This is a genomic window from Sphaerochaeta halotolerans (genome assembly GCF_003429665.1).
In the GTDB taxonomy this organism is placed as follows: domain Bacteria; phylum Spirochaetota; class Spirochaetia; order Sphaerochaetales; family Sphaerochaetaceae; genus Sphaerochaeta; species Sphaerochaeta halotolerans.
In genome coordinates this window covers 1-115,343 of sequence record NZ_QUWK01000001.1, presented here as the reverse complement: position 1 = coordinate 115,343, position 115,343 = coordinate 1, and the positions used below count along the sequence as shown (strand labels likewise).

Genomic DNA, 115,343 nt, shown 5'->3' with positions numbered 1-115,343 from the left:
GCGGCGTAGTGATACTTCCTTGGGCTTTGCCCTATGTGGTCAACGGTATCATGTGGAAATGGATATTCGATGCGAACTATGGAGCATTCAATGCTTTCCTTTCACAAATAGGCTTCTTGGAAACATATAGAATCTGGTTGGGAGAACCGATTTCAGCATTTGCGATTGTAGTGTTCGCGAATATTTGGAAAGAAACACCGGTAGCGGTCATTCTTGTTATCGCCGCTCTGCAGTCGATTCCACATGAATTGTATGAAGCCGCTTCCATCGACGGTGCAAGAAGTTTCAGGAAGTTTAGAAGTATAACCTTTCCGATGCTCAAACCGATTATCACAACCTTGGTTATTATCAAGACAATCTGGGCGCTAAAAGAGTTTGACTTGATTTATATCATCACGAAAGGTGGCCCGGCGAACAGCACGAATATGTTCTCATATTATATTTATCAGAACACATTCAAATTTCTGAATTTCGGATACGGTTCAGCATTAGCATATCTTCTTACATTATTAACAATTATTCTGGCCTATTTCTATATGAGAAGTCTCAAGGTGGGTATCGATGTCGAAAGTTGAGAAAGTACTTGTCCGTAAAGTCTTTTCGATCTATTTGAGTGAGGAAAGTGATGGTTGCAATGAAAATGAATAGGAAGTTTCGACAAAGCTTTGTATATATTGGAGTTCTTATTGTACTGGCAAGTATTGTCGTGCCATTCTTATGGTTGGTCATCAGCAGTGTCTCCACAAGAATACAATTGACAACTGTGCCGCTGAAGTGGGTTCCCGAGGTTCTGAATCTCAAGAACTATCAGGAAATGCTGGTTGCAGAGACTGGTGTCAACGCCTCATTGAAGATTGGATTGCGAAATAGTGTGGTAGTAGCTGTTTCGGCAACTCTGTTTTGTCTATTCGCAGGATCGCTGGCTGCTTATGCCTTCACAAGATTGCGGTTCAGAGGAAAGAATGTTCTTTTTTCCTTTATCCTGTTATCCCAAGTCATGCCCATGATTGTTCTGATCATTCCCATTTACATCATCATGAATCGATTAGGTCTGTTGAATACGCTTCTCTCATTGGTGCTTGCCGATTGTGCGTTCGTTCTGCCTCTGGTCATTTGGTTGATGCGAAGCTACTTTTCTTCTATTCCATGGAGTCTGGAAGAAATGGCAAGGATTGATGGATGTTCTCGGTTCGGTACGATTTTCAGGATTATACTTCCACTTTCAAAACCAGGATTGGCTGCAAGTGGAATCTTTGCGTTCATCATTGCCTGGAATGAATTCTTCTCAGCCTTGATTCTCAGTTCCACGACCAGATCGAAAACCATCAGTGTGGTGATCAGTGAATACTCGAGTAAGGTTGGTGTTGATTATGTAGCTATGGCTGCTGCCGGTGTCGTTGCCAGCATTCCTCCGGTTTTACTAGCCATAGTATTTCAAAGATATATTGTGCAAGGACTAACTGCCGGATCAGTTAAGGGTTGACGGCGGTTATTCAAATAACAACCCGTGAGGGAAGGAGAAGGTTTATGAAAAGGTTTACGTTTTTGTTAGTTGCTCTTGTTCTTATAGGAGGCCTGGTATTTGCCGCAGGTTCTTCAGAGCAGGAAAAAGAGAAGATTACTGTAATCATGCCAAGGCATGAAATGGACTTGGATGGTCTTTGGGAAAAACAGACCCGAGAGTTCGAGGAAGAGACAGGTATCCAGGTCGAATTCATACAAATGTCTTGGGATGAAGTTCAGACCAAGGTGATGATTGACCTGTCAGCGGGTGGCTCTACCTATGATGTCATTGAATTTGATAATGGTTGGGTTGAAAAATTCGTTGCGACCGGATGGTTGGAACCATTGAATTCGTATGGAACCGATGAGTATTTCGACAGCCTCTTGCCAGGAATTCTTAATACGTTCACCGTAGATGGCGATATTCTCGGAGTTGGTTGGAACAACGATACCAGATTCTTCTTCTACAATAGGGAGATGTTGGATAAAGCCGGTATCAAAGAGGCTCCCAAAACTTGGGCCGAGGTGGTTGAACAGTCATCCAAGTTGAAATCCGCTGGAATTTCCGAGTATCCGATGGCAGAATACTGGAATCAAGAATGGGCATTGGCCAACTCTATTGCATTCTATCTATATAGTTTTGGTGCAAACTACTTCGATGAAGACGGGAATATCACGATAAACGACGCAGAAGGGATCGAGACCCTCCAGTTCATGCTCGATATACTGAAGGAATACAAGATCGTCAATCCTTCGAGTATTACCCTTTCGCAAGAAGCAGCGGCGGATTTGTTCTATAGAGGTTCTTCCGCATTCTTCTTCCAAGGTCCACCAAGCACCTATAGTTATGCGAATGATCCTTCAATGTCGTCCGTGGTCGGCCAAGTTGAAGTCGCGTCTTGGTTGCCTGGAAAGACAACCGATGTCCAAGCTACATTGACCCTGCCTGAGGCGTTTGCCATTCCGAAGACCAGTGAGAATAAAAATGCTGCTTGGAAGTACATCGAGTATATGATTTCCGCTGAGAAGGACAAGGAACGATCACTGCAAATCGGTAGCTTACCTATGTTCTCCGATGCTTATGAAGATCCCGAATTGTTGGCAAAATATCCGCACTGGATCCAGTTCGGCGCACAGTCTGAAGTTGCCCGGGCGCTTCCTTTGGTTTCGTGGTATGATGAACTTGTGGAAAAGACCATTGTTGTTGTACAGCAGATGTTCCAGGGGAGCAGAACCCCGGCGGAAGCTGCCGACGAGATTGCAAAGTTCTTAGAGGGTAGAGAGTATAACGGGAAGACCTTGAAGTAAGGTTTGCCGGTTACAGATTCAGCAATATCGAAGTGGCATGGTTCCCGCAAGAAACTAGGCCACTTTTGACTAGTCAACCATGAATAGGAGTTCGGGGATGTCTCAAGACGTATTGTTTGTTGGAGATGCTAATCTAGATTTGCTTCTTTCTGATTTGGAGAACGGATTGCAGGAAGACAAAGAGGTCTTTTGTGATGAGTGTGAATGGACTCTCGGAGGCTCTTGCACACTTACAGCAGCTGCATTTGCCCGTCTTGGCGGCTCTTGCGATTTCTGCGGACTACTTGGTGATGATACGAATGGTGGAACAGTGAGGGACGCCTTGGCCGAGGCAGGGGTAGGAGTGGACCTCCTTCGTATGGATCCACATAAAAAAACAGGTCTGACAGTAAATATCATCCAAGGGAGAAATCGAACCCAAATAACCTATCCAGGTTCATTGTTGGACGTCGATGAGACGGATACAATCTTGAAAACCATGGGAAAATATCGTCATATTCATTTTTCAGGTATATATGGGACCAAAAAATTCCTTCCAAGAATTGAAGAAATTCTTTTACATGCAAAAAGGAATCATCTTACCGTTTCGCTCGATACACAATGGGATGCAACCGAGAGATGGGATTATATCGAGAGATGGTTGCCACATGTCGATTGGCTGCTGATCAATGAAGACGAAGCCAGGTCGATTGCTTCGAGACTGGGTGCACATGGAGAGGTCTTGAAATCGGTTGACCATGTTTGGAACTTTCTTCTTTCAAAAACACCTTCACCGATAATAAAGATGGGAAAGAAAGGTGCTTTTGCGAGAGGGCGAATCTACCCTCCTTGTGATGTGGAATCGATAACAGATACGACAGGTGCTGGAGACAGCCTTGCAGCCACATTCCTATATGCCGTATTAGTTGCAAATTACGATTTCGATGGAGCTATGACACTATCTCAAGCTGGAGGAGCCCTTGCGTGTACGTTTACCGGGGGATATTCCTCAAAATTCACTCTCCCAGCTGTTGAGAAACTGAAGGATGCAGGAACTAAGTCCAGCTAACCAGAACAAGTACTGGTTTCTAAAGCAGGTTTCACTATTTTGACGATTGCAAAGTAAGAAGTGACTCTATGAACATAATGATATTACATGAGAATCAAATCACACCGATAATGGATATGAGGATCAAACATAACCTCTGTCTCTGCTTTCCCCATCAAACAGATTACTTCTCCCGTTCCCGGGGATGGAACGATGTTCCCTCCGATATCACTGTTGTGGGGATGGACAATGATGATCCGATAGCCCATCTTGGTGTAGCGATTCGCTCGATTCAGGTTGATGGTAATGATTATAGGATCTTCGGTTTGCAGAACGTGTATGTTGTTCCTTCCCACCGTGGAAAACACTTGGTGGATGTGTTGTTCACCGAACTGTTGGAGTATCTGAAAGGAGTGGATTTGAATTTTGGACTCCTGTTCGCTAGAACAAAGGTTGAACATGTCTATACTCGATTGGGATGGAAAAGGATGGGTGATGTTTCGTTGAAGGTCAAGTATGGTTCCGGGGAGGTTCAACAACGGAAGTTTATCCACGACCACCTCTATTTTTACCCGTTTACAAAAACTGGACCACCCGAAGGCCCATATTATCTCAATGGTCCTGATTGGTAGATAAGTACTTTGCTGCGAAACGTAGAAAATTGACACTGCTATTTAACAACGTATTATATTTTTTGCATATATGCATTGAAGCAAACCAAGTATGATGCAAACCGATTCCTTCGACTCGGAAGATGGTGATGCACCCTGTCTGTGCATTCGATTGGTACTGTACATACCTTGCAAATTGTTGCTTGCAATTTTTTATGATGTTGATGATACTTTTCGTAATCGAGGTACAAGTGAAGATATTCATAATCAGGCACTTTGAAAGTGAAGCGAATGTCCAGCACATCTTGGCAGGAAGAAAGGATTATCCCCTGAGTCCTAGAGGTGCCGAAGATGCGAAGAACGTCGCTTCCCGCTTTCTTCGAGAATATAGACCTCAAATTGTCTATTGTTCACCACTGATTCGAGCCTTGCAATCCACGATCCCATTCGTAATCTCAAAAGGAACCCCAATCATTGTCGATGAGCGGTTGGTTGAACATGACATCGGGGTATTTGCGGGAAGAACATATAGCGATGTGGAATCCGATCCACGCTATGAGAATAACAGAACGAAACGATGGGAATGGCGTCCTCCATTAGGAGAAACCTATGAAGAGATTGCAGCTCGGGTAGAATCATTCTTCTCAGCTTTATCCGTTGACGGTTCCGATTGTCTTATCGTAACCCATGCTGTGACCATGCGGATTATTCGGGGTTTGCTTGAAAATACGTTTCCTGAATATCCCGAGCATATTCCAAAAAATGGAGAGATGTGGGAAGTTGACTTTAGAGGAGTCGAAAATAGCCATGTCATCGCAACACATCTGTTCGACGACGTCGACTACAGAAACAACCGGGTTTGATCCACCTGTTCCTTCAATCATCATGTTAATCGATAATCATCAAACAGCCTGCCGGTTGGCAGGCTGAATGATTGATGTCTTTAGACAGTTGAGTACGCGAAGCGTACGAAACATAAAACCACCCGCTATGCAAGTGCGGAAACGGTTTGTTATACAAAGGCTCTGTTTTCGAAGAATGTTGTTAGACAGTTAACAGCGGGTAATCCCCAATAAAGTGTGGTTACAATCATGGCCACTCGTGTTATACTTGAGACACAACCACCCTTAGGGAGGCGTGATTTGATTACACGTGATTTTCGCATTTCAGTTCGTACAAGGACTGAAATTGATTTTTTTCCAGCGTTATTTCCGTCAGATGCCGACCTTGGAGATCTCTATAAGCAGGCAACTGAACTCGCCTACCTTTACAACACAAAAGTAAAAGCAAAGGGAGGAAATGACTGGGTTTCTCCGGCAAAACTCCATGCTTCGGCCGTCTTGCACCTACTCTATCAGAGTGTTCTTTCCCATTACCTAAGCTACAATGAACCTGATTTCTTTACCCGCTTGGTCACATTAGTCAACAAGAACCATGCTGCCCAGGAAGTACTTGCTTTTTACATGAAGGAGTTTCCTTCCCCCCTCTTGGTCGAACAAGGTCTGCCACTGGATTACTTCTACGAGGAGTCTCTTAGGGGCTATTTTATTCATCAAGTCATGCAGGAAAATCCTGCACTTATGAAGGCAAGTAAGCCATTCCTTGCCCCAGAAGGGCTCTCTTTCCCCAAGGCCGCCCAAGCTGTCACTGCCTTAATGGGAGGATATACCCTTTCCAGTGCATCAATGACCAATAGTGACGATGATATCTTCTCCTTCCTTACTCGGCCGGCAAAACTCTATCCTGATTCCTTGATCAATCAAATCTCCTACATCATCGAGGCATGGGGGGAACTGATTCCCCAAGGTCTGAAGGAATTACTCTTGAAAGCCATGGATGTGGTAAAGGAAGAAGAAAAGCCTCACTTCGCTGGAGATGGAGGAACTCCGGTTATGGTCGTACCGGACTACACACTCTTTGATCAGGAGTATGAGGCATTCACTGCTGACCGAAATTGGATGCCCAATGTCATCATGTTAGCAAAATCCACCCTCGTATGGCTTGACCAACTGACCAAAGAGTATGAATACCCCATCGACACCTTGGACAAAATCCCTGACCGAGAACTTGATCTGATCGCAAGCAGGGGCTTTACCGCTCTCTGGCTTATTGGACTGTGGGAAAGGAGTACTGCCAGCAAGAAAATCAAGAACCTTTGTGGAAATCCCGATGCAGAAGCTTCAGCGTATTCATTGAAAAATTATGAGATTGCACAGGCCATCGGAGGATGGCCTGCCTTGGACAACCTGCGTCAACGGTGTGCAAGTCGAGGGATTCGACTCGCCAGTGATATGGTTCCCAACCATTGTGGTATCGATGGTGACTGGGTTTTTGAACATAGCGACTACTTTGTCCAGCAGAGTTATCCGCCATTCCCCTCTTACACCTATGATGGTCCAAACCTTTCTCCGAACCCCGATATTGAGATCAAGCTTGAAGACCACTACTACGATCGTAGTGATGCTGCAGTGGCCTTCAGAAGAAGGGATCTGAGAAACGGGGAAACAACATACATCTTCCATGGCAATGATGGTACTTCGATGCCATGGAACGATACTGCCCAGTTGGATTTTCTCAACCCGGTAACCCGTGAGGCTGTATATCAACAGATTAAGCATGTTGCAAGCAACTTCCCCATCATCCGCTTCGATGCTGCAATGACTTTGGCAAAGAAACACATCCAACGACTCTGGTACCCGAAACCGGGGCACGGAGGCGATATTGCAGGACGAGCTCAGTATGGCATGGATGAAGCTGAATTCAACCGCAGAATCCCCCAGGAGTTTTGGAGAGAAGTGGTGGACAGGATCAATGAAGAGCTTCCCGACACGTTGTTGCTTGCAGAAGCATTCTGGATGATGGAAGGATACTTTGTCCGCACACTGGGAATGCACCGTGTGTACAACAGTGCATTCATGAATATGCTCAAGAATCAAGAAAACCAGAAGTACCGCGAGACCATAAAGAATACGCTCAATTTTGACCCTGAGATTCTCAAACGGTTCGTGAACTTCATGAACAATCCTGATGAAGAGACTGCAATCACCCAGTTTGGAGATGGAGACAAATACTTTGGAGTCTGTACCCTGCTTGTAACCATGCCGGGACTTCCCATGTTTGGGCATGGACAGGTTGAGGGATACCGGGAAAAGTACGGGATGGAGTACCGTCGTGCATATTGGAATGAAAAACCCAACCAATATTTAATTGAAGAACACCATAAGAGAATTTTCCCGCTCCTGAAGAAACGCTACCTTTTCAGTTGTGTTGATTATTTCCAACTGTTCGATCTCTATCGAGATGGGAACGTGCAACAGTCAGCATTCTGCTATGTGAATGGAACAGAACATGAGCGGGTCATGGTTCAGTACAACAACCAGTATGAAGCAGTGGAAGGTTGGATTAAGGCATCTGCCCCCAAAGTAAGAAAAACAAATGGTGAGAAACATTTTGAAGAAGTCAGCCTTGCTGAAGCCCTGAATCTGACAGTGGGAGGAAGACGGTACGTTATCACTGATTCATTCACCGATGGGCTTACCTACATGAAACCCTCCTTGAAAGTCTTTGATGAAGGATGCTTTGTCCACCTCCGTGGTTTCGAAACAAAGGTATACCTCAACATACGGGAAGTAGAAGACTCTGATGGAGTCTACTCCGCCCTGTATGAACAGAGGGGAGACTCAGGTATTGCAAACTTTGACCAGGAGATTCTTGCCTTACGGCTCAAACCAGTCTACAAGGCAATGGACCATTTACTCTCTCCCTCCTTCTTCAAACAAATCAAACGAATTTTGAGTGGAACTGCAACCAGCAAGACAGAACGTACCCTTATTCTTTTGCTTGCAGAAGCCTATACACACCTCACTGCAGTGGTGGAAAATCTACACCCTGAAGCAAGAAAGTCCCTGCCTTCCCTTCCTAAGGAAATTAGCCCAAGTTCTATGCTTGAAGAAATCCAGAGAATATGTACGCTCTTCAGCAGTGAAGAGAGTAGACTCTTTTTGCAGGGGACCATGATTCTTGATGAGATGGAATCTGTAATGGCTGCCGCACTTTTCCTGAAGCCATTCCTCAGCGAAAAGGCAACGGTGAGTGATGCAATGATTGCAAGTGACAAGCTATTGCTCTCCCGTTTCTTCTCCAAACAATTGTGTGAAGCTGGTTTTGAACATGAACTTGCGAGAAAGGCTTGCCATAGCGCAGCTATCCTTGCAGCCAGTGCAAACATGATTGACGATGAAGCCGATGACCCAAAACAGATTCTGTCCACACTGCTTGAAGACCCTTCTCTCAGAGCATACGCCCAGATAAACGAACACCAAGGGGTGACATGGTACACAAAGGAGGCAATGCAAGAGATCATCTATCTTTCCGCTCTCTCCCTTGCAATTCACAAGAAAATCCCTAATGCACAGGAGTATGTAAGAACCTTGATGGATGCAGAGACGGAAGCACTCTATAAACTTGATCGGCTTTTAGGGTAATCCTTATAGTTTGATTGACTTGCCAGAGTTGTTAAGATACTCTTGGAAACTATGAAGACGTGGATTAGTTATTTAGCTGCAACAGCCTTGGCGCTGGCTGCAACCCTTTTATTCGGGGATTCGACTGTTTTTCAGCAGCTGATGTACACCATTACTGCCCTATTGGTACAGCTGGGTGGTTTTGTCTTGATTCCCTTGGTATTTTTTGGATTTTCTTCGGGAATAGCTTCCTTGAGAAAGGATAGCAAAGGATTTGTCTTCAGTCGGACAACCATCCTCTGGAGTCTATTCTCCACACTGTTGCTCGCCCTCTCTGGGGCACTTGTGTTCAGGGTATTCCCCACCTACTTCCCTGCAAGTAGCAGTGCGGGCACTGATGCAACCTCACTTACAGCCATTGCCCCCCAGTCATTGTCTACGCTTTTTGAATCCTTGCTTCCCATCAATCCGTTCTATACATTGGCAAGTGCTGAAAGTTTCCTGCTTCCAGTAATCATCATTGCGTTGGTCTTCGGATACTTCTTAAAACCTAACGTTGAGGTGATTCGTCCCGCCTATGTGACAATGAACTCCTTGAGTGAGACAATGTTCCGTCTTTCTCGTACCTTTGCAATCTTGGGCCATATTTTTGTATTCTTCAGCGCATCCTACTGGTTCAGCCACCTACAACAAGAGGGAACCATCTTTGTTGCAGGAAGGTTCCTTTTGATGCTTCTCGGTTCCACGTTTGCAGTGCTTTTGTTGGTACTTCCGTTGCTTTTTGCCATAGCCACTCGTTTTAAGGTGAACCCCTACCAAGTGCTCTACCGGATGCTTGCTCCAGCGTTAGCGGCGTTGTTTACCGGAAGCATCTTCTTTTCCAGTCCCATCAGCATTCCACTTTCCAGACATAACCTCGGATGCCAGAAACGAGTTAGTGCAACAGCCTTCCCCCTTTATACCTTAATTGGCAGGGGGGGGTCAGCTATGATTGCAACCTTGAGCATCCTCAGCTTGTTGTATGCTGCAACAGCAGCGATGCCATCAGACAAGGTCATTCTCATAGTTGCACTTTCAAGTGCCATGTTCTCCTTTGCCAGCCCCTTATATCTCGGTTATGAAGTTTTTTTCATTTCCATCATAGCCTTGCAATTCCTGAAAATTGACCTCTATGGTGCGGAGATGACCTTGATTGCCCTCATGCCGATACTCAACGGGCTGGGGATACTCATTGACTCCTACATTGCTGCCTTTGGGGCAACATATACCTGTCACAGGATGGGGGTACTGCTTGAGAGTGCCTACCGGGATATCCAGTAAGACACCATGGGAAAGAATCTACGCTTCATATTTCTGGGAATTCAAACAGTAATTACCCTGTTGCTCTCAATTGCAATTATCCATGCGATGGTGAGCTCATTACAACTGCAACAGGGCATCTGGTCCACAGCTCAATCACATCTACTGCCATCCTTGATCCATCTCTGGGTTACCGTAATTGCCGCACTGTTGCTCTGTTTTTTCTATAGGGCAAACATTGGGGCTGAGGCACTGGTTCTTCCTTTATTGCTTCTAACGATCAGCCTGGGCAATGTAAAAATCCTACCAGCGTATCAGACTCTCACGCAGATTTTCATCATCAGAGCGAGGACTATTTCTGTTATCTACCACTTTTCACTGCTGTTTTCTTCATTCTTATTTCTTGCCTCTGGGATTTTCCAGCAGACCATCAATCCAACCAAGCTTTGGCAGTACTCCTTTTTTGGTGCCGCCAGTGCCTTGATGCTCTCCATCCTTGTACCGGTATCAGTCAACAGTCCCTCTTATCTTTGGGAGGCAAAGGTAACGAACAGCCTATTTTTGGGAATCTGCGTGCTGATCAATGTACTGGCAGTGGCCACATTTCTGATTGCCATGTTCGAGGAACATTTCAGCAGACAGAATTTTTCACGCTGTCTGGCTTTTATCTTGATGATCATAGGAAACGCCATGGTAACCATAAGCCAGAACACCTTGTATAACTTCCTCGGTCTCTTGCTCTATGTTGCTGGGACAAGTACCCTGATCCTGGTTACCAGAACGTACCACATCTGGACGTAGATTTAGCTAAACAACGGTGTTATTCCCTCTTGCTTAACCAAAACTTCCATCTCCTTATCGCTTGGCTTCCTGATCGGCTCCTGCGCAGCCTTGAGAATATGGGGCAGTATATGGATATCACCGGTACTGTTCAGGAAGACCTGCTCATTGGAAAGAACCCAGTGTACAGCCTTTCGGATGGAAGCCTCATCGGTAAGAGGATCATACCAAGTAGCATAGAGCTTCTCCTTGTCTCCAAGTTCTCCCCTCGCAAGGCTCTTGATGGTCTGCACAGCAATACTCCTCTCCTTGCATACATGGAAGAGCTTTTCAGCTTGCTCCCGATACAACGAATTCTGCATCATGGAGTAGTTGTAGGGCAGAAGAACTGAATCAAAATCATAGACTTCCAGACTCTTCAGGTGTGCTGAAGGAGCCCCAACACCGTGTCCGGTTACTCCAATGAAACGAACCAATCCCTGTTCCTTTGCTTCGATGGCAGCTTCCAAAGCTCCTCCCTCACCCATCGCGGTTTCCCACTCATCCGGTTCTACAAGGTAGTGAAGTTGCCATAGATCAAGGTGATCGGTCTGGAGGCGCTTAAGGGTCTGTTTCAACTCCTCCAGTGCCTCTTCCTTGGTACGCTTGTTTGTTTTTGAAGCGAGGAAGAACGAGGATCGATGTTTTTTCATCCAAGGGCCTATTCGTAGCTCAGCCTCACCATAACTCCTTGCGGTATCGATATGGTTGATCCCATTATCGAGCAGGAGAGCCAACGTCTCATCAGCTTCCTTTTGGCTCACTTCCCCAAAAGCAGCAGCCCCAAAAAGCACCCTACTAGAGGTATGGCCGGTTTTCCCGAATGCTTTGTATTCCATCGTTTCCTCCTTCTAAAAACACAACAGGGGCATGAAGCCCCTGTTTCATCAGAGCGTAGAACTCATCATTTTACCGTTATAATACTTGGATCGTATTCGCTTGGAGACTCAAAGTCGAGCAGATTCATGCAGGTTGCTGCAATACTGCTTATTCCGAGTCCACTCTTGAGCTCAGTCTCATACTCTCCCTGATAGTTGCTGTCACAGATGATGCATGGTACAGGGTTGAGCGAGTGACTGGTCTTTGCCTGAGGGTCACCATTCTCCTTGTACTTCACACTACCATCCTTGGCATGCTCAAACATATCATCAGCATTCCCATGGTCTGCGGTGATTACCATCACGCCACCTGCTTCCATGACCGCCTTGTATATTCTACCAATCTGCAGATCAAGCCCTTCCATCGAGCAAACAACAGCTTGGTAGTTACCGGTATGACCCACCATATCTCCATTGGGGAAATTCAGCTTGATGAAATCCCAATCACCGTTTTCAACCTCTTTGATGACACGGTCAGCAATTTCTGCACACTTCATCCAGGGACGTTCCTCAAAGGGGACGATGTCACTAAGAATCTCTACATACTCTTCAAGGGATGCGTCAAATTTCCCACTCCTGTTTCCATTGAAGAAGTAGGTTATATGCCCGAACTTCTGGGTCTCACTGATGGAGAACTGTTTCACCTTTGAGGCACAGAGATACTCAGCAAGTGTTTTATCAATTGCCGGGGGTGTTACCAAGAACTGTGCGGGTACATGCAAGTCACCATCATACTCCATCATACCGGCATACTCGATATCGGGACGACGCTTGCGATCAAATTCGGTGAGCTCTTCGGCCTCAAAAGCCTTGGTAATCTCAAGAGCACGGTCACCTCGGAAGTTGAAGAGAATGACACTGTCCCCATCTTCAATGGTACCTACCGGTTTTCCGTCCTTTGCAATTACGAAAGGAGGCAGGTCCTGGTCAATTGCCTTTGACTCTTCACGAAGTGTTACAATAGCCTCATGAGCGCTGTCAAACATTCTTCCTTCACCCAATACATGGGTTTCCCAGCCCTTCTTGACCATATTCCAGTTTGCGTTATACCGGTCCATAGTAATGACCATTCTACCACCACCACTGGCAATCTTTGCATCGAATCCTTCATCATTGAGGCCAGAGAGGAACTCCTCAAATGGATCGAAGTATTCAAGGGCACTGAGCTCTCCAACATCCCGTCCATCAAGTAGTGCATGTACACGAACCTTGGAGACCCCTTCCTTTTTTGCCTGGACAATCATTGCCTTGAGGTTGTCGATATGGGAGTGTACATTCCCATCGCTCAGCAAACCAATAAAGTGGAGAGTTGACTGCTTCTCTTTTGCATTATTGATCAACTTCTTCCACGTAGTGCCTTCATACATCGCACCTGTAGAGATGGAAGCATTGACCAGCTTCGCCCCTTGGGCAAAAACCCTTCCACAACCCATGGCATTGTGACCAACCTCACTATTACCCATATCATCGTCTGAGGGGAGCCCCACTGCAGTGCCGTGAGCCTTGAGTTTGGTCCAGGGGTAAGCCTTGTACAGCTTGTTCAGGGTTCCGGTACGTGAGGATGCCACTGCATCCCCTTCTTTGTATTTTCCAAATCCTACGCCATCCATGATGACCAATACAACAGGACCTTTCCGAGAAATTTTTCCCATTTTTTTCAATGCATCAACCATTATATAAAACTCCTTGTAATTCCATTTCGTGTGCTGGCTAAAGAGGTTTTGTTGCACCCCGTAGATACTCCAGCGCTTCCTCATCAACCAGATGCTCCAGTTCTTCATAGACCCAGTGATGATATGCATCCACCATAGCTATCTCTTGGGCTGAAAGCAGGTTCTTGTCTATCAATCTGCGTTCAAACGGACAAATGGTCAAGACCTCAAAGCTCAAGAATTGCCCGAATTCCGTTTTCACATCCTCTCTAACGGCAACAATGTTCTCAATCCGGATCCCATGCCGACCTTCTTTGTACAGGCCTGGTTCATCACTGACCACCATACCTTTCTTCAATGAAACGGGAAGAGGCTTTGGGCTGATGGAGTGAGGGCCTTCGTGAACGTTGAGACGGAACCCAATACCATGACCAGTACCATGGAAGTAACTCATCCCCTGTTGCCAAAGGAACTGCCGAGCCAATGCATCCAATTGGTATCCACATGTTCCCTCAGGAAAACGTGCAGAAGCGATGGCAAGATTTCCTTTCAATACCAGCGTATAGTCCCTGATCTGCTCATCAGTGGGTTCCCCGAAGAGAATTGTGCGGGTTACATCGGTCATCCCAAAGGTATACATCCCTCCGGTGTCGAGAACCAACAAACCATTTCCTTCAACCGTCAGATTACTCTCCTCTGTTGCACTGTAGTGACATATTGCACCATGCTCTGCCCAGCCACTGATAGGAGAGAAAGATTCTCCAATGCAATCAGGATTACGCATTCTCTGTTCCTTGAGTAGGTTTGAGATAGCAATTTCAGTATAGGTTCCTTGCTTAGTATCGAGACGGGAGAGGAAATTGACCAAGGCTACTCCATCCAGCAGGTGCGCTTTCCGCATCCCTTCCATTTCTGTGTCATTCTTGCAAGCCTTCAATTCAGTGGTGAAATCAAGGCCAGTGACTGTTTTTATCCCCCCGAAGGTCTCTGCAATGAGAAGATTGGTCTTTTCTGGATTGAAGTACAGAACATCCCTCTCTTTCAAAACACGCTTGAGTGTTGAGACCACATCCTGGTAGGGAAGAATGGTGAAATCCTGGGAAACATCGTTACTCAGGGCATCAGTAAATCTTCCTGGATTGGTAAAAAGCCATGCATCCGTCTTGCCAATTACAAGATAGGCAAGGAACACAGGATTGTAAGGAACATCATCACCCCTAAGATTGGTTATCCACGCAATATCATCCAAGGAAGAAATTACCGTATAGGAGGCCCCTTGCTGCACCATGGCATAGCGGACCATGGCAAGTTTTTGACTGCGGGAGAATCCGGCAATATCATCAGGAAGCGAGCTCACCGGCTTTGCAGGGACTTCACTCCTGTCCTGCCAAATCTGTTCCAGCATGTCATCAAAAGGAACCAAATCCAAGTCTTCCTTGAAGGCTTTCTGCAAGTCCTGCTCTCCTTTTACCGTCAACGTCGCCTTGTCGATTCCTATCCTACTTCCTTTCTGCAGATGCTCCTTTAAATAAGCACTGGGATCAGGATAGGAGGGGGTGTCAATCTTCATCATCTGGAAACAGGTTCCCTCAATCTGCTGCCCTGCCTGGATGAAGTAGCGTGAATCGACCCATAGCAAGGCATCTTCCTGAGTGATGAGAACTGTTCCTGCACTCCCAGTGAAACCACTGATCCAAGCTCGGCTCTTCCATCTATCACAGACATATTCGCTTTGATGGGGATCGGTTCCATTGATAATCCACCCATCAAGGTTATTGTTAGACATTAGGGAACGGAGTTTTCCAACCCGTTCATCAATTACTGACATGCTTGACTCCTTCACGCCGTTTCAGAAAAACAGCGAAGATACCTGCTGAAACAATCATGGCCAGACAGAAGAGCTGACCCAAGGAAAAATTGAAAAAGGATTGGAACAAGGCAATATTGTCCGAATTACTGCCAAGGGCGATGATGTAGCCAAGGTTCTCATCAGGAGCCCTAAAGTATTCAATGAAGAATCGAACAAAACCATATCCTGCCGTATACCAGACCAAGCCAAATCCTGAAGGATGTTGCTTTCGTCTCGGCCTGATTACAAACCAAAGGAAAAGGAACAGCAATATCCCTTCAAACAAAGCTTCATAAAGCTGACTCGGATGCCTGGGAAGATTGACCATAGCTCCACTTTGATACCTGATGCCTACTTGGTCGGCTATTGTTCGCACCCATGCATAGTTGGTGGAAAAGGATGGTGCATCAGGAAAAATCATTGCCCAAGGTTTGGTAGAAACCCTGCCAAAGAGTTCTCCATTGATAAAATTACCCAAACGTCCAAAGGTATACCCGAGCGGAGCTGCATAGGCGACCGTATCGGCAATGGAAAAAAAGGATAGCTTGTATCGCCTACTGTAAATCCATCCTCCGATGATAGCCCCTACCAAGCCTCCATGGTAACTCATTCCAGGGAGACCAATAAATCTTCCACCCCTAAAAGGCCAGAATATCATCCAAGGGTGGGTCCAGTAATAGAAGGAGCCATCATAGAAGAGAACACTGAATAAGCGTGCTCCAAGGATCAAACCAACTACACAATACAATACAAGATTCAGTGTTTGGTCAGCATCAATGGCTATTTCACCCTTTCTTGCCTGTACACGGATCATCAGATAAGCAACACTAAAGGCTACCACGTACATCAGACCATACCATCTGAGAGGCAGACCGGGTATGATTTCCGGTGAAATCCAACTGGGAAATTCGATGAATAAGGTCATGAGGCAAGTGTAATGTGCAATACTAGTGTGGTCAATACTCAACAACCTAGCCGATTTCCTTCCAATGCTGTATATTCAGTATATGAAAAGCAAAAATACCCGTAGGCTCAGCCTAAGTCTCATAGTATTGTTGATGATTCTTCCCCTCTTTGCAGGGGGCTCGGTGGAACAGGTTCTTGCTTCTCCGCTGTCGGGTGGCTATACCTCCCAGGGATCAACGGTAGACCAAATCTCAATCGATATGGCCTCCTTGGAGCGGTTATACCGCTATGTGGATTCCATTTATATCGATGAAGTCGACAAAGAGAAAATGTTCAATGACCTTGCTACAGCGCTGGTCGCCAGTCTCGATGACCCCTATTCTTTCTACGTACCACCTTCTGAGGCGAAACAGTACCAGGAAGAGACAGTAGGAGTGTATGGAGGAATCGGGACCTATCTCAATAAACCAGTTCCTGAAAACAAGGATCCTGGTGATCCATCCACCTATATGATCACCATCGTCTCTCCGTTCCCAGGTTCTCCTGCCCAACGGGCTGGTTTGCGTGCTGGAGATTTGATCAGTCATATTGAAGGGGAAGCGGTAGATGAGTTGACCAGTTATGAAGCAAGTATGCTTCTTCGGGGTGAACCCAATACCACTGTCACCATTACCGTCTATAGGAATGGAACTTCCTTCGACATTACCCTGGTACGGGAGATGATTACTACCCCGACCGTGGATAGCGGTGTACTGGAAGGTGACATTGGGTATATCATTCTCTATGAATTTACTCCCCAAACCGGGAAACAACTTCTCGAACATGTTAAGAAGCTCATGGAAGAGGACATCGTTGGACTCATCATTGATGAGCGCAATAATGGAGGAGGAGCGGTTGATGGAACCATGCAAGCAGCAAATATTTTCCTGGAAGAAGGGAAGACGTTGGTTACCATCCAAGGAAAGAAGGGAACAAAAAGGGATCAACGGTATATCTCCAGTGGAGACCCAGAGGTTCCTTTGGATCTTCCTATCGTCATCCTGACAAACAAAGGATCAGCATCCTCTGCAGAAATTTTTGCTGCGGCAATGAAGGACAACAATCGGGCAACCTTGATCGGTACAAAAACCTTTGGAAAGGGTGTCGTACAGGATGTATTCCAATTCGGAGATGGATTTGCCCAGGTAACCACTGCACACTACTACACCCCCAACGGGGAGAATATCCACAAGAAGGGTATCGAGCCCGATATACTGGTGGAGGATGTAGAACTCAGTGAGGAAGAAATCCCACTCTTTGAAGCGCTGATGACAGAAAATGTCCTCTCCTCCTATGTCCAGAAGTACCCAGAGCCGACAGATGAACATATCAGGGCATTTGCCGAACAGTACAAGGAAAGAGGAATCAATGAGGAAATTCTGCTTTTGCTGATCAGAAACGAGTATCTCTCCAAGATGCCCTATGAAGATCGTCCTATTGCAGACCCCATATTTGATAGGCAATTAAGACGAGCCATTGAATTTATTAGGAATGGATCGTGAGGCAGTATATCCTTCCAAAAACCTTCAAAGGGGAATCCTCTCTGGTACTCAAAGGAAAAGAGAGCCAGTACCTGAGCAAGGTGCTTCGACTCAAGGAAGGGCAACACATTCTTGGTCGTGACCAAGAGGGAAAGGCCTATCAACTCACAGTTGATAGAATAAGCAACCGTGAATGTACGCTCTCCTGCCAACAGGTAGAAGAAGATGCATCGGTCCAAACAACCGATGCACTTCCTTCCTATACTGGTCCCTATCCAAATTTGACGCTTATGCAGTGTCTCTGCAAAGGGAAAAAGGAAGAACAGATTGTTCGCCAAGCAACAGAAATTGGAACCAGAGAGATTGTACTTATTCAAAGTAGATATTGTGTGCCAGATCTATCAGGGAAACGTGAAAAAGCTTTGGACAACCGCTTCCAACGGCTGGATCGACAAGTCAAAGAGGCTTTGCAGCAGAGTGGCTCTCCAGTCCCCACTGAAATTGTTCCAAAGGTTATTGCACTGACAGAAATCCCAAAGTGGTGGAACAACCGTGGCCTTGCACTGTTCTTCCATCAGAGCAAGCGTCAAGAAACCCAGAAAACGCTTCATGAACTCATTGAAGAGATACCCATAGAAACCCCAATTGCCTTACTTGTCGGCCCAGAAGGTGGATTGAGCGAAGAGGAGTGCATATTCCTTGAGGATGCTGGATTTCATCCAGTACTCTTAAGGACCAATATTCTCCGTAGCGAAACTGCAGGAATGTATGCACTTTCGGCAATTCAGACCATTATGACAGAGAAGAAAAACTACTGAACCGGTACACCTCTCAAAAAGAGAGTAGAGCACGATTCTCACAGCTTTCATAGTATACCAAGGAATACACGAATCCAACCTTGTTGCCTCTCCCTCTGCTGTCTCGGGTATTCCTATGATTATATATTGGGGAGTCTCAACATGTCTCTGTTCATCATCTCTTCGGATTGGCGATTCAAAGAGCAGTTTAAACATCATTTCAACCAGAGTTTTCTTCATGAATTCACTATTTCCCATAAACTTTTGGAAGCACTGGATACCAGCTCTGTAAAACCAGAGCTGGTCATCATCGACGAACGAATGAGCAAGGGAACCCAACGTTCAATCCTTGAACAACTTACCTATCAGAAGTGTAAAATCCCGATTCTGCTCTTTTCCAGCGATGAAACCCAAATAGACAAGCAATTCTGTAAGAACCTTATTCTTCATGTAGTACAAAGGAATGGTATGGATTTTGATTCCCTCTTTTCCTATTTAGATCGTTTTCTCGGAGAAACAGAGGGAAGAGAACCAAAAAAAACCTATGTCCCTTGTGGGCTGATCGGTAACAGCAATCGTATGCAAAATCTCAGAACAGACCTCTACCGTTATGCAAAACAGAATTGTTCGATTCACCTCTATGGGGAAACAGGAACAGGAAAGGAACTTGCGGCAACGTATATTCATCGCCTCTCTTACCCACATCGGAACATGATTTCGGTCAACTGTTCACTTCTCTCCAGCTCGTTGGGAAACTCAATGTTCTTTGGCCACGCAAAAGGGGCCTTTACAGATGGGAAAACGGAGCTCCCGGGATTGGTCCACGAAGCTAACCAATCGACACTATTCCTGGATGAAGTGGAGAACCTCTCTCTTTCTTTCCAAGCCTACATGCTCAGACTCCTGGAAAATGGGCAGTACCGGCGTTTGGGAGATACACAGTTGCATACCTCGCGATTCCGCCTCATCACTGCTTCCAATGAAGACCTCGTATCGCTGATGCAAGCGAACCGGGTCCGCAAGGACTTCTTTTATCGTATCAACGATGTGAGTATCACCTTACCACCACTGAGAGAGCATCTAGAGGACATTCCTCAGCTTTGTGAACACTTTCTGCTTCGCTGCAAATCCAAGAAACAGGTGGATGACAAAGGGCTGGAACTACTGAAGAGTTATCATTGGCCTGGAAATGTACGCCAGCTCTTCTCCACCATCAGACGATGCATGATCAACAGTGTAGAAGAGCCGGCCATAGTGGTTAGGCATGATGATATTTATGTGAGTTGACGAAAAGAACTCCTACCACAGGAAGTACCGCTTTCCATACTGAACAAGATTTTATCCTGAAAACAGATTTGCATTGGGCAAAACACATCAACACATATTTCAACCTAAGTAACCTTTGAAGGTGAGTTACTGCACCAAAACGCAACGTGCAAAGGTTGTGGATACCTTGTTGACAACTCGTCTATTTGTCATAAATCCAACCTCTTTACTAAACAATAAGAAGTGCATTAAACCTATATAAAAATACGATGAAATCTATTTGGTAAACTTATGTTTTATTTATTATAATGTAAATAGTTATCATATTCTTTGGTACTATATAAAAACCATTGTTTCTTATTAGAAATCTGTCTTAACTGCACCCACTTGCAACCTGGGTATCACTTGCTTGTGGATAACTTGTGGATAACTTCTGGACAAGTGAGTGAACTCCAGTAAAAACAGGGAGTTACACATCCCGCTCGATGGCCAGACCCAATGCTTGGAGCTTGCCACACAAATTTTCATAACCGCGTTCAATTTGATAGATATTCTGGATTACACTGACCCCTTTTGCACATGCAGCGGCAATGACAAGCGCCATTCCAGCTCGCACATCGGGACTGGAAAGTTCTGAACCTAGAAGTTGGCTGGGACCATTGACTACTGCTCGATGCGGGTCACAGAGAATAATATCCGCGCCCATTCTGATCAACCAATCAACGAAGAACATCCTCGACTCAAACATCTTCTCATGGATAAGAATAGAACCTTCCATCTGGGTGGCACAGACCGTGATGATACTCAACAGGTCGGCAGGGAATCCAGGCCAAGGGGCGTCATCAATCTTTGCTGTATGACCTCCTACTTCCTTTGCAAGAATCCGTTTCTGGTTTTTCGGCACAAGGATGGATGAAGGACCATCGGCAACGAAGGAGATTCCAATTCGTTCAAAACCCAAACGAATCATTCTCAGTTGCTCAGGGTCGACACCCTTGAGCAGCAACTGACCTCCAGTAGCACCAGCAAGGCCGATATAAGAACCGGCTTCCATGTAATCTGCGGTAAGACGAAATTCACAGCCATGGAGTTTCTTCTTACCGGTGACATAGAGACGGTTGGAACCAATTCCCTCAATATGGCACCCCATGCTGTTGAGCATTCGACAAAGATCCTGTACATGGGGCTCACTCGCTGCATTGCTGATGATGCTCTCGCCTTCGGCGAGCGAAGAAGCCATGATGACATTCTCAGTAGCCGTGACGGAAGCTTCATCAAGGAAGATATCATTTGCCTTCAATCTGCTTCCCTCGGATTTGATATGGATCTCCCCTTCTTCATTGATCAGGCAAGAAGCTCCTAAGGCCGAAAGACCAATGAAGTGGGTATCAAGTCTACGAAGCCCGATAACATCCCCTCCTGGAGGAGTCAAACGAACTTCATTGATTGTAGCCAGCAATGGTCCTAAAAGAAGAATGGACCCCCTGACCGATTGAACAAGCTTCTTCTTGAGATTCCCGTTCCTGCCTCCGCTCATGATGGTGTAGGTGTTTGCATCCTCTTTGACAACCTTGGAACCAAGGTTTTCCAAAAGCTTGATCATAACCTGAACATCCTCGATATCAGGGACGTTCAATAATCGAACAGGGTCATCAGTCAGCAAAGTGGCAGCAAGACACGGTAGTGCACCATTCTTGTTTCCACTGATTTGCACCTCCCCGCTTGCAGGATTCCCCCCGGTTATCCGATATGCTCCCATTGTTGCCTCCTCGTCCATCCTACCCTTGGCTCAATAGTTTCGCAAGCTTCTTGTTGAATACAGATGGAAAGCAATGGTAGAATGGCTGTACATGAAAGAGCGTGAGCACATAATCTATGGCATTGGGAATCCCCTCATCGACATCATCGTCAGTGTTGAGGAAAATGACATAACTGCACTTGGAATCCATAAGGGTACCATGGCTTTGATTGGCCCACAGAGAATGGAAGAGCTTATGCTCCTCTCAAAGGAACGCAAAACAACCTACAGCTGTGGAGGTTCCTGCCCCAATACCATCATTGCTCTTGCCTCCCTGGGAGTTACTACAACCTTGGCAGGGAAAATTGGCAATGATGAGAATGGACGTATGTATCAACAACGCCTCAAGGAGCTTGGGGTTGGAGATCAACTTGTTACAACCGACAAGGAAATGACTGGTTCCACTGTTATCCTCATCACACCAGATAGTGAACGGAGTATGAACACCTTTCTAGGAGCGAACCGGCTCTATGAGATGTCTGATGTAGATGAAAAAACCGTAGCAGAAGCATCCTTCTTTCACTTTACTGGCTATATGTGGGATACAAAAAGCCAGCAAGGGGCCATTAAAAAAGCATTGGGCATTGCAAAAGCCAACAATACAGTTGTCTCTTTTGATCTAGCAGATCCCTTCGCCGTTGGACGCTATCGAGAACCGTTCCTTAACCTTATTGAGCAAGATTGTGATATTGTTTTTGCAAACCGTGAAGAAGCAAGAATCCTCTTTGACAACTATGACCCCTATGAGTGCTGCCGCTCCATGGGTAAGCTCTGTAGGACAGCCATTGTTAAGAATGGGAAAAAAGGCTCCTACGTCTGCCATGAAGGGAAGATTATAAATATCCCAGTCAAGGGACCAGTAGTCCCTACTGACACCACAGGAGCTGGAGACGTATATGCTGCAGGTTTTCTCTATGGACTGTACCATGGCTACTCAACCAGGAATTCAGGTACGATAGCATCCATCCTTGCTGGGGAGATTATCACCCAGCGTGGTGCCCAGTTCAGCAAGGAAAAAGCAAAAGAACTCAGAGATCTCTTTGCTTCAGGAGATTGGAAAACGCTGTAACATCGGTTTTGCCAGCGTCAGCATCCCTACCGCCCCCACAAGAGCAGAAACCTTCCAGAAGAACGCAATACCTCCCAAGAGAAATAGTGATGCGGCAAATACATTTGTCAAAACTCCACCAGCCTGCAAGCTGAATGAGGAGAGGCTGATCATACTTGTCCTTACCCTATCCTCTGCCACCTTGTTCAATACATAGGTTCCTATCACTGAAAGTACTCCAAGCAGGAGATAGATTAGGGAGAACACACCCAAAAACCATAGGATGTTTGTGCTCATGGAGAGCAGTACCTGAAGCATATAGACAAGGATAAAGAGTATACAATAGATGCCTATAGGGCTCTTATGACGTACTATTTTCTTCCCAATTACCGATCCAAGGATACTGATTGAGAAAATGATGGCTGTCGTCACCCCCAGTATCCAAAGCATGGAATCATTCAGGAGCAATGCTTTGAGATACGGCTGCCAATAGCTCTCAAGGGAGGCCAGCAGCATCCCTTGCAGAAGTACACTCGCACTGTAAAATACAAGAAATGGAGAGGAGCGTAAAACAGAAGCAAACAAACGAAACTGTTCCCCATATGAGCTACGCTTTATATCCTGGGCTACCTCTTCCTTGATGGATAAGGTCACAAGTACCATAGATCCAACCAACAACACCATACGTACAAGAAGCAGTGGTTGGGTGAGGGAGGGACCATCTTTACCAAAGGTAAGCAGCCACCCTCCCAGTAGGGCCCCTACACTGAGGGAAATTCCTGAATTGATCTCCAAAGCATACACAAGGTCCTCGAGCTTGCCTCCTGCTTTCTGCCCATCCTCAATATATTTTGCATCGAGACTCCCACTTCCAAAAGCTCTTCCAAGACCGGTAAGCAAGAATCCCAAACCAAGCAGGTAAAGGGAGTCAAATAAAGTACAAATGGTTCCCACCAAAGAGAAGGCAAGCCCAAGGAGAAAACTTGCTTTCCTTCCCCAGGTATCGGCAAATACACCACTTGGAACCTCGGCCACCATTACAGCTATCGAGTACATGACCATGATCACGGCCAAATACTCAAGTGGATATCCCTTGCTTATTATAATCAGACTCATTGCAGGCAGGGTCACTCCTAACGCAAGATAGGAAGCAGACAGACTGGCTAGATAGGGGGCAGGATGAAAGGTACTGCTAAGCATGGTAGGCCATCAGCGAGAAAACAAAAAGCTCAGTCCCGTCCTCTTTCTTCTCCTTCTCATCTATAAACGCTCTGATAAGCTTATAAAGCTCATCAGCCTCCGGTTTACTGAGGTGTATTACCCCGGAAAGCTGGTCTGCTTGGAAATGACCATTTTCATCAGTAAATGATTGCGCCTTCTTGTAAAAGTCATCATGGATTTGCTTGGCAATCACACCACAAACAAGCTTTCTTTTCTCCTCGGCGAGGGAGCTGAAACTTACCGTTACCAAACGCTTTCGATAATAGGTAGCGGTAATACCGTGGATCAATTCAGTGTGATCAACCTCGACTACCTGCAACTCCATCAAACGAGATACATGATGTTTTGCACTGGAGGGGGTCATCCCGAGTGCATCACTGAGCATCTTGGCTGTCATCGGTCCCTGTACGCTCAACGCATGTAAAATCTGCTGCCGTTTGGGATGCATGTAGATTTCCAACTGTTTTCCATCTTGTATATAAAGCATCTTCATAACAATATATATATCATAACAATTAGTGTTATGTAAATCTCTGATATTATCTTGTAAAAAACCGTGGTTCTTGGTATTATCTGTAGTGACGTCGATTTGTCAGCCTCCCGGCTTGCGGGCGTCAATAAAGAAACTTGCTAAAAGGGGAGCGTATCAATCCATTCGAGTTGAGTTCCCCCTTCCGCAGTTCCATAAGGAAGGGTGTAGTATGTTAACACACGGTTCACACATTTTCACTTCAGAATCAGTCAGTGAGGGACATCCGGACAAGGTCTGCGACCAGATTTCCGATGCCATTTTGGATGCTTGTCTTGCCCAGGATCCACAGAGCAGAGTTGCTTGTGAAGTCTTTGCAACTACGGACAGGGTCGTGGTAGGAGGAGAACTCTCCACCAAGGCAACTATCGACATCGAACAAATTGTCCGATCTACAGTAAAGGAAATTGGATATACCGATAAAGGATTCGGCTTTGACTATCATACCCTTACAGTGATGGATTTCACCAATACCCAGTCACCAGACATATCCATGGGAGTTAGCGCAGAGACTTCATTGTACGGTCAACAGGGTGCAGGAGACCAGGGCATGATGTTCGGGTATGCCTGTAATGAAACAGAGTGTCTTATGCCAGCTCCAATTTATTGGGCACATCAACTCCTGGAGAGAGCAAGCATGCTCAGAAAAAGCGGGGAAGCCCCCTTCTTGAGACCCGATGCAAAGAGTCAAGTTTCTCTGCTGTACCAAGAGGGGAAACCGGTGCATATCGACTCGGTGGTCATCAGTCATCAACATACAGAACAGGCACGACGTGATACATTGATCCCATACCTCACCAAGGAAGTCATTGAAGCGGTTCTTATGCCTACAGGTCTATTGAATGAGAAGACCAAGATGTACATAAACCCAACAGGGAGATTTGTCACAGGAGGCCCTGCAGGGGACACTGGATTAACAGGTAGGAAAATCATTGTCGATACCTATGGCGGCATGGGCCGCCATGGGGGGGGAGCCTTTAGTGGAAAGGATCCCTCCAAGGTTGACCGCAGCGGTGCCTACATGGCTCGCTACGTTGCAAAGAACCTGGTGGCAAATGGCTTATGCACAACCTGTGAGGTCCAACTCTCCTATGCAATTGGAGTTCCTTATCCCATCAGTGTCTATGTCGATACCTTTGGAACTGGAACAGAGGACGATGAACAGTTGGAAAAACTGGTGCGGGAGAAGTTTGACCTCACTCCTGCAGGCATCATAAAGACCTTGGATCTAAAAAGGCCTATCTACCAGAAGACCATGAACTATGGACACTTTGGCAAGAGTGACCTTCCCTGGGAACAGATTATCTCACTCGCTTGAGATTCGGCTGCAAGAGGAGCAATCTCTCTTGCAAGCCAACAACCTCCCGCTCACCAAGAGCGGGTAGGTTGATCCTCTCTTCATCCTTCTGCCTGTAATCCTTCGGTGTACGATAGAAGGTAAGTACCCAACGGTTTACTTCAGGCAGCATGGTAGCAATCTCAAACAAATCAGCTTCCCCCAAGGTTGGAGCCAAAGTGGTTCTTACCTCCCATCGAAAGGCAGGATGCGTCCCTTGATACTCCTGAAGCAAAGACACACAGCGTTGTACATTTTTTGGGTCGGCCCCTTTTCCTGCAATTTCCCGATACCTTGCCCATGGCGCTTTCACATCCAGCGCAACGTAGTCGAGCAGTCCTGCTTCCAACAATTCCAAAAGCACTTTAGGCCGACTCCCATTGGTATCCAGCTTGGTAAAAAACCCCAGGTCTTTTGCCAAGAGAAAGTATTGGGCGAGCTCACCATGCAAGGTAGGCTCACCACCACTGATGACAACTGCTTGTAGAAAACCAACCCGTTTCTTCAAGAAACTTTCTATCTCTTGATAGCCAATACTCCCATTCTGATGAGCAATCAAGGAACGGTTATGACAATAAAAGCAGTCATAGTTACATCCTTGGGTAAAGAGAACACAGCTCAACATCCCTGGATAGTCCAGGAATGAAGAGCCTTCAACACCACTGACAATCATGACACCTTTACCGTATACGACTTTCTCTGACGATGCTCCTCTTGCTTTCCAGGATGGAAATCCTCCTTGGGCCTGAGATACCCAACCACCCTGGTCCATACCTCGGTCTTTTCCCCGCAGTAGGGACAGAATTCGACCTCACCATCAAGATATCCATGGTTCTTGCAGGTAGAAAAGGTTGGGGTAAGGGAGACATAGGGAAGTTTGTAACGGGTACATACATTCCTCACTAACTGCTTGGCAAGCTTTGGGTCCTCTATTCTCTGGGCAAGATAGAGGTGCAGGACCGTTCCTCCTGTGTATTGGCACTGCAGGGCGTCCTGCTTCTCCAACGTCTCATAGAGGTCGTCTGTATATCCTACTGGGAGCTGCGAGGAATTGGTGTAGTATGCAACCTTCTCGCCTGCGGTGATGATATCGCCAAATGCTCTCTTATCGAGGTTAGCCAATCGATAACTGGCTCCCTCGGCAGGAGTCGCTTCAAGGTTGTAGAAGTTTCCGGTCTCCTCCTGAAAGCCTTGAATGCTCTCTCGCAAGGAAGTGAGTACCTGCAGGGCAAAGGACTGCCCTTTCTCGGTTGTCAGGGATCCTTCCTTGCCGAATAGATTGAGACATGCCTCTTCCATTCCCACGATACCGATGGTACTGAAGTGGTTTGCCCAATAACGTCCATTACGTTGCTTTACCGCTTCCAACGAACATTGACTGAATGGATACATCCCACGTTCCGTTTGTTTCTCGATAACGTTCCTCTTGATCTCAAGACTCTCCTTTGCAAGCTTGGAAAGACCATGGAGTGCAGAGATGAATTCTTGTTCATCTTGGCTCTCATAGGCAAGCCGGGGAAGATTCAGTGTCACCACACCAATTGAGCCAGTAAGTGGATTGGAACCAAAAAGCCCTCCTCCCCGTTTCTTGAGCTCAGAGGTATCGAGTCTGAGTCGGCAACACATTGAAAGTGCATCCTCAGGAGAGAGGTCACTGTTCACATAATTGGAGAAGTAGGGAATCCCGTATTTGGCTGTCATCGCAAAGATGGAATCCACAACCTTCGATTCCCAAGGAAATTGCTTGGTCACATTGTAGGTAGGGATTGGGAATGTGAAGACCCTGCCAGAGGCATCACCTTCCTCCATCACTTCACAGAAGGCGAGGTTGATCAGATCCATCTCTTTTTGGAATTCTCCATAGGTCTCTTTCTGTGCGACCCCTCCCCGGATGACCGGAACATCCTGCAAACTGGAGGGAACGGTTATATCAAAAGTAAGATTGGAGAAGGGGCATTGAAAGCCTACGCGGGTAGGGACATTGAGATTGAAAATGAACTCCTGCATAGCTTGCTTTACCTCCATAAAGGTGAGTCCATCATATCTAATGAAGGGAGCACAATATGTATCGAAGGAAGACCAAGCCTGCGCTCCTGCACACTCACCTTGAAAGGTGAAGGTTGCATTTACTACCTGTCCCAAGAGCGCCCGAAAATGTTTTGCCGGGTTACTGGAAACTTTCCCGTCAACACCTCCAAAGCCTGAGGCAAGGAGTTGACGAAGGTCCCACCCACAACAGTACGGTCCAAAAAAGCCAAGGTCATGCAGATGCAGAGCTCCCCTCTGGTGTGCACCACGAATTGTCTCTGGATAGATTTCATGCAACCAGTACTGTTCGGTAAATCGTTCTCGGATGTAGTTGTTCATACCATTGACCGAACGACGGGTATTGGCATTCTCCTTGACTCTCCAGGTTGTATCATCAAGATACGCACTGAACATATCATTGGTTGCCTTGATCAAGGCTTTGCCCTCTCTCACCCGTTCCCTGTCCTTACGGTACAGTATGTAGGCTTTTGCCGTTGCTTGATAGGCATGTTCCATCAAGGTTTCTTCAACAAGGTCCTGGATGTGTTCCACCCCAACCTTTTCCATCTCCTTGACCTTGGACAAAACGAGGGTGGCTACCTTTTTGGCATCCACATTTTGTCCTGCAGCATTGGCTGCTTTTTCGATTGCATCGATGATTTTCTGAACCTCGCAGAGAACCACCTGCCCGTCTCGTTTTACCACTTGCTGTTGCATGGTTTCCTCCTGGCGGAGACAAGACGTAAAAAGAGGGTGCTCTAAAGCACACGCCTTATGTCATGCTCCGTGACGGCGTGTCTGTACAGGCAAGGTCTTCTGGCTTAGGTTCTTCATCCCAGGCTCCTTCCCAGATTTCTCCAGTGGACCTTGCCCGGAACTCCCCATCACAGCGGCGGGACCGCGTAGGCTTCTACACCTAACTTCCCTTTTCCTATACACACAAGATATAGTGTTTTGTGCCATACGGCACACCAGCAATAGTATTTCTGTTCTACTTATATGTCAAGCACTAAAAAGCGGGAACCGTGATTGGCTCCCGCTGTTGGATCAGTTTCTCTCGTTCGAGATTCGGATTTGTTTATACAGTCCGTCTCCTTCACTCTTGGTTTCCACACCACCAAAATCATTGAGTGCAGTATGGACAAGCCTTCGCTCATACGGATTCATCGGTTCAAGCAACTTGCTCCTACCACTCTTCCGCACCTGTTCAGCCGTCTTGAAAGCCATTCTGATCAATTGCTCCTCATGCCGCATGCGATAGTTCTCACTATCGACGATGACCTTCATGTCAGGGTCAAGCTGCCCAGCATAGACATTGGCAATAAGTTGAATGGCATCCAGATTCTTCCCTTTTCTCCCGATGATGATGTTTGAGTTGTTACTCTCAATATTCAGTCCAAGCTTGCGTTCCTTTCTAAACCCGATGGATACGCTGCCTTCATAGCCCATCTTTTCCAAAATAGTGGCTACAAATGCAAGCAACTTATCTTCAAGTTCACTGTTGATAGGCTGTTCCAGTTCTCTTTCATCATCCTCAAATGTATCCGGTTCCAGATTGCTTCCATCGTCAAAATGAATCCTGATCTTTACATTACTCTTCTTGAACAGTCCTTTCCTGACCGGTTCAACGATTTCCACATCGAAATCTTCACGCTCAATATGCAGTTCCTCAATTGCTTTTGCAATAGCTTCCTGCTCAGTACGTCCTTCGAATTCTTTCATCATATGTTACTCCGTTCGGGGGAAGCTCCCCCGCAGTTGAATTTCTATTTATGTCCCTTTCCCTTTGCCCTAGGGAATTGGGGCACGTTGTTTTGCGCTTCTTCGGCTGCTTCTTGCTGCTTCTTCTTGTTGGTATACAGCTGCTGGACGATGGATAGTGCATTCATCACTGACCAGTAGAGAATCAAACCAGAAGGTGCATTATACAGCACAAAGAAGAACATCAACGGCATTCCATAGGTCATGAATTTCATCATGCCCTGCTGACTACCTGCAGTTGAGGCGTTCTGGGTAATTTTCATTGAGTAAATCATACTTACCGTATAGAAAATAGGCAGCAAGTGCAGTTCATTGCCGAGGAACGGCAGGTTGAACGGTAAACTGGCAACCATATCAGGACGGCTCAAGTCGGGAATCCATCCCGGGATGAACATCGCCCCACGAAGCTCAAAGTGCTTGTTGAGCAATCCGTAGAAGGCGATAAGGATGGGGAACTGCAACAACATGGGAAGACATCCACCCATTGGGTTGATCTTCTCTTTCTTGTACATGGCAGCCATCTCTTCGTTCTGCTTGGTTGGATTGTCAGGGTACTTTTCCTTGATCTCCTGCATTTTTGGAGAGAGGGATGCCATCTTTGCAGTAGATTCCATGCCTTTCTTGGTAATCGGGTACAGTGCCAGCTTAAGAAGGAAGGTCAGAATGATAATACCGATACCATAGTTTGGGATTATCTTGTAGAGCAGGTTCAAGATGGTCTTCAGGATTGTCTCCAACCATCCAAGCCACGAACTGCTGTCCAGTGCTGCTTCAAGTTGCAAACCGGAAACACCAAAGCTATTCAAGGAGGCATCGTTGTAGATAACCATATCTCTCTTGAGCTGTGGACCTGCATAGAACCTGAAGGTATCGGTCTGGGCTGCACTCTTGATGGTTGGCCTGCTCAGGTAGATGCTTGACTGCAATGGAATGCCTTCGCCAGAAACTTCACTCAAGCTGACCATGTAATTGGTAGCATCAGGAATTGCAATCAGGGAGAAATACTTACCAACAAGAGCAACCCAGGAGAGTGGCTTGGTTGTTGTGTATGCACCATTGCTCAACTTGACCTGATCCTTCTTGGAAGATCCATCTTCCTTGATGTAAAAACGACGATAGTTGTAGTTGTTATCAAGGGAAGTGAAAGAAGGTCCAATCTGTGGCTCAAAAGCGAGTGTATATGCAAAATTCTCAAATGAGAGTGGAATCGCTTTATTTTCGCTGTTTCTGGTCTCTACATCAATTTCAAAAAGGTAATCCTCTTCACCAAATGTGTAGGTCTTGGTTATGGTAAATGGTGCTCCAGGAGTCTTTCCATCTTCCTCGAGGAGGGCAAACTCCTGAGTGAATTGCACTTGGTTTCCAATGATCTGATAGCGGAAGTTTGCATCAATGGGATTGGTCTTGTCATTTCCTGCATATAGCAAGAAAGCATCATTGGAGGTTGCATCCTTGAACAAGAGTTCGACTGGTTCTCCGTTATCTAGGTGGTCTTTCAATTTGAAGGAGGCAATCGATGCACCATTGGGGTTGAATTCAATCAAGAAATAGTTTGTTTCAAACGTGAATGGAGTACTGTTGCCTTTATTGCCAACTGCAACCAGTGAACCTGGTAGGTTGCTGTCCCACGCTATATTTGCTGAGACTTGACTCGATTGGGCTGGTGCCAAATAGGTGGTATCACCAGTGGTGGTCCTTGAGGTTTCAACACGTTCAGTGGTAGGCACCATTTCTGGTACAGGCGGCGCAAAGAAGGTGGCTTGAATGGTCATCCCTAGGGTAATGACCAATACGGATAGAACAATGGCTAGAATGGTATTTTTGTCCATATCTGCTCCTGATAGGGGGGATGTTTAGAGAAGAAAATAATCACAGGAAAGATAGGACAGAACAACAGAATGAGGAGTGTTATGAAAGCGTTTTAAGACTGGTAAAACACCCCAGCCTTATCGCAGAGAGAGAGTATTTGTTCCTTCTGGAATGCATAATCATGAACCTTTCCTGGATAGACAACAAATGCAAAATCGTAACCGGGGATCATCCTGGGTTTTTCTGTACGCCAAATTTCCTTGATTTGTCTACGGATCCTGTTTCTTTGGACAGCATTACCGTAATGACGGACCGGAATTACCACAATCCTATCAACATCTAGTTGGTTCTGACTTACAATAAGTTTCAATCCATGGCAGGGAAAATGCCTGCCAGTCTTGAATATTCGATCAATCTCCGGTTTACGTTTTACAATTTCTTTTTTAGAAAGGCTTCTTCTCATCACATACTGACAGTTTGTGTCTGCCTTTGGCTCTTCTGCGGGCCAAAACCAGGCGACCGCCCTTTGTTGCCATACGAGCCCTAAAACCAAACTTCCTGTTTCTCTTCACTCTACTGGGCTGGTAGGTTCTTTTTCCTTTGTAACTCATGAGATAATCTCCAATTTTTACATCGCTTTACGCGGATAGTTTCTACTTAATTCAGAGGATACTCCCCCGAGTGGTGCAGTATATAGACTGCTTGTATTTCCGTCAAGTAACTAAGAGCTTAGCATCTGAATGCTCTTGATGCCAAGAGATGGATATTTCTTTGCAAGCAGAGAAAGTATCCTTTTTTGTTGCATCATGGTAATCTGGGCCCAAGAAGGATGGTCAGCTTTCAAAACTAAGGTTGTGTGCTTTATTTCCACAATTTTCACATGGGGATATAAACGATTTCCGATAATCTTCTGCCATTCAAATCCAACTGCCGCTTTTGGATCATCCGGGCGGATATCAAGCCTGCGCAAGACATAATCCAGCACAGCTTTTGCTTCCAGTGGTTCTCCATCCTTGCACAGTCTCGTTTTCTTATCCTTCATTGCTGATAAATCTTCCCTGGTCGACAGTATACACCAATGCGTTCTCATCTGCCAGAGAGGAGAAATAGAGTTCTTCAGGCAGAAAGGTAAAGAAAGCTTGATTATAGGATTGCATTAATCTTAAAAATTGTGCCCGCCTTGTATGATCAAGTTCAAGGAGAACATCATCGACAAGTATTAATGGCTTTTGTCCTGTTTTTTTTTCGTAAAAAGCCATTTGCGCTGTACGGAAAATGAGAGAAGCAAGCCGTAATTGCCCAGTAGATCCTGTTTGGGAAAAATTTTGAGTACCTTTCATCACCTGGAATCTATCACGATGGATTCCACTGGTAGTCGTCAACAGATTCATATCCCTGCTTCTTGTTTGTTCCAAGTAGGCAATAACTTCCTCCTTGGTTGCACACGTACTCCAGGATGGTTGGTACTCAATATGCACATCAATATCCTGAAGCGAAACAGAGCGATACATATCGGGAAAAATCTGGTCAAATTCAAAAACAGCTCGAGTCCTTTCCTGTTGGATTGCGATTCCATAGGTGGCTAGCTGAATATCATACACAGGAAGCAGTTCAAAACGTTGTTCCTTAATTGCCATATTTCGTTGCTTCAAGACCGAACGATACCTACGCATATCATCGAAAAACAGTGGGTTGTACATGCTCATAATCTGGTCAAAGAATCTTCGCCGCTGCTCAGGTTCGCCCTTGATAAAAAAAATATCATCGTGACTGAACACGATACAGGGAATGTTGTAGATTAACTCCTTTCTGTCCCTGATTTCCCTCCCATCAAGCAATACCGTTCTTTTTGCATCCTTGTATTCGAGCACAAGCGTGTGCTGTTGCTCATCATCAGTTACATACACCCCTTCAAGTTTAAAGTTTTTTTCCTTGTCGGTTGCAAGTTCCTTCAGTTGGTTTGTACGGAAGGAAGAACCATAACAGAGCGTATATACAGCTTCGAGTAAGTTGGTTTTTCCCTGACCATTGGGTCCAATGAGGAATACCTGCCGGTTGTCGACAGGTATTTTCTCACTGACCAGATTTCTGAATTGGTTAGTCCAAAGCTGGGTAAAACGCATCAGGCATTCGGTTGCATTGGCATGATGATATGAAAGTAATCCTTATTACTATCAGGTTTTACTGTCATAGCACGTGTAGGCTCGGTAAAGCTTATAGAAAAGTACTCCCCTTCCATAACCTTCAGTGGGTTCACCAAGTATGTGTAGTTCAAGGAAACCTTGGTATCAGGACCTTCATACTGACATGCAATAATCTCTTTTGCTTCTCCTACTTCACTTTCATCACTGGTAAGCAGCACTCCAGATTCACTGATATCGAGGAAAATCCGTTTTGCCTTGTTTTCAACCAAGAGAGAAACCCTCTTCAAAGCATCAAGCATATCCTGAATTCTCATCGTACATGTATAGGTTTGTGTTTCAGGAATAACCCTGCGATAGTTTGGATATTGCCCTTTGATCAGGGTCGTATAGAAAGTTCTGTTTCCAATTTTTGCAAAGAGGATGTTTTCTGTTATTGCGAGATCAAGCATTCCCTCATCAGTCGAGAGTTTTTTCAATTCAGTAAAGAATTTCGGTGGGATTATGATTGATGGAAACATGGGAAGGTCTTCTTCAAAGGTTCTTTCCACGATGGAAAGTCTTCTTCCATCGGTGGCAACCATATTCATGCCACTTGCATTTCTTTCGAGGTACAGACCACAGAGAAAATATCTTGTTTCATCCTCGCTGATGGCAAACATGGTCTGGTTCGCCATATCGGTAAAGGATTTTTGAGGAATCGTAAAATACGAAGATGATTCTGAATTTTCCAAGGATGGAAATTCATCAGCACCAATGGTTCTCAGTTTGAAATCAATGTTTTGTTCTTCAGGTTTGATTGTAAGCATTCCATCTTCCAATGAGAAATCTATTTTGGTATCAGGAAGGCTTCTGAGAATATTTAGGAGTTTTTCGCAGAAAACAGTGGTTTTCCCTGCTTGCAAGGTTTCAACGGCAATTTCAGTACTGAATCCTAGTTTCTGGTCTGTAGCCCTGATGATGAGTCTTCCTCCAGAGGTTTCCAGATAGACGTTGCTGGTGATGGAAAGAGAGTTTCTCTGACTGGTAAAATCCATTGAATATAGTATCTCATTGAGGATGTCATCTTTGTTGCAGACGAATTTCATATTAATACTCCTAGATTATTAAAAAATATAGTAATAATAGTAATAATAGCACAGATTTTGTGGATAACTTTCTAATTTCTTCTCCAATCACTGCTTATTTTTTGTCATCTTGTGGATATCTTGCTAAGTTGCCCACATTTCTTCCACAAGGAAAAAAGCTGTATCCACAGGTTTTTGAAGTTATCCACAAGGTGTCCCGTGGTTATCCACAAGATATTATCGCTTACCATTTGTTAAGTCCCTTTTCAATTTTACAATGGTATTTGCAAACGATTCATCCCCTTTCATCAGGGACTCAATGCGATCATGTGCATGCATTACTGTAGTGTGGTCCCTGCCCCCAAATTCAGTACCTATTTCCGTGGTGGAATACTCGGTAATATCCCGAGCCAAGAACATGGCAATCTGTCTTGGTTGTATGAGAGATTTGTTCTTCTTTTTTCCTTTAATCTCGAAGCTGCTCACATTGAAATACTCTCCTACCACCTTGATGATGGTATCTATTGAAAGGGTCTGATTCGAGTTGGCAGCCAGGGATGGGAGAATGCCAAGGAGTTCCTTTGCTTTGTCAAACGATATTTCCTGTCCGAGCAGTTCGCTGTAGGCGATAAGCTTGGTGAGTGATGATTCAAGGTCCCTTACATTGGTACATACATTGGTTGCTATGTAGTTAAGAATCTCCTCACTCATCGAACCGCCTCTTTCTACGAGTTTCTTTTTAAGAATGGCCATTCTTGTTTCATAATTTGGTGGTTGTAGGTCGACGTTCAGTCCTCTTTCAAACCTGGAACTCAGACGGTCGGTGATGTTTTTTAATTCACTGATGGGACGGTCACACGTGAATACCATCTGCTTCTTTGACTCGTACAGGTTGTTGAACGTGTGGAACAATTCTTCCTGGGTGCTGTCTTTTCCCTGTAAAAAGTGTATATCATCAATGAGCAGTACATCTACTTTACGAAACTTGTTCTTGAATTGCTGGGTCCTTTGAGAACCGATTGACTCAATGAATTCATTGGTAAACATCTCAGCTGTAACATACATCACCTTCAACTCTGGAGTGTTGTTGATGATGTAGTTTCCTATGGAGTTCAAGAGGTGGGTTTTCCCAAGCCCAACACCACCATAGATGAGACAAGGGTTGTAACTAACCCCTGGGTTTTTTGCAATAGCAAGGCTTGCGTTATAGGCAAATGCAGAGTTATCCCCGATGACGAAGGTATGAAACTCATAGGAAGGATTCAGATTGCAGTCCTTCTTCATTTTCAAGGTTTTCTCTTCGCTTACCTGAGGCTTCGCTTGTAAGGCGAATGCTGTTGTTTCTTTTGGTGCTTCCTTGGGTTCCTTGGATGGTTGTTGTATTTGTTCAATTTTTGAACGTGATACCACCTCAAACACAATATCGATTTCCTCTCCAGTCAGTTCAATCATAGTATTGCGTATCATATCCCTGTAACGGGCTATTACTGTGTCAAGAATAAACTGGCTTGCTACAGCCAATACTACCTTATGATTATCAGATTTTAGGTAGGCAATTCGATTGAACCAGGTATGGTATTCCTGCTCTGGAAGGGTCTCCTTGATACGGGAGGCAGTTTCCTGCCAGAACTCATAGTATATGTTTTGTGCTTCGCTCATGCGGCCATTTTACCTTGTAGCGTCAGACGGTGCAAGTATTGTACAGCTTGCTGGTTGTGTTGTTTCTAAAATCTTGTAATAAAAGAATTAGTTAAATTGACTCGAACTCCTGTGCAAGCTTGCAACTCCCCCATAATTTTGGTATACTTGGTAGGAATTAATACATGTATTTTTTTTATTATTACATAAGGATATAACGAATGAGTGAAGGGAGCTTTGACAACGTAACGTTGGAGCCATCCTTGCACCTTGATGGTGTAGAGATGGCTTCCGTTTCCCATGGTTATTCTGCTGGGAGTATTCAGGTCCTCAAGGGTCTTGAGGCTGTTCGAAAACGACCTGGCATGTACATTGGATCCACAGGTATTGATGGTTTGCATCATCTCGTATATGAGGTGGTAGACAATAGCATTGATGAAGCGATGGCCGGTTACTGTTCAGAAATCAGGGTTTTTCTCGATATTGATGATAAGGGAAGAGAGGTTTGCACAGTAGAGGATAATGGCCGCGGCATTCCTGTTGATCCTCACCCAACTGAGAAGAAAAGCTCACTGGAGATTGCACTTACCCAACTGCATGCCGGAGGTAAGTTTGACAAGAACTCCTATAAGGTTTCCGGTGGTTTGCATGGAGTGGGTGTCTCTTGTGTAAATGCCCTCTCTATCTGGATGGAAGTTACCATCTATCGAGACGGGGGAGTATATCGACAGCTCTACAGCTGTGGATTGCCCACGACTGAAGTGCTCCGCATCGGAGATACCGATCGCAGCGGCACTGTGGTGAAATTCTCTCCCGATTACTCCATCATGGAGCAGAATGCGTTCAATTATGAAGTATTGGCCAACCGCTTCAGGGAACTTTCCTTCCTGAATAAGGGTGTCTCTATCTCACTCACTGACCGCAGGGGCAATGAGATAAAAGAACAGACATTCCACTCAGAGGGTGGTATTTCCCACTTTGTAAGTTACCTTAACGAATTCAAACGGGTCCTGTTTGACCCTCCCATCTCCATTGAAGGGGAACGGGATTCCATCAAGGTAGAGATTGGTCTTCAGTACAATGATAAGTACGATGAAAAGGTGCTTACCTTTGTCAACAATATCAACACCCGTGAAGGTGGTACCCACCTCACCGGGTTTAGAACCGGACTGAGCCGGGTGATCAACGTTCAGTTGCAGAAGAACCCCAAACTCTTGAAGAAGTATGAGGAAAAACTCGAACAGAGTGATATATCCGAAGGTTTGACCGCTGTTATTTCAGTCAAGGTTCCTGAGCCCCAGTTTGAGGGACAGACCAAGATGAAGTTGGGCAATTCTGCGGTAACCGGTGTAGTTTTCTCCATGGTATACGAGAAGCTGGGGAACTATTTCGATGAGTTCCCTGCACAGACGGAAATAATTCTGCAGAAGATCATCAACGCAGCCCTTGGAAGAGTTGCTGCCCGGAAGGCACGAGAGCAGATTAGGAAGAAGAGCGAAGGTGGTGGCCTACCTGGTAAACTGGCTGATTGTTCTGAAAAGGATCCTGCGAAGTGTGAGGTGTTCATCGTCGAGGGTGACTCAGCAGGTGGTTCTGCAAAACAGGGGCGTGACCGTAGATTCCAGGCAATCCTTCCACTTTGGGGTAAAATGCTCAATGTCGAGAAAGCCCAGGAGTTCAAGGTACTGGGAAATGACAAGCTTCAACCGGTTATTTCCTCCATTGGTGCTGGTATTACCCGGTACAACAACATGGGAAAGGATGAAGGTTTTGATAATGATGTAACGTTTGACCTCAGTAAATCGAGATATCACAAGATCATCATTATGGCAGATGCAGACGTCGATGGATCGCATATCAGGACATTGCTGCTGACATTCTTCTTCAGATACATGCGTCCCCTCATCGAAGCTGGCTATATCTACTTTGCAATGCCTCCTTTGTACAAGATCACCATAGGGAAGAAGATTTATTATGCCTATGATGAGGAAGCAAGGGTCAAGATTCTTCAGGAAAACAATGTGAAAGATGAAAACAAGGTTGGTATCCAACGGTACAAAGGTCTTGGTGAGATGAATCCCGACCAGCTTTGGGAAACAACCATGAATCCTGAAACACGTATGATCAGTCAGATCTCCCTGGATGATGCAGAGGAAGCTGATAGGGTCTTCAGCATGCTCATGGGTGAAGAAGTAGAGCCACGTAGGGCTTTCATTGACGCGAATGCCGTCTATGTTTCGAATTTGGATATCTAGTATAAGGACAGAATCGTGGAAGAAGTAAACGAAAATAGGACGATAGTTGTAGACGTGGCAAAGGAGATGCGAACCTCATATCTCAACTATGCCATGTCCGTCATTGTCAGCAGGGCACTGCCGGATGTACGTGACGGTCTCAAACCAGTCCACAGAAGAATTCTCTTTGATATGTATGAGATGGGTCTAAGGGCCAACTCCTCATATAAGAAATGTGCTCGTATTGTTGGTGATGTGCTTGGTAAGTACCACCCCCATGGCGATGCATCGGTCTATGATGCTTTGGTACGACTTGCCCAGGATTTCTCCTTGCGCTACCCGGTGGTGAATCCCCAGGGTAACTTTGGATCCATTGATGGTGATCCTGCCGCAGCAATGCGATATACCGAGGCTAAGATGAGCCGAATCGGTGAGGAAATGCTGCAGGATATCCAGAAAGATACCGTTGACTTTGGGCCTAACTATGATGACTCGATGACTGAGCCTCTGGTGCTTCCTGCCTCATTCCCGTTCCTGTTGGCAAACGGGAGTAGTGGAATTGCAGTAGGTATGGCCACCAATATGGCTCCTCACAACTTGCAGGAAATCTGTGATGCTATCTGTGCAGTCATTGATAATCCTGATATCACCATCGACGAGTTGATGGAACATATCAAGGGACCTGATTTCCCTTCTGGAGGAATTATCTGTGGTGTACAGGGTATCAAGGATGCCTTTACCACCGGGCGAGGCAAGATTGTCATGCGTTCGGTGTACGAGATTGAGGAGAGTGACCGTGGTCACGACCAGATTGTGTTCACTGAGATTCCCTATCAGGTCAACAAAGCTGATTTGGTGAAGAAGATTGATGACCTTAGGAAGGATGGTGCGATTCCTATGATCAGTGTGGTACGTGATGAGTCTGACCGTAATGGTATCAGGGTCGTGGTAGAACTGAAAATGGGTTCTGAACCAATGGTCGTGCTCAATCAATTGTTCAGTCGGACCGCCCTACAGTCAAATTTCAATGTAAACAATCTTGCATTGGTGAAAGGTAGACCCCAGTTGCTTACGCTTAAGGAGATGTTGCTCTACTACATCGAGCATCGTACTGAGGTAGTAGTCAGAAGAACCAAGTATGATTTGCGTAAGGCACAAGAGCGTGCTCACATCCTCAGAGGCTTGAAAATTGGTCTGGATAATATTGATGAGGTCATTAAAATTATCAAGGAGTCAGATGATAATACGATAGCTGCAAATCGTCTTGTTCAGCGTTTTGGGTTGGACGATGTCCAAGCCCAAGCAATCATCGACATGAAACTTGGTCGTTTGAGCCATCTCGAGACCTCCAAGATATTGGACGAGTTGGGTGAACTTGAACAGAAGATTGCGTATTATCAGGAATTGCTTGGCGATGACCAGAAGATACTGGACGTTGTCAAATCTGAAGTTCGCTCCCTTCCTTCTTCCCTTGTACCCAAAGATCGTAGACTCACAAACATTGTACGAGAAGAACTAGGCCAAGCTACCGATGAGGATTTCATCAAGGAAGAGAGTGTTGTTGTTTTGATCAGCAACAAGGGCTTTGCAAAGCGGATACCCGTCGAGGAGTACGACGCCCACGGACGCGCAGGCAAGGGTACTAGGACAACAAAACTGCAGGACGGCGATTTCGTCGATCACATGTTTGTTGCTTCAACCCATGAATACGTCATGTTTGTGAGCAACGCAGGTAAGGCCTATTATATCAAGGGATTCCAGATTCCTGAAGCCACCAAAACTGCAAAGGGAACCAGTATCAAAAATATCCTTCAGTTGGAGACTACTGAGAAAATCACTTCCATCATTACATTCAAGGAATTTAGCGAAGACAAGTACCTGATGATGGCTACCCGACAGGGTGTTGTGAAGAAGGTAGCCTTGTCCAACTTTGTGAATGCAAAGGTTCGTGGTATTAGGGCTCTGTTCCTCGATGAAGGTGATGAATTACTCAGCTGTGATCTCATTGAGGAAGGTGAAGAAGTTATGTTGATTACCAAGAATGGCCGTGGTTTGCGTTTCCGGCAGGACGATGTTCGTGCTATGGGAAGAGCAAGCCGTGGTGTTCGTGGTATCCGCCTGATTGGAAATGACCAGGTTGCAGGGCTCCTTAAGGTTGATAATTCACGTAGGATTCTTATGATCACCGAAAATGGACAAGGCAAGCAGGTTACTTTCGATAGCTTCAATGTGCATGGGAGAGGAACACAAGGACAGAAAATCTTCCGCCTAGGAACCAAGGCTACTTTCATTGTTGGTGTGCTCAGTGTGAACGATGAGAATGATGTCGTGTGTGTTACCATGATGGGACAGACACTTAGAGTCCACTGTGATGCAATCTCCGTTCAAGGAAGAAATGCTGCAGGTGTTCGTGTGGTATCCATGAAGTGGAAAAACGACTCCATTGTAGCCATTGCTTCTACTGAGAAAGATGAAGAGGAAGAAGTAGAAATCCCAGAAGCCCCAAATCCAGAAGATGAGGTGCTAATGGATGATAGTGCTGATGAAGAGTCTGAAGAGGATGTAATTGACGATTCAGATAACGAATAAAACATCTGTTAAGTAGTATTGTGGGCTGTTTCCTCTTACGGGAATAGCCCATTTTATTTGCAAAATAAAAGCTCCCATTCCCAAGCAAATCTGTACTGTCATATAGAAACATTAGCATAAAAACCTGCAAATGGCGTTCTGAATTAGCGATTTTTGAGTTTTCAGGAAACATTTGAAATGCAAAGGTGAAAAACCAACCAAACAGATACAGGTTCTACAACTTTACAATCATAGTATAAGTAGATCTATGTTTCACGTGGAACATAAGCAACCTCTGAAGCTGAATCTGGTGTGCTCTCTATATCTCCTAACGGAGAGTAGTTGTATCCAGGTAAGGACCACTTTTCACTATTTTTGAGAAGGGATGTCTGATGATTGGACCGAGCTGAGAGTGGAAATCCTTGGGGCTGCCGTGGTGTTGTTTGGGTATCTTACAACAGATAGGTGTTGCAGCATTGGCGGTATTTTCTAGACAGACATCTTCGCTCCTTCCCGTGCCGTTGCTACATCCATGGGAGGGTCCCGATCATCAAATGCGAAGATTCCATCTTGCAGTCTTGTCCATTCGATTTAGTAAATAACATTAAGGATTGATTAGCGATATAATGATGTTTCACGTGAAACATGGGTTCTCTCATGAACTGAGTTTACTCAGGCATATTGACAAAAAAAATACGCTTCACGCGAATGTTTCACGTGAAACGTACCAAGTTTGATATTCCGAATATTATAAATCTGGGGTATTTACCACAGAGAGATTCGGGTCAACAAAGTTGCGAAGGTAGCGCTCTACTCCACCTTTCAGGGTCATCTGAGACATTGGACAGCCAGCACATGCGCCAACAAGACGAACAGTTACATCATTGCCAACCAAACTGATGAATTCAATATCTCCACCGTCATTTTGCAAAGAAGGCCTAATATCCTCAATTGCCTTTTTGACTTTATCTTCTATCATGAAATTATCCTCCATACGGTATCCTAAAGATACTATAGAGGCGAACAAGGGTCAAGTTGACAACCTTATTAGGTGACATGAATGCATTTATTACGTATAGTGACTAGTATGAATGCGCAAACAATACTGTTTCTGAACCAAAAAGGCGGAGTAGGAAAAACTACTTCGGCAGTCAACTTAGGAGCTGCATTAGCTCAACAGGGTAAAAAAGTACTGTTGGTTGACTTGGATGCACAGAGTAATCTTACCAGTGCAACCTCCATTGATGGCAGACGGCCAGGGATGTATGAGGTGATAGCAGGTAAATTATCTGCCGAAGAAGCAATTCAGCAAACGCCTGTTAAGAACCTTTATGCTATCCCAAGCAATATTAACATGGCAGGTCTTAATATAGAGCTTGTTGAAGAAGAAGAACGCGAGTTTTTTATTAAACGGGCATTGGTGCCCTTGGAGGAGTCATGGGAGTATATCCTTGCTGATTGTCCTCCCTCACTTGGGCTTGTTACGGTAAATGCAATGGCATGGGCAAAGCGAGTAATCATTCCCATGCAATGTGAGTACTTGGCAATGGAAGGGTTGAATCTATTGATGAGAACAGTAGGGAACATGAAGAAGGCAATCAATCCCGATCTTGAAGTCTTGGGAATACTTTTTACCATGTACAGTAAACGGACCAATCTCGCAAAAGAGGTAGTTGAAGATGTATCTTCTTTTTTCCCGCAGTTGGTCTTCAAGACAATGATACCCAGGAATATTCGGCTTGCAGAAGCTCCTTCTCACGGTCTGCCGATAACTGTCTACGATGGTTCAAGTAGTGGAGCAAAAGCATATAAGGTATTAGCTAAGGAGGTTACAAAACGTGTCGCAAGAAACCAATAAAAAACATGGATTGGGGAAAGGAATAGGCTCCTTGATGCAAGACTATTCATTCGATTCTGTTTTGGACTCCGCCCTTGGTCTTGCTTCTTCCAACCCGGATGTAGAGAAAGGACAACGTGTTTTGGAAGTCCCTGTTGAGCAGATTAGAGCGAATCCGAACCAACCAAGAAAGGATTTTAACCAAGAAGCTCTGGAAGAGCTGAGCCTTTCAATTAAAAGAGAGGGAGTGTTGCAACCGATTTTGGTCGAGGAAATTGCCCCTGGATTGTATAGTATTGTAGCGGGTGAGAGAAGATTCCGTGCCGCAAAAATTGCTGGGCTTGAACGAATACCGGTGTTGGTGAAGGATTTTACTCAGATGCAACGGCTGGAAGTCTCCCTTATTGAAAATATTCAAAGAGAGAATCTTAATCCCATTGAAGAAGCAAAAGCGTATGCGTACCTCATTCAAGAAGCTGGTATTACCCAAGAGGAGTTGGCCAAACGATTGGGTAAGAATAGATCTACGATCAGCAATAGTATTCGGTTATTGCAGTTGAGTTCTTCCATGCAGCAAGATTTACTGAATGGGAAATTTACTGCAGGTCAAGCAAGAGCAATCCTTTCAGTGGTTAACCCTGCTGACCGGGAGATTCTCTATCGTACCGTGTTAGAAAAAGATCTTTCAGTAAGAGCAACGGAACAGTTGGCTTCCCAGTTCAATATGGGAAAGCGTGCTGCATATCAATCAAAAAAGAAACGGGCCAAAAAGAGTTTGGCCAAGGCACCCGAAATTATTGCCATCGAGGATAAATTCCTGCATGCAGTAGGATCACAGGTGGAAATAAAAGGGTCACTGGAAAAAGGGAAAATTGAGATTCCTTTTACCAGTAGTGAAGAATTGGAACGACTTTATCAGTTGCTGATGCCAAATCAGGGACTGTTCGAACTATAAGATATAGTTAGGAGATACAATGGAAAAGAAAGATTTAAAGGACGGTTTGTATGCCGTATTGCATACCAGTAAGGGTGAGATCACTCTTTTTCTCGAAAGTGAGAAAGCTCCCATGACTACAGCAAATTTTGTAGGGCTTGCAGAAGGGACTTTGAATGTGAACGATGAGGGAAAGCCTTTCTATAATAATCTCACATTCCACCGGGTTATAGAAAACTTCATGATCCAGGGGGGTTGCCCTAAGGGAAACGGAACTGGAGGCCCCGGTTATACGTTTCCAGATGAGTTCGATGATTCCTTGAAGCATACGAGTCCTGGAGTTCTCTCCATGGCTAATGCCGGACCCGGAACGAACGGGAGCCAGTTTTTCATAACGCATGTTGCAACACCTTGGTTGGATGGTAAGCATTCCGTTTTTGGTCATGTCGTGGAAGGACAGGATGTGGTCAACTCCATTACGCAAGGTGACAAGCTCAATCGTGTTGAGGTTGTACGTGTAGGGAAGGATGCTGAGGCGTTTAAAGTCACTCGTGAGATTTTCACACAGTATGTTCTTGCTGCAGAGGAGAAAAACAAGAAACGGGAAGCCAAAGAGCAGGAAAAGCTTGAAAGAGAATTGAAAAACCGTTGGCCTGATGCAAAGGTAACGGAGACAGGTCTTCGGTATATAGTGAAAAAAGAAGGAAATGGAACGAAGAGCCCGAAACAAGGCCAGACAGTAACGGTTCACTATACAGGTTCCTTGCTTGATGGAAGGATTTTTGATAGCTCAGTACAGCGGGGAACTCCTGCGCAGTTTGCAATCGGTCAAGTGATTGAAGGATGGAATGAAGCCTTGAAAACTATGACAGTCGGGGAACAGCGAACACTGATTATTCCCCCTGAGCTCGGATATGGAACCATGGGATATCCAGGGGTAATCCCTCCCAACTCCTATTTGATTTTCGATGTGGAGTTGATAAAGTTTTAAGTATAAACATAATAAGGAGATACTTGTGAAAGATAAGGCTGTTCATTACGTCTGTAGCCAGTGTGGCAGGGTAGAGACGAAATGGTTGGGACGCTGTCCGGACTGCGGAAGTTGGAACACCTTTGAAGAGGAAGCGGTGAGAAAAGCCTCCGATGGAAAACGTGCTGTGATCAGTACGGCCACCAAGCCGGTGAGCTTGGATGAGGTTGAAGTTGATCCGTTGTTCCGCTATGAAACAGGTATCAGTGAACTTGACCGGGTACTCGGAGGAGGGGTCATGCGAGGCTCCTCCATCCTCCTTGGCGGAGAGCCGGGTATCGGCAAGTCCACCTTGATGCTCCAAGTACTTGAGAAGTGCTCAACGGGTCGGAAAGTACTCTACATCTCGGGAGAGGAATCTCCCAGCCAAGTGAAGTTACGTGCCCAAAGACTGGAACTTAACCTCGCTTCCATATCCATCTTCTGTGATACCAGGGTGGAGGTGGTTGTAAGTCTCTTGAGTGATGAGAAACCGGATGTGGTGGTAGTTGATTCACTACAGACGCTCACCAGTGAGGATATCCCTTCCCCTGCTGGGTCCGTGAACCAGATACGATCTTGTTCAACCACCTTGGTAGGGCTTTGCAAGCAATTGGGAATTTCTCTGTTTCTCATCGGTCATGTGACGAAGGAAGGGGTCTTGGCAGGGCCGAAGGTCATTGAGCATCTGGTGGATACCGTCATCTACTTTGAGCAGATTTCCAGTGGTGTTCAATTAATTCGTGCAGCAAAAAATCGATTTGGCTCAGTCGATGAAATTGGTATTTTCAGCATGCATGAGAAGGGGCTTAGCCCAGTAGCCAACCCGTCTTCTTTCTTTATAACCGATAGGCTCACAAAGGACATTCCTCCTGGAATATCCTATACCCCGGTTATCGAGGGATCTCGAACCTTTCTTGTTGAAATCCAGGCACTTACAACTAGTGCAAAAAATGGTTTTACCCGTATCTATTCAGACCGAATCGATACTGCTCGTGTGACCAGGGTTGCAGCCATTTTGGAGCGACATGCAGGATTGCATCTCAGTGATCAGGATATCTATGTCAATGTAGCAGGTGGCATGAAACTCAATGAAGTATCCATTGAATTACCCTTGGCCCTTGCCCTTTGGTCTGCCCTTACCAACAAGAGCCTTCCCAAGGCTCTCATCAGCTTTGGAGAGCTTAGTCTTGCTGGAGAAGTGAGGAGTGTTGGCTTTCCGGACAAGAGGGAGAAAGCTGCCAAGGAGCTGGGTTTCAAGCGTTCAATGGTCCCCAAAGTAGGTACCCGTTCTCCGCTTGTGCAACATGTGTGTTCTACGGTGAAAGAAGCGCTGGAACTCGTGAATTCGTTGAAATGATGATAAAGTTAGCAATCCTAACAAATAAGTAAAACAATAACACACCACAGAAAAGGCCGTATCTGATGACACGACCTCTTTCAATATGTTTGTTAGTTTTCCTTATGAACCAAGCATACTCAAGAGAATGGGGAAAATGACCACATTCCCAATGGATGTCCCTAGGCTTGTGTAGAGGAACACAAGAAGGGTGTGTAATACTCGGTTGCGATACCACCCCTTGAAGGAGGTTGCATCATCTCCCAGTTGTTCAAAGTCCCGGACCTTTGGTTTTCTGAGCGTAGCTTCCATCAATCCACTCACCATTCCCACTCCAATCCCTGGATGAAGGCTTGTTAGGGGGGCTGCCAAAATACTCACCAATATATTGAGCGGATGGGCAAGAGCGAGAATTGCCCCAATGGCGGTGAAGCTCATATTCACTGCCAACCAGTAGCCAAACATTTTGATTCCTTCGCTCTGGCCGAGGTTGAAGAACCCGTACAAGAGGAATCCTACAATGAGGATGGGAAAGCCCCAGGAAATTATCTTGCCGGACTTGCCCCCCTTTGGAGCGGTACTGATATCTGAGAGGTCTGTACCAATGCTTCCTTCTTCAATTGCCTTGATTGTCTTGATGATCCCCGTTTGGTGACCTGCCCCAATAACGGCAAGCTTTTTTTCTCCAGGGGAGAGAAAGATGCTGGTTGCCAGATATCGGTCACGCTCATCAATGAGCACTTCCTTGACTGAGGGGAGTTCCTTGGCCATCTCGTCCATCATGCCTTGCATGACATCGGCTTTTTTCAAGGACTCCAGTTCTTCTTCAGAAATCTTTTCTTTACTGAACGCAGCACTGATGATGGTGGCAATGAGTTTTGCCTTGTTCCAAAGATTTGACTTTCTCCATGCCCTGCTGAACGTGACCTGGATTTCCCTGTCACAGAGTGAATAGGGAATATTTTTCTCCTTGGCCAGCCTGGCTGCGCCAAGAATTTCTTCCCCAGGTGCGCTTCCCGATTGGTCTCCCATTCGCTTCTGGAAGGATGAGAGGGCCATATTTGCCAATAAGAGAAAGCCCTTGTTTTCCCTAAGGACTTTCTTGATATCCATCTTTGACCAAGCATCTTGATCTTGCCGGTTCTTCATCCGGCCATCATCAAGCTCAAGGCAGATATGGTCAGGTTGCTCACTTTCAATGATCTGAGCTACTTCATCAACACTCTCTTTGGAGACATGGGCGGTCCCCACAAGGAGGATTTCCTTTCCATCGTTGAGTGTGAGTCGGTGGAAGGTATCACTCATTTTTTCATCAGTCATGCAGTCAACTATACTGAAGGAAGGGCAGAGAAACAAGGGAATTTGACAGGCATGTGCGATTGATATACTGTTTGTCCACATGGAAACACTTTGGTATCTGGCGAAACTCGCCCTTGCTTTGGTTCTTGGAATGGGTTCCGCACAGCTTTTGGGCAAGGAACGGTTCACCCGTGTCTCTGCTTATGCGCAAACGTGCTTGGTATGGCTTCTTCTTTTTTTCATGGGGGTAAACACTGGGGGCATCGATGGAATTACCTCCCAGTTCAGGACCATTGGAATTACAGCTCTGCTTATTACGTTTTTCGCTGTAGCTGGTACTATTCTTGTTTCTTTGCTCTTTTCCTTCATCTTGACACCGTCCCTTCGGTCTGAACATATTGCCATAGCAAAAAGAAAGGAGCAAAGTTTCATCAGGAGGCTGTATGACATCATCAAGGAACCCTTGATCTTGGTCTCAATCGTGATCTTGGGGTTGCTCTTGCGGTTGGGTACGGATGCCTTTTCCTGGTTTGAGAGCTCTCTGGTTACCTACCTGCTCTATGTACTGTTGTTCTTCGTCGGTATGGGCATGGTCCACCGAAAGATTCGTTTCAAAGGGGTGTTTGCTGACAAGAGCATATTCTTTCTCCCACTCTACACCATACTCGGTACCTATGTTGGGGCACTCGGAGTATTCCTGTTCACTCCTTATACACTCTCTCAAGTCATAGGAATGCTGAGTGGCTTTGGGTGGTACTCGCTTTCAGGTATCCTCATCACTGATTTGGGGTATCCTGTCCTTGGTTCCATTTCGTTCTTGTCCAATCTCATGAGGGAGAGCGTCTCATTTTTCCTCATTCCCCTGTTTGGAAGGTTAGGAAAGCGGTATTACTACCCAGCGGTCTGTACGGCAGGGGCAACCAGCATGGATGTCACCTTGGTCCTGCTCTCTTCACACTTTGGGATGCGGACCATGGTGGGATCAATCTACCACGGTGTGATCATGAGTTTGGTTGCACCACTTCTCATTCCACTCTTCTTCTAACGGTGTGTCCAGATCTGAGCGATGATAGCAAGAGGATTTTCCTTCAGAAGTCTTAGATAGATTACAGGTGGTCCATCAAAGAGATTGGGTATAGATGAAGAGAGAGAGGCGATGGACGAAGGGGGAGCAAGTTGTTGGAAATCATAGCTTCCTTCCTCCAGATAGAAAGGGGCATCCACCTTGGGAATGGGAAGCCCTTGCTCGACAGCTTTTCGCGTTGCCTCATCAGGGCTGCCCTGTACCCCGGCAAAGAGTAAGGCAAGAGTGGAAGAGAGGGCAAGACACCCTTCACTGCCCACCGGTTGTGCTTCGAGATGGGTGAGCATCTTTTGATACGCATCCTCTGCATTAGAAGCAGAGAATGGAGCTGTTTGGTAGGGAATTGCCTGGTTAAGGTGTAAAATCATGGACTTGCTCTGTTGCATGGGAGATACTGTAGCAGAATGAAAACAGACGGTAAAGTAGAAAACATATACTACACCCTCCTCTACAGGAGAGGGAGTCGGCATATAACAGTTCGGGTAAAGGCAGACGGGAAGGTGAAGGTAAGCGCTCCCTACGGAATATCAAAAGCTGCGGTAGAGCGGGTAATTATCAGCAATAAAGAGAAACTGCTCCATACTATTGTAAAACAACAACAGGCAATGCATACCTATGAGAGTGGGGACACCTTCTTGTACGATGGTACGCCCTATACCCTTCGCTTGGAGAGGGGTATACACCATGGAATCCGTCTACAGGGTCCATTTCTTGTCGTGACCTACCCTGGCCAGGTCGTAGCCCCACTGAGTGTCTGCCACCTGATCAAGGAACTCTATCGGGAAGAAGCATGCAAGAGGCTTGCTCCCTTGATTTCTTATTGGGCAGAGCACCTGCAGGTCCCGCCGCCTCCCTTTTCTGTACGCGACTCAAAAATTCGATGGGGCAGTTGTTCAGCAAAAGGCAGGTTGAGTTTTTCCTTACGATGCCAAGCCTTGAATGATACACAACTCTCGTATCTGGTTCTTCATGAAATGGCACATCTGGTGCATTTCAATCACTCAAAAGAGTTCCATTCCCTGTTATTTCATTACATGAGTGACTATAAACAGGTCCAACGGTCCATTTTTTCCTTGCAGCAGGAGACCCAGCTCTGACTTTGATTTAAAAATCTGGTATAATTGCGTATCTTTGTAAGAAGAGGAGATACGATACTATGAAACCTGATGTGCTTGCAGATGGTGTTTACCGAGTAGCCGCGAAGATTGGCAGTCGGAACCTATTTGAAGGAATATGGCCTATCCCCGACGGAGTGATGCTCAACTCCTATGTTGTGGAAGGCAGCGAGAAACGTGTGTTGGTCGACCTGGTCAAGGATTGGGATGGTGCACTGGAAGCTGTTGGTGATCAGCTGGAGAGTCTTTCCCTGGGAGAGGGGGATCTGGACTATATCATCATCAACCATATGGAACCAGATCACACCGGAGCAATGGTAGAAATCGTCAATCACTACCCTAATGTCGAAATTCTCTGTAGTGCAAAAGCTGTTCCCCTGATAAAGCATTTTTATAAGATTGAGAAGAATGTCAGGGCCGTCAGTGATGGGGAAACCTTGGATCTTGGCGGCAAGACCCTAAAATTTTTCATGACACCGAACATTCACTGGCCAGAGACCATGATGACCTTCCTGGAGGAGGATGAAATCCTCTTCAGCTGTGATGCCTTTGGTTCATTCGGTCGCTATGAGTATTGCTTTGATGATGAGTTGAGCGCTGAAGAGAAGGAGAAGCTTGCAAGTGAAACAGAGCGATACTATGCAAACATTGTCTCTTCCTTCTCGCCCTTCGTGATCAAGGGAATCGCCAAGCTTGATGGGCTTTCCATCAAGATGGTAGCTCCGAGCCATGGAGTAGTCTGGCGGTCTGAGCCTGAGAAGATTATCGAGCGGTACAGGACCCTTGCCTCCTACATGCAAGGCCCCAGGGAAAAGGAGGTAACCGTGGTCTGGTCGAGCATGTACGGAAACACCCAGGCATTGCTCTCCTCGATTGTTGATGGCCTGAAGAGTGAGGGAATTCCTGTCCATGTCCTTAGGGTTCCCCAAACCCATGAGTCCTTTGTTTTGGAGAAGGTGTGGAGAAGTGAGGGCTTGGTCATCGGTATGCCTACCTACGAATACAAGATGTTTCCCCCGATGTACCATGTTTTGGATATACTTGAGCGGAGCCATGTACAAGGAAGGAAAACGCTCCGCTTTGGATCATTTGGATGGTCTGGTGGTGCAGAGAAGCAGTTTGATGAGTTCGTAACTGCTATGAAGTTGGACTACAGAGGTGTTGTTGAATACCAAGGATCTCCCAGTGAGGAGGACAAACAGAAAGCCTATGACTTGGCAAAAGCCTTGGCCAAGGACATCAATGGCTGATAGTACTAAGTACAAAGACCAAGGGGGGCTGTTTCCTACACGGGAGACAGCCTTTTCCTTGCTTCCTCGATAAATGCTTTAAAAAGCGGGAGCATCCCTTCATCCATACTTTCCGGATGCCACTGAACTGCGAGCACCCAGTGTCCTGTGGTGCACTCAATGGCTTCAATGCACCCGTCGTTGCTTCTTGCCATACACTGAAAATCAGGAGCAAGTACGTCAATGCATTGGTGATGAAGGCTGTTTACCCCGACTTCCCCACTTCCCAGTATGGATGCAAGACGTGTGTTTTCCTGGATTGTGACCAAGTGACTTACTTTGTCAAAGTGTGCCAGGTCTGGATGATCTATGAGATGGTTCTCTCTCATCATATAGTCCTGAAAGAGTGTTCCTCCCTCAGCTACGTTGATCAACTGACATCCTCGGCAGATACCCATGATAGGTTTTTCCAGTTTCTTTGCAGCATGGTAGAGAGCAATCTGGAACGTATCGCTCTCTACATCGCTTTTCCCACAGGAGGGGTGGCGCTCCTGATGATACAATGATGGCTCAATGTCCGGACCACCCGGTAATAAAAGACCATCACAAAGGGAAATGAGGGTATCAATATTGGTCTCTGTATTGGGGATGAGGATGACAGAAGCCCCACTCTGTTCTAGTTTTGAAACATATCCTTCATTGGTGAAAATCCTCCGAAGGGTGGGAAACGCAGAGGTAGGCGGAGCCTGGCCATAGGTTCCGCCTATCGCGATGATCGGCCTGCTCATGCAATGATGGAGAGTAGGTGACGGGTGAATCCACTGATGCGCTCAACAGAGGAGATGCTGAGACGCTCCTTGGTGGAGTGGACATCAAACATGTTGGGACCAAAGGAGACAGAGTCCATCCCTGGAATCTTGCTGTTGATAATGCCGCATTCAAGTCCGGCGTGGATTGCTGTAATTTCTGGCTTCTTTCCCGTGTACTCCTCATATGCCTTTGCACAGAATCCAGTCAATGCTGAATCGGGGTTTGGTGTCCAGGCAGGATAGGCTCCTTCCATGGCTGTCTTGGCACCGGCAAGCGTAAAGACAGAAGCAAACCTACGAGCAATATCGTCTCGTGCAGAGAGCACTGAGGACCGGTGACTGCTGGTAACACGGAAAGCCTCTTCATCCAATCGAAGAATTGCCAGATTGGAGGAGGTCTCCACGATACCGGGAATCCTGAGGCTCATGGCATCGACCCCATGGGGCGCAGCATAGAGCGCAGTAATGATCTGCTTGCTGATCCGGCTATTAACCGCTTTCAAGGGAAGCTCTGTCTCTTCCAAGGTGAGGCGTACATCCGGGTCATTGAGTGCATACTCATCACTGAGTACCTGCCAGGTTTGGGAGACGAAAGCTTTCAGTGTCTCAACCTCCCCGGAAGGAACAGCAAAGGATAGGGTACAAACAGAAGGAATAACATTCCGCTTGGTCCCTCCTTCAGCCTTGAATACCATTAAGGAGGGAATCTGGCTCAATGCACGGGCCGCTACCTTGATGGCATTTGCCCGCTGCTTATGGATCTCTCCTCCACTGTGCCCTCCCAGCATCCCGTCGGCAGTCAAGGTGAATGCCTTGGAGGAAGAAGGGACCGGCTCCCACTGCACTGGAAGTGTTACAGCAACCTCAATGCCGCCAGCACAGCCGATATAGAGAACCCCTTCTTCTTCACTATCCAAGTTGATCAGGAGTCTGCTCTGTATCGTATCCTGCTCGACGTGGAACGCCCCAGTAAGGCCTGTCTCTTCACTGACGGTGAAGAGTGCTTCCAAGGGGCCATGTTTAGCTTCCTTGTCTGCAAGGATATCGAGTGCAAGGGCGATTGCAATTCCATTGTCTCCACCGAGGGTGGTACCGTTTGCCTTGAGGAAATCTCCATCGCACACAAGCTCAATGGGATCCTTGGAAAAGTCGTGCTTGCTCCAGGATTCCTTGACGCAGACCATATCCATATGTCCCTGCAAAGCGACCGAAGGCCTCTTTTCATACCCTGGGTAGGCTTTCTTTCGTATAATCACATTGCCTATAGTATCGACGATAGCTTCAAGCTCATGTTGCTTTGCGAAAGCGAGTAGGTATTGGCGTATCCCTTCCTCATTTCCCGATTCACGGGGAATGTCGGAGAGTTCAGAAAAATAATTCCAGAGTGCTTGGGGTTTCAACCCCTTCACTGCATCTTGCATAGTCTCTTACTCCTTGTTGTTGTTTCAGGCAAAGCGGTCGCGAATCAGATTTCCATCGACAAACAGGCCTTTCATCTGCATATTTTCATCCAAGACCACTACATCTGCCTTGTAGCCAGGAACCAGCATTCCTTGTTTGGTGAAGCTGTAGATGCGTGCAGGGTTTGTGGAACTCATCTGGCTTGCTTGTTGAATAGGTATTTCCCAGTCGACTGCATTCTTCATGCCCTGGAGCATGGTAAGCGCAGAACCTATGAACAGGTCGGGGTCCTTGATACTGACGAAAGCGCCATCCTCTCCCATGGCACATTCCATCCCATTGGCTATCATGGGACCACTTCTTTGTTTAGTGGGTTTGAGGCTGTCGGTTATCATGACGATGTTGTCTAGTGGTTTCTCGCGAAGCAACATTTTCACCAGTTCTGGGTGTACATGAACTCCGTCACAGATGATCTCACACTGCATGTCTCTCTGTATAAGAATTGCCCCAACGGTTCCTGGGTTTCTGTGATGCAAACGGCTCATTGCATTAAAGAAGTGAGTGGAGTGGAAGATGCCACACTGCATTCCTTCCATGATGTTTTCATAGCTGGCGTTGGTATGGCCAGCAAGCAGAACGATGTTCCTTTCCCTTGCCAAGAGGGCCAATTCACGCATGCGTTTGAGCTCAGGGGCTACCGTCATGCAAATGACTTTGCCTTGTCCTGTATCGATTAGATCATTGAAGATCTCAAGACTGACGGGTATGACTCCCTCTGGGTTCTGGGCTCCTACACGTTCCATGGAGATGAAGGGCCCTTCCAGATTGATTCCCATTATCTTGGCACCCTGCTCACTTCCCATTGCTTCTGCGATTGCCTTGGTACTGGCTTTCATCATATCAAGCTTGTCTGTGTATACGGTGGGCATGAATGCGCTTACCCCAAAGTCAGCAAGTCGTTCGCTCATTCCCAGAATGCTGGATGCCTTACAGTCCTCGGTTCCAAACCCCCCGATTCCATGAATATGGGAATCGATGAATCCAGGCATGATGTAGGAGCCTCCTACATCAATCATGGTGGTGTCGCTGGGGAATTGTTTTTCTGACAACCTTCGCATATTGAAGATGTCTCCAATCTCCCCTTTCTCATCTATATAGAGGGCACAATCTTTCAGTTTCGCATAACCAGTTACGACAGTGCCGTTGGTAAGTACGGTTCGTAGACTCATATGGATACCTCTCTTCATTAACAACTATACGTTCATACGCAACCTAGGTCAATGAAAGGTAGCTGTCAGGTCATTAATCCATGCCTCTCTCTTGATACGGTATAGGCCAAGGAACAGCTTGGTGACCTCTTCCATTCCTAAAAGCAGGTAGAGTTGCCAGGTGTTGAGATGGAGAAGGAAAACCCCGATGAAAGCAAGAGGAACCCCGATGGCCCAAACTCCAAACATTTCTGCGAACATGGAGTATTTGGTATCTCCTCCACTTCTGAGAACTCCCACAATAATGACCATGTTGATGCTCTTGATTGGGAGCAAAACTGCATTGATGGAAAGACAGTAGATTGCCATTTGCCTTACCCTTTCCGAGATATTGAAGAAGGAGGTGAACAGAGGGGCAAAGAGGAACTCAAAGACACCCATGGCGAGGCCCACCAGGATGGCTGTGGTGATAAACCGTTTCGCATAGAGCAAGGCAAGGTGTCTTTGTTTTTCCCCTATCTTGACCCCGATCATAATTAAACTGGCATTGCTGACTCCCATCATCAGGACAAAGAAGAGGTTTCCCACCGATTCGGCAACATTGATGGAAGCGATGGCTTCAATTCCCATCTTGCTGTATGCAACCTTGTAGGTGGCCATTCCCAGCGCCCAGAAAAATTCATTGATGATTACTGGCAAGCTGGTGGGGATGATATGCATCAGAAAGGTTTTGTTCCACCGGAATGCATCCCGTTTCTTGATAGCAATGACAGGATGGTGATGGTAGACAATCCATAGGAGTGCAAGCACTTCAACCAAACGGCTTATGGTGGTGGCGATTGCGGCTCCTGCTACACCGAGTTCAGGAAATGGTCCGATACCAAAAATCAGGAGGTAATTCCCCCCAGCATTCAAGGTCAATGAGAAGAGAGCCACCTGCAAGGGAATCTTTGCATATCCAATGACCCTCAGCGCTGTGGCAAGTATTTGGCTGATAGCGGTAAACAGATAGCTGATGCCGACAATCCTGAGGTAAGCGATGCCTTGGTTGACCACTTCGCTTTCGGTGGTGAAGATATGCATGATCTGGCGGGGCATGAACAAAGATGCCAAGGCAAAAAGCAGTGCTCCAGTTCCTGCGAGGGCGAAAGAGAGTCCAAGTACCCGTTGGATGTTTGTTTCATTCTTGGCTCCCCAGTACTGGGAGAGGAAAATTGCAGAGCCACTAGAGACGCCAAAGAACAAGACACTGATCAGGAAAAACATCTGGTTCCCCAGAGCAACAGCTGCAATGGAGGACTCTCCGAGTTGCCCGATCATCACAGTATCGACGAAGGATAAGGAGTTGGTGAGTAGGCTTTGAAAGACCACCGGCAGGGCGATGGTCACCATTTTCTGATAGAACTCCCTACGTTCGGAAATTGTTGTTTCCACCAAGGTTACCGTCTTGTGAGAAGTATTCTCGACAAGTCCTTCCTCTGAGTTTTTTCCAGGGCTTCAAGAACCAAGGGGCGATTTTCTTTCTTGTTGTATTGCAGAAGGGCGCGCTGCAGATGTCTCTCACGTCCTTTGGGGACATACACGCTGGCAAACCGCTTTCCAGGTCGTGGATCGAGACCAGTATAGTACATACAGGTTGAGACTGTCCCAGGGGTTGGATAAAATTCCTGCACTTGGTCAGGAATGAAGTGAAGCTTGTGCAGGTATAGGGCCAGTGTGATGGCATCCTCCAGCGTACTGCCGGGATGGGCAGCAATGAAGTAAGGTATCAGGTACTGTTTCTTCCCTGCTTTCTCTGTGGTTTCCTGATAGAGTTCGGTGAACTCATCAAATAGTGCTGCTCTCGGCTTTCCCATTGCATCAAGCACCTTGTCGCTGACATGTTCGGGAGCAACCTTGAGCTGACCGCTGATATTGTGCTTTACAAGATGGTTCATGAACCGTTGTCTTGTCTTTTCGTCACACACCTCCAGGAGATAGTCATAGCGTATACCACTCCTGATGAAAACTTTCTTAATTCCGGGAAGTGACTCAATGGCCTCAAGTACATCGAGATACCGTCCATGGTAGTCCTTCAAGTTCGCACAGGGTAGCGGATAGAGGCATTCCTTTGTTGGACAGGGCCCATAGGTTTGCTGCCTGTCGCAAGCCAAGCCTTGGAAGTTTGCCGTTGGACCTCCTAGGTCATGGATATATCCCTTGAATGCAGGGTGCTCACTCATCCGTTTGGCTTCCTTTACCAGTGACTCCTTGCTTCTTGTCTGAATCATTCTCCCCTGGTGGCTGGTGATAGCGCAGAATGAGCAGGACCCAAAACACCCGCGGTTGCTCGTGATGGAGAACTGGACTTCCTGTAAGGCAGGCACTCCTCCGGCTTTTTCATAGTCTGGATGCGCGTCGAGGGTAAAAGGAAGTTCATGCAATGCGTCAAAGAATGCTTCCTCCAAGGGTAGGGCAGGTGGATTCTGGACGACTATGCGTTGCATACAGGATTGGATGACTCTTTTCCCAGCTATAGGGTTCTCTTGTTGCATCTGCAGGCCAAATGCTTTTGCATACGCCTTTTTCCCCGCTTCAGTCGGTGTATTGGACTGTTTGTCCCGCTCACTGACTTCTTCATAAGAGGGAAGGGTGACCGTTGGTTCGGCTTGGATTTCAAAGGTATTTGGCTTGGCCACGTACACAGTTCCCTTGATATCCGTTAGCTGAGAGACAGGTTCCCCCCTATCCAGACGATGGACAATCTCAAGGATTTGTCTCTCTCCCATACCATAGGCCAAAAGATCTGCCTTTGCATCAAGGATAATAGGTTTGCGAACCTTGTCACTCCAGTAGTCATAGTGGCTGAGCCTTCTCAGAGAAGCTTCCAATCCCCCAATGATGATTGGGGTGTCTTTGCCGTAAGCTTGTCTTGCCTTCGCAGTATACACCAAGGTCGGACGATCAGGGCGCAGTCCTGACTTACCGCCAGGGCTGTATTCGTCCTTGCTACGGGGCTTTACATTGGCGGTATAATGGGAGACCATGCTGTCTATATTTCCTCCACTTATGAGGCAACATAGACGGGGTTTCCCCAATTTGAGGAAATCTTTTGTTGAGTTCCAGTCGGGTTGTGCGATAATACCCACACGATATCCTTCCTTTTCCAATAAACGTGCCAAGAGGGCAAGCGCAAAAGAGGGGTGGTCGACGTAGGCGTCTGCACTAATGAAGGCGATGTCTATCTGGTCCCAGGACCGTTGTTGCAAATCTTCTAGCGTTGTAGGAAGAAATGTAGTGCGAGGGGCATATGTTTTCACAACGCCCATCATAGGTCATCGGTCCTCGGGTGTAAATAGGAATAAGGGGTACAGCCATGGCCGATCGAGAGCTTTTCGTTATTCTGAATCCACATGCTGCGAAGGGAAGAGCAAACAAGCAAGGCGAGATGATCAAGACCTTGCTTGCTCAGGATGGCAATCATGTGGAACTGGTCTATACCAAGAAGGGCGAAGGAGCAGAGAAGCTGGCATGGCAGGCAACCTGTGAAAGGCGCGATGCAATCATTGCTGCCGGTGGGGACGGAACCATCAACGAGACGGTCAATGGGATGTTGAAGGCAGCAGCAGAAAAACAGCTGCCTGTTCCTAATCTCGGAGTAATACCCATTGGAAGAGGTAACGATTTTGCTTGGGGTATGCAAATCCCAAAATCTTTGACGGAAGCATGCTCCATTATTCTCCAAGGTACCAAACGAACAATTGATGCGGGAATTGTCTATGGGGGCAAGTATCCTGAGGGACGATACTTTGTAAATGGGCTTGGCGTCGGATTCGAACCACTGGTAAATTTCCTTGCCAGTGATTTCAAGCATGTTTCTGGGACTCCCAGTTATGTATTTGCTCTCATCAGGATTTTGATTAACTATCCTCCACCCTATTCGGTAGATCTTACCTTGGACGGCAGGACACAAAAACTACAAACCCAACAACTTTCCATATGTAATGGGAGAAGAATGGGTTCAGCATTCCTGATGGGGCCTGATGCGCTCTTTGATGATGGATTGTTTGACGTGGTATATGCCAATGCTCCTATTCCTAGCTGGAAACTGGTTCCTTTGGCTCTCACTTTTTTCAAGGGAGGACAGGTAAAGCATAAGGAGTTCAGTGTCTCCAGAGTAAAGCAAGTGCATATGGTCAGTAGTGATCATCCAATGCCTGTCCATGTAGATGGTGAAGAGATTTCCAAAGGTTGCATGGAGTTTTCTGTCAAGCTTTTGGAAGCAATTCTCCCGGTATTTTGCTGAGAGTTGGGGTTTTTAGGCAAACCGTGTCTAGATGTTGAGCTCGATAGGAGAAAATCATAGACATATTCTAGTTTTGCTAAAAAGTAGCTCTTTTCAATTATTCAATAATTAGATATTATATAAATGATTAGGAATTGGCTTATAACGTTGTATGTTTGATTTTCGGAAAAGAGGAGTGTTTCCAAAACTTACCATGAATGTGATTGACTTCTCCTCTAAGAGAGTTTATCTTTAACAATGCGCGTCTTATGTAGTTTTTCTCATGTTTACCGAATACCTAAGGAGTTCCCAATTTGATAAAGGATATGGTGCCGTTCGTACATTTTTATGATCAAGATTTTGTCGACATGTATGACAGGTCTTGGGTATGGATAGACGAACTTTGGAAGCAAGGAACCGAAGCCAATGGCATGAACGGTTCCTATCTTTCATACCCTGGCCAGACAACCTTCAATCAGTATTTATCCTGTTTCTCTTCTCTTTTTCTGGTGTATAGCAACCAGAATAACTCGCCGTTCCCCATGCTCGACTATTTCTACCAGAAACAGGAAGCAAATGGTGCTATTCGCGGTGAGTACTCCATTGAGGATGGGAAGCCTGTCTTTACGGCAGCAAACCCTGAAGGGATTTTTCCCCCTCTTTTTGCCTATGTTGAACATGGCTTTTACCATAAGATTGGAAACAAGAAAAGGCTGAAGGAGATCGTTCCCGTACTGGAGCGATACTTCTCTTGGATCCAGGCTACGTTCCAAAAGCCCAATGGGCTCTACTCTGTACCTATCGAAGCATGTCAGAGTGGTAATATTCCCCGTGACCATGTGTACTATCCATTAGACTTCAATGCTCAGCTTGCAGTTAATGCACTGTACATGTCCGCAATCGGTGATATTCTCAATGACAAGGAGTTGAGTTTCCGTTACAAACGGATTTACTTCTCCTTGAAGACGAGGATAAACAGTATGATGTGGGATCCTGATACCAATTTCTACTATGATTTGGATATCAAGGAAAACCGTATCAATACTAAGTATATCGGTGCGTATTGGACAATGCTCGCGGAGATTCCCAATGATGAGCGAGCTGCTTACTTGATCGAGTACCTTAAGGATCCGAAAGAGTTTGGGACCGATAACCCGTTCCCAAGCGTTCCGGTCTCTTCTCCTGTGTTCAGCGAGGAAGGCAATGGCTATTGTGGCGGCGTTGTTCCAATTAATACCTATATGGTGATCAAGGGCTTGGAAAAATTCAACGAGTTCATTTTTGCAAGGGAGTGTGCCATTAGACACATGTATTTCTTGCTTGATACTCTGCATCCCGATGCTGAAACCATAGGTGATGTGTGGGAAGCATACCTTCCAAACAAGGAGGGATTCTCCAAGACAGATGAGATTCCTGACTTCCCGCGTAGACGATTAATGCCCTATGCAGGAGTGGTCACCATTACCTTGATGATTGAGAACATCATCGGGTTGAATATTTCTCTTCCCCGAAAGACTGTGGACTGGGTAATGCCCTCCCTTGAGGCTATGGGAATAGAGAATCTCTCCCTGAAACGCAATATGATTACTATTCTCAGCAACAAGACAGACCGTGGCTGGGAAATTCGTCTTGAGAGCGAAAAGCTCTATTACTTCACCATCGAGATCCTTGGGGAGAAAAAGAAGAAGACTCTTCCAATTCCGTCCGGCAAATGCTCGATGTTGATCGACAAGCTGTAGATTATGGCGTGGCTTGGTAAACTGTTTGGGGGTACCTTCGGCTTTATGTTCGGAGGACCTTTGGGGATGATTGCTGGTATCGCGTTCGGCCATATGTTTGACAAGGCCGGAGATGTAGGATCCACACAGGCAACAAAAAGCACCTATACCACCCTTGATAGAGAGCAAATGCTCTTTTTCGTGGGTGCATTTTCGATGCTTGCAAGGATTGCGTCCTCTGATGGCTCGGTATCATCACATGAGCGTCAAAAAGTGTTGGAGTTTATTCGTCAAGACCTTCGTTTGGGGTATCGTGAAGAAGAGGCTGCCATGCGAGTCTTCGATACCGCACTTACCGGTGGCGGGACGTTCGACCAGTTTGCTTCGCAGTTCTATCAGAACTTTAGCCAGGCACCAAACATCTTGCAGTTGATGATCGATATCTTCTATCGTGTTGCTGCTGCCGATGGTACGATCAACCGTGAAGAAGAAGAGATGATCAGGCGGGCTGCAAAGATTTTCCGCCTGAGTGATAGCTTTGTAGAGATGCTTTGTAATCGCTATGGTGGTTGCAGTGATGCATCGGACAAGGCATATGCTATTCTCAATATCCCTCGTACTGCTACTGATGATGAAGTGAAACGAGCCTACCGGAAGCTCAGCATCGAGTTCCATCCAGACACCCTTGCTTCCAAAGGCATGGGAGAAGAGTTCTTGGGGCATGCTACTGCAAAGTTCCGGGAAATCCAGGATGCGTATGATGCTATCAAGAAGGAGCGCGGAATCCGCTAGAACGTCACCCTTCCCCGTAAGGATCTTGCCAAGGTAATTCGATCCGCATATTCCAGATCTCCACCAATTGGCAGGCCGCTGGCCAGCCGTGTAATGGAGAGTTCCTTATAATCCTTGAGTATATGTCTGATGTAGAGAGCCGTTGTGTCACCCTCTTCTGTTGGGTTTGTGGCTATAATCAATTCAGTGAATTGACCCTCCTTGATGCGCTGCAGGAGGCGGGAGAATGAGAGCTGCTCAGGCCCGATGCCATCAAGCGGGCTGATCGCACCCCCAAGCACATGATACAAACCATTATATGCCCCACTTGATTGGATGGTCAGCACATCCTGAGGTTCCTCCACCACGCACAGCAGGCTTCTATCCCGGGAAGCATCACTGCATACAGGACAAGGATCAGTTTCTGTAAAGCTTCCACATATTGAACAGGGGAAAATCCGGTCCTGGATGGTGGCGATTGCTTGGCTGAGGTTCTGATTATAACGCTTCTCGGTTTTTATCAGGTGGTAGGCAAGTCTGGATGCACTCTTTGGGCCGATGCCCGGGAGACGGGAAAGGGTTTGGATAAGGTTTTCCAATGCTGTCATGACTAGGCCTGTGGGGTCAATGCACCCAAAGGACCGGCATATTTCATGCCCTCACTCTGGATCTTTTGCTGGATTTTTGCTGATGCGTCGTTGAAGGCACTGGTCAACAATACCTGAAGGGTCTGCAAATCATCCGGGTCAACAATATCCTTTTCGATATGTATATCAGTTACAATGAACTTTCCGTTGATAGTCACTTCAACCATGCCTGCTCCAGCACTCCCTGTTGCTGTAATGGTGGGAAGCATTTCCTGCATTTTCTTCACATTCTCTTGAATACCTTTCATGTTTTTCAAGAGTTCAAAAGGGTTCATATCCATACTAAGGTTCCTCGCTTACATTTCATTGGTTTGTTGGGTAATCTCTCCTCGGAATATCGAGGCTATCTTTGAGACTACTGAATCTTCAGTCTGTGGAGTCTCTTCCTGTTTTTCTGTCTCAAGGCAGTGGAAACGGATTGGTCCATCAAAACCTGATATCTCTTTGATCAAAGATCTGAACTTCTCAGCACTTTCTTCTGCCTTGTTCTGGCAGAAAGCAGTTGAGAAGGTAAGGTTCAATACCCCCTCTTCATGGCCTACATCGGTAATTGCCTGGGCCACTTGGCTGAGCAATGGCGTACTGGAGAGCCTGCTTACCAAGGCAGGGAGATCTCCCTTGGTGAATGGGCGGCTCACTACAGGCGCTGGCTTTACAGGATCGCTCTGCTCTTTGGCCTCCTCATTTCTCGTCTCGATTGCAGCAACACTGCTGGATGGGACAGCCTTTGTACTGGGTTTAATCATCTGGTTCGTGGCAATAAGGTCAGGTTGTACTTCGAGCTTTTTTGGCGGGAGTTTCACTGCTCCTGAGAGCAACTCATCCCGCATCTGGGTAATCTTTTTCACCAAGGTTGTTGGTGAAGCAAGAGAAGGAAGGCTTCCTATTCGGGAAATGAATAACTCGAGTTCAAACCTTGGGTTCAGGGAGTACCGAATCTCCCGGTAGAGTTTAAGAAGCAACTCAATGGCAGCTTCCAGTTGTTCACTCGAGTATGCGTTTCTCAGCGCAAGTGGGATCCTGTCTGATTGCACTCCAAGGATTGCATCATCGTGTATTCCTGCCTTGATAAATAACAGACTTCTGAAGAAGAGGGTGAAATCCTTTATGCACTGTTCTACCGATACACCTGCTTGGAGTAGGTCCTGGACTGCCAGTAGCGCCTGGTCGGTGTGTTCTTCCAGAAGGTAGGAGACAATTTGTGCTATCTGGTCGACGCCTACCAAGCCCAGCTTGCTGCTGATTTTCTCCATGGTGATGTGCCCCTGGCTGAAGGAGACCACCTGGTCGAAGAGCGTGTAGGCGTCACGCATGGAGCCGGTAGACTCCTTTGCAATCCAGAACAGGGCATCATCATCGGCTTCAACTTCCAACTCGGTTGCAGCCTCTCTCAAACTGCTTTTTATGGTGTCCAAGTCGATAAGCTGGAAATGAAACTGCTGACAACGGGAGCGGATGGTAGCCGGTACTTTTTGCAGCTCTGTGGTTGCAAAAATAAAGATGATGTATGCAGGGGGCTCTTCAATGGTTTTCAGCAGTGCATTGAAAGCGCTGGTGGAGAGCATATGGACTTCATCGATGATATAAATCTTGTACTTGCTGGTCTGGGGAGGGAAAAGGACCTCGTCTTTGATCTGCCGGATATCATTGACACTTGTATTGCTTGCACCATCGATTTCGATAACATCAACGCTGTTTCCTTGGGTGATTTCACGACAGTTGGAACAAACACCACAAGGGGTGGCAGTTGGCCCTTGTTCACAGTTCAATGCCCTTGCCAGTATACGGGCCGATGAAGTCTTTCCTACACCTCTTGGTCCACTGAATAGATAGGCGTGAGCAATTCTTCCTTGTTCGATTGAATGTTTAATGGTTGATACCACGAATTCCTGACCAACAAGTCTGTCAAAAGACTGGGGGCGTTTCCTGGTAGCTGTTACTTCATATGCCATGAGAGCTCCTCTGTGAACGTACCCTGCGAGTATACCATACTTTGCTATCTAGGAACAGAAGTGCCGGTGTGGGGAAAGGGGTTGATTGCATTAAAAAACCCAGCCAACAAATCGCCTGTGTCTCATGGGCTATTCACTTACCGCTGCTACCTTCCGGTCCTGACGGGGTTGGGCGAATGCACATAGCACAGAATCTGTTGACTGGGAACTAAACGGAGAGGGGGGGATTCGAACCCCCGGTGCCTTTCAGCACACACGCCTTCCAAGCGTGCACCTTCGACCACTCGGACACCTCTCCAAGGAACGAAATAAACGGTAACCCTAAAAAATATCCAAGCTATCGGAGAGAGAGGGATTCGAACCCTCGGTACCGTCAGACGGTACAACGGATTTCGAGTCCGTCTCCTTCGACCACTCGGACATCTCTCCCAGTGTTATGACCGTTTCATACAAAACGAATTATGAGACCAAGAGGATTCGAACCTCCGACCCTCAGTTCCGCAAACTGATGCTCTATCCAGCTGAGCTATGATCTCAATACTAAAAAAAATCAAAAACGGAGAGGGGGGGATTCGAACCCCCGGACCCGTTACCAGGTCAACTCCTTAGCAGGGAGCCCGATTCGGCCGCTCTCGCACCTCTCCATAGGGAAAAACAAATTCATCCAGATAGATGAATGAACGGAGAGAGGGGGATTCGAACCCTCGGAGACTCTCGCCTCAACGGTTTTCAAGACCGCCTCCTTCGACCGCTCGGACATCTCTCCAAACAGACATGATATCCTGCTACTGACAAGAATATCAATCGGGTTATCACTATAGTGAGTGCCTCAATCTTTGTCAAGAACTCTGATGGGAGAAAAAAATACCCCTACAGGAAATGCACGCTATTCACTTTCTTGACAGGTATGCTTGTGCTCGTCATGATGGAACAACCATGAAGTTCCCTCACCCGAGAAAACGTAAAAAGACGCCAACGCTGGTAGAAGACCAGAAAGAGATACCCAGGCAAAAGCTTGAGACACTGAAAGCCGGCAAGCTCTCTTCTCTTGCCTTGGAGTTTGCTAGGTCACTTATTGATCTATATGGTCCAAGAGTAGCAGGTAGTGATGCTGCCCATAGTGCTGCTGAAGCAGTTGAGGAAGCGTATAAACCCTTCTGCGACGAAACAGCTAGTACAAGGTTTCCCCTCGATACAAAGGCGCATAGCCAACCCTTTACCATTGTAATTGTTCTCTATCCTCTGCTCGTGGTACTTATGTTGGTTGGATTGCCTTGGCTTTCCCTCCTGCTCTTTCTTGGGTTTGGCTGGTACACCATGAGAGAGCTCTATCTCTACCGACCATTTCCCCGAAAAAACCGTTGTAATGCAGAGGGAGTAAATGTCCATGGAGTCTTGGAGCCAAAAGAAGAGGTGCTCCACACGCTTATTTTCAGCGCACATCATGACAGTGCTCCTTTATACCGATACAACCAACTTGAGTGGGTATCCTATGCAAGAAATGTACTCCTGCCGGTTGGATTGTTCATTGTTTCCGGCTTTCTCGCATTGGTACAAGTGTTTTCTGAGTTGCTTGCACGCGTATTATTTTTACCGAATGTTCCATCCCTTGCAAATCTCATACTTCTTCTATTCCTTTTGGGTGCCACCCCTCTGTTGCTTCCTCTTCGTTCGATGTATGAGAAGGAGGGCTCTCCCGGATCTGGTGATAATCTGGTTTCAGTGGGAATGACCGTACAGCTTGCCAGGTACTTTCATTGGAGAAAGGATTGTGGGAAGCCTCTTTCCCATACCCGGTTGGTATTCTGCTCCTTTGATGGAGAAGAAGCAGCACTACAAGGCTCTAGACACTGGTTCTCAACCATGGCTTCTGCCTTCATCGATCCGGTGGTATTGAACTTTGACTCTGTCTACTACGGTGATAAGATTACCTTTTTGGAGAAGGATGTGAATGGTACCCAGCCGCTTGATGCCTCCTTGGCAAGGCGTTGTACAGAAATTGCCCATGCAATGGGGTATGAATCCAGGAGTGAATCAATCCCACGGCTTTGGGGAGGGACGGATGCAGCGGAGGCAAGCAGATGTGGTATTTCAGCTACCACCTTGACCGCAGTTGCATGGGATGACCGGAGCAAACCATCGGTGCAGCACACACGTAATGATACCGTGGAAGCGGTTGAGCCGGGCGCATTGGAAAGAGCTCTCTCCATAGCCATCAAACTTACCGATATGATAGATGGTAACCGATTGTGGGAAGAGATGGAGGAACAAGAGAAGGGCGTACCAAATGAAGCTTCCTTGGTATTCTCAAAACTTACAAATCGGTAAAAGAGACGGAACACTGTCCTCCGGAGCGTTCTCTAATTCGGGAAAATATATGTTCTGCATTGGTTTTTGGCAGTGTCCCTGAGATGGTTACATCTGTGGTAAATTCTTCATGTTCGATATCTGCTTCAAGTAAATTAAGATCAATTTTAACTAGCTCATAGAGGTTGTAGGGTATTGTAAAGGAGAACCTCATCTTTTCAATCAACTCCTCAGTTTTGATGATGGAGAGTAGTTCCTTTGCACTGTCCCCATAGGCTTTTACCAGTCCTCCTGTTCCCAACAATGTTCCACCGAAGTAGCGGACGATGAGAATCAAAATATTGGTTACAGCGCTCCCTTTCAGTACTTCAAGGGCAGGTCTGCCGGCAGTATTCTTTGGTTCATGGTCATCACTATAGCTATAGAGATCTCCCTTTGGTCCAATGACTGCAGCATGAACCACATGGTTGGCCCCTGGGTGGTTGGCTCTCGTTTCCGTAACAAAATCCTTGATCTGGGAGAGTGCTTGGACAGGTTGGGCAATAGCAATGAATCGGGACTTTTTTACCTCAATTTCGCACTGTGCCCGTTCTTTCAGTATCCTCATCCTACCACCTATGTCCGAAAAGGTTGTCCCATGAAGGGGGAGCGCATGCGCATAATCGCCCGGCCACTTCATCCAACAACCTTTTCTCTCCTTCGTCAAGGCTGAATGTATCAGTTTCCAGGAGTGGGGACAGTTGTTCTGGAGAATGTGCTCCCATGAGGACGGTTTCAAAATCCTGGCTCCGTGCCCAAACCAAGGCAAGCTGGGCCATGCTGATTGATTTTTTTCTTGCAAGAAAGGAGAGAAGTTCCAACAGTTCCCGATAAATGGGATAGGCTGTGCCTTGGTACACATAGAGGTCCCCTCTCCTATCGTTCGGTTTCTCTGGATACTTACCACTGAGCAAGCCAAGACCAAGGGGGCTGTACCCCACTAAGGATATGCCCTGCTTCTTTGCATACTGCTTGTATTCCTCAAGACCCCTTGTCCATAGCAGAGAACAGGGTACCTGAAGGAATGTGATGGGTAGGTCTTGCAACGTCTGTACCAAGGAGAGCGGGGTATTGGAAAGACCAAGATGGTGGACTTTTTCTTGTTCGATAAGACGTGCTGCAGATTGTACGATTGGCCTTAGGTCCACTGAGGAGCTTGGCCAATGCAGATAGAGGGTGTTGATGGAAGTTCTCTTTAAACGATCGAGGCTCTTCTGAACATCTTGTGCCACCAAGCTAGGATGCTTGGGCATGAATTTTGTGTCAATAATGACTGTTTTTTGGAAAAGAACTGAACCGAGCAATTGCTCAGCAAGGCCATTCCCATACGCTGGGGCGGTATCAAAATGTCTGATACCTGCCTTGTATGCAGCGCGGATGGTGAGACGGGAAGCCTGTATGGTACCTCCGGTCCAAAACCCATGGCTGGGACCGAACTGCCAGCTTCCTAAAGCTAAGTCAGAGCTCCTCTTCATCGTCCTCTTCGGTGGTAACCAGCTTGTCTACCATCGTTTGGCCATCGAAGATGAAAGAGCCTTCAAAGCGCTTTCCTTCCATGGCAAGCGGAAGCCAGTGGATATCGTCTTCCCACATCTTGTCATAGGGAATTTCGGAGACAGGGCACCAGAATGGGCGAGCTTCATCGGTTTCTTGAAGCTCACCTTTAAAGGAGTGGGCAAAGTAGACATATCCACGTTCAGAGAGGCCGTCACGGAACTGGAAGTTAAGCTTCCCAACCTGTTGCAGGTCATCAACCTCGAGACCTGTTTCCTCGGTAAATTCACGCTTGGCTGCTTCAAGAGCTGTTTCAGTCTCTTCAATATGTCCACCCGGAGCATTCACCAGTCCGGAACCCAAGCCGGTCTTCTTGTCGATGAGCAGCACTTGATCATCATTGAATAGATAGGTGATGACACAGATTTCCTTTGGTTCCCATAGGTCCCAATCGATATCTGCTACCGTCTCTGCATCACGATAGCGGTCATCTTCTTGTGCTTCCTCTGGTTTTACAAGCTCTTTCTTTTTTTCTTCTTCTGCCTTGGCTTCATCGGGATGAGCTTTATCGTAACACTCCTGACAAAGATTGTCGTCATGGCCAATGACGTGGTTGAAATCGAGTCGTTTGTTACACTCAACACAGTGAAAACGGAACGGAAGGGCTCGCTCTCTTAGCAGGAACAGAAGTCCAGCGCAGAGTACAACGACCAACCAAGCTAGGTTGTGGTTAAGATCCCTGGCGAGTATGGTAACCACTCCTACTTCAAAAAGAAGCAAGAAGGATGCTAGGTAAATGGTGGCAAACCGTTTTTTATAGGTTCCCGGAATTTTTCGTTGGGCAAGATTCAGTAAAAGGATAGCGATCAAGGCCCAAGTATAGTATTGTTCGATGGTTTGAAGAATCATGATGCTAGGGTATAGGGAGCAGGCTCCTTCGTCAAGCTTGGGACGCTATTCTCGTTGCTCATAGGTAATTTTTGGAGTAAGCTAGCTGTAGTACCTAAAACTAGGGAGGATGCCAATGAAACAAGAAGATGTTGCTAAATACATCGACCACACGGTGCTCGCAGCAACTGCGACTCGTCCTATGATAGAAAAACTTTGTAAGGAAGCAGACCAATACCATTTTGCTTCAGTATGCGTGAACAGCTGTTGGGTTCCCCTGTGTGCAAAATTGTTGGGAAAAAGTGATGTAAAGGTTTGTACCGTAGTAGGGTTCCCTCTCGGTGCGATGGCTACAGAGAGCAAAGCATTTGAAGCCAAGACAGCAGTGAGAGCTGGGGCCGAAGAAGTTGATATGGTCATCAACATTGGATTCTTGAAGAATCATGATGATGATTTGGTGCAAGATGACATCACTGCAGTGAAAAAGGCATGTGGGAACGCCCTGCTGAAAGTAATCATAGAGACCTGCCTTTTAAATGAAGAAGAGATTGTGCGTGCTTGTAGATTGGCAAAAGCCAGTGGTGCAGATTTTGTAAAAACTTCTACAGGGTTTTCCACTGGGGGCGCTACTGCCAAGCATATAGCACTGATGCGTAAGACAGTTGGTCCACAGTTAGGTGTGAAGGCCTCCGGAGGGGTGCGTACCTACGAGGATGCCATTGCAATGATTGAAGCAGGGGCTACAAGGATCGGAGCCTCGAGCGGTATTGCAATTGTAGAGGGGTCGCATGGCGCAAATTGAACAGAAGATAGAGAGTGCCGATTTCCTCAAGAGTCTGGGGTTTCCTACGCTTGATGTCCATGAAACATTCTCACATTTCGACTTTACCTCGCCTGGGCGAAGGGTTCTTTTGATAGGGCCCATGGGCTCGGGCAAGACTGAGTTTGCAGCACGGGTATGGCGGGATGCTGCCATTGCGCAGAAGAAGGGAGAAAAGGTAAGGATTCTGACCAGCAGTGGGCAGGTTGACCGTAGGAAGGTCTTTTTCATCCGTTCCGAAATCGATGGTGCACGATTTACCGACTATCCTGAGGACGCCCTCTGCTATCGCAGTGGGTATATAAGCTGTGGAGAGAATATTGCCAAGATCAAGGACTCATTCGGTTTGGAACAGGTGCTCAATGACAACCCTACTGTAGGGACCTTCATTATTGATGAAGCGTCATTCTTTGATGAGCGGCTTGCCTACGTGGTACGTAATCATAGTTATGAACGTGGTGTGATGTTCATTTTTCCTACCTTGATTCTGAATTTCCGCCGGGATTTGTTCAATTCTACAGCCCGATTGATGCTTGATATTGCGACCGATGTAATCCCTCTGACTGCATATTGTGAGCATCCAGACTGTATCAATGATGCATTCTATACATACCGGTATTACCAGGTGGAAGGAAAGGAGTGCCCTGCCCTCTATTTCGATCCCCTCATTATTGTTGGAGGGGATTCCCATAAGGATAGCACCTTGGAACCGAACTATGCTGCTCGTTGTGATACACACCATTATCTTCCCGGGAAAGAATACACCTTCTTCCACCTCAAACCACTAGGGGAGCTTGCTTCCCGTGGGAATGAAAGACCATTGAGAAATGAACTTGCTGCATTGAAGGGCAATATTGAGCAGTCAATGCTCTATGAGAACTTCTGTGAGCGATACCGTGGGAAGACCGATGAAGAGATATTCTTCAATGCCCTTCTCCCGCAAAACATTGCAGAGAAGGCACTGGTGTTTCTCTTTTGTGAGCAGAATCTTGTGCCGGAAGAAGTCTTACTCCGCTTGGTTTCAGAGCTTGACTTGGATACCAATTACCTTTCCAAGGTACTTTCAGACAACAAGAGGCCAGTTTCTTTCGAGCAACCACTCTTGTTGTAGGAGAACGGAAAGATACAAAAACTCGCCATGAAAAGCCCTTGTGGGCTCTTCTGGCGTGGTTCAGTATGTAGAAAGTAACGCGAGTGTCTCCTTCAAGGTAGAGACCGTAAGATCTTCAAGCAGGGTAGGGACTTCAATATTCCGTCTTCGCAATTCCCCAAACAGGAATTTCCAGTCAAGAACTCCTTCTCCTACTGTCAGATCCCCGACCTTGAACCCTTGTTCGTTGAGTTTGTAGTCCTTGACGTGGATTGCTGCAATCTTATCTCCAAAAGCATCGAGGGCTGAGCAGAAGAAGTCCTTCTGGGCGGCAGATGAGGGTATTCCCATAACGCTTCCATCTGCCTCGCTTATACCGGTCCACGGGACAAGGTTCACTGGGTCATATATGACCCTGAGGTGAGGGCTGTCAAACTTCTCCAACAAGGTTGCCATTCGTGAGATGGTGCTGATGGTATGTTGTTTGCTTACCGCTTCGATACCGACGATTGCATCATATGTTACGGCAGCTTCTAGAAGCCGCTCTACGCTTCGGTAGAAGATATCGAGCACCTTGGCACTTGCTGTGTCACGGTGGTAGGCATTATCGCTGTGGAAGGAGCCGGTTTCGGTTCCCACCAAAGGGCATCCAAGGAGGTTGGCATATTTGAGGTGGTTTTCAAATGTACGCAACTCTGCATCTCTCGCTGTCTCATCAGGATGTACTGGGTTGATGTAGCTTCCAAAAACACCTACATATGCACCTTTTTCCTTGAGTGCATCGCGAACGGAAATGATGAACTGCTCAGTGTAGTTTTCTGCATCCGGAGCATTCTTGAGAACTTTCCCAAGAGCGAGTTGAATAGGGATGGCGTCCCCATAGCGGGAAATCTCGCTGGCAAGGTCTTTGATGGTATCGAACGTACCAAGATCATGAGCTCTGATTCCCAACGGAGCGAGAGGAAAGGAATCAGCATGATGGTTTCTCTCCCGAGCGAGTGCCGGGAAAGCAAGGTGAGATACCCCGTCCCTTGGGGCGGGAAAGGAGGCAACGCCTCCTGAGTCCAGAGCTTGCCCTAAGGTATTGATACCTTTCATTCCTAACTGTTTCATAGCTGGTATTGTAGGAGACAGGGTGGCAAAAGTAAAGAAAGAGGTGAAATGATGAACAAGGAATATACACTTGCAGATTTCGGGGGAAAAGGTGATGGAACGTTTGACAATAGTGAGGTTTTCAAACGAGCGTTTGAAGCCTTGCATAACGGCGGGCACTTGTGTATCGAAAAAGGGAACTACCTGAGTGGTCCAATCCAGATTACTGCAACGAATCTTGTGGTGGAATTTGAAAAGGGTGCAACCATAACCTTCATTGCTGATGAGAACCTCTACAAACCTTTCTATTCACGTTGGGAAGGGGTGAACTGTTATTGCATGCATCCTTGTTTGCTAATCAATGAATCTGATGGTCTCATCCTCCATGGGGAAGGCGTCATAGATGGCAATGGTTCCTGGTGGTGGCTCGCCGCTCAACAGAAGCGGAATACACAAGTGGGACCTGTTTCCACAATCGAGACGAAATTGGCCAAGCTGAATCCTGGGTATGAGAGACAGAGTGGAGGGGGAGGAGGACGTGAGAGTCAATTCCTTCGTCCTCCCTTGTTGCAGATCAAGGAGAGCAACAATGTTGAGATTGAAGGATTGACCATACAGAACAGCCCCTTCTGGACGGTTCATCCCCTGTACAGCACCAATATCATTCTCAGGGATCTTTCTGTGATTAACCCTCAGGATGCACCCAACACCGATGGTATCGATGTGGATTCTTGTCGCTTTGTGACTATCAAGAATTGTGTAATCGATGTTGGGGATGATGGCATTGCCCTCAAGAGCGGAAGCGGAAAGGATGGGGTTGCGGTGAATCGTAGTACCAGTGATATCCTTATCGAGGGATGTACTGTAAGACATGCTCATGGAGGTGCTGTCATCGGTAGCGAAACCGCTGCAGGCATCCATGCTGTGGTGGTGCGTTCATGTCTCTTTGATGGTACAGATAGAGGCATCAGGATCAAGACCAGACGAGGTCGGGGAGGGGTTATTTCTGACCTGCATTTCCAAGATATCAGGATGGAGAACAACCTCTGTCCTCTTACCGTTAGCATGTACTATCGCTGTGGCAGCCTGGATGCTGAAGATTTTTCCTTGGAGAAGAAACCAGTGCTCCCCACCACTCCCCATATTGAGCATGTCACTATTGAAGGTTGCACAAGTACCAATAGTAGATCCAGTGCTGCATTCATTGTGGGACTCCCGGAATCCCCTATCCGTGATTTGGTCGTCTCAAACTGTGTATTTACTGTTGCGCCAGAGAACCTGGTACCGGTACATGAAAGTGAGATGTATGAAGGGCTCCCGGATCAGGAGGGACGTGGTATCAGGCTACGTAATGTATCATTAACAGCCCAAGATGTACGTGTTCAGGGGGTTTCAGCTCCGTATGTCATTGAAGAAGGCGTTTTTCTCACGCGTGGATAGTGACTAATTCTGTATAATGATACATTGGCCTTGCTGTGAGAAAAAGATAGGCTGCCTCTCGAATCAAGCATCATCTGATTCCCCAACGGAGCGAGTGCAGGGAAAGCAAGGTGAGATACCCCGTCCCTTGGGGCGGAAAAGGAGGCAACGCCTCCTAAGTCCAGGGCTTGCCCTGGGGTATTGATACCTTTCATTACGCTTCATTTTCATTGAGCAATCTGACCCGATCAGGAGTGAAGTCGATAGAGACCTCTTCTCCTTCCTCAAATACCTTTTTTGCATGGGGGTCGTCAATCTGGACCAGCACTTCTCCGAAGGAGGTATTGATGAATGCTTCCATACTGTTTCCAAGATAGACATTCATTCTGACCTTGCCTTCAATTTTACCTTTACCTTTTTCAGTAACTCGAAGTGATTCAGGGCGTGCCATCAGAACTGCCTCAGTACCAACCTCTACATCAGTGGTAGCACGTTCTACCACAACCTCCTTCTCCCCAAGCTGGCAAGTCCAAAGGTTTGCTTCTTGTTTCTTTACCCTAACAGGGAAGAAGGCTGCCTTACCGACAAACCCAGCAACAAAGCGGGAGTTAGGGTTCTCATAGATGTCAATCGGGGAACCAATCTGGCGGATGAAACCATCTTTCATGACAACCACTCGGTCAGAGAGACTCATGGCCTCCACCCGGTCGTGGGTAACATAGACAGCAGTGATGCCCAATTCCTTCTGGATCTTGCGTATTTCCACACGCATTTGCTCGCGAAGCAGTGCATCAAGGTTGGACAGTGGTTCATCAAGCAACAACACTGATGGGGTGACAATGAGGCTTCGTGCAAGAGCAACTCGCTGTTGTTGCCCTCCAGAGAGCTTGGATGGTGCACGATCCCCATAGTCTGAAAGCCCAACCAAAGCCAAGGTTTCATTTACCCGTTTCACGATGTCCTCATGGGGAATCTTGCGGAGTTTCAATCCATAGGCAACGTTGTCGAAGACCGTCATATGAGGGAAGAGGCCATAGCTCTGGAACATTGTGGCAGTGTCACGTTTGTTCGGGGGGAGCATGGTTACTTCCTCGTTTCCAATATAGATCTTACCCTCAGTGGGAAGCTCGAACCCTGCAATCATTCTAAGCGTGGTAGTTTTTCCACAACCGGAAGGACCGAGCAGGGTTACCAACTCACCAGGCTCGATGACGAAGTGAGAATCATTGACAGCAATGACATCAGACTTTCCTTTTACATCCTTGAATCTCTTGGTTACATGCTCAAGGGTTACCGATACGCTTTTCTTTTCCATACATCACCACCTTAGCGGGTTGAAATAGTTTTCTGGGTGAGCTTGTCATCACGAACCACAATTTGCATCAGAGCCCAAACAGAGAGGACGATGACAATCAGGATGGTTGACAAGACGCTAGCGAGACCGAAGCGAAGATTTTCTGAGAAGTTGAAGATCAAAACGGTCAGGTGATTCCAGCGAGCCGAAATCAAGAAGATGATGGCACTGACAGCAGTCATGGACCGTACAAATGTGTAGGACATGCTGGACAGGAATGCCGGACGGATCAAGGGAAGTACAATTGTCCTGAAGACTGTGGGAACATCTGCACCCAGGTCCGCTGCGCTTTCCTCAATGGCCGGATCAATCTGGTGCAAGGCCGTAATACCATTCTCCAGTCCTACCGGCAGTTCGCGGATTATGTAGTTTATGACGATGATTGCTCCAGTTCCTACCAGCAATAGAGGTTGCCGGTTGAATGCCAGAATGTAACTGATACCAATCAAGGTTCCAGGAATGGCATAGGGAGTCATGATCAACATCTCAAGAATCCGTTTTCCTGGGAAGTTCTTTCTTACAATCAGCATTGCGGCAAGCATGGCAAGGAGTCCTGCTATCGGTGTCGCGATAGCTGCCAGGGTTACTGTATCACGGATGGATGTCCACCCACGAGCAAGTGCTTCGCCCCAGTTTGCTAATGTAAAGGAGTAATCAATACCCCAGTTTACCACGAAACACCCAGCAACGATGGTCAGGTAGAGTGAGGCAATGAAACCAAGGAAAATCCAAGAGAAGGTTTCCATGGTAATCCGTACTGGTTTGTTGGTAAGTTCGGTGAGGGTGGTGGATGGCTTTCCTGTTACTGTTACATAGCTCTTCTTTGCAACCCAGTTACGCTGTACCAAGAAGGCAGTGAGGGTCGGCATCAAGAGGATGAAGGAGAGTGCTGAACCAGCACCTAGGTTACTTCGACCGGTAACCAACATATATGCTTCTGTTGAAAGTACTCGGTAGTCACCACTCAGCAGCAAAGGGTTGGCAAAGTCAGCCAAGGAATTGGTGAACACCAACAACCAAGCTGAGAGAATACCAGGAACTGAAAGAGGAAGGGTAATCTCCTTAAATGTCTGCCATCTGGTGGCACTCAAGTCGAGGGAGGCATCCTCCACTGTAGAGTCAATCTGTCTCAACACTCCACTGATTGTCATAAACGCAATGGGGAACATTCCAATGACCTGTACAAGAGTCAACCCACCCAAACCATAGATGGAGGTATCTAGATGGAGCAATTGTTTACTGATGAGCCCATTGTTCCCGAACAACAGAATGATAGAGAGGGAGAGACTGAATGGAGGAGAAATGACGGGCATAGTTGCCATGGTGGTCATCAGTTTTTTTTGCTTAAATCTTGTCCGTTCGATCAAGAAGGCAAAGATAAACCCGACCAAGGTGGAAATAGTCGCCGTAAGAACACCCAGTCTGAGAGACCCCCATAATGCGACCAAGTAGGTTGGTGAGAGACTCTCTTTCCATGTCTGCAGGCTGAATACTCCATCTTTCATGAAGGAAAGCCTGATGGCCTCTATCAATGGGTAAGCGATAAAGACTATGACAATGCCAAACAATCCCAGTACCATGAAACCCGTCAATGGGTCGCGGGTAAAGGTAAGTACGAGGAGAATGCCCAAGAACACCACCGCAGCTGCAATGAACAGGGTTTTTAGCAGATTGCTGTATCCTGTTGCAGTGCTGGTTGGAACGAGGATCATTGCAGCTCCCGATACTTGATACCCTGTCTCATCCACAACGGGTACAAAGTACACCTGGCTCCTAATGGTATCCGCGCTAATCGTATCAGGATCAAGGCTGTAATCAGCTTGATAGGTTGATCCAAGTTTCATAGGCTCCAGATAATAGACACTCTCCATGGCTTTTTGGAAGTCAGGAGTGCTGTTATACGCTTGGAATAATGCTCTTGCGGTTTCAGACCCACTTTCTGCAATAAAGTTGAAGTTCTGCTCGTCAAATGCAAGGTAGAGTGCTCTAGCTCCTGGGATGATGTCTTTAACCGTTGGGACCCACTGGGCAAAATCCTGTGCGGTTCTTTCATCAGGAACTGTTTTCGCGAACAGCTCAATTTCATTAAAATTTCGCTCTGCTTCATATGCTCTGAAATCAGAAGAAAGCGTGCTGTACATCCAGAAATCAGCCAGCAGGAATATCAGCGCTGCAGTGCAGAACTGAAGGATGCGTTTTTTTGTAAACATCGATTCATTCCGTTGGAACTACACACCCTGCAAGAACTCTTGCAGGGTGGTAGGAAAAGCTAAATTACCACAGGTAATTATCTCTTGTTTCCAATCTCATTGGTCCAGCGATCAAGCAGACGGGTCTTGTTGACCTTATCACCATCCCAAACCATGTCTTGGTTGACAGTCTTAATCTCATCGATGGATAGGGCATCTGGATGTTTTGCAGCACCCTCAGCAACCAATACCACGTACCATTCAGTGAAGGTTTTCTGGGCTTTAGGACTGGAAAGTATCCAATCATACAGCTTCTTGGCGTTGACCGTATCGGGGCCACCCTTTATCAACGACATACTGGCGAGCTCATAACCGGTTCCTTCAGAGGGAGCGGTGATTACAATCGGAGAACCCGCTGCCTTGAGCTTGACCTGGTCATGTGCATATCCGATAGCAACAGGAATCTCACCGGTTGCAACACTCTTTCCAGGTGCACTTCCGCTCTTGGTGTATTGGTCGATATTCTTGTCCAGTTTCTTCATGTACTCAATCATCTTGTCCTCGGTTCCGAATACATCAAGAATGGTGGTCAAGGTGTTGTATGCTGTACCGGATGAGTTGGGGTTTGCCATGCGGATATAGCCCTTGTACTCAGGTTTGAGGAGATCTGCCCAGCTCTTTGGCGGCTCGATTCCGAGTTCTGCTGCACGATCAATGTTGGTCACGAACGTGAGAGGACCAACGTACAGACCAATGTAGAAGTTGTCCGGGTCACGGAACTGCTCAGGGGTCTTGGAAGTGTATCGGCTGACATAAGGAGTGGTCAGGCCTTTGCTCTTTGCAGTGATGTGGTCAAGACCTACGCCACCAACCCAGATAGAAGCTTGAGGATTGGATGCTTCAGCCTCGAGCCGAGCAACGGCCTCTCCACCACTGAGACGAACAAAGTTAACCTTGATGCCAGTCTCTTCTTCAAACAGCTGGAACAGTTTTGCGGCAAGGGGTTCCTCAAGCGTCGTATAGGCATTTACGCTTCCCGAAGATGCAGCAACAGGAGCTACAGTCTCACTTACAACAGGTGCAGGAGCACCTTCCTAGCCGCCCTGTGCAAACAGTGCAGGTACGACCATAACGAGAGCCAAAACCAAAGCAATTGTTTTTTTCATGCTTTCCTCCAAAATTTCGTATGATGTCCATACTGATAGGCGAAGAACAACGTACGTCTCATGCTACTTCCCAGAAGTTACTACAGTCAAGGTAATTAATTCCAACCTACAAATTGAATACAATATCAAAAAAACATTGCATGGTAATCAGTGCGGTTCAGGGTATAAAAGCCAAGTTTTTGGTACAAAGCAAAGGCAGGAGCGTTATTACTCTCAACTTCCAGTCTCACCAGAGCTGTCCTCTGGGTGAGGGTATTGAGGAGAGATATCATCATCTGGTATCCATATCCCCTTCTTCTGTAGTCCTTATGAATTCCAACAGCGTGGATCATTGCAACCTCATTGCAGAGGTAGTGTACATTCAATGTTCCTATCAGCACTCCTCCAACCCAATAGAGGTATACCTGACCATCTGGACGGGAGAGGAGAAAATGTAAATGTTGATGGCTGATCTCCTCCTCCTGTTCAAAAATCTCACTGAGGATCTTTACTGCAGCGTCTTTGGTTTGCATAGTAACCAGAGTGAGCGTACCTACATCTGTACTGCTGTTCCAGACATTGCTCTTCAGCTCCAATAGAAACTCACTACGTGCAATGGTTGGATAGCGTTTGCTGAGGTATTCCTCCCCACTTTGCGACCCCTTCTCTCTGATACAGAGAGCCTGAGTATATGTGGAGTGAGAAAAATGGGGAATGGCTGTATCAATAAGAGACGTCATGTATCCCCGTCTTCTCTGCTCTGGATGTGTAAAGCCGGTAAACTCAACTTCTTCTTTGGTAGGGAAAAAGGCCGTCAGGAAACTGACCAACTCTACTTCTTCGTACCCGAGAAAGAAGCATGGCTTCTCTGGCTCAACATTCATATCGTTGCCCAGAAACAGCTCTTGTTTGAGTGGTTCCTGTATGCAACAAAGGGCATACAGCGCTTCCATGTGTTGTTTCTGCTCAGTTGTAAGAACATTGCATTGTATGATGTTCATCAATACAAGTATCAAAGAAAAATGCCGGTACAGCTAGAGGGGTGTACCGGCATGGGACGTAAAAAGTTTGAAACTACGCCTTGATCAGGTGGATGGCGAAGCCGCTGAGCTCCTGCTCAAGGTAGCATACCTTGATGTTCCCCTTTGCATCACGGGCGATGGTCTCCTCGTTGACGGAGAAACCGAACGGGGAGAGGTAGGCGAGGGTGCGCTCGATGTTGAAGCACCTGAAACCGATGTGGCCCATCTTTCCAAGGTACTGCTTTGGCAACACCTCGATGGTGGAGTCCAGGAAAGTGGAACTGTTTCCACTTTTCTTCACCATGCCCAGCGCCTCGAGTCCCCTGATGGTCTTCTCAGCTTCCTCGGCACGCTCGTTGTTGATGCCCATGTGGGCGAACTCCAGTCCCTGGAGGGTGCGTACCGCCTCCCTGCTCAAGGCTGTGATGGCCTGCCAGTCCTCGGCCTCGATGAGGTCGGCCTTGACCATCCAGGACCCGCCGACGGCCAGGACGTTGGGTTGCCTGGCATAGCTGGCGAGGTTCGCTGTGCTGATGCCACCGGTGGGCATGAAGCTCAGGTTCGGGAAGGGACCTGCGAAGTTCCTCAGCATGTCCACCCCTCCGCTCACCTCGGCGGGGAAGAACTTGAGGGTGGTCAGTCCTCGGCTGATGCCCGCCTCGATGTCGCTGGGAGTGCATACCCCCGGTACGATGGGCACGCCCTGCTCAAGTGCCCAGTCCACCACGGAGGGGTTGAAGCCGGGGGAGACGAGGAACTTTGCCCCGGCGTCCACGGCCTTCTTTGCGTATTCAAGGTTGGTCACCGTGCCGGCACCCACGAGCATCTCGGGGTATGCCTTACAGATGCGCTTGATTGCCTCCTCTGCTGCTGCGGTGCGGAAGGTCACCTCTGCACAGGGCAGACCTCCTGCAATCAGGGCCCCGGCAAGGCCTTCGGCCTTACCCGCGTCATCTATCTTTACCACCGGTACCAGGCCGATCGTATGGATTTGTTCAAACAGTGCTTCATGCATAGGGGTTGCTCCTTCTTAGAAATTCCAATTATGAAACGATGTTTCAAAATATCATTGACAGACTCAAGCATACCTTCTATGATTTGAAATATCAAGAGAATAGTACTGTTCCTGTATAAAAATATTGAGGAGACTTCTATGGGTAATAAATATGTGACATTTGGCGAGATTATGTTGAGACTCAAGTCCCCTGGGCATGAACGTTTCTTTCAATCTCCCGCTTTGGAAGCCACTTTTGGTGGAGGAGAGGCCAATGTCGCCGTCTCCCTCTCGTTGCTCGGCAAGGATTCTCGGTTTGTGACTGCACTTCCAGCCAATGCTATTGGGGAGGCTGCTGCACGCGAAGTTCGCAAGTACGGTGTAGACACCTCAGCCATCAAGATGACCAAAGGTGGTCGAGTTGGTATCTATTTCCTGGAAACTGGAGCAAACCAGAGACCCAGTAGTGTTGTGTATGATCGCGCAGAGAGCTCCATTGCTCTCAGCAAACCATCAGATTTCGATTTCAAGGCAATTCTAGCCGATGCAGAATGGTTCCATATTACCGGTATCACCCCGGCTATCAGCCAGAATGCAGCCGATAGCAGTCTTGCAGCAATGCAGGCAGCAAAGAAAGCCGGAGCTACGGTATCCATCGATCTGAACTACCGCAAGAAACTCTGGAACTATGGGAAGAAAGCTCCTGAGGTAATGCGGGAGTTGGTCAAATTTGCTGATGTCATCATCGCTAATGAGGAAGATATCCAGAAGTGTTTGGGAATCGAGGCCAAGGTGGATGTTGCCAGCGGTGAGTTGGATACAGATGTCTACAAGGAGCTTACCGAAGAGGTGAAGCATCAGTTCCCGAATGTTTCGGTGGTTGCTGTCACACTCAGGGAGAGTAAGAGTGCCGACCACAACGGCTGGAGTGCAGCGCTCAGCGGTAAAAGTGGTTTCTACCTTTCCAAACACTATGAGATTACTGATATCATTGACCGTGTCGGTGGCGGGGACTCTTTCTCTGCAGGTCTGATCTTCGCACTCAGCGAGTATGGGGATGATGAGCAGTATGCCATCAACTTTGCAGCCGCAGCCTCTGCCTTGAAGCACTCCATAGAAGGGGACTTCAACCTCAGCACCAAAGCAGAGGTCGAGGCACTCTGCAAGGGAGATGGAAGTGGCCGCGTACAGCGGTAACCACATGCAGCTATGAAAAACAGAGGGAGCAAGCTTTTCGAAGGTTGCTCCTCTTTCTTTACCAAACCTTTACCTTGTGTTCTTATAGCGTAAACAGTGTATCCCTATACTTTGCTCAACGACAAACAAAGGGGTCAATTATGCGTAAAACACTCATACTTTCCGTGATCTTCGTAGTGGCAATGGGAGTCACCCTCTCTGCTCAACCCATGAACGAACAGCAGGTTCAAAATGAGGCAATGGTAGAAACTTCCGTAACGCAAGGGTTACTCTATATGGTAGAAGAAGAGAAGCTTGCCAGAGATGTATACCTTGCGCTGTATGAAATGTGGGGGAATCGTGTATTCCTCAACATCGCAAAAGCAGAGCAGCAGCACATGGATGAGGTTTCTGCAGTCCTGCATGACAAGGAGATGGATAATCCTGTTGAAACCTCTGAGATTGGGGTCTTCCACAACGCCGAAATTGCGAAACTCTATGACAGTCTGGTTGCGCAAGGCAGTACATCCATTGAAGAGGCTTTTATGGTAGGAGCCCTTATAGAGGATCTCGATATCCATGACTTGCAACGCTCCATTGAGGCGACGGATGATGAAGTGGAAATCTGGGTATACAACAATCTGCTGAGAGGTTCAGAGAACCACATGCGTGCATTCGTAAGGCAGCTGGGCAGATATGGGCTGGACTACACAGCTCGCTATATCAGTGATACCGAACTTTCCTTAATCCTTACACGACGCTGAGCAACTTCTGCATTCCTGGGAAAGATGAACAACTCCTCGGTTGCCAAGGATAGCTTGGTGACTGAGAATTCTGTTCCTTCAGTACGTATCTTCCAAGGTGGAGAGGTCTACACAGTCACCTTTACCGAAGTATTCATACTCTGCTGGTTTTGATAAGAAGAAAGCACTGTTGTCAAATGGAACTTCCAGTAGTTTTGCCATCTTGCCAAGGAATTCGGGAAGGGCGGCCGTTGTTCCAACCAGGGAGTAACGAGCTTCGGGACAGAGAGCCAGGATATCCTTGTTGACGTTCAACCCCTCACGGATTTCAGGTCATTGGTAAACTTTCGTTTGCAGATTCCTCCTGCGTTTCGTAATAGCCACTCTCTTTTTAGAAATCCATCGATTGCCACTATATAGTTGGCACGATGAGGGAAGATGGCTGCTGTAGTTGATGAAGGCCATATGAGTGAAAAGGGGGCTTGATTCCTTCCATCCTGTCATTATGCAGCGTGTAGGGACAAGAGTAAAAACGATAGCCATTGGATAAGTACCATGAATTTTGTATAGTGCAATCATGAAACACACAACCCTGTATGAACTGGCCAAGGCCTATCAAGATGCTTCTATTGATTCCGTTTTTTCTGAGAACGACCTAATCTGTATTCTATCTGAGGAACAGATTCCCTATTACGTATCGGTGGTTGATTCGGCATTCGCTGCCTATCGGGGAGAAAAGGGCCTGACAGGGTACCTTGCGCTTTCCTTGCAGGAAGAAAGCGCGTCGGAGATGGAAATTATGGATCTCCAAGAGGCACAGGAGTGCTTGCTCTCCATCATGCGAACGGAAAGAGACAATCTGGAAGAAAGTGATCTCAAGGCAATTGAAGAGAGCGGGGTGTCTTTCACTGAAGGCTCCTATCCTCAATTCAGAATCAAGGAGCAGTACAAGGTTCCCTGGTACATCAGCGAACAGGAGGAGAAGGATTTGATTCTTATCCTTCAAGGACTGTTGTTTGCAAAGGAGTATTTTGCATCCTATAAGAAAACCCGGAAGACCAACACCTTTTCTTTCTGGCTCGATTCTCTCAAACTGGAAGAGACAGAGAAGAAGGAATACATACCCACGTTGGAGAAGAAGGGTGATAGTTTTGAGGTTAGTGCACGTGTATTGCAAGATGAAGCCTATGGGTTCTACTACCCCCACGCATTTTTCACCAATGAAGAACGTCAACTGCAATATAAGAGAATGCGGGCAAAATCGGGGAAGATCTTGGCACTGGCTATTGGTATGATGGCCGAGCCCATGCTTCCTGGTGAAGGCGATAGGCCACTCTATCCATTCTATAGCCTTGCCTATGACCCCCAATCTCATCAGGTCCTGGATGTCTTCTTGGTTGAGGACTACGAGAGGGAACATGGGAAAATAGTCAGTCGTTTGCTTGAACTGTTTGAAAAAGAAGGTAAACCACAGGCAATCCACTGTTATGGGAAGCGGACCCTTCCGCTGCTATCAGAACTGGGCAAGCAGATTGGCATCATGGTGGTCATGGGAAATCAGCAGCAAGAGATGGATACCCTGATTCAGGATATGTTTAGGGAACTGTATGAGATTCCTCACGACCACGACCATCATCATCATCATCATGAAGAATAGGTAATCAGGCATCTCCTCGCTTGGGGACGATACAGATGAACACAAATTGTTTTTCCCCTGCATTGGAAATTTGGTGGTCGATCTCTTCTGGCACATAGGCTACCGATCCACTGGTGAGGGGATACACTTTTCCATCCATGAAGAGATTTCCTTCCCCTTCCACTGCAAAGATGACATGTTGCCAGGGATGGGAATGATGAGGGGCCTTTCCATTCCTTTCCAAGGTGAAAAGGCGCATTACATAGTCTTCCCAACCTTGGTCAGGGCCAATGAGAATCTGCTTGATAACCTTATCCGCTATTTGCTTTTTTTCAATCTCATCACGATGTGATACAAACATACCATCTCCTATTTCCCTTGTAATCGTTCCATCACCCAATCAGTACGCATGCCACTCTCTCCCGTACTGGGACAGTGGCCTTTCCCCAACAACTCATCGGTGATGGTCTGGATCAAAGGTTGTGCAATATGTTCAGGAGGTTCTGGAACCTCAAAGACCTGTGTTTCTGTGGCTGTCTCGAGGGTTATCGGTTTTCCGACATCCAGCACTGAGTAGGAGAGAATCCCTTTGCTGCCGAAGATGGTGGTGGTATCCTCATCCTTGCAGGTGTTGAAACACCAGATGCCCGTACCACATACTCCACGCTCCGTCCTGAAACTCCCGTGGACAATATCATCAGCTTCATACGTTTTACTCTGGTTTCTCCCTTCCCCTGTTGCCTCGACAATGGGGCCAAAATAAAAATCAACCAAATCAAGGGAGTGGGAACCAACATCGAGTAGCAGAGAGCCTCCGCTCATTTCTGGTTGTACTCTCCATCTTCCATTTCCCACTTTGTCTTCTGGTTTGATGGTTTGTAGCATTTCCACATGGACTGCCCTGATCTCTCCGAGCTTTCCACTGTCAATCATCTCTTTGATCATGAGGTATTTTGGGAGTGCTCTGCGATAGTACGCACTGAAAAAGGGAATGGAGTGTAGTTTACAATACTCAACCATCTCCTTGCTTTGTGCATAGGATACTCCCAAAGGTTTTTCGCAATAAACAGGTTTCCCTTTTGAAGCAGCGAGAAGCGTATAGTAATGGTGTGTATCAGGATGGGTTGCAATGTAGATTGCATCCACCTGTGGATCCTCAATAAGCTTGAGTGCGTCATCATACCAGGTTGGAACACCATGGCGTTTTGCATAATCTGCTGCCTTTTCAGCATTTCGCCTCATGACAGCAACAAGAGAAGCCCCTTCTGCCTTCTGGAATCCAGGACCACTCTTCACTTCAGTTACATTGCCACACCCAATAATACCCCATCGAATTTGTTGCATGGATTGCTCCTTTTTCCTCTATGATAGCCCATGGGAAGGGAAAAAACATCCCCGGATTGTTTTTCTACTCAGTGCCTTCCCAACCCAGGAGGTGAGAGAGGCTGGTACATGCCTCAAGGATTGATTTGGTGATACGTTCCTGTTCCTCCGGATTGAAACGGAATAAAGGCCAGGAGACACTCATCGCAGCAACCACCTTCCCTGAATAGTCCTTGATGGGAGAGCCTATGCAGAGCGTGCCCATTTCGTGCTCTTCATTATCGCTTGCCCAGCCTTGTTCACGGATTTGCTGTAATTCCTGCTTCAATACCTCACTATTGGTTATCGTGTTGGGGGTGAATGGTTTCATCTTGACAGTGGAGAGGTATTCATCAAGGGTGTCTTGAGGCATATCACTGAGCAGAACCTTCCCGATTGCTGTGCAGTACAAGGGGATTGCCTTGCCTACACGGGAATGCATTCGGATGGTGAAAGAGGACTCCTTTTTCAGGACATAGACGGCCTTGTCCTCCTCCAGAACGCCCATATGCACCGTCTCGCCCAGCTCATCACAGAGCTGTTGGGCGACAGGGTTTGCCACATGAATCAGATCAATATGCTCTAGTCCATGGGATCCTACAGAGAACATCTTCAGCGTAAGGCTGTAGAGGTCTGTATTATCCCGGTAGACATAACCCAAGTTGACCAGGGTGGAAAGAAACCTGAGCAGGGTTGCTTTTGGCAAACCGGTCTCCTTGGAGAGTTGTTCCAGATTGATACTCTGATGTTTTGACAATGTCTCCAAGATGACGATGGTTCTAATCACTCCACTGGTTTGTTGTTTCTCTCCTGCTGGATTGGTTTTCTTCCCCATGACATCAACCCTCAAAGTAGGCTTTTGCATTACCAAAGGAGATGTTTTCAACCACCTTTCCCAGCATTTCCATGTCGTAGGGAACTTCCCCTTCTTCTGCCCAATTCCCAAGTATGTTACAAAGAATACGTCTGAAATATTCGTGGCGGGAGTAGGAGAGGAAGGACCGACTGTCGGTAAGCATTCCAATGAAGCGAGGGAGCAGACCCACATTGCCCAAGAGCTTCATCTGTTCCTCCATACCATCCTTGTGGTCAGCAAACCACCAAGCAGATCCGAGTTGCATTTTTCCTGGGATCCCATCCTGATAGCAGCCCATCAAGGTTGCCAAGGAGTAGTAGTCTTTCGGGTTGAGCGAATAGAGAATGGTCTTGGGGACCTCCCCGGTGGCAGAGAGATTGTTCAGGAAGGCAGAAAGACCTTCAGCAAGATTCTTGTCATGGGAAGCATCAAAGCCGGTATCAGGGCCGAGTTTCTTATACATCAAGCTGTTGTTGTCCCTGATGGCTGCAAAATGCAGTTGCATGGCGATGTTCCGTTTTGCATACGCTTTTGCAAGATGAGTTAGTACAAAGGTCTTGTAGGCTTCCACTTCTTCATGGTTCAGGCACTTTCCATTCATCTTCTTTGCAAAGATCTCGTTCACTTCCCTCTCGCTCTTGAATACAGCAGGAGCAGTAACCAGTGCATGATCACTTGCTTTACATCCCAAACTGACAAAGAAGTCCAGACGGCTGATTAAGATTTCAATGACATCAGCCACCAAAGTGATAGACTTCCCGGAAACAGTCTCCAAGGATTCCATATAGGCAGAGAACGTTTCTTTCTCAATATTCAGTGCTTTGTCAGGACGGAAAGAAGGGATTACCGTGGCAGGGACTTCCTTCTGGGAGGCAATCTGCTTGTGGTAGGCCAAATCATCAGCAGGGTCATCGGTAGTTCCTACCGCATAGACCTTGAACTGCTTCATGATACCTGTGACTGAAAGGTTCTCATTTTCCTTGAACTGTCGGTTTGCCTCTTCATAGATTGCCTTTGCATTCTTGGTGTTGAGTACCTCATGGATGCCAAAATACCTCTGCAATTCGAGATGGGTCCAGTGGTAGAGTGGGTTACCCAAGGCATTTTCCATAGTGCCTGCCCATGCCAGGAATTTCTCATAGGGATCTACATCCTTTCCGGTAACCAGTTCCTCTGGGACTCCATTGGCACGCATGGCGCGCCACTTGTAGTGGTCTCCTCCGAGCCATGCATCGGTAATGGTTGAGAACTTTTTGTTCTCTGCTATTTCTTTTGGGTCGAGATGGCAGTGATAATCGTAGATCATCTGGTCTTTTGCATACTCATGATACAGCTTCTGGGCTGTCTTCGTTTGTAGTAGAAAATGTTCGTCCATGAATTGTTTCATAATCGTTCTCCTTTTCTCGTGTTCTAGAGGATAACTCCATCCTTGAACAACGATATCTCTGCATACCCATTCTCTTCGTTCCTCGTCTTCTTTTCACCACTGGCAACTGCCTGGATGAGGGAGAGAAAATCGGAGAGCACTACTTCATTATCTTCTGCCAAGAGCCTTCCTGCATCAAAATCAATCCAGTTAGGCTTCTTTGCAGCCAAAGCACTATTACTGGAAATCTTTACGGTGGGAACCGGAGCTCCGAGTGGGGTCCCTCTTCCCGTGGTAAAGAGAATGATATGGGCACCTGTGGCTGTGAGAGCCGTGGTGGAGACAATATCATTGCCTGGACCAGAGAGAAGGTTCAAACCTCTTCTTGATACCTGTTGCCCATAGGCAAGGACATCGGTAATGATAGCCTCTCCACCTTTCTGGATGCATCCAAGGCTCTTGTCTTCCAAGGTTGAGATTCCTCCCGCCTTGTTTCCCGGGGAGGGATTCTCATATACCACTTGCTCATGCTTGATGAAGTACTGTTTGAAGTCATCGATCAAGCGTACGGTCTGTTCATAGATCTTTTCATCCTGGCAGCGGTTCATCAACAGCTGTTCTGCCCCGAACATTTCAGGAACCTCGGTAAGAATTCCTGTTCCTCCCATGGCTGTCAAAGCATCGCAGAAACGACCTACCAACGGATTGGCAGTTATGCCACTGAGGCCATCAGAGCCACCGCACTTGAAACCCACGATGAGGTTGTCCATCCCCACCGGTTCCCTTCGGTCTCTCTGCATGGCCTTATGGAGTGCTGTCAGGAGTTTCTTGCTCTCTTCAATTTCATCACTCACGTCTTGGGAGGTAAGAAACTTCACTCTCTCAGAATCAACTGCTCCTACCAGTTCCTTGAAGGATTCTGGGGTGTTGTTCTCACAACCGAGAGCGAGTACCAATACACCTCCTGCATTGGGGTGGTGAACCAAGTCAGAGAGGATGGTCCTTGTTGCCTCATGGTCATCGCCAAGTTGACTGCATCCATAGGGGTGGTTCCATACATGGATCCCATCATAGAATTCACTGGTGGGGAAGGTCTTGTTGGCCCATGAGACCAGTGTTTCTGCTATCTTGTTCACACAACCGACGGTAGGTACGATCCAAAGCTCATTTCTGATGCCGATCTTTCCATTGGCTCGTCGATAGGCTTGGATTGTAGGGGTTTTGTCAGCCCAGAAGGCTTTCCGTTTCTCAGCTTTCTCTTTGAATTGAGACGCAAGGACTTTGTTGTAGTGGTAGCCAGCCGATTCACAGAGCAGTGTCTTGATATTGCTTCCATGGACATGCTCTCCTTTTGAAATATGCTGTTTTGCCACCCCAATGGGTGCCCCATACTTGATGACAGGCTCTCCTTCTGCAATATCCTTGATGGCAAACTTGTGTCCAGAAGGAATATCCATCGCCAAGGGGATATCCTTTCCCTGTACCTGGATCACTTCCCCCTTGCCCAGGGGGGCGATTGCAACGGCTACCACATCATCTGGGTGGATTGTAACAAATTTGCATTGCTCCATACGTACTCCTACAGTGCCTGCATGGCTTTTTGCATGCCGACCGTCCAGATTGCCCTCAGGTTCTTTTCTACCTCATGTTGTAAACCTTCAATCTGGGTGAGATCCTGTCCCCACCAGTCAAAATTGGAGAGTACTGCTTTGCTCAGGCGCTCAGCTTTGGCTTCAGCATTTCCTCCTTCCTTGTAGAGGCCTGCGAAGAATTCCAATATGTCCTGGCTGTCTTGGATGAGATAGGTCTCGCCATCCCGCTCTCCCTTCAAGGCACTTCCTTCATACTCAGTTCCCTCATAGAAGCTGATCAAGGCTGAGAGAGCAAAGACCAGACGTTTGGGAAGAAATCCCCTCTTGTTGATAAATCCGAGTAAACTGGGAAGATTGCGGGTTTTGAACTTTGAGACAGAGTTGAGTGAAATGGAAAGCAGCTGATGTGGGTTGTATGGGTTCTCAAACCGTTCCAGCACATCGTTTGCATATGCTTCCAGCTCCTCCTTCGAGCCATCCATCGAAGGGATGATTTCCTCAAAGATTCCTCCGTGCATGAATGGGTACAACAGCTTTTTGTCTGCAATACAGTCCTGGACGGTGTCATGCCCTGCCTTGTAGGCGGCAAGTACACTCATGGTATGAGCTCCGTTGAGGATACGTACCTTCCGGGTTCTATAGAAACTCATATCGTCGGTCCATATGACATTCAGCCCTGCCTTGCCAAAGGGAAGTTCATCTTCATGGAACTCCTTGTGGCACTCAATGACCCAGAGATGGAAAATTTCTGCAGAATCAAGAAGATTGTCCTGATACCCAATTTTTTCGCATAATTGTGTTGCTTCTGCGCGGGGATAGCCAGGAACGATGCGGTCAACAAGTGAATTGCAGAAGTCACAAGCTTCATCAAGCCAGTTCATGAAGCCTTCTTCCAGATTCCACTCTTTTGCATACTGTTTTACGATTCGTTTCAAGTTGTCACCGTTCTTGTCGATAAGTTCGACCGGGATGACGATGATGCCCTTGTCTTTTGCGCCATCAAAAGCTTTGTAGCGCTTGTAGAGGAATGCACATACCTTTGCAGGGAAGGCGGCTTGGGGGGCATCCTCCAGGGTATTCCCCTCACTGTAGGCAATACCTGCCTCAGTGGTATTGGAGACGATGAACCTCAAGTCTTCACTTTCTGCGAGCTTTAGGTATTCGGCGTAGTCTTCCTTCTTGTATGGATTCAAACAACGGCTTACGCTGGTGATGGTACGGAATTCCTCGACGGTCTTTCCTCCCTGAACACCTCTTAGGACGGTGGTGTAGAGACCTTTCTGGTCGTTGATCATATCACTCAGCCCTCTTTCAAGCGGTTGGACGATGACCACATTGCCATTAAAGTCAGTCTTCTCATTGAGGATGTCGATCATCCAATCAACAAAAGCGCGGAGAAAATTTCCTTCTCCGAACTGGAGGACCTTCTCCTTCCTAGCAATTGTCTTCGTTGTTTCTGTGATTGATTGCATGGATGTAGCTCCTTATCTATTATGGTATGGTATTTTCTTTCTCCCATAAAGGGTATGTGCCATGAAGGCACAGATGGTTTGCTGGAAGACGATTCCGAAAATGACAGGAAGTGCTGTCTCGGGGGGGAAGTAAGCAATGGCAAGCACCAATGCTGAGCTGATATTCCTCATGGAGACTGCAAAGGTAACGCTCTTGCGGTCTTCCAAGCTAATATTGGCAAGCTTTCCCAGGTAGTGGGCAAGTGGATAGCCTAAGGCAGCAAGTAGTGCACAAGCGAGTGCAATAGGCAGGTAAATCCAGGAAGCATCAGCGATAAGACGTTCGGAAACCTGGCTGGTATTGATGACAACGATGAAAAAGAGACCAATCTTTGAAAAAGGTTTTAGGTTTGGAGCCACACGATCATTGACTTTTCCCTTGGTTGCATTGTTGATAAGAATACCGGCAATGGAGGGAATGACAACCATGCCAAGTAGGGATATCATCATTCCTTTGGTGTCGATCTGCACCGTGGTCTGTGCAAGAAGTGCAACGGTGTAAGGGGTAAGGAGAGGAGCAAGGAGAGTGGATACGATGATTAGGGTCAATGAGAGTGCCCCGTTCCCCTTGTAGATAGTTGCCCAAATGTAACCGGTGATTGCAGTGGGAATGGCCATCAGGAGAATGAATCCTGTGATAATTTCAGGATGTCCGGGAAACAACAGATTCGCCAATGCCCATGCCACCAAGGGCATTATGATGTTCGCCCCTAGGATGAAGAAAAGAATAGCTTTTGGCTTCTTGATGACCCCAAAGAATGCGTTTGAACTGATGCCCAATCCACCGATAAAGGTAATGAGGCCAAATAGGTAGGGTACCGATGGGTTCATCCATGAGACCAGGGGTCCAAGGAGAAGTCCCATGATGACGCCGCTGGGGGTGAGGATCGGCATTGCCTTCTCCAGATGATAGTTCAGGCTCTTGAGCCTTGCCTCGATTGGTTGAAAATGAAACATTGTTCCGAATGATATCCTTCTCCTTGCTGGACTGTCAAGGCTGAAAAACCTGTGGTATAGTGATATCGTTTATGAGGAGGTTGCTGTGGGTGCTCATATGACTAGGCGAGTCGGGTTGGTTTTAGCCTCTATTCATACAGGAGCCTCCAATGGGCTCTGGTCACAGATTGCCAATTATTCCCAACGTTCTGACTACTCCCTGTTCGTCTTTCCTGGAGGAAGACTTGAATATCAGGAGAACCAAGAGTACCTCCGTAATGCCATCTACTCTCTGGTAAATACAGATAATCTGGATGGTGTGATTACGTGGGCTTCTGCCTTGGGTGGGGCCGTCAGTGTCTCAGAAGTACAGGTTTTTTTGCAAAATCTTGAAGACCTGGATTGTGTTTGCATCGGGATGAAGAAGGAAGGGTGCCCTGGTATCTCCTTTGACGCCTATTCTGGAGTCCAGAGCGTCATGTTGCATTGTATCAAGGAGCATCATGCTAGGAAGCTTGCCTTTCTTCGGGGGCCGGAGAATCACTATTCTGCGGAGGACCGCTACCGAGCTTATTGCGATACCCTTGACCAAACCAGTCTGCTCTTTGATTCTCGGTTGGTCAGCGATCCTTTTTCCTGGTCTGAAGGAAGAATGGCGATTGTACAACTGTTGGAAGAACGCAATCTGGTTCCAGGACGGGATTTTGACACCCTTGTTTGTGCAAGTGACCTGATGATGTTCGATGCAGGGAAATACTTGGAAGCGCTTGGCTATTCCATTCCTGAGGACCTTCGCATAGTGGGATACAATGACAGTAGGGAAAGTCATCTCTTGAAGGTTCCCTGCACCACTGCAAGAATGCCGGTTGGTGAATTGGCAAGAATGTCTTGGAACCTGCTTAACGGTATGCTTGGAGAGGAGGACTTTTCTTGTTTTGATTTGCTTCTGCCCTCCCAGATGATTGTTCGACAAAGCTGTGGGTGTACCTATTCACTGGGCAGTGAACAGCAGGCGAGACGGGCGGTTGGAAGTCTGGAACTCTTCCAGGCTTGGCTGATTCAGGTCTTCGATGCGAATGAGGAGGAGCAGGGGTGGATTAAGCGGTTGCTCAAGGAAGCATCTTTGCAAGATGAGAAGGAAGTACTCTCCTTAATCGGCTATCTCTCCTATTGGTTTCTGGACCGAGGTGGGGACCCCAGTCTTCTCAGTGAAGCATTGCACTGGTACTGTACCTTTTTTGCTTCTCCCTCCTTCAAAATGCTTTGTGCAGGGCCTATCAGGGACCTGTTTCTACGCCAAAGGGATTTGGTTGCGCATGAACATGCCTACCAACACTCATTGCAGGCAAGCATTCTCAATATGCTGAAGTATGACCTTTTGGGAGTGCGAGCTCTTTCATCCATTCCCTCTCTCTTGGCAAAACATCTAGGATTGCTTGGTATTGATGCAGGCTACCTGGTCTTGTACGGCGATGAGACGAAAAATACCTTCATAGGGGGATATGCTGATTCACTGGTCATGGAGCGAAAACAGCAGTTTCCCAAACACCTCTTGTTGCCCCAAGGGCTTTTGGATCACTTGGGTCAAGGCGTGCATGTGGTTGAACCGCTGTTCATGGACAACCAACCGATAGGGTACCTCATCCTGAGAACCACACTGTTCAGTGGAAGCGTGATGGAAGAGCTACGAACTGCTTTGAGTTCGGCAATCAAGGGTGCGCTTCTTCTGGATGCCGCAAACCGTGCAAGGGAGGATGCGGAGAGAGCCCAGCGTTCACGAAGTGAATTCTTTGCCAATGTTGGGGAAGGACTCAAGACCCCTTTTGAGACAATTCTCTCCATTGCGAAACAGGTTGAAGGTGACATGGGAAAGCAGATAGAGGGGCAGATTCGTACTGCTACCCATCTTCTGGAGCTTTCTCTCTCTTACTCCGGCAATCTTGAGCTAGAGCACAAGGTCTGCAACCCAATGACATTGATAACACCCTTGCTTGGCTCCTTCCCTCTTGTCTATGAAGGACCGGATGAGATGCCTGCACTGTGTGTCGATACAAAACGGTTGATTCAAAGTTTCACAATCATTTGTGAGTACATCCTGAGGGAGGGCGGGTCTATACGGTTGCAGACTACCTTGTCCAAAGAAGGCCTCCAATTCTGCTTTACCTCCTCTTTGAGTACATGGAAGGCTTCAATGGGAAGTCAGGATCCAAGTCTTTCCTTGGCGCAAAGGATTATTCTGATGAGCCATGGTTCTTTCTCACTGCAAGATAACGCAGTGGTTGTACTTCTGCCTCTGCCAAGTTTGATGGGTGAAAGCAATCCTCCTTCCTTTGATACCTTGTTTTTCATTGCTACTGATGGTAACGATCCGGTTCCAGAGCTATTGCGTACTTCCTTTGCTTCCTGTGAGGTGATACCTGTGGGAAGCTTGCAAAGACAAGAACTCTCCAGGATTGCGGGGGGTATTATCGGCTGGGATGCAGACAACCAAGGAAGGGAGTTCCGCCTTCTTCGTACATCGCTTGCAGGGCATAACACCCTATCACTCTCTCCCATGGTTTGTTTCCACGCCCCTGAGGGACAGCAAAATCTTTCATCTTCCTTGATGGCAACCCATCATCATCACTCTGATGGGGTTCTGGTCATGGTGAAGGGAATTCCAGAAGCGTTTTGCAAGTTGCTTGCCTTGGATGAAGAGTTCATTGTTCACAGTGAAAGGGAAGATGTTTTGGATGTTGTGGCCAACCAGCCGGTCCATCTGATACTTGGTTCACTATTTGATCCAGTTCTCTACCGGACTATTCGCAAAACTTGTGATGCTCCTATCGTGGTGATTCGCGAACGATGGGAGAAAGAAGAGGCAGAGCAACTCTCTCTCATTCCTCGTCTGCTTATCGCCCATCAGTGTGTGCTTGAGAGCAGTGAGTTTGGGGAGCGCTTGCTTGCCTTGCTGGAGACCAATGAGTTGCTTCCTCCACTCACCGGTGCCTTGGTAAAACGAGCTGTGGTTTATCTGGGCAGTCATGCTACTGAACAAATCTCGCGCTGGCAACTTGCTGAATCGGTGAATGTCAGCGAGGATTACCTGACCCGAATTTTCCGCAAGGAGTTGGGTATCAGCCCTTGGGACTACCTGAACAGACATCGGGTGTTTCTAGCCACCCAGTTACTGAGAGAAAGTTCTCTTTCAATCAATGAGGTTGCAAGCCAGAGTGGGTTCCAGGACCAAGCGTATTTCTGCAGGGTGTTCAAGAAGATCAAGGGATGCGCCCCAGGGAAAATTCGTTCACAGCGTTGATATAGGTCCTTCATGCCATGGATTCCCCCTATTGCTCTGTTTCCTTGCTTCGGAAAAACAAATTGAACGGGTGTACCGGAACCTGAAGGATATGGGGCTATACCATTCCTGAATATGAGTAGGAGCAGCACTTCTTAGATGACCAATGTATCCAGGATTTCTCCAGATGCAGGTATTTCAGAAAGCCATCTGTGCAGATGAACGGGTATGGGGAAACACCTCCGCTAGCCATTCTTTGAAACAGTGCCCAAGCGCTCTGTGTGGAAAGGTCGGAAAAGTACAAGAGACGCCCTGCATAATCTTGCCCTCTTGCCCCTATGCTGAGAGTGTGAGGTTGCAAATGGCAGAAAGAACAGCAAAACAGCAGTTGCTACGTGATATCAAGCGGCATAAATCAGTCTATGCTTTGCTTGCAATCCCTTTAATCTACTACATTATTTTTAAATATGTCCCGATATTCAATGGGCAGATAGCTTTCAAGGATTATATGGCCTTGGACGGGGTGCTTGGTAGTCAGTGGATAGGCTTTGAACACTTCAGGACCTTCGTCAATTCCTATTATTTTGTTGAATTGCTCAGAAATACCCTGATGTACAGCCTTGGGAAGTTGGTTTTCAGCCTTCCCCTTGCCATCATCCTGGCAATTGCCATCTATGAGAGCAACCGCCCTATACTTCGAAAAACAGTACAAACGCTCGCCTATCTCCCACACTTTCTTTCGTGGGTCATCATGTATGGAATCCTACTCGCTCTATTGGCACCAGGAGACGGTATTGTCAATGATGTAATCAAGCTTTTCGGTGGCAAACCCATTGATTTCTTGACCAATACCGATGCCTTTCCCTGGATTGTCATTCTCAGTGATGCATGGAAGGAAATGGGGTGGAGCGCCATCATCTTCATTGCTGCGCTGATGGGCATCGATCCCTCGCTCTTTGAAGCTGCCTTGGTGGAAGGTGCCAACTCCTGGCAACGGGTCAGGTATATTACGCTTCCCTCAATTCGACCGGTCATCGTTATCGTAGTGCTGCTTCGTTTGGGAACCATCCTAGATGCAGGGTTCAACCAAATCTTTATGTTGTACTCGACACCGGTCTATTCTGTTGCCGATATCATCGATACCTGGGTCTATCGTCAAGGCTTGCTGGAATTCCAGTTCGGTCTTGCTACTGCAGTCGGTCTATTCAAAGGGGTTATCGGGATGTTCCTTATCCTTGGTTCCAACCGTCTGGTCAAACGCTTCGGCGGAAGTTCATTGTACTAGGGGGTGCGGAGATGAAAAAACGAAGAAGATTCACCTCTGTCGCGGTCAAGCCTACGGCTGCGGACCACAGCTTCAACTTTCTGGTGGACCTGTTTTTAGGGTTGCTTTTGTTGATCATTGCAATTCCGCTTTGGAGTACCATAACCCTCTCGTTCAGGCCTAATGACTACATTGGCAACAATCTGGAAGGTATGTTCCTGCTGCCTTGGAATTGGTCAACTTCCGCCTATGAGGCTTTGTTGGGGAATGCGGGATTCCTGCTTGCCTTCGGCAACAGTGTAAAGATCTTGATTGGTGGGGTAGCAAGCGCTCTATTGCTCACCATACCCCTTGCCTACGTATTGTCAATACCCACGCTTCCCGGGAGACGATATTTGAATCTGTTTGTCATCGTCCCCTATGTATTCAACGTTGGGATGATACCTACCTATCTATTGGTTACCAATATCGGATTGATTGATACGTTGCCGGCTGTGTACATTCCGGTCGCAATCAGTACCTACAACTGTCTGATCATGCGGTCCTTCTTCGAGGGAATTCCCAATGAGTTGAAGGAGTCGGCACGTATCGACGGGGCATCGGAGATTCAAATCCTCTTGAGGATTATTCTGCCCCTTTCAAAAGCGATCATCATGACCATCGGTCTCTTTTACGGGGTTTCCTTCTGGAACAACTTCTTCCATGCAATGCTCTACCTCAACAGTAATGCGCTGCAGCCCCTTCCTATCCTGCTCAGGAACATACTGATGGCCAGTGGAATGAATGAATATGTGGAGGTAAGTGCATTCGGGGATGCCCCGATTGCCGCCATCAAGGCCGCCTCGGTCTTCATGAGTGCCATCCCGATGGTAGCTGCCTATCCATTTATCCAAAAGTATTTTACCAAGGGAACATTGCTGGGAAGTGTAAAAGGCTAAGACACTCTCCTGCACTGAAAGATTTTGATTGGATTTGGTAATTCATAAGGAGGATTTGCCATGAAGAAACAGTATTTCGTATGTATCGCACTCATTGCCTTGCTCTCTTTCGTTTCCCTGCCGTTATTCAGCCAGGGATCTAAAGATTCTGCAGTAGATGGTCCTGTGTCCATTGATCTGTGGTATGGCGCTGCGGTTACCGAAGCTGGTCCACCCCCGGCCGATTGGGTGGGGTTTGACATCATCAAGGAGAAGTTGAACATTGACCTGAAGCTTACAACGCTTCCTTCCAATGAGAGTGACCAGGATGTAAAGATTCAGGCTGCGGCGGCAGCAAACAATCTCCCCGACCTGTTCATGGTCCGTCGCGATGTTTTGGCTCGTCTGGTTTCGCAGGGACTGGTTGCTCCTGTTGATGATTTGTATGAGAAAATGCCCACCCGCACGGCAACCCACTACAACGAGGTGAGCCGAAACCATACAAAGTTCAATGGGAAAAGCTATGGTCTGGCTGACCCCGGTTCAATCGTCAAGAACGAAGGTTTGTTGATTCGTAAGGATTGGTTGGACAATCTTGGCCTGAGCATACCCACCACCACTGATGAATTGCTCGATGTTATGCGTGCCTTCACCTTTGATGATCCTGATGGTAACGGAAAGAATGACACCTATGGCTATGGTGCTTTCCAGGAAGTCAACAACTATGAAGCATGGCCCGGCCGCCGCTTGGAGCCGATCCTTGGTGCATTCGGTGTTGAGGGAACCTGGGACATGACGGTTGCCAACGCTGGTCTTACTATTCTCAAGCCGGAGTTTTATGATGCCATGGTATATCTCAAGAAGATGGTTGATGAGGGTATCATCGATCCAAACTGGCTTGCCTACAAGAAGGATGACTTCCGAGCTGCTTGGAAGCAGGGGCGTTTTGGCATCATGAGAGAGCAGAATGCCGCTTTTGCTGCTCAGTCCAACTATGCACCATTTGACAAAAACTTCCCCAATGGCGAGTGGGTGGTCATGGACCCCATCAAAGGACCGAAGGGACATGCTTCAATCGGGCCTTACACTGCAGGCTTCCGTATTTATGCCATCAGTGCAAAAGCTGTCGAAGAGGGAAAGAAGGAAAAGATTGCAGAACTGCTAGAGTGGATGGCCAGTGATGAAGGCTACTACTTGCTTGGTTGGGGCGTTGAGGGTGTGAACTACACCAAGGATGCAAACGGAATTCCTGTTGCTGATGGCCTTCCCGATCCTGACTTGGCTTTCAGTGGTCCGGTCGGACAGACCGTGACCCAGCTGCGAAACATGGTGTTCTACAATGGTGATATTGAGCTCTATGCCCGCTATCCGAAGTACATCACTGCTACCAGTAAAAAGGAAATGTCTGCTCTTGATGTACTGCGTACGATGCAGTCCAAGCAGTGGACGCCAGCTATTGGCTCAGACATGCTTCCTATTCCGAGTGCTGACCTGAAGCGTTTCTATGAACAGGGTCTGAGCGAGTTCATCACTGGGAAGCGCACGCTGAACAGGACAAACTGGAATACTTGGATTGCTGAATTCAAGAAGCTTGGTGGACAGGATTGGAATGACAAGGGTGTTGCATTTGCCAAGGAGAATAACCTGCTGAATGAGTAGGAGTGAAAAGACATGGTTCCAGCTGTCGGATGACCGGCAGCTGGAAGATTTGGCACGAACATAAGGAATGAAGCATGATGGACAGGGGTGAGCGCCTTTCGTTGAAACTGGCTGAAAGTGTGGTTTCACGCTACAAACCTTCACAGATGCGATGGCATTATGAACATGGGCTTGTGATACACAGTTGTTTGCTGGTTGGAGAGGCCTACGACCGAGAAGAGATATTCCAGTGGGCATATGCAATGTATGATCCCATGGTGGGTCGGGATGGACAGATCGCAACCTACCGCCTAGGAGAGTACAACCTGGACCAGATAAACGCTGGAAGAAACCTTTTTGCTCTGTATGATAAAACAAAGGAGAAACGCTTTCTTCAAGCAGCTCAGTTGCTCAAGAGTCAGCTGAACTCCCATCCGAGGACCCTCTCAGGTGTATTCTGGCATAAGGAAATCTATCCTTGGCAGATCTGGCTGGACGGCGTTTATATGCAGGGTCCATTCAATGCCCAGTTCTGCAAGGTAAGTGGCGATACGACAGGGTTTGATGATACGGTGGACCAGGTAATCAAAGTCTACCAGATACTTAGGGACCCAAAAACCGGCTTGCTGTATCATGCCTATGATGAATCTCGGGGTCAGCGATGGTCAGATGCAGAAACTGGTCTTTCCCCGCATTTCTGGGGTAGGGCAATTGGGTGGTACTGTATGGCTATTCTTGATATCCTGGATTTTCTCCCTGAAACACATCCCAAGCGTGGGGAGCTTGGCCACATTCTTACGCAGGTCCTTGATTCACTGCTCCCCTATCAGAGTGAGAGTGGGATGTGGTATCAGATTGTGGATAATAGCGAGGCGGAAGAAAACTATCTGGAGTCCTCCTGCTCCAGTATGTTTGCCTACAGTTTTCTGAAAGCGATACGAGTTGGTATCAGCACCAATGAGGTGTACCGAAAACAGGCAATGCTTGCAATTGAGGACATCAAGGCCCAGTATCTGAGGGAAGACAAGAAAGGACAACTTCATTTAGGGGGTATCTGTTCTGTGGCGGGGCTGGGCGGGAACCCCTACCGCGATGGTTCAATGCACTACTATGTGTGCGAACCTGTGGTTGAGGATGATTTCAAGGGTGTAGGTTCCTACATCTTAGCTTGTTTGGAGGCTGAACAATCCAGCTAGCCCCCTGGTATTTTCCCGGGGGGGTATAATGCATGGGAATCGTCGTCGTAAAGAGAAGACAACTGATTTTTGCTCAATGGTTTGCCGTGAATCAATGCTTCTTGTGGGTGCTTTCTTTGTTTGACAACACTACAAGGTGAATGTAGAATAGGTTCACACAGTTTTTTGTGCATGATCACAAAAATAGGAGAAGACAGTATGAAAAAATTGGCTGTAGTGCTTTGTATCTTTCTGATGCTTGGCTCGTTTGCTTTCGCTCAAGGAAGCGAAGAGGGTAAGGCAAAGAAGAGTAATCTTCGTGTTGGAATGGTCACCGATGCTGGTACGATTGATGATAAATCCTTCAACCAGGGAACTTGGGAAGGCATCTTGAAGGCAAGTAAGGACTACGCGCTTGATGCCAAATATCTCAAGCCTGCAGGGACCACTGAGGCTGACTATCTGAAGGAAATCGGTAACTTGGTTGATGCTGGTTATAACTTCATTGTATGTCCAGGATTCAAGTTTGAGACTGCTCTCTTTGAGGCACAGGATAAGTATCCCAATGTGAAGTTCGTCATCCTTGATGGTGAACCCCATAGTGCTGATTATTCTGAGTACCGCATCGAACCAAACGTAGTTGCCGTTTATTATGCAGAACACGAATCAGGCTTCCTCGCTGGATTGGCTGCTGCACTGCAGATCAAGGAAGGCGACTTTGGTTTTGTCGGCGGCATGGAAATTCCAGCTGTACAGAAGTTCAATTGGGGCTTCCAGCAGGGTATAGCATATGCCAATGAGAACTATGGTACCAAGATAATGATGAAGCAGGAGAACAATCTCTACCAGGGTTCTTTTGACAATATCAGTGCAGGCCAGCAGATTGCAGCATCCATGTACGACCGTGGTGTGGATGTAATCTTCGCTGCAGCAGGTGGTGTTGGTGTTGGTGTTATCAACGAGGCAAAGAACCGTGCTTCCAGTGGACAGAATGTCTGGGTAATTGGTGTTGATGTAGACCAGTATCCTGAGGGTGTACTTCCTAGCGGTAAGTCCATCATCCTGACCAGCGCCATGAAGTACCTCGATCGTGCTTCCTATGACATGATTGTTGCTGAGCTCAATGGATCTTTCCCTGCAGGTGAGGTGCTTACCTTTACCGCAGCAAATAAGGGAGTAGGTATTCCTGCCGAGAACCCGAATCTTGACAAGGCTGTCACCGATGAGGTTTCCAAGGTCTCTGCCATGATAGCCAGTGGTGAACTCAAGGTACGAGCTTCCGGTGATGGATTGTTCAAGTAAACCTTTAGATTAATTCGCACAACAAGGGCCACCCTATAGGTGGCCCTTCTGTGCAACTCACAGCTATGATTTTGTTTACACAGGGAGTCCACTGATGAGCCACGTTATTGAGATGTTGAATATACGCAAGGAGTTTCCTGGAATCGTTGCAAACGATGACATCACCTTGCAAGTGGAACAGGGAGAGATTCATGCCATCCTCGGCGAGAATGGAGCAGGAAAGTCTACCTTGATGAGTATACTTTTCGGACTGTATCATGCTGATAAAGGGCAGATAAAAGTCAAAGGAAAGGAAGTTAGAATCAATGATCCCAACGATGCCAATGAGCTTGGTATCGGGATGGTGCATCAGCACTTCCAGCTGGTACAGAATTTCACTGTTACCGAGAATATTATTCTTGGAAAAGAGGGAGGTTTCTTTCTTGATCGCAGGACTGCATCCAAGAAGATTAAAGACCTCTCAGTAAAATATGGATTGAATATAGATCCAAACATGGTCATCGACGATATTACCGTAGGGATGCAACAACGTGTGGAAATCTTGAAGATGCTCTACCGAAACGCTGAAATCCTAATTTTTGATGAACCAACAGCAGTTCTTACCCCTCAGGAAATTGAAGACCTGATGGGTATCATGCGAAGCTTGGTTGCCGAGGGGAAATCAGTCATCTTGATTACCCATAAACTGAATGAGATCAAGGCTGTTGCCGATCGATGTACAGTTATCAGACGGGGAAAGGTTATCGGGGTGGTTGATGTAAAGGATACCTCTACTGCAAAAATGGCATCGATGATGGTAGGCCGGCCTGTTAGCTTCAAGGTAGACAAGAAACCTGCACAAGTAGGACGTGTAATACTAGACATCCATGACTTGAAAGTCATGAACAGCAAGAAGGTTCTTGGGGTTAAGGACTTTTCCCTTTCCGTAAAAGCAGGGGAGATTGTAGGTATTGCCGGAGTTGATGGCAATGGACAAACCGAGCTGATAGAGGCAATTACCGGGCTGAGGGAGGTTGAAAGTGGTTCCATCATTTTTGATGGAAATGACATCACCAATGCAGATATTCGGAGGCGCAACGAGATTGGACTTGGACATATTCCTGAGGACAGGCAAAAGCGTGGGTTGGTAATGAGTTCTACGGTGTTCAATAATGTGGCCATCAAGGAGTACTACCATAGTCCATTCAGTAAGAGAGGAATTCTTGAAGCTGAGTATTTGCGTGAATATGCTCAGAAAGTGGTTGCACAGTTTGACGTCCGCAGTGGTGAAGGCATTTTTTCCCTTGCCGGGAAGCTTTCTGGAGGAAATCAGCAGAAATTGATCGTCGGTCGTGAAGTTGTTGCCGACCCTGAGCTTCTTATTGCAGTCCAACCTACTCGAGGACTGGACGTAGGGGCAATCGAATATATACACTCCCAACTTGTTGCACACCGTGATAAGGGACATGCAGTTTTGCTGGTTTCCTTTGAGTTGGATGAAATCTTCAATCTCTCCGACAGGATTGCTGTCATGAATAGTGGGGAGTTGATTGATATTGTGAAAACCTCAGAGACGAATGAGGATGAGGTAGGCTTGATGATGGCCGGCGTAAAGCAAAAGGAAGGTGAACAATGAAATCATTGAAGAAACGAGAACTGCAAAGCAACGCCTTCCTCGTCGCAGTCAGTGCGGTGGTCCTCGGTTTGATTGCCGGAGCCCTTCTTATGGCCGTAATTGGAAGTAATCCCTTTGCTGGATTTTGGTACTTGTTCCGTGGCAGTTTGATGAATATTGAGAGAATCGGAAACACCTTGGCAACAGCAACTACCTTGATGCTGGTTGGGCTCTCAGTCGCTTTTGCATTCAGGACAGGACTGTTCAACATCGGAGCAAGTGGGCAGATGTTGGTTGGAGGACTCTGTGCAACCATCGTTGCCCATAAGGTGTTCCTTCCCCGTCCGCTCTTTTTGGCAGTTTTGATTGGCTCGGCTTTGGCCGGTGGAGCACTCTGGGGTGTTATCCCTGGGTTTCTCAAAGCCAAATTCAATGTACATGAAGTTGTTGCGACCATCATGATGAACTGGATTGCCTACTGGTCGGTCTATTACTTTGTCCCTGCATATCTGAAGGGGCCGTCCTTGGAGACGGAGAGTGCCAGTATTGCCGTTTCGCAGTCTTTGAGAACAGGGTGGTTGACCAACTTGTTCAACGGCTCGTACATGAATCTTGGTTTCTTTATTGCAATCATCTCAGTGATCTTGATCAAGTTCATCTTGGACAAGACAACGCTTGGATTCAGTCTGAAAGCGGTTGGCGCCAACCGCTTCTGTGCTGAGTATGCGGGAATCAAGGTGAACCGGAATGTGGTTATCTCTATGATGATCGCAGGTGGTTTGGCTGGCCTAGCAGGGCTCTCCTTCTACACCGGGTATTCAAGAAATATGCAGATCGGTGTCCTGCCTTCCCAAGGATTTGATGGAATCGCTGTAGCGCTTCTGGGTGCCAGTAATCCAATCGGGGTATTCTTCAGTGCTCTTTTCTTTGGGGTCTTGCAATCTGGGAAAGGGTTCATGAATGCCATGACCAGCGTTCCTCCCGAGATTGCCGATACCATCATTGCAGTAATCATCTACTTCACTGCAACCAGTGTGTTGTTCAAACGCTTCTGGGATGCAGTTTTCAAACGAAGAAACAACAGGGTCAATCCTCAAGAAAAATCTGTGGAAACGACACCAGTGAAGGAGGAAAAGTAATATGTGGAATACCTTGGTAAGTATTTTTCCCTATGCAATAGCCTATACGATTCCCATGTTGATGACCTCCCTTGGGGGCTTGTACAGTGAACGAAGTGGTGTCACCAACCTTGGCTTGGAAGGCTTGATGTTGGTTGGATACTTTGCAAGTGCCATTACGATCAAGATGAGCGAGGCAACCTTGGGTATCAACGCCCTTCCAATAGGATTGCTTGTTGGAGTTGCTGCTGGTGCAATTTTCAGCCTTCTCCATGCCTTTGCCTCAATCAACCTGAAGGCTGATCAAGTAATCAGTGGAACGGCAATCAATATGTTGGCAGCAGCCCTTACTGTGTATCTTGCCCGAACCATCAGTGGAAGCGGAAACGTCCGTATCATGATGGGTATCGTCCGTAAGAATATTCCGTTTCTTTCCAAGATTCCGATCATTGGGCCACTTTTTTTCAGCCAGTCATATTGGACTACTTGGGTCTGTCTGGCCATTTGGGGACTCTCTTGGATTCTGTTGTACAAGACCAGCTTTGGTCTTCGTCTCCGGGCCTGTGGAGAGCACCCCTCTGCAGTTGCTTCTGCAGGAATCAGTGTGCATAAGATGCGTTATTTCGGTGTTGCTATGAGTGGTGCCCTTGCCGGTCTGGGTGGAGCAGTGATACTGATCACCTACTCAGGTGAGTTCAATGGTACAGTTGCCGGTCTCGGCTTCCTCTCCATTGCAGCATTGATCTTTGGACAGTGGAAACCGTTGGGGATTCTTGGGGCGACATTCTTTTTTGGAATCGCAACAACAATTGCCAATGTCAGCCAGGTCATTCCGTCCTTGCAGGTAATCCCCCCTGTCTTCTTTAAGATTTTCCCCTATGTAGCAACCTTGCTTGCTTTGGTGCTTTTCTCGAAGAATTCCGCTGCTCCAAAGGCAAGCGGAGAACCTTTCTAATAGTCTCAGGAGGAATTCATGGATAATTTGATGGATAATATGCAGGAAGCTGCAATGTATATCACCTCTCGCATCGGAGAGGAGCCCGTCTCAATTGGTATGGTACTAGGGAGTGGACTTGGAGGCCTTGCCGATGAACTCGAGGAAGCTGTTGCAATCTCCTACAAAGATATTCCCCATTTCCCTGTTGCAACTGTTTTTGGTCACAAGGGTCGCTTGGTAGCTGGTATGTTGGAAGGCAAACGCGTATTATGCATGCAGGGCCGTTTCCACTACTATGAAGGATATGGAATGGACCAAGTGGTCTTCCCCATTCAGGTGATGCATGCACTTGGAATCGAACAGCTTCTGGTAACCAATGCTGCTGGTGGGGTGAATGAGTCCTATAAGCCGGGTGATCTGATGCTTATCAGTGATCACATCAAGATGATTGCCGACAGCCCTATGCGTGGTCCCAACTACGAGAGTCTTGGTGAGCGTTTTTTTGATATGACCAATGCCTATGACAAGCAATTGCGTGTTCTTGCAAAAGAGGAAGCAAAAAAACAAGATATCTCCTTGCAAGAGGGTGTCTACATGTTTTTCGCTGGCCCATCCTATGAGACTCCTGCGGAAATCCGTGCTGCCAGAACACTTGGAGCTGATGCAGTGGGTATGTCTACCGTGCCTGAAGCAATTGCTGCAAGTCATATGCGGATGAAGGTGTTGGGTATCAGCTGTATCACCAATATGGCATCAGGAATCCTGGACCAGCCACTGAGTCATGCAGAGGTCATGGAGACTGGTGATCAGGTAAAGGAAGCATTTACTTCCTTGGTCCGGAGTGTAACGAAGGTCTGGCCTGTATGAATATACAGGCACTGATTGAGCATTTGGGTTTGGAACCTCTTCCAGGAGAAGGTGGATTTTTCAAACGGGTCCATTCTTTCATGCAGGAAGGCCGCTTGCTCGGTAGTGTCATCTATTATCTGATTACGGAGGAGAGTTTTTCCTCACTCCACTATCTCTCCACTGATGAGGTATGGTTCTTTCTGGAAGGTGATGCATTAGACCAGTTGGTGCTCAACAGTGATGGCAGTCATGAGTTGCGTCGCTTGGGCCCGCTTGGCCGGAAAAGCCAACCTCTCTCCATTGTCAGGGGGGGGTGTTGGCAGGGGACCAAACTCCATGGAATCAAAGGTTGGGCACTATGTGCCACTACCATGTGTCCAGCTTTTGAGGAGGGAGTTTACAAACAAGGTACGGTGGAACTGAAGGGTAAGTACCCACAGTGTCCTGATATAGGAAGATTCTTGGCGAAGGAGGGATGATGCGTACAATTCTCGTGAGTGGAGGAACCAGTACCTTGGGAAGGGCGATATGTGAACAATTCGTCAGAGCAGGGGATCGGGTGTATTGTGGGTATGTATCAAACAAGGAAACAGCCGAAGCATTAGCAGATTCATATGGGTCCTCCTTGATCCCTCTTCATCTCGATATTCAAGACCCAAAGAGTATTGCTTCTGCAATACAGGAAATAGAAGGACTTGACGTCCTGGTCAACAACAGTGGTGTGTTCTCTGTATTCACCCCGACTGAGTTGTTGGAATCTGAATGGCAACGTATCTTTGATATCAATGTAACGGGTCTGTTTAGGTTGACTCAGCAGTGTATCCCGTCCTTGACGGAACGTAAGGGGTGCATTGTCAATATTGCAAGCATCAATGCACTGCATCCGGGGTTTGGTGGTACGAGCCACTATGATGCATCCAAAGGGGCAGTGGTTGCCTATACAAAAAGCTTGGCAAAGGAACTAAGCCCATCCATTCGTGTCAATGCTGTAGCTCCAGGGCTGTTGCAAGCCCCGTATCTTGATGATGCAAATCCATTGAGACAGCACTATGAAGAGCGTTCCTTGCTCCACTCCTTGGTAGAACCAAGAGAGGTGGCGAAGGTGGTGCAACTGGTATCTGACTGCAGGGCGATGACCGGGGAGCTGGTTGGCGTTGACTGTGGTTACTTGATGGGGTGATAAGTATGAAACTTCTCTGCATATCAGATGAGACAGACCCCTTGGTGTACTCCAAGAATATTGCCAGCCGATATGCAGATGTTGATGCCGTGATCTCAGCAGGAGATCTTCCTCTTAAATACTATGAGTTCATCATATCAAGTTTGAATAAACCTCTTTTCTTTGTCTTCGGGAATCATAACCTGGAGTATTTGCATCAATTCAATGATCATTCTCTCTTATTGAACCAGTATGGGTACAAGGATGGGAAGGTGCAGCCCCTTCCTCCCTTTGGTGGGGAGTTTTCTGACGGCAAGGTTCTCTATGACAAGAAGCACGATTTGATTATTGCAGGTCTCGGTGGCTCGATGCGCTACAACAAGGGGGCACACCAGTATTCTGAAAGGGAGATGTATTTCAGGATGCTGAAAATGGTACCACGACTGCTGTTCAACCGTTTGTTCCGAGGAAGGTGGGTGGATATACTCATCACCCATGCAGCTCCCCTTGGCCTTGGCGATGATACCGATCGTTGTCACCAAGGGTTCTCTACTTTTTTGACGTTCATGCAATGGTTCAAACCTAGGTACTTGCTTCATGGCCATATTCATCTGCATGATATGAATGCCAACCGGCACCATGTGTATAAGCGGACCAAGGTCATCAATATTTTTCAGAGCTATATACTGGATGACCCTGCATTAGGAAAGGGGAGAGAAGATGGTAAAAATAGGCGCTGATCTGGTTTCCCAAACGAACGAGGACTTTGAAAAAGCTCGTTCCAGAGGGAGAATCCAGTCTTTGCTCAGTAGTCTGGCATGGAAGAATTCAGATCTTTTGAGTTTCTATGCGGTAACCGAGTTGTTGAAACCCAAGAATGAGACATATCTGGGGATGAGGGTCATTCCAGTGAACCAGATTATCGGCAGCGAAGGGAGATACCAGGATTTTTCCATGGCTTTCTACCCAAAGAAGGAATTGCTTAGAACCCGCTGGCGGAGTATTGACCGCGCGACGAAGGAATATGTCATCCTTCCCCCCATCTCTGTGTATAAGCTTGGACAGTGGTATTTTGTAAGGGATGGGAACCATCGTGTCTCTGTCGCCAAAACCCAGGGTGTTGAATTCATCGATGCCGAAGTTGTTGAACTGGACAGCCAGATTCCCTTGGAAGCTGGGTTGACGATGAAAAGTTTGCGTAAGCGTGTGGTTGACTACGAGCGAGAGCGGTTCATCACCCAGTACAACCCTACCTATCTCCCGATGGAGGAAATCCTTTTTACCGCCCCTGGATCCTATCCGGAGATGGTTAATCATATCTTGGTACATAAATACTATCTCAACGAGGGAAAGGAAGAGGAAATCAGCTTTGAGGATGGAGCAAAATCTTGGTACCAGAATGTCTATCGCCCAATCGTTGAGGAAGTGCGACGGGCAAAATTGCTTGCATCATTCCCAGGGAATACCGAGGCAGACCTCTATATGTGGATTGTGCGTCACTGGGACAATCTCAAGCATATGAGCGGTAGCCAGGAGGTAAGCATCGAGAGTGCAACCCACGACTATAAGACCCGCTATGGAAGGGGCTGGTTAGGGCGTTGGGCCAATCGGATTCGATACCTTTTTTCCAAGAATTGATTCCCCAACGAAGCGAGAGGAAAGGAATCAGCATGATGGTTCCTCTCTGGAGCGAGTGCCGGGAAAGCAAGGTGAGATACCCCTTCCCTTGGGGCGGAAAAGGAGGCAACACCTCCTGAGTCCAGGGCTTGCCCTGGGGTATTGATACCTTTCATACAAGAGGGAAGCGTTTCTGCTTCCCTCTTTCCACCGTTCTTACTCTTGGATGTAAGCGCTGAGAGTGTCAGCGTATACTTCCATCTCCTTGCCAAGACGGTCGCTGGGGCGGATGGCCCCCTCCTTTCCTGCAAGATGGACGATACCTGATACCGGTTGATCACAGAAATCCAGTTCATCATGCACCCCAAATGGGATATGGAGCATCCCCATAGACTGTGCCCAGTAAATCATAGATGTAAGGGTGTGTGCACCTTCACAGGTTGAGTTTGAGCAGCTGGTGAAGCAAGCGAAGAACTTTGTTTCCAAGCCCTTGTCCTTGCTTAGGGGGAGCGTAGTATCGAGGAATGTCTTCATCTCGGCTGAAATATTTCCAAATCTTGTTGGGCTTCCTAGAATAATCATGTCGCTCTTGAGCAGGGTCGACGTACTGACAATAGGAAGAGCAAGAATGTCTTCGTAGTAGTCGTTTGTTGTCTCTTGTGTGTTCGCCCAGATATGGAGATCAGGGTCGTCAACTCGGTAGAGGCGTGCATCGACGTTTCGTACAGCCAAGAGTTCCCTCAGATAGGAACCGATGATATAGCAATTACCGCTTACGCTATGAATAATGATGGAACAACGCTTCATGTGTAGACCTCACTTGTTTTGTTCTTACTTTAACTATACTACACAAAGCCCTGTCCGTGGGAAAAATGCTTCAACACCAAGCAGTGTAGAGGCCTTCACGCTCATCTACAAAGACGTTTGCCCCATATACCTCTGAGAGTAAATCCTCTCGCAGAATATCCTTTTTCTCTCCATCTGCAACGATTTTTCCCTCTTTCATGACCACAATTCTCTTGATTGCTGGTATGATCTCGCTCAGTTCATGCGTGGCGAGTATAATGGTTTTTCCTGCACGGTCGAGGGTATCTAGGGTTTCCCTGTATTGATGACGGCTGGGGAAGTCTAGATTGGAGACTGCCTCATCAAGAAGCATCACCTGAGGATCATGGACACTGGCACGGCAGAGTAGAATCCTTCTCGCTTCTCCGCTGGAGAGTCTGTTCATCTGCTTGTTCTTCAGATGCCATACCCCGTAGCGACGCATTACCACTTCGACTGTATTGATTTGTTCTTGGGTTATCTGGTGATGGAAATCAAGTCCGATGGAGCTGAAGAAACCAGAAATGGCAATTTCCCATGCTTGATACGTGGAGTTACACAGATATTGGATAGACTGGCTTACGATGCCTAGGTGCTGGCGAAGTTGCAGGACCTGCCAACGCTCTCTTCCAAAGAGGATTCGTTTAGTGTGCTCACTGTACAGTGGATGGATCTCTTCACTAATCACCTGCACCAAGGTGCTTTTCCCTGCTCCGTTTGGTCCGATGATGGCTACATGTTCATTGCTGAACACAGAGAATGAGACATCGTCCAGAATAGCGGTGTCCTGCCGCCGTACGGTAGCATGTTCGAGGCATATGATCTCTTCCATAAAAATCCTCCACGGCGACTATAGCACAGCGGAGGTATTTTGCCAAAGACAGGGATGCCTATGCGTAGGTGGCGATTGCATCCTCATCGGGGTAGTGACCCATGACTTTTTTCTCCAAGGTAGTGAGTGTTACCAACACAAGCGCAACAGCTAAGTCAGTTTGCCCATTCTGGAGAGCCTCACAAAGATACGTGTAGTCCTTTGAGCGCTTCTCAATCTCCAAGGATGTGAATTTGATAGAGGTCATGGCAGCATCAAGCATGGGTGATAGATTGCTGTAGATAGTGGAGAGAATCTGGTTTCCGTTTGCATAGACCAGAGTGCGGTGAAACTCTGCTTCAGCATTGTTGAAATTCTTAAGTGCCTGTGCATCTTTATGGAGGATCAAGGGAACCGCTGCTTCCATCCTATGGCTAGCACTCCACAGCTGGGCTAGATACTCCTCACGGTTCTCTAGACGGGAGAACTCTCTTGCTGCACTGGTGGCAACCGTAATCCTGACTTGCATCAGGTTGCGCATGAGTTTTGCGTGACTGATTTTGCTATTAACAATTGAGGTGGAAATTGATTCCACATACTGGTTGAGACTGTTGCTTCTCACTTGGGCTCTTCGCCCCTGCATGATGACCACCAAGCCTTTCGCTTCAAGAAGCTTCAAAGCCTCCCTGATTGGTCGGCTCGATGTGTTGAATCTCTGGGCAAGCACCTGTTGGGAAGGAAGAAACGAGCCACTTTTGATTCGTTTATCAAGAATCATTTCTTCTAGGGCGGCAGCTACTCTTGCTGTCTTTGTCTGAGCTATATACTCCATTTCTGTTTCCTTATCCATGTATCAAGTATGAAAGATGTCATACGTACTAAGTTTTTTCTTGTCCCTACTATATAACAATATTTAATTGTTTGCAATACTTACATATCAATTATTTGAAAGATGACATTAGTTGTAATCCCTCTTTCATATTTTCTGATAAATCATAAACATAGGACATAAGATACAGAGGCTTCTTACGTGCTTTTTACATACAAACGTAAAAAGGTCCCTCCGAAGAAGGACCTTCTAAAACGTAAAATTGCGTGGAATTACGTTTCAATCACCTTGAAATGCCGCAATCCTTCCAGTACTCCGGCAGCCGAATCCTTGGTGGCAAAGAACACCCGTTTCGATTTCCTGATGGTGTTCAGTGATTCCTCGTGGTTTGCAACAATGATAGATCTGAGCGGATTGGAGAACATGTCACGATCGTTACCTGAGTCCCCAGCTGTAAGTACTCGACTGGCTTCAATTCCCCATTTCCAAGCAATGTAGTGGATGGCATCTCCCTTGCTTGCACGGTAGGGAAGGATATCAAGGTAGGTGTCATGACTGAGTACCAAGTGCTGCATGCTCCTTGCTTCAGATAAGGCTGTTCGGATTCGTTCCATCAAGCTTGGGATTTCACTTCCTTCCTTGATAGTGTAGCTGATCTTGTATCTACGTTGGGTTCCCTCCTCATTCTGCATTTCCAGTTCAGGGAATGCAGAGAGGACTTCCCTGATTACATCCGGTTTCCATCGTCTCCTGATATAGTGTGTCCATCCCTTGTCAGGAACATCCTTCGAACCGTAGTGGATCTCACTCCCTACTGCTGTGATCAGGATGTCCGGTGTCGGGAATGAGTAGTGCTTGAGCACTTCCTGTGCAGATTCAAAACTCCTGCCGGTTGCAATTGCAAAGCCGACGCGGTCATGATGAGCCTCCAGGACTTTCGCTAGTTCATCAGCGGCAGCTCTGTCCCCTGTAAGCGTGTTGTCTATATCGCAGACCAAAAGATGTTCAATCGATCCCATCCTGGTGGCAAGGGCAGGTTGCTTCTTCTTGTTGTTCAGAACTGTCTTGAGATGGCTGAGGTAGGTGTCTACATGTGCTTTCCAGTTGTATACCTGCCGGATGTGTTGTACTCCGTTCTCGGAAAGCTTCTGCCATTGTTCTGTATCCGTGAGCAAAGTGTATAGGATTTCCTCGATTGCTTTCCTGTTGGAGATGTCCACCAAGATCCCACTTTCGCAATTTTCATAAATATCCCGCACACCTCCCTTGTCTGTCCCAACAAAGGGAAGCCCTACTGCTGAGGCTTCTATAAAGGTAAGTCCAAAATTTTCAAGGGCGGCGGTGCTTACAAAGATACCACGCTTCATGGCAGCCAGCCTATAAATCTCCGGTACATCCCGCTGTGGATTATGATGCTTGGGAATAGCCATCTTTCCATAGAGGTCATAGCGGTCCATGAGTAGAAGCATGTCGGTGAGGACTTGCTTCTCTCCTTCCTCCATCTTGGTGATGTCATCCCTAATGCCAGCAACGATGACCAGGTTTGCAATTGCCTGCAGCTCCTTGCTCTTGCCGTAGACATCGATGAGCAGATCGATGTTCTTTCGTGCTTCCGGTCTGCAGAGGGCAAGAATGAATGGCTTATCCACATTGGTAAGGAAGCGTTGGAGTTCCTTTACCATGGAATATTGGGCAAGCTTCATCTCTTCAGTGATGGATGGGTCCTGGATTTCATAATGGTAATATGGGAAGAATGTATCCAAATCCAGACCTGGAGGGATGACCTTCATCTTGGAAAGGTCTTGCGACTCATATGGCTTATAGAGCACATTTTTCTCATAATTGGTGCTCGTGATCACCAAGGAGGCATGGCGTATCGTACGCTCTTCCTGCTCGATGCGGGTGTAGATATGATAATACTGGTTGAGCTTGTCTTCACTTACTCCTTGGCTTTGGAGATACTCAAGTTTGTTGCGTCCCATGGAGTGCCCGGTAAAGACCAAGGGAATCTGGAAGTAAGCTGCCAACTCTGTGGCTACATAGCCCGCATCTGCATAGTGGGCATGAATGATGTCTGGTGTTCTTTTCTGTGTGCGGAAAAACGAAATCAGGTTGTCCACATACTCGTCCAGGTATGGCCATAAAAGTTCTTTCCGGAGGTATTTTGTTCCTCCACATGTCAATCGGACGATACGTGCATGTTCGCCTATCTGCTCAATGCTCTTTCGGTAATCCTCGCTGACTCGAGAGTCCTTGATCAGACGGGTGAACAGGTCCACCTCTACATCCTCTCTTGATGAGAGCTCTTTAACGAGGTCTACAACATACCGGGTCTGTCCACCCGTGTCGGCATCTCTTCCCATTTCAATATTGTTGCTGCGAACAAGTCCATGTACGTTAATTAATGCTATATACATATGCACCTCTAAGTAATTTTTTCATATATAATGATATGTGTCAAATTACAAAACAAGCAAGGCTTTTGGCTACAAAAAAACTGTCGTTGTGCAGAGTTGCAAATACGACAGTTTCCCATACGTTTTAAGGCACCTAGAGATCCAATGTCTCAAATTTATCCTTGATGTTGGTGAGGTTCACCAGGGTCAAGGCAACAGCTAGGTCCGTCTGACCGTTCTCAAGAGCATCCACCAAATAGCGGTACTCATTTACTTTCTTCCGTTGTTCACTGTAGGTCTCCGGTAGCCTGTCCAGGGCGGAATAGAGCTGGGGAGCCAGGTTTTCATAGATGCTGCTTAGGATGATGTTGTCATTCGACTTGATCAGGGCAGCATGAAAATCGAATTCAGTAGATTTGAACTGTTTTAACAATTCAGGGTCTTTCCCTCCCTCAAGGCCTGGCAGCAGGTGTTCCATGCGGGTGCATGCTCGGTCGAGTGAACGGACAATGAGCATGCGATTCGGGTCTCGGCTAAGCTCCCTGGTAGCTGAAACCTCAATGGTGGTTCTTACTTGCATCAGGTCGGTTAGCAGCTTCTTGTCAGGGGTATGCTGATTCATCATGGAGGCAGATAAGGACTCCACGAATTGATCGAGACTGTTGCTCTGTACTATTGCTTTCTTGCCTTGTCGTACTTTGATCAAGCCTTTTGCTTCAAGGTTCTTGAAGGCTTCTCGTACGCTTCTGCTCGAAGCATTGAATTGGGTGGCCAGCTCGTGCTGGCTTGGCAGGTTTTCTCCTGCTTGATACTTCTTGGAGAGAATCTCTTCCTCTAGCTTGTTGGCGATCGTAGTAGATTTCGTCTCTTGTCCGGACATTGGGTTGCCGTTCATACTCTTGTTTCCTTGTTGCAAACATCTTGCAATGTACATTCTAGGATACTTCGTGCAATGCACAAAGGCTTCTCTCAATATATACGCTATTATTGTGGGAAAAGCAATGGTATATGTTATAAGTTTGTAAAAGGATTAAAAGATATAAGAAACAATCTAATCCTATGCAATCCAGCAATATAGTAAAAAATAATGATGATTGTATACAAAAACTATATAAGTATTACCATGTGAACTTCTACCATTCTGACATAGGAAATGCAATGGAAGAAGTTGAAAAAAATAAGGGAGTCAATTAATGTACTTAGAAAATTGCATACCATGTCATAAGTTTATTGCAGTATATATAATTACAAGGTAACTGCTCAGGTATAGGTTTTTCTTCTTGAGCAATCTTTGTTTTCCCCCCATGTTTTTGCTATCGATTTTAAGCACCCAATCACCCTTCCAACAGGTCAGAAAAGTCCTCCAAATCTTGATGTAATTCCTTGCAAATTAACGAATTCCAGTTGCAATTTAATAGGCAATATGTTATACTATCTTTAAGTGGAGATAGGATTTAGATGGCACCAGAAGATACTTGGAAGAAGGAATTTGAACGACTCAATCGCAAGATTGACCGTCTTTCCGCGACCAATGAGAAACTGGTCCTGCAGGGAATCAAACAGTCTTCCCAGCTCTCCGAGCTCACTGATCAGAACAAGACTCAGGCCCAGATCATCGACAAGCTTTCTTGTACCATTGATGAGCTCAAACAGATCATAGCATCCAAGGATGCAAGGATAGCGCAGCTTGAGGAGCAGAAGAACAAGAACAGCCGGAACAGCAGCAAGCCATCCTCCACTGATTTCTTCAACAAGCCAAAGCCCTCCTCCATCAACAAGGAGGGATCGTCTTCCCCCAAGAAAAAGTCCGGGGGCCAGAAAGGCCATGAGGGTACAACCCTGCTTCTCAAGGAAACCCCTGATGCCGTTCACCGCTGCCTTCCCTCGCAGTGTGCCCAGTGCCAGCTTGCCGGAACGTGCAGCTCATCCTTTTGTGTCATCGATTCGAGGAATGTGGTGGATGTACGCATCGTCTCAGAGCAAAGCAGGTATGACCGTCTCCAGGGCATCTGCCCCAAGAGCGGGCTGACCGTCACCGGTAACTATCCCCAGGGGGTAAACACCTACCTGCAATACGGGAGCAACCTCAAGGCGATGGTTGTCTCCCTCTCCTCGTTCGGCATGGTCAGCGTTTCGAGGATCTGTGAGCTGATGGAAGGCATGTGCGGCATATCGGTGAGCGAAGGTACGGTATGCAACATCCTCTCTGATTGTGCCGAGCGGTGCAATTTGCTTGTCCCTGAGCTGAAAAGGCATGTAACTGCTTCTGATATCGTACATTTTGACGAGACAGGCATCAGGGTGAAGGGGAAGGTACACTGGGCGCACACCGCATCAACCGAGCAGGTCACGCTCATCAGCTCCCACCCCAGGCGGGGGGTGGAAGGCATCCTTGCCGGTGGTGTCCTGAATCAGTTCGAGGGAGTAGCCGTCCATGATTGCTGGAGTTCCTATTACAATGAGCAGTTCAACACTGCCACTCATGCAGTGTGCGGAGCCCACATAGACAGGGAGCTGGAGGGAGTCATCCAGAACAGTAAGCAACGGTGGGCCCGGTCGATGCAGAAGCTGCTTGAAACCCTCTACAAGACCAAGAGGGAACTTATGGAGCAGGGGATCGGCTGTGCCCCGAAGGAGATGCAGGCTGATTTCAGCAGGCAGTATGACCGGATCCTTGAAAGGGCTTTCTCAAGGAATCCCTTCCAGGAACCGAAGGTAAAGAAACGGGGCAGGCCGAAGAAGGAAAAGGTGCGAAACCTCATCGAAAGGCTAAGGGACCTGAAGGATGACGTACTGAGATTCTTCACTGACTTCAGGGTTCCCTTCTCTAACAATATCGGCTTATCCTCATCATTTATTATTCCTCATCATTTGCCTGTTTCACCATTTGGCACTCTGGTTCACACTTTTTA

Annotated in this window: 99 protein-coding genes, 5 tRNA genes, 1 other RNA gene, 1 pseudogene and 1 riboswitch (1 of these 107 running past the window's edge); of the genes and pseudogenes, 48 read left to right on the top strand and 58 right to left on the bottom strand. The window is 47.0% G+C overall.

Features of this window, described 5'->3' with window-relative positions; translation table 11 throughout:
- The 9 genes from DYP60_RS00520 to DYP60_RS00480 form a co-directional block, all read left to right on the top strand.
- Window positions 1–575: the 3' portion of a carbohydrate ABC transporter permease gene (locus DYP60_RS00520; RefSeq protein WP_117329111.1), read on the top strand. The gene continues 337 nt to the left of window position 1, outside the view; the window shows 575 of its 912 coding nt (coding positions 338–912); its start codon lies beyond the left edge, outside the window; its stop codon occupies window positions 573–575.
- Window positions 576–640: 65 nt separating this feature from the next.
- On the top strand, window positions 641–1,483 hold the full coding sequence (locus DYP60_RS00515; protein ID WP_117329110.1) for a carbohydrate ABC transporter permease: 843 nt from the start codon (window positions 641–643) through the stop codon (window positions 1,481–1,483).
- Between the two features lie 44 nt (window positions 1,484–1,527).
- Complete coding sequence (locus DYP60_RS00510; RefSeq protein ID WP_117328910.1) at window positions 1,528–2,811, top strand: ABC transporter substrate-binding protein; 1,284 nt, start codon at window positions 1,528–1,530, stop codon at window positions 2,809–2,811.
- A 97-nt stretch (window positions 2,812–2,908) separates the two neighbouring features.
- Window positions 2,909–3,859, top strand: a complete 951-nt coding sequence (locus DYP60_RS00505; RefSeq protein ID WP_117328909.1) for a carbohydrate kinase family protein — start codon at window positions 2,909–2,911, stop codon at window positions 3,857–3,859.
- Between the two features lie 68 nt (window positions 3,860–3,927).
- A complete protein-coding gene (locus tag DYP60_RS00500) occupies window positions 3,928–4,470 on the top strand; it encodes a GNAT family N-acetyltransferase (protein WP_117328908.1) in 543 nt (180 codons plus the stop codon).
- A 203-nt stretch (window positions 4,471–4,673) separates the two neighbouring features.
- Complete coding sequence (locus DYP60_RS00495; protein ID WP_165849454.1) at window positions 4,674–5,312, top strand: histidine phosphatase family protein; 639 nt, start codon at window positions 4,674–4,676, stop codon at window positions 5,310–5,312.
- 279 nt (window positions 5,313–5,591) lie between these two features.
- Window positions 5,592–8,933, top strand: coding sequence for an alpha-amylase family glycosyl hydrolase (locus DYP60_RS00490; RefSeq protein ID WP_240622800.1), 3,342 nt, complete (start codon window positions 5,592–5,594; stop codon window positions 8,931–8,933).
- A gap of 51 nt (window positions 8,934–8,984) precedes the next feature.
- Window positions 8,985–10,232 carry a cation:dicarboxylate symporter family transporter gene (locus DYP60_RS00485; protein ID WP_117328906.1) on the top strand — a complete coding sequence of 416 codons (1,248 nt, stop codon included), beginning with the start codon at window positions 8,985–8,987 and terminating at the stop codon, window positions 10,230–10,232.
- A gap of 6 nt (window positions 10,233–10,238) precedes the next feature.
- Complete coding sequence (locus DYP60_RS00480) at window positions 10,239–11,012, top strand: hypothetical protein (protein ID WP_117328905.1); 774 nt, start codon at window positions 10,239–10,241, stop codon at window positions 11,010–11,012.
- A gap of 2 nt (window positions 11,013–11,014) precedes the next feature.
- Here DYP60_RS00480 and DYP60_RS00475 read toward each other — a convergent pair whose 3' ends face one another.
- The 4 genes from DYP60_RS00475 to lgt form a co-directional block, all read right to left on the bottom strand.
- Window positions 11,015–11,869 (bottom strand): aldo/keto reductase, encoded by an 855-nt coding sequence (locus DYP60_RS00475; protein WP_117328904.1) that lies wholly within the window; start codon window positions 11,867–11,869, stop codon window positions 11,015–11,017.
- A gap of 65 nt (window positions 11,870–11,934) precedes the next feature.
- Entirely contained in the window at window positions 11,935–13,581 is a 1,647-nt protein-coding gene (gene gpmI / locus DYP60_RS00470) for a 2,3-bisphosphoglycerate-independent phosphoglycerate mutase (RefSeq protein WP_117328903.1), read from the bottom strand.
- A gap of 37 nt (window positions 13,582–13,618) precedes the next feature.
- The gene (locus DYP60_RS00465; RefSeq protein ID WP_117328902.1) at window positions 13,619–15,388 is read right to left on the bottom strand and encodes an aminopeptidase P family protein; all 1,770 of its coding nucleotides are present in this window, start codon (window positions 15,386–15,388) and stop codon (window positions 13,619–13,621) included.
- Window positions 15,375–16,334: a prolipoprotein diacylglyceryl transferase gene (gene lgt / locus DYP60_RS00460; RefSeq protein WP_117329108.1), complete on the bottom strand. Its 960-nt coding sequence runs from the start codon at window positions 16,332–16,334 to the stop codon at window positions 15,375–15,377. The genes DYP60_RS00465 and lgt overlap by 14 nt, the downstream gene beginning before the upstream one ends.
- An 82-nt stretch (window positions 16,335–16,416) precedes the next feature.
- Between lgt and DYP60_RS00455 the strand changes: the two genes are divergently transcribed.
- The 3 genes from DYP60_RS00455 (at window position 16,417) to DYP60_RS00445 (ending at window position 19,919) form a co-directional block, all read left to right on the top strand.
- Window positions 16,417–17,856 carry a S41 family peptidase gene (locus DYP60_RS00455; RefSeq protein WP_165849453.1) on the top strand — a complete coding sequence of 480 codons (1,440 nt, stop codon included), beginning with the start codon at window positions 16,417–16,419 and terminating at the stop codon, window positions 17,854–17,856.
- Window positions 17,853–18,653, top strand: coding sequence for an RsmE family RNA methyltransferase (locus DYP60_RS00450; RefSeq protein ID WP_117328901.1), 801 nt, complete (start codon window positions 17,853–17,855; stop codon window positions 18,651–18,653). The genes DYP60_RS00455 and DYP60_RS00450 overlap by 4 nt, the downstream gene beginning before the upstream one ends.
- 141 nt (window positions 18,654–18,794) lie before the next feature.
- On the top strand, window positions 18,795–19,919 hold the full coding sequence (locus tag DYP60_RS00445; protein ID WP_117328900.1) for a sigma-54-dependent transcriptional regulator: 1,125 nt from the start codon (window positions 18,795–18,797) through the stop codon (window positions 19,917–19,919).
- 448 nt (window positions 19,920–20,367) lie between these two features.
- Here the strand turns inward: DYP60_RS00445 and murA are convergent, their stop codons facing one another.
- The gene (gene murA, locus DYP60_RS00440) at window positions 20,368–21,657 is read right to left on the bottom strand and encodes a UDP-N-acetylglucosamine 1-carboxyvinyltransferase (protein ID WP_117328899.1); all 1,290 of its coding nucleotides are present in this window, start codon (window positions 21,655–21,657) and stop codon (window positions 20,368–20,370) included.
- A gap of 91 nt (window positions 21,658–21,748) precedes the next feature.
- Here murA and DYP60_RS00435 point away from each other — a divergent pair, with 91 nt between their 5' ends.
- Entirely contained in the window at window positions 21,749–22,765 is a 1,017-nt protein-coding gene (locus tag DYP60_RS00435; RefSeq protein WP_202384457.1) for an adenosine kinase, read from the top strand.
- Here the strand turns inward: DYP60_RS00435 and DYP60_RS00430 are convergent.
- Complete coding sequence (locus tag DYP60_RS00430) at window positions 22,742–23,944, bottom strand: MFS transporter (protein ID WP_133299257.1); 1,203 nt, start codon at window positions 23,942–23,944, stop codon at window positions 22,742–22,744. The genes DYP60_RS00435 and DYP60_RS00430 overlap by 24 nt on opposite strands.
- A complete protein-coding gene (locus DYP60_RS00425) occupies window positions 23,937–24,452 on the bottom strand; it encodes a winged helix-turn-helix domain-containing protein (RefSeq protein WP_165849452.1) in 516 nt (171 codons plus the stop codon). Before DYP60_RS00425 ends, DYP60_RS00430 begins: the two co-directional genes overlap by 8 nt.
- A 214-nt stretch (window positions 24,453–24,666) precedes the next feature.
- On the opposite strand from DYP60_RS00425, the gene metK reads away from it, so the two are divergent.
- On the top strand, window positions 24,667–25,812 hold the full coding sequence (metK, locus tag DYP60_RS00420; protein WP_117328896.1) for a methionine adenosyltransferase: 1,146 nt from the start codon (window positions 24,667–24,669) through the stop codon (window positions 25,810–25,812).
- Here metK and DYP60_RS00415 read toward each other — a convergent pair.
- From DYP60_RS00415 to dnaA, 10 genes are all read right to left on the bottom strand, one after another.
- Window positions 25,796–26,503 carry an anaerobic ribonucleoside-triphosphate reductase activating protein gene (locus tag DYP60_RS00415; RefSeq protein ID WP_165849451.1) on the bottom strand — a complete coding sequence of 236 codons (708 nt, stop codon included), beginning with the start codon at window positions 26,501–26,503 and terminating at the stop codon, window positions 25,796–25,798. The genes metK and DYP60_RS00415 overlap by 17 nt on opposite strands.
- The gene (locus DYP60_RS00410; RefSeq protein ID WP_117328895.1) at window positions 26,500–28,575 is read right to left on the bottom strand and encodes a ribonucleoside triphosphate reductase; all 2,076 of its coding nucleotides are present in this window, start codon (window positions 28,573–28,575) and stop codon (window positions 26,500–26,502) included. Before DYP60_RS00410 ends, DYP60_RS00415 begins: the two co-directional genes overlap by 4 nt.
- Before the next feature lie 71 nt (window positions 28,576–28,646).
- Window positions 28,647–28,849: riboswitch (cobalamin riboswitch) on the bottom strand.
- A gap of 56 nt (window positions 28,850–28,905) precedes the next feature.
- Entirely contained in the window at window positions 28,906–29,583 is a 678-nt protein-coding gene (jag, locus tag DYP60_RS00405) for an RNA-binding cell elongation regulator Jag/EloR (RefSeq protein WP_117328894.1), read from the bottom strand.
- A gap of 41 nt (window positions 29,584–29,624) precedes the next feature.
- A complete protein-coding gene (gene yidC, locus DYP60_RS00400; RefSeq protein ID WP_117328893.1) occupies window positions 29,625–31,448 on the bottom strand; it encodes a membrane protein insertase YidC in 1,824 nt (607 codons plus the stop codon).
- 92 nt (window positions 31,449–31,540) lie between these two features.
- Window positions 31,541–31,891, bottom strand: a complete 351-nt coding sequence (gene rnpA / locus DYP60_RS00395) for a ribonuclease P protein component (protein WP_117328892.1) — start codon at window positions 31,889–31,891, stop codon at window positions 31,541–31,543.
- A complete protein-coding gene (gene rpmH / locus DYP60_RS00390) occupies window positions 31,872–32,039 on the bottom strand; it encodes a 50S ribosomal protein L34 (RefSeq protein WP_117328891.1) in 168 nt (55 codons plus the stop codon). Before rpmH ends, rnpA begins: the two co-directional genes overlap by 20 nt.
- Window positions 32,040–32,149: 110 nt before the next feature.
- Window positions 32,150–32,470, bottom strand: a complete 321-nt coding sequence (locus DYP60_RS00385; protein ID WP_117328890.1) for a DciA family protein — start codon at window positions 32,468–32,470, stop codon at window positions 32,150–32,152.
- Window positions 32,460–33,551 (bottom strand): DNA replication/repair protein RecF, encoded by a 1,092-nt coding sequence (gene recF / locus DYP60_RS00380; RefSeq protein WP_117328889.1) that lies wholly within the window; start codon window positions 33,549–33,551, stop codon window positions 32,460–32,462. Before recF ends, DYP60_RS00385 begins: the two co-directional genes overlap by 11 nt.
- Window positions 33,551–34,657, bottom strand: a complete 1,107-nt coding sequence (gene dnaN, locus DYP60_RS00375) for a DNA polymerase III subunit beta (protein WP_117328888.1) — start codon at window positions 34,655–34,657, stop codon at window positions 33,551–33,553. The genes recF and dnaN overlap by 1 nt, the downstream gene beginning before the upstream one ends.
- Before the next feature lie 216 nt (window positions 34,658–34,873).
- Window positions 34,874–36,295 (bottom strand): chromosomal replication initiator protein DnaA, encoded by a 1,422-nt coding sequence (gene dnaA / locus DYP60_RS00370; RefSeq protein ID WP_117328887.1) that lies wholly within the window; start codon window positions 36,293–36,295, stop codon window positions 34,874–34,876.
- 200 nt (window positions 36,296–36,495) lie between these two features.
- On the opposite strand from dnaA, the gene gyrB reads away from it, so the two are divergent.
- Window positions 36,496–38,529 (top strand): DNA topoisomerase (ATP-hydrolyzing) subunit B, encoded by a 2,034-nt coding sequence (gyrB, locus tag DYP60_RS00365; RefSeq protein ID WP_117328886.1) that lies wholly within the window; start codon window positions 36,496–36,498, stop codon window positions 38,527–38,529.
- 15 nt (window positions 38,530–38,544) lie between these two features.
- Entirely contained in the window at window positions 38,545–41,097 is a 2,553-nt protein-coding gene (gene gyrA, locus DYP60_RS00360) for a DNA topoisomerase (ATP-hydrolyzing) subunit A (RefSeq protein WP_117328885.1), read from the top strand.
- A 727-nt stretch (window positions 41,098–41,824) separates the two neighbouring features.
- On the opposite strand, the gene DYP60_RS00355 is transcribed toward gyrA, so the two are convergent.
- Window positions 41,825–42,055: a NifU family protein gene (locus DYP60_RS00355; RefSeq protein ID WP_117328884.1), complete on the bottom strand. Its 231-nt coding sequence runs from the start codon at window positions 42,053–42,055 to the stop codon at window positions 41,825–41,827.
- Window positions 42,056–42,163: 108 nt separating this feature from the next.
- On the opposite strand from DYP60_RS00355, the gene DYP60_RS00350 reads away from it, so the two are divergent.
- The 4 genes from DYP60_RS00350 to radA are packed head-to-tail and all read left to right on the top strand — an operon-like array spanning window position 42,164 to window position 46,216.
- Complete coding sequence (locus DYP60_RS00350; RefSeq protein ID WP_117328883.1) at window positions 42,164–42,934, top strand: ParA family protein; 771 nt, start codon at window positions 42,164–42,166, stop codon at window positions 42,932–42,934.
- Window positions 42,915–43,868 carry a ParB/RepB/Spo0J family partition protein gene (locus DYP60_RS00345; protein WP_117328882.1) on the top strand — a complete coding sequence of 318 codons (954 nt, stop codon included), beginning with the start codon at window positions 42,915–42,917 and terminating at the stop codon, window positions 43,866–43,868. The genes DYP60_RS00350 and DYP60_RS00345 overlap by 20 nt, the downstream gene beginning before the upstream one ends.
- A 19-nt stretch (window positions 43,869–43,887) precedes the next feature.
- The gene (locus DYP60_RS14595; protein WP_117328881.1) at window positions 43,888–44,838 is read left to right on the top strand and encodes a BamJ family beta-barrel-assembly machinery protein; all 951 of its coding nucleotides are present in this window, start codon (window positions 43,888–43,890) and stop codon (window positions 44,836–44,838) included.
- A 25-nt stretch (window positions 44,839–44,863) separates the two neighbouring features.
- Window positions 44,864–46,216, top strand: a complete 1,353-nt coding sequence (gene radA / locus DYP60_RS00335; protein WP_117328880.1) for a DNA repair protein RadA — start codon at window positions 44,864–44,866, stop codon at window positions 46,214–46,216.
- A gap of 102 nt (window positions 46,217–46,318) precedes the next feature.
- Here the strand turns inward: radA and DYP60_RS00330 are convergent, their stop codons facing one another.
- The gene (locus tag DYP60_RS00330; RefSeq protein WP_117329104.1) at window positions 46,319–47,515 is read right to left on the bottom strand and encodes a TraB/GumN family protein; all 1,197 of its coding nucleotides are present in this window, start codon (window positions 47,513–47,515) and stop codon (window positions 46,319–46,321) included.
- Between the two features lie 79 nt (window positions 47,516–47,594).
- On the opposite strand from DYP60_RS00330, the gene DYP60_RS00325 reads away from it, so the two are divergent.
- Entirely contained in the window at window positions 47,595–48,539 is a 945-nt protein-coding gene (locus tag DYP60_RS00325) for a LysO family transporter (RefSeq protein ID WP_117328879.1), read from the top strand.
- Here DYP60_RS00325 and DYP60_RS00320 read toward each other — a convergent pair.
- Window positions 48,536–48,964 (bottom strand): hypothetical protein, encoded by a 429-nt coding sequence (locus tag DYP60_RS00320; RefSeq protein ID WP_133299256.1) that lies wholly within the window; start codon window positions 48,962–48,964, stop codon window positions 48,536–48,538. The genes DYP60_RS00325 and DYP60_RS00320 overlap by 4 nt on opposite strands.
- Before the next feature lie 18 nt (window positions 48,965–48,982).
- On the opposite strand from DYP60_RS00320, the gene DYP60_RS00315 reads away from it, so the two are divergent.
- Complete coding sequence (locus tag DYP60_RS00315; RefSeq protein ID WP_117328877.1) at window positions 48,983–49,675, top strand: M48 family metallopeptidase; 693 nt, start codon at window positions 48,983–48,985, stop codon at window positions 49,673–49,675.
- Window positions 49,676–49,734: 59 nt separating this feature from the next.
- Window positions 49,735–50,943, top strand: a complete 1,209-nt coding sequence (locus tag DYP60_RS00310) for an FprA family A-type flavoprotein (protein ID WP_117328876.1) — start codon at window positions 49,735–49,737, stop codon at window positions 50,941–50,943.
- A gap of 35 nt (window positions 50,944–50,978) precedes the next feature.
- Here DYP60_RS00310 and DYP60_RS00305 read toward each other — a convergent pair whose 3' ends face one another.
- Genes DYP60_RS00305 through DYP60_RS00285 form a run of 5 tightly spaced genes read right to left on the bottom strand, consistent with a single transcriptional unit; the run spans window position 50,979 to window position 57,639 of the window.
- Window positions 50,979–51,710 (bottom strand): gamma-glutamyl-gamma-aminobutyrate hydrolase family protein, encoded by a 732-nt coding sequence (locus DYP60_RS00305; RefSeq protein WP_117328875.1) that lies wholly within the window; start codon window positions 51,708–51,710, stop codon window positions 50,979–50,981.
- Window positions 51,707–53,152, bottom strand: coding sequence for an aminoacyl-histidine dipeptidase (locus tag DYP60_RS00300; RefSeq protein ID WP_117328874.1), 1,446 nt, complete (start codon window positions 53,150–53,152; stop codon window positions 51,707–51,709). Before DYP60_RS00300 ends, DYP60_RS00305 begins: the two co-directional genes overlap by 4 nt.
- Before the next feature lie 24 nt (window positions 53,153–53,176).
- The gene (gene nagA, locus DYP60_RS00295) at window positions 53,177–54,361 is read right to left on the bottom strand and encodes an N-acetylglucosamine-6-phosphate deacetylase (RefSeq protein WP_117328873.1); all 1,185 of its coding nucleotides are present in this window, start codon (window positions 54,359–54,361) and stop codon (window positions 53,177–53,179) included.
- Between the two features lie 48 nt (window positions 54,362–54,409).
- The gene (locus DYP60_RS00290; protein ID WP_117329103.1) at window positions 54,410–55,774 is read right to left on the bottom strand and encodes an MATE family efflux transporter; all 1,365 of its coding nucleotides are present in this window, start codon (window positions 55,772–55,774) and stop codon (window positions 54,410–54,412) included.
- 5 nt (window positions 55,775–55,779) lie between these two features.
- Window positions 55,780–57,639, bottom strand: a complete 1,860-nt coding sequence (locus DYP60_RS00285) for a YgiQ family radical SAM protein (protein ID WP_117329102.1) — start codon at window positions 57,637–57,639, stop codon at window positions 55,780–55,782.
- 56 nt (window positions 57,640–57,695) lie between these two features.
- Here DYP60_RS00285 and DYP60_RS00280 point away from each other — a divergent pair, with 56 nt between their 5' ends.
- The 3 genes from DYP60_RS00280 to DYP60_RS00270 all read left to right on the top strand — a co-directional run bounded on the left by DYP60_RS00280 (window position 57,696) and on the right by DYP60_RS00270 (window position 61,114).
- On the top strand, window positions 57,696–58,625 hold the full coding sequence (locus DYP60_RS00280; protein ID WP_117328872.1) for a diacylglycerol/lipid kinase family protein: 930 nt from the start codon (window positions 57,696–57,698) through the stop codon (window positions 58,623–58,625).
- Window positions 58,626–58,918: 293 nt separating this feature from the next.
- Complete coding sequence (locus tag DYP60_RS00275) at window positions 58,919–60,343, top strand: MGH1-like glycoside hydrolase domain-containing protein (protein ID WP_117328871.1); 1,425 nt, start codon at window positions 58,919–58,921, stop codon at window positions 60,341–60,343.
- 3 nt (window positions 60,344–60,346) lie between these two features.
- On the top strand, window positions 60,347–61,114 hold the full coding sequence (locus DYP60_RS00270) for a TerB family tellurite resistance protein (protein ID WP_117328870.1): 768 nt from the start codon (window positions 60,347–60,349) through the stop codon (window positions 61,112–61,114).
- On the opposite strand, the gene recR is transcribed toward DYP60_RS00270, so the two are convergent.
- From recR to DYP60_RS00225, 9 genes are all read right to left on the bottom strand, one after another.
- A complete protein-coding gene (recR, locus tag DYP60_RS00265; RefSeq protein ID WP_117328869.1) occupies window positions 61,111–61,701 on the bottom strand; it encodes a recombination mediator RecR in 591 nt (196 codons plus the stop codon). The two genes, DYP60_RS00270 and recR, sit on opposite strands and share 4 nt — an antisense overlap.
- Before the next feature lie 2 nt (window positions 61,702–61,703).
- Window positions 61,704–62,015 (bottom strand): YbaB/EbfC family nucleoid-associated protein, encoded by a 312-nt coding sequence (locus DYP60_RS00260; protein WP_276308946.1) that lies wholly within the window; start codon window positions 62,013–62,015, stop codon window positions 61,704–61,706.
- A gap of 21 nt (window positions 62,016–62,036) precedes the next feature.
- Window positions 62,037–63,692 carry a DNA polymerase III subunit gamma/tau gene (dnaX, locus tag DYP60_RS00255; protein ID WP_117328867.1) on the bottom strand — a complete coding sequence of 552 codons (1,656 nt, stop codon included), beginning with the start codon at window positions 63,690–63,692 and terminating at the stop codon, window positions 62,037–62,039.
- 101 nt (window positions 63,693–63,793) lie between these two features.
- Window positions 63,794–63,892: signal recognition particle sRNA small type (gene ffs, locus DYP60_RS00250), an RNA gene on the bottom strand.
- Between the two features lie 13 nt (window positions 63,893–63,905).
- Window positions 63,906–63,990, bottom strand: a tRNA-Ser gene (locus DYP60_RS00245).
- Window positions 63,991–64,033: 43 nt separating this feature from the next.
- Window positions 64,034–64,121: transfer RNA gene (locus DYP60_RS00240), tRNA-Ser, on the bottom strand.
- Window positions 64,122–64,154: 33 nt separating this feature from the next.
- Window positions 64,155–64,228: transfer RNA gene (locus DYP60_RS00235), tRNA-Arg, on the bottom strand.
- 21 nt (window positions 64,229–64,249) lie between these two features.
- Window positions 64,250–64,336, bottom strand: a tRNA-Ser gene (locus tag DYP60_RS00230).
- A 37-nt stretch (window positions 64,337–64,373) separates the two neighbouring features.
- A tRNA-Ser gene (locus tag DYP60_RS00225) sits at window positions 64,374–64,458 on the bottom strand.
- A gap of 113 nt (window positions 64,459–64,571) precedes the next feature.
- Between DYP60_RS00225 and DYP60_RS00220 the strand changes: the two genes are divergently transcribed.
- Window positions 64,572–66,020, top strand: coding sequence for a M28 family peptidase (locus DYP60_RS00220; protein ID WP_240622799.1), 1,449 nt, complete (start codon window positions 64,572–64,574; stop codon window positions 66,018–66,020).
- Here the strand turns inward: DYP60_RS00220 and DYP60_RS00215 are convergent.
- From DYP60_RS00215 to DYP60_RS00205, 3 genes are read right to left on the bottom strand one after another with little or no spacing between them, the layout of a single operon-like run.
- Window positions 66,007–66,606, bottom strand: a complete 600-nt coding sequence (locus tag DYP60_RS00215) for a YigZ family protein (protein WP_117328865.1) — start codon at window positions 66,604–66,606, stop codon at window positions 66,007–66,009. The two genes, DYP60_RS00220 and DYP60_RS00215, sit on opposite strands and share 14 nt — an antisense overlap.
- Before the next feature lies 1 nt (window position 66,607).
- On the bottom strand, window positions 66,608–67,513 hold the full coding sequence (locus DYP60_RS00210; RefSeq protein ID WP_117328864.1) for an aldo/keto reductase: 906 nt from the start codon (window positions 67,511–67,513) through the stop codon (window positions 66,608–66,610).
- Window positions 67,497–68,441: an NUDIX domain-containing protein gene (locus DYP60_RS00205; RefSeq protein WP_117328863.1), complete on the bottom strand. Its 945-nt coding sequence runs from the start codon at window positions 68,439–68,441 to the stop codon at window positions 67,497–67,499. The genes DYP60_RS00210 and DYP60_RS00205 overlap by 17 nt, the downstream gene beginning before the upstream one ends.
- A 115-nt stretch (window positions 68,442–68,556) precedes the next feature.
- Here DYP60_RS00205 and deoC point away from each other — a divergent pair, with 115 nt between their 5' ends.
- The gene (gene deoC / locus DYP60_RS00200) at window positions 68,557–69,222 is read left to right on the top strand and encodes a deoxyribose-phosphate aldolase (protein WP_117328862.1); all 666 of its coding nucleotides are present in this window, start codon (window positions 68,557–68,559) and stop codon (window positions 69,220–69,222) included.
- Window positions 69,209–70,351, top strand: coding sequence for a thymidine kinase (locus tag DYP60_RS00195; RefSeq protein WP_117328861.1), 1,143 nt, complete (start codon window positions 69,209–69,211; stop codon window positions 70,349–70,351). Before deoC ends, DYP60_RS00195 begins: the two co-directional genes overlap by 14 nt.
- A 60-nt stretch (window positions 70,352–70,411) precedes the next feature.
- On the opposite strand, the gene DYP60_RS00190 is transcribed toward DYP60_RS00195, so the two are convergent.
- Window positions 70,412–71,443 carry a sugar phosphate isomerase/epimerase family protein gene (locus DYP60_RS00190; RefSeq protein ID WP_237446324.1) on the bottom strand — a complete coding sequence of 344 codons (1,032 nt, stop codon included), beginning with the start codon at window positions 71,441–71,443 and terminating at the stop codon, window positions 70,412–70,414.
- A 51-nt stretch (window positions 71,444–71,494) separates the two neighbouring features.
- Here DYP60_RS00190 and DYP60_RS00185 point away from each other — a divergent pair, with 51 nt between their 5' ends.
- On the top strand, window positions 71,495–72,862 hold the full coding sequence (locus DYP60_RS00185) for a glycoside hydrolase family 28 protein (protein ID WP_117329101.1): 1,368 nt from the start codon (window positions 71,495–71,497) through the stop codon (window positions 72,860–72,862).
- Here DYP60_RS00185 and DYP60_RS13930 read toward each other — a convergent pair.
- From DYP60_RS13930 to DYP60_RS00160, 6 genes and pseudogenes are all read right to left on the bottom strand, one after another.
- Entirely contained in the window at window positions 72,805–73,056 is a 252-nt protein-coding gene (locus DYP60_RS13930; RefSeq protein WP_133299255.1) for a hypothetical protein, read from the bottom strand. The two genes, DYP60_RS00185 and DYP60_RS13930, sit on opposite strands and share 58 nt — an antisense overlap.
- Window positions 73,056–74,156: an ABC transporter ATP-binding protein gene (locus DYP60_RS00180; protein ID WP_117328859.1), complete on the bottom strand. Its 1,101-nt coding sequence runs from the start codon at window positions 74,154–74,156 to the stop codon at window positions 73,056–73,058. The genes DYP60_RS13930 and DYP60_RS00180 overlap by 1 nt, the downstream gene beginning before the upstream one ends.
- Window positions 74,157–74,167: 11 nt before the next feature.
- On the bottom strand, window positions 74,168–76,405 hold the full coding sequence (locus DYP60_RS00175; RefSeq protein ID WP_117328858.1) for an ABC transporter permease: 2,238 nt from the start codon (window positions 76,403–76,405) through the stop codon (window positions 74,168–74,170).
- Window positions 76,406–76,482: 77 nt separating this feature from the next.
- A pseudogene (locus tag DYP60_RS00170) lies at window positions 76,483–77,400 on the bottom strand (ABC transporter substrate-binding protein); the annotation flags it as partial.
- 275 nt (window positions 77,401–77,675) lie between these two features.
- Entirely contained in the window at window positions 77,676–78,530 is an 855-nt protein-coding gene (locus tag DYP60_RS00165) for a GNAT family N-acetyltransferase (RefSeq protein WP_117328857.1), read from the bottom strand.
- A 73-nt stretch (window positions 78,531–78,603) separates the two neighbouring features.
- On the bottom strand, window positions 78,604–79,566 hold the full coding sequence (locus tag DYP60_RS00160) for a bifunctional 4-hydroxy-2-oxoglutarate aldolase/2-dehydro-3-deoxy-phosphogluconate aldolase (protein WP_117328856.1): 963 nt from the start codon (window positions 79,564–79,566) through the stop codon (window positions 78,604–78,606).
- 138 nt (window positions 79,567–79,704) lie between these two features.
- Between DYP60_RS00160 and DYP60_RS00155 the strand changes: the two genes are divergently transcribed.
- Entirely contained in the window at window positions 79,705–80,742 is a 1,038-nt protein-coding gene (locus DYP60_RS00155) for a sugar kinase (protein WP_117328855.1), read from the top strand.
- A 140-nt stretch (window positions 80,743–80,882) separates the two neighbouring features.
- On the top strand, window positions 80,883–81,485 hold the full coding sequence (locus DYP60_RS00150) for a DUF2202 domain-containing protein (RefSeq protein WP_117328854.1): 603 nt from the start codon (window positions 80,883–80,885) through the stop codon (window positions 81,483–81,485).
- 78 nt (window positions 81,486–81,563) lie between these two features.
- Here DYP60_RS00150 and DYP60_RS14405 read toward each other — a convergent pair whose 3' ends face one another.
- Window positions 81,564–81,779, bottom strand: a complete 216-nt coding sequence (locus DYP60_RS14405) for a hypothetical protein (RefSeq protein WP_206363080.1) — start codon at window positions 81,777–81,779, stop codon at window positions 81,564–81,566.
- 262 nt (window positions 81,780–82,041) lie between these two features.
- Here DYP60_RS14405 and DYP60_RS00140 point away from each other — a divergent pair, with 262 nt between their 5' ends.
- Window positions 82,042–83,121 carry a DUF6930 domain-containing protein gene (locus tag DYP60_RS00140; protein ID WP_117328853.1) on the top strand — a complete coding sequence of 360 codons (1,080 nt, stop codon included), beginning with the start codon at window positions 82,042–82,044 and terminating at the stop codon, window positions 83,119–83,121.
- A gap of 4 nt (window positions 83,122–83,125) precedes the next feature.
- On the opposite strand, the gene DYP60_RS00135 is transcribed toward DYP60_RS00140, so the two are convergent.
- The 7 genes from DYP60_RS00135 to DYP60_RS00105 all read right to left on the bottom strand — a co-directional run bounded on the left by DYP60_RS00135 (window position 83,126) and on the right by DYP60_RS00105 (window position 90,744).
- Window positions 83,126–83,461: a cupin domain-containing protein gene (locus DYP60_RS00135; RefSeq protein WP_117328852.1), complete on the bottom strand. Its 336-nt coding sequence runs from the start codon at window positions 83,459–83,461 to the stop codon at window positions 83,126–83,128.
- Between the two features lie 8 nt (window positions 83,462–83,469).
- The gene (locus DYP60_RS00130) at window positions 83,470–84,444 is read right to left on the bottom strand and encodes a Gfo/Idh/MocA family protein (protein ID WP_117328851.1); all 975 of its coding nucleotides are present in this window, start codon (window positions 84,442–84,444) and stop codon (window positions 83,470–83,472) included.
- Between the two features lie 64 nt (window positions 84,445–84,508).
- Complete coding sequence (locus tag DYP60_RS00125) at window positions 84,509–85,327, bottom strand: IclR family transcriptional regulator (protein WP_117328850.1); 819 nt, start codon at window positions 85,325–85,327, stop codon at window positions 84,509–84,511.
- Window positions 85,302–86,705, bottom strand: coding sequence for a glucuronate isomerase (uxaC, locus tag DYP60_RS00120; RefSeq protein WP_117328849.1), 1,404 nt, complete (start codon window positions 86,703–86,705; stop codon window positions 85,302–85,304). The genes DYP60_RS00125 and uxaC overlap by 26 nt, the downstream gene beginning before the upstream one ends.
- 23 nt (window positions 86,706–86,728) lie before the next feature.
- Window positions 86,729–88,255: a UxaA family hydrolase gene (locus DYP60_RS00115; protein ID WP_117328848.1), complete on the bottom strand. Its 1,527-nt coding sequence runs from the start codon at window positions 88,253–88,255 to the stop codon at window positions 86,729–86,731.
- Between the two features lie 8 nt (window positions 88,256–88,263).
- The gene (locus tag DYP60_RS00110; protein WP_117328847.1) at window positions 88,264–89,748 is read right to left on the bottom strand and encodes a tagaturonate reductase; all 1,485 of its coding nucleotides are present in this window, start codon (window positions 89,746–89,748) and stop codon (window positions 88,264–88,266) included.
- Window positions 89,749–89,760: 12 nt separating this feature from the next.
- Window positions 89,761–90,744 (bottom strand): bile acid:sodium symporter family protein, encoded by a 984-nt coding sequence (locus DYP60_RS00105; RefSeq protein WP_117328846.1) that lies wholly within the window; start codon window positions 90,742–90,744, stop codon window positions 89,761–89,763.
- Window positions 90,745–90,841: 97 nt separating this feature from the next.
- Between DYP60_RS00105 and DYP60_RS00100 the strand changes: the two genes are divergently transcribed.
- The 14 genes from DYP60_RS00100 (at window position 90,842) to DYP60_RS00035 (ending at window position 107,591) form a co-directional block, all read left to right on the top strand.
- Window positions 90,842–94,021 (top strand): helix-turn-helix domain-containing protein, encoded by a 3,180-nt coding sequence (locus tag DYP60_RS00100; protein WP_133299254.1) that lies wholly within the window; start codon window positions 90,842–90,844, stop codon window positions 94,019–94,021.
- Between the two features lie 340 nt (window positions 94,022–94,361).
- Window positions 94,362–95,285 carry an ABC transporter permease gene (locus tag DYP60_RS00095; protein ID WP_117329100.1) on the top strand — a complete coding sequence of 308 codons (924 nt, stop codon included), beginning with the start codon at window positions 94,362–94,364 and terminating at the stop codon, window positions 95,283–95,285.
- Between the two features lie 11 nt (window positions 95,286–95,296).
- The gene (locus DYP60_RS00090) at window positions 95,297–96,202 is read left to right on the top strand and encodes a carbohydrate ABC transporter permease (RefSeq protein ID WP_117328844.1); all 906 of its coding nucleotides are present in this window, start codon (window positions 95,297–95,299) and stop codon (window positions 96,200–96,202) included.
- Between the two features lie 60 nt (window positions 96,203–96,262).
- On the top strand, window positions 96,263–97,840 hold the full coding sequence (locus DYP60_RS00085) for an extracellular solute-binding protein (protein WP_117328843.1): 1,578 nt from the start codon (window positions 96,263–96,265) through the stop codon (window positions 97,838–97,840).
- Between the two features lie 74 nt (window positions 97,841–97,914).
- Entirely contained in the window at window positions 97,915–99,015 is a 1,101-nt protein-coding gene (locus DYP60_RS00080) for a glycoside hydrolase family 88/105 protein (RefSeq protein WP_117328842.1), read from the top strand.
- 198 nt (window positions 99,016–99,213) lie between these two features.
- Entirely contained in the window at window positions 99,214–100,296 is a 1,083-nt protein-coding gene (locus tag DYP60_RS00075) for a BMP family lipoprotein (protein ID WP_117328841.1), read from the top strand.
- 94 nt (window positions 100,297–100,390) lie between these two features.
- On the top strand, window positions 100,391–101,911 hold the full coding sequence (locus DYP60_RS00070; protein WP_117328840.1) for an ABC transporter ATP-binding protein: 1,521 nt from the start codon (window positions 100,391–100,393) through the stop codon (window positions 101,909–101,911).
- Complete coding sequence (locus DYP60_RS00065) at window positions 101,908–103,029, top strand: ABC transporter permease (RefSeq protein WP_117328839.1); 1,122 nt, start codon at window positions 101,908–101,910, stop codon at window positions 103,027–103,029. The genes DYP60_RS00070 and DYP60_RS00065 overlap by 4 nt, the downstream gene beginning before the upstream one ends.
- A gap of 1 nt (window position 103,030) precedes the next feature.
- Window positions 103,031–103,963 carry an ABC transporter permease gene (locus tag DYP60_RS00060; RefSeq protein ID WP_117328838.1) on the top strand — a complete coding sequence of 311 codons (933 nt, stop codon included), beginning with the start codon at window positions 103,031–103,033 and terminating at the stop codon, window positions 103,961–103,963.
- An 18-nt stretch (window positions 103,964–103,981) separates the two neighbouring features.
- A complete protein-coding gene (locus tag DYP60_RS00055; RefSeq protein WP_206363079.1) occupies window positions 103,982–104,812 on the top strand; it encodes a purine-nucleoside phosphorylase in 831 nt (276 codons plus the stop codon).
- Window positions 104,809–105,273: a cupin domain-containing protein gene (locus DYP60_RS00050; RefSeq protein WP_117328837.1), complete on the top strand. Its 465-nt coding sequence runs from the start codon at window positions 104,809–104,811 to the stop codon at window positions 105,271–105,273. Before DYP60_RS00055 ends, DYP60_RS00050 begins: the two co-directional genes overlap by 4 nt.
- Window positions 105,273–105,974 (top strand): SDR family NAD(P)-dependent oxidoreductase, encoded by a 702-nt coding sequence (locus DYP60_RS00045; RefSeq protein ID WP_117328836.1) that lies wholly within the window; start codon window positions 105,273–105,275, stop codon window positions 105,972–105,974. Before DYP60_RS00050 ends, DYP60_RS00045 begins: the two co-directional genes overlap by 1 nt.
- Window positions 105,975–105,979: 5 nt before the next feature.
- Complete coding sequence (locus DYP60_RS00040; protein ID WP_117328835.1) at window positions 105,980–106,693, top strand: metallophosphoesterase; 714 nt, start codon at window positions 105,980–105,982, stop codon at window positions 106,691–106,693.
- Window positions 106,674–107,591, top strand: a complete 918-nt coding sequence (locus DYP60_RS00035; RefSeq protein ID WP_117328834.1) for a transcriptional regulator — start codon at window positions 106,674–106,676, stop codon at window positions 107,589–107,591. Before DYP60_RS00040 ends, DYP60_RS00035 begins: the two co-directional genes overlap by 20 nt.
- Here DYP60_RS00035 and DYP60_RS13925 read toward each other — a convergent pair.
- From DYP60_RS13925 to DYP60_RS00010, 6 genes are all read right to left on the bottom strand, one after another.
- Window positions 107,528–107,746, bottom strand: coding sequence for a hypothetical protein (locus tag DYP60_RS13925; RefSeq protein WP_133299253.1), 219 nt, complete (start codon window positions 107,744–107,746; stop codon window positions 107,528–107,530). The genes DYP60_RS00035 and DYP60_RS13925 overlap by 64 nt on opposite strands.
- A 40-nt stretch (window positions 107,747–107,786) precedes the next feature.
- Window positions 107,787–108,377: a flavodoxin family protein gene (locus DYP60_RS00030; RefSeq protein WP_117328833.1), complete on the bottom strand. Its 591-nt coding sequence runs from the start codon at window positions 108,375–108,377 to the stop codon at window positions 107,787–107,789.
- 70 nt (window positions 108,378–108,447) lie between these two features.
- On the bottom strand, window positions 108,448–109,227 hold the full coding sequence (locus DYP60_RS00025; protein WP_117328832.1) for an ABC transporter ATP-binding protein: 780 nt from the start codon (window positions 109,225–109,227) through the stop codon (window positions 108,448–108,450).
- A gap of 58 nt (window positions 109,228–109,285) precedes the next feature.
- Complete coding sequence (locus DYP60_RS00020; protein ID WP_240622798.1) at window positions 109,286–110,056, bottom strand: FadR/GntR family transcriptional regulator; 771 nt, start codon at window positions 110,054–110,056, stop codon at window positions 109,286–109,288.
- Between the two features lie 251 nt (window positions 110,057–110,307).
- On the bottom strand, window positions 110,308–112,452 hold the full coding sequence (locus DYP60_RS00015; RefSeq protein ID WP_117328830.1) for an HAD-IIB family hydrolase: 2,145 nt from the start codon (window positions 112,450–112,452) through the stop codon (window positions 110,308–110,310).
- 133 nt (window positions 112,453–112,585) lie between these two features.
- A complete protein-coding gene (locus tag DYP60_RS00010) occupies window positions 112,586–113,326 on the bottom strand; it encodes a FadR/GntR family transcriptional regulator (protein ID WP_117328829.1) in 741 nt (246 codons plus the stop codon).
- Window positions 113,327–113,889: 563 nt separating this feature from the next.
- On the opposite strand from DYP60_RS00010, the gene tnpC reads away from it, so the two are divergent.
- The coding region (gene tnpC, locus DYP60_RS00005) for an IS66 family transposase (RefSeq protein WP_117328828.1) at window positions 113,890–115,343 on the top strand (1,454 nt) is incomplete at its 3' end.

Coding starts and splice junctions, on each gene's coding strand:
- DYP60_RS00165 (WP_117328857.1), bottom strand. CDS start 78,530: ATGAACATCATACAATGCAATGTTCTTACAACTGAGCAGAAACAACAC.
- gyrB (WP_117328886.1), top strand. CDS start 36,496: ATGAGTGAAGGGAGCTTTGACAACGTAACGTTGGAGCCATCCTTGCAC.
- DYP60_RS00195 (WP_117328861.1), top strand. CDS start 69,209: ATGGCGCAAATTGAACAGAAGATAGAGAGTGCCGATTTCCTCAAGAGT.
- DYP60_RS00075 (WP_117328841.1), top strand. CDS start 99,214: ATGAAAAAATTGGCTGTAGTGCTTTGTATCTTTCTGATGCTTGGCTCG.
- DYP60_RS00015 (WP_117328830.1), bottom strand. CDS start 112,452: ATGTATATAGCATTAATTAACGTACATGGACTTGTTCGCAGCAACAAT.
- DYP60_RS00315 (WP_117328877.1), top strand. CDS start 48,983: ATGAAAACAGACGGTAAAGTAGAAAACATATACTACACCCTCCTCTAC.
- DYP60_RS00175 (WP_117328858.1), bottom strand. CDS start 76,405: ATGTTTACAAAAAAACGCATCCTTCAGTTCTGCACTGCAGCGCTGATA.
- DYP60_RS00505 (WP_117328909.1), top strand. CDS start 2,909: ATGTCTCAAGACGTATTGTTTGTTGGAGATGCTAATCTAGATTTGCTT.
- lgt (WP_117329108.1), bottom strand. CDS start 16,334: ATGACCTTATTCATCGAATTTCCCAGTTGGATTTCACCGGAAATCATA.
- DYP60_RS00455 (WP_165849453.1), top strand. CDS start 16,417: ATGAAAAGCAAAAATACCCGTAGGCTCAGCCTAAGTCTCATAGTATTG.
- DYP60_RS13930 (WP_133299255.1), bottom strand. CDS start 73,056: ATGAAAGGTATCAATACCCCAGGGCAAGCCCTGGACTTAGGAGGCGTT.
- DYP60_RS00180 (WP_117328859.1), bottom strand. CDS start 74,156: ATGGAAAAGAAAAGCGTATCGGTAACCCTTGAGCATGTAACCAAGAGA.
- DYP60_RS00150 (WP_117328854.1), top strand. CDS start 80,883: ATGCGTAAAACACTCATACTTTCCGTGATCTTCGTAGTGGCAATGGGA.
- DYP60_RS00510 (WP_117328910.1), top strand. CDS start 1,528: ATGAAAAGGTTTACGTTTTTGTTAGTTGCTCTTGTTCTTATAGGAGGC.
- DYP60_RS00085 (WP_117328843.1), top strand. CDS start 96,263: ATGAAGAAACAGTATTTCGTATGTATCGCACTCATTGCCTTGCTCTCT.
- DYP60_RS00445 (WP_117328900.1), top strand. CDS start 18,795: ATGTCTCTGTTCATCATCTCTTCGGATTGGCGATTCAAAGAGCAGTTT.
- DYP60_RS00100 (WP_133299254.1), top strand. CDS start 90,842: ATGACTAGGCGAGTCGGGTTGGTTTTAGCCTCTATTCATACAGGAGCC.
- DYP60_RS00155 (WP_117328855.1), top strand. CDS start 79,705: ATGGGTAATAAATATGTGACATTTGGCGAGATTATGTTGAGACTCAAG.
- DYP60_RS00425 (WP_165849452.1), bottom strand. CDS start 24,452: ATGCTTTATATACAAGATGGAAAACAGTTGGAAATCTACATGCATCCC.
- DYP60_RS00495 (WP_165849454.1), top strand. CDS start 4,674: ATGATACTTTTCGTAATCGAGGTACAAGTGAAGATATTCATAATCAGG.
- DYP60_RS00095 (WP_117329100.1), top strand. CDS start 94,362: ATGGCAGAAAGAACAGCAAAACAGCAGTTGCTACGTGATATCAAGCGG.
- DYP60_RS00210 (WP_117328864.1), bottom strand. CDS start 67,513: ATGAAGAGGAGCTCTGACTTAGCTTTAGGAAGCTGGCAGTTCGGTCCC.
- yidC (WP_117328893.1), bottom strand. CDS start 31,448: ATGGACAAAAATACCATTCTAGCCATTGTTCTATCCGTATTGGTCATT.
- DYP60_RS00475 (WP_117328904.1), bottom strand. CDS start 11,869: ATGGAATACAAAGCATTCGGGAAAACCGGCCATACCTCTAGTAGGGTG.
- recF (WP_117328889.1), bottom strand. CDS start 33,551: ATGCGTTTTACCCAGCTTTGGACTAACCAATTCAGAAATCTGGTCAGT.
- nagA (WP_117328873.1), bottom strand. CDS start 54,361: ATGAGTCTACGAACCGTACTTACCAACGGCACTGTCGTAACTGGTTAT.
- jag (WP_117328894.1), bottom strand. CDS start 29,583: ATGATGAAAGAATTCGAAGGACGTACTGAGCAGGAAGCTATTGCAAAA.
- DYP60_RS00050 (WP_117328837.1), top strand. CDS start 104,809: ATGAATATACAGGCACTGATTGAGCATTTGGGTTTGGAACCTCTTCCA.
- DYP60_RS00480 (WP_117328905.1), top strand. CDS start 10,239: ATGGGAAAGAATCTACGCTTCATATTTCTGGGAATTCAAACAGTAATT.
- DYP60_RS00110 (WP_117328847.1), bottom strand. CDS start 89,748: ATGCAATCAATCACAGAAACAACGAAGACAATTGCTAGGAAGGAGAAG.
- DYP60_RS00065 (WP_117328839.1), top strand. CDS start 101,908: ATGAAATCATTGAAGAAACGAGAACTGCAAAGCAACGCCTTCCTCGTC.
- DYP60_RS00205 (WP_117328863.1), bottom strand. CDS start 68,441: ATGATTCTTCAAACCATCGAACAATACTATACTTGGGCCTTGATCGCT.
- DYP60_RS00415 (WP_165849451.1), bottom strand. CDS start 26,503: ATGATTGTCAGTGGTGTTGAAGGCTCTTCATTCCTGGACTATCCAGGG.
- DYP60_RS00300 (WP_117328874.1), bottom strand. CDS start 53,152: ATGCAAGATGCAGTGAAGGGGTTGAAACCCCAAGCACTCTGGAATTAT.
- DYP60_RS00280 (WP_117328872.1), top strand. CDS start 57,696: ATGGCCGATCGAGAGCTTTTCGTTATTCTGAATCCACATGCTGCGAAG.
- DYP60_RS00260 (WP_276308946.1), bottom strand. CDS start 62,015: ATGAACCCTTTTGAACTCTTGAAAAACATGAAAGGTATTCAAGAGAAT.
- DYP60_RS00105 (WP_117328846.1), bottom strand. CDS start 90,744: ATGTTTCATTTTCAACCAATCGAGGCAAGGCTCAAGAGCCTGAACTAT.
- DYP60_RS00190 (WP_237446324.1), bottom strand. CDS start 71,443: ATGAAACAGTTAGGAATGAAAGGTATCAATACCTTAGGGCAAGCTCTG.
- dnaX (WP_117328867.1), bottom strand. CDS start 63,692: ATGGCATATGAAGTAACAGCTACCAGGAAACGCCCCCAGTCTTTTGAC.
- DYP60_RS00035 (WP_117328834.1), top strand. CDS start 106,674: ATGGTAAAAATAGGCGCTGATCTGGTTTCCCAAACGAACGAGGACTTT.
- DYP60_RS00350 (WP_117328883.1), top strand. CDS start 42,164: ATGAATGCGCAAACAATACTGTTTCTGAACCAAAAAGGCGGAGTAGGA.
- DYP60_RS00140 (WP_117328853.1), top strand. CDS start 82,042: ATGAAACACACAACCCTGTATGAACTGGCCAAGGCCTATCAAGATGCT.
- DYP60_RS00320 (WP_133299256.1), bottom strand. CDS start 48,964: ATGCAACAGAGCAAGTCCATGATTTTACACCTTAACCAGGCAATTCCC.
- DYP60_RS00305 (WP_117328875.1), bottom strand. CDS start 51,710: ATGAGCAGGCCGATCATCGCGATAGGCGGAACCTATGGCCAGGCTCCG.
- dnaA (WP_117328887.1), bottom strand. CDS start 36,295: ATGAGCGAAGCACAAAACATATACTATGAGTTCTGGCAGGAAACTGCC.
- DYP60_RS13925 (WP_133299253.1), bottom strand. CDS start 107,746: ATGAAAGGTATCAATACCCCAGGGCAAGCCCTGGACTCAGGAGGTGTT.
- DYP60_RS00310 (WP_117328876.1), top strand. CDS start 49,735: ATGAAACCTGATGTGCTTGCAGATGGTGTTTACCGAGTAGCCGCGAAG.
- DYP60_RS00410 (WP_117328895.1), bottom strand. CDS start 28,575: ATGCAACAGCAAGTGGTAAAACGAGACGGGCAGGTGGTTCTCTGCGAG.
- DYP60_RS00130 (WP_117328851.1), bottom strand. CDS start 84,444: ATGCAACAAATTCGATGGGGTATTATTGGGTGTGGCAATGTAACTGAA.
- DYP60_RS00215 (WP_117328865.1), bottom strand. CDS start 66,606: ATGAGGATACTGAAAGAACGGGCACAGTGCGAAATTGAGGTAAAAAAG.
- DYP60_RS00055 (WP_206363079.1), top strand. CDS start 103,982: ATGGATAATTTGATGGATAATATGCAGGAAGCTGCAATGTATATCACC.
- DYP60_RS00435 (WP_202384457.1), top strand. CDS start 21,749: ATGAAAGAGCGTGAGCACATAATCTATGGCATTGGGAATCCCCTCATC.
- DYP60_RS00045 (WP_117328836.1), top strand. CDS start 105,273: ATGCGTACAATTCTCGTGAGTGGAGGAACCAGTACCTTGGGAAGGGCG.
- DYP60_RS00270 (WP_117328870.1), top strand. CDS start 60,347: ATGGCGTGGCTTGGTAAACTGTTTGGGGGTACCTTCGGCTTTATGTTC.
- DYP60_RS00010 (WP_117328829.1), bottom strand. CDS start 113,326: ATGAACGGCAACCCAATGTCCGGACAAGAGACGAAATCTACTACGATC.
- DYP60_RS00030 (WP_117328833.1), bottom strand. CDS start 108,377: ATGAAGCGTTGTTCCATCATTATTCATAGCGTAAGCGGTAATTGCTAT.
- DYP60_RS00330 (WP_117329104.1), bottom strand. CDS start 47,515: ATGACTGATGAAAAAATGAGTGATACCTTCCACCGACTCACACTCAAC.
- uxaC (WP_117328849.1), bottom strand. CDS start 86,705: ATGAAACAATTCATGGACGAACATTTTCTACTACAAACGAAGACAGCC.
- metK (WP_117328896.1), top strand. CDS start 24,667: ATGTTAACACACGGTTCACACATTTTCACTTCAGAATCAGTCAGTGAG.
- DYP60_RS00090 (WP_117328844.1), top strand. CDS start 95,297: ATGAAAAAACGAAGAAGATTCACCTCTGTCGCGGTCAAGCCTACGGCT.
- DYP60_RS00025 (WP_117328832.1), bottom strand. CDS start 109,227: ATGGAAGAGATCATATGCCTCGAACATGCTACCGTACGGCGGCAGGAC.
- DYP60_RS00040 (WP_117328835.1), top strand. CDS start 105,980: ATGAAACTTCTCTGCATATCAGATGAGACAGACCCCTTGGTGTACTCC.
- DYP60_RS00160 (WP_117328856.1), bottom strand. CDS start 79,566: ATGCATGAAGCACTGTTTGAACAAATCCATACGATCGGCCTGGTACCG.
- DYP60_RS00220 (WP_240622799.1), top strand. CDS start 64,572: ATGCACGCTATTCACTTTCTTGACAGGTATGCTTGTGCTCGTCATGAT.
- DYP60_RS00385 (WP_117328890.1), bottom strand. CDS start 32,470: ATGAAGGATAAGAAAACGAGACTGTGCAAGGATGGAGAACCACTGGAA.
- recR (WP_117328869.1), bottom strand. CDS start 61,701: ATGACAGCATTGGAAAACCTTATCCAAACCCTTTCCCGTCTCCCGGGC.
- deoC (WP_117328862.1), top strand. CDS start 68,557: ATGAAACAAGAAGATGTTGCTAAATACATCGACCACACGGTGCTCGCA.
- DYP60_RS00325 (WP_117328879.1), top strand. CDS start 47,595: ATGGAAACACTTTGGTATCTGGCGAAACTCGCCCTTGCTTTGGTTCTT.
- DYP60_RS00125 (WP_117328850.1), bottom strand. CDS start 85,327: ATGCAAAAGCCTACTTTGAGGGTTGATGTCATGGGGAAGAAAACCAAT.
- DYP60_RS00135 (WP_117328852.1), bottom strand. CDS start 83,461: ATGTTTGTATCACATCGTGATGAGATTGAAAAAAAGCAAATAGCGGAT.
- rpmH (WP_117328891.1), bottom strand. CDS start 32,039: ATGAGTTACAAAGGAAAAAGAACCTACCAGCCCAGTAGAGTGAAGAGA.
- DYP60_RS00485 (WP_117328906.1), top strand. CDS start 8,985: ATGAAGACGTGGATTAGTTATTTAGCTGCAACAGCCTTGGCGCTGGCT.
- DYP60_RS00060 (WP_117328838.1), top strand. CDS start 103,031: ATGTGGAATACCTTGGTAAGTATTTTTCCCTATGCAATAGCCTATACG.
- gpmI (WP_117328903.1), bottom strand. CDS start 13,581: ATGGTTGATGCATTGAAAAAAATGGGAAAAATTTCTCGGAAAGGTCCT.
- DYP60_RS14595 (WP_117328881.1), top strand. CDS start 43,888: ATGGAAAAGAAAGATTTAAAGGACGGTTTGTATGCCGTATTGCATACC.
- DYP60_RS00465 (WP_117328902.1), bottom strand. CDS start 15,388: ATGTCAGTAATTGATGAACGGGTTGGAAAACTCCGTTCCCTAATGTCT.
- DYP60_RS00185 (WP_117329101.1), top strand. CDS start 71,495: ATGAACAAGGAATATACACTTGCAGATTTCGGGGGAAAAGGTGATGGA.
- dnaN (WP_117328888.1), bottom strand. CDS start 34,657: ATGAAATTCGTCTGCAACAAAGATGACATCCTCAATGAGATACTATAT.
- DYP60_RS00430 (WP_133299257.1), bottom strand. CDS start 23,944: ATGCTTAGCAGTACCTTTCATCCTGCCCCCTATCTAGCCAGTCTGTCT.
- DYP60_RS00515 (WP_117329110.1), top strand. CDS start 641: ATGAATAGGAAGTTTCGACAAAGCTTTGTATATATTGGAGTTCTTATT.
- DYP60_RS00115 (WP_117328848.1), bottom strand. CDS start 88,255: ATGGAGCAATGCAAATTTGTTACAATCCACCCAGATGATGTGGTAGCC.
- DYP60_RS00355 (WP_117328884.1), bottom strand. CDS start 42,055: ATGATAGAAGATAAAGTCAAAAAGGCAATTGAGGATATTAGGCCTTCT.
- murA (WP_117328899.1), bottom strand. CDS start 21,657: ATGGGAGCATATCGGATAACCGGGGGGAATCCTGCAAGCGGGGAGGTG.
- DYP60_RS00070 (WP_117328840.1), top strand. CDS start 100,391: ATGAGCCACGTTATTGAGATGTTGAATATACGCAAGGAGTTTCCTGGA.
- rnpA (WP_117328892.1), bottom strand. CDS start 31,891: ATGAGAAGAAGCCTTTCTAAAAAAGAAATTGTAAAACGTAAACCGGAG.
- DYP60_RS00500 (WP_117328908.1), top strand. CDS start 3,928: ATGAACATAATGATATTACATGAGAATCAAATCACACCGATAATGGAT.
- DYP60_RS00080 (WP_117328842.1), top strand. CDS start 97,915: ATGATGGACAGGGGTGAGCGCCTTTCGTTGAAACTGGCTGAAAGTGTG.
- DYP60_RS00020 (WP_240622798.1), bottom strand. CDS start 110,056: ATGGATAAGGAAACAGAAATGGAGTATATAGCTCAGACAAAGACAGCA.